This window comes from Streptomyces similanensis (assembly GCF_039543625.1).
GTDB lineage: Bacteria > Actinomycetota > Actinomycetes > Streptomycetales > Streptomycetaceae > Streptomyces > Streptomyces similanensis.
The window spans coordinates 56,732-142,755 of sequence record NZ_BAABKC010000073.1; the positions used below are offsets into that span (position 1 = coordinate 56,732).

Below are 86,024 nucleotides of genomic sequence, written 5' to 3' on the forward strand. Positions count from 1 at the left end.
CAACCGGGTGCGTGAATACGCTCCCCCTCATGGCCGACTCCACCCCCACCACCGCCACCACGCCCGCCGACCCGACCGCCGCGCTCCCGCCCGAGCACGCCGACCGCCCCGTCTACGTCGTCGGCGGCGGCCCCGGCGGCCTGGCCGCCGCGTACGCCCTGCGCGCGCGGGGCGTACGCGCCGTCGTGCTGGAGAAGTCCGACCGGGTGGGCGCGACCTGGCGCGGCCACTACGACCGGCTCCACCTGCACACCACCCGGCGCCTGTCGGCGCTGCCCGGCCTGCCGATACCCCGCCGGTTCGGCCGCTGGGTGGCGCGCGACGACGTGGTGCGCTACCTGGAGAAGTACGCCGAGCACCACGAGCTGGAGATCGTGACCGGCGTCGAGGTCTCCCGCATCGAACGCGCCCCGGACGGCACCGGCTGGCTGCTGCGCGCCACCGGCGGCCGGGAGCTGACCGGCGGCGCGGTGGTCGTCGCCACCGGCCACAACCACACGCCCCGGCTGCCCGACTGGCCCGGCCGCGCGGGGTACACCGGCGAACTGCTGCACGCCCGCGCCTACCGCGACCCGGCGCCCTACGCCGGCCGGGACGTGCTCGTGGTGGGCGTCGGCAACACCGGCGCGGAGATCGCCGTCGACCTGGTGGAGGGCGGCGCCCGGCGGGTACGGCTGGCGGTGCGCACCGTTCCGCACCTCGTGCGCCGGTCGACCGCCGGGTGGGCCGCGCAGTACACCGGCGTGCTGTGCCGGCGGCTGCCGGTCGCCCTGGTCGACCGGCTGGCCCGGCCGCTGGCCCGGCTGAGCGTGCCGGACCTGTCGGCGCACGGCCTGCCCCGGCCGGAGACGGGCCTGTACTCACGGGTGCGGCAGGGCGCGATCCCGGTCCAGGACGTCGGTCTGATCGACGCCGTGCGCACCGGGCGGGTGGAGGTGGTGGCGGCGGTCGAGGGCTTCGAGGGCGGCGAGGTCGTCCTCGCCGACGGCGCCCGGATCGATCCCGACGCCGTGATCGCGGCGACCGGCTACACGCGCGGTCTGACGGACCTGGTCGGTCACCTCGGAGTGCTGGACGAGCGCGGCCGTCCCCGCGTGCACGGCCCGCGCACCGCCGCCGACGCTCCGGGTCTGTACTTCACCGGCTTCACCAACCCCATCAGCGGCATGCTGCGCGAGCTGGCGATCGACGCGGAGCGGATCGCGCGGACCGTCGCCCGCCGCCACGCGGGCACCCGCACGAGCCTGCCGAGCCGCACCGCGTGACCGGCCGCACCACGTGACCGGCCGTCCCGCGTGACCGGCCGCACCACGTGACCGGCCGCACCACGTGACCGGCGTTCGGCCCGGCAGCCGCACCGGCCCGCCCGGCCGTCCCGCGTGACCGGCGTCCCGTCCGCTCACGCCACGGCGGCGGCCGGCCTCCGCCGGATCACCAGCGCCATCAGCGCCGCCGCCGCGCACAGCGCGCCCGAGGCGTACCAGACCGTGTCGTAGGAGCCGAGGGCGTCCCGCGCCACGCCGCCGAGGTAGGCGACGAGGGCGGCGCCGATCTGGTGGGAGGCGAGCACCCAGCCGAACACGATCGCGCTGTCCTCGCCGTACTGCTCCCGGCACAGGGCGAGGGTGGGCGGCACGGTGGCGACCCAGTCGAGGCCGTAGAAGACGATGAAGAAGACCATCGGCGGGTGGACGCCGGGCGCCAGCACGATCGGCAGGAACATCAGGGAGACGCCGCGCAGGGCGTAGTACACCGCGAGCAGCCGGCGCGGTTCGAAGCGGTCGGTGAACCAGCCGGAGGCGATCGTGCCGACCACGTCGAAGACGCCGATCACCGCGAGCAGCGAGGCAGCGGCCGTGACCGGCATGCCGTGGTCGTGGGCGGCGGGCACGAAGTGGGTCTGGATCAGGCCGTTGGTGGAGGCGCCGCAGATCGCGAAGGTGCCGGCCAGCAGCCAGAAGGGGCCGGTGCGCACCGCCGAGAGGAGCACCGTCACGGCCCGCCGCGCGGCGCCCGGCACGGGCTGCGGCTTGGGCACGAACGCGGCCGAGCCGTACGGCCGTACGCCCACGTCGGCGGGGTGGTCGCGCAGCAGCAGCCAGACGAGGGGGACGACGACGAGGGCCGCCAGCGCCACCGTGACGGCCGCCGGACGCCAGCCGTGGTCGGACTGGACCAGCCAGGACAGGAACGGCAGGAAGATCAGCTGGCCGGAGGCGGAGGCGGCGGTGAGGATGCCGCTGACCAGGCCGCGCCGCTCGGTGAACCAGCGGTTGGTGACCGTGGCCGCGAAGGCCAGCGCCATGGAGCCGGAGCCGAGGCCGACCAGCACGCCCCAGCACAGCCACAGCTGCCAGGGTGCGGTCATCCACACGGTCAGGCCGGCGCCGACGGCTATCACGGTCAGCGCGGCGGCGACCACCCTGCGGATGCCGAACCGGTCCATCAGCGCGGCGGCGAACGGCGCGGTGAGCCCGTAGAGCGCGAGGTTGATCGAGACGGCGGCGGTGATCGTGCCGCGCGACCAGCCGAACTCCTCGTGCAGCGGGTCGATGAGCAGGCCGGGCAGGGAGCGGAAGGCCGCCGCGCCGACGATCGTGACGAAGGTGACGGCGGCCACGAACCAGGCTCGGTGGATCGTGGTGCGGCGCGGGCGCGGCTCTTCCTCGACGGCGAGTACGGGTTCGGTTGTCTGGGTCACGTCATACAGCCTCCGCCGCGGACGCCGCCGCATCGAGTGGCCCGAGGGACATGGTTCGCTAGGATCGGGCCATGCACACGGACCTGAGCACGGGTGCGCGGGGCGACGCGTTCCGGCCGCACCGCGTCGTCGTCCTCGCCCTGGACGGGCTGCTCCCCTTCGAGCTGGGCATCCCGCACCGGATCTTCGGGCAGCCCAAGGACGCCCGGGGCCGGCGGCTGTACGACGTCGTGACCTGCTCCGTCCGCCCGCCCGGGCGGGTGGCCACGGACGCCGACTTCTCGATCGAGGTGCCGCACGGCCCCGAGGCCCTGGCCACCGCCGACACGGTGATCGTCCCGGCCTCCTACGAGCTGGGTCCGGTCTTCGAGGAGGGGAGACTGACCGAGGAGCTGGCCGCCGCGCTCGCGTTCGTCCGGCCCGGCACCCGGCTCGCCTCCATCTGCACGGGCGTGTACGTGCTCGCCGCCGCCGGCTACCTGGACGGCCGGCCCGCGACCACGCACTGGGCGGACGCCGACCGCTTCCAGCGGCTGTTCCCGCGGATCAGGGTGGACGCGGACGTGCTGTTCATCGACGACGGCGACGTGCTGACCTCCGCGGGCGTGGCCGCCGGGATCGACCTGTGCCTGCACATGGTGCGCCGCGACCGCGGCACCGCGGTCGCCAACGACGTGGCCCGCCGCACGGTCGTGCCCCCGCACCGGCACGGCGGGCAGGCGCAGTACATCGACCGTCCGGTGCCGGACCCGCAGCTGGCCACCACGACCACCGCGCGCGCCTGGGCGCTGAAGCGGCTGCACGAGCCGATCCAGCTGCGCGACATGGCCGGGCAGGAGGCGATGTCGGTACGGACGTTCACCCGGCGGTTCCGGGAGGAGGTCGGGGTGAGCCCCGGCCAGTGGCTCACCCGGCAGCGGGTCGAACGGGCCCGGCACCTGCTGGAGTCGACGGACCTGTCCATGGACCGGGTGGCGGCGGACGCGGGGTTCGGCACGGCGCAGTCGATGCGGCAGCACGTGCAGGCGGCGCTCGGGGTGACCCCGACCGCCTACCGGCGCACGTTCCGGGTGGGCGGCGCGGTCTGAGGGGCGGTCCCCAGCGGGACGGCGCGGCGTCTATGGCCCTTCTCACAATTGGGGCATAAACCGGTTTTCGGTGATGACCGTCACCGTCAGGTCCGGGCGTTTTGCTTATGTTCGTTCTTCGGATCGTCCGATCCTCCGATCCACCGCCATACGCCAACGCCAGGAACAGGGCCTTCTCCATATGCTGAATCGCTTGCGCCCGGTGCCGCGTCCGAGGACCGGCGCCCTCCTCGTCTCCGCCGCGACGCTGCTGTCCGCCGGCGCCCTGGGCGCCGCCGCACCGGCACACGCCGAGGACGCCTCCCGGGTGACGGCGGCGGTGCTCCCGCTCGACGGCACCCGGCAGGAGCCGGTCCTGTACGGCGCCGACACCCCCTACGACACTGCCAGCATCATCAAGGTGGACATCCTGGCGACGGCGCTGCTCCAGGCACAGGACGCCGGACGGTCCCTCACCGCGCGGGAGCGCGGCTGGGCCGAGCCGATGATCCGCGAGAGCGACAACGCGGCGGCGAACGCCCTGTGGCGGCAGATCGGCCGCGCACCGGGCCTGGCGGCGGCGAACAAGCGGCTGGGGCTGACCGAGACGCAGGGCGGCCCGGGCGCCAAGTGGGGGCTGACCCGGACCACGGCGAGCGACCAGATACGGCTGCTGCGCGCGGTGTTCGACCCGCCGAAGCAGGGCCGCGCCGCCCTGAGCGAGCAGTCCCGGAGCTATCTCCGGGGCCTGATGAACAACGTGGACGACGCACAGGCGTGGGGCGTCTCGGCGGCCGGCTCGGCGTCGGGCACGGCACTGAAGAACGGCTGGCTCCAGCGCAGTACGACCGGACTGTGGGACGTGAACAGCGTCGGCCGGATCACGGTCGGCGGCCACCCCTACCTGGTGGCGGTCCTGTCGGACGGCAACGCGTCGATGAGCGACGGGGTCTCGCTGGTCCAGCGGACGGCGCGGACGGCCGTCTCCTCGGCGGCGGGAGCGTAGCGGGAACGGAGCCGGGCGGAGCCGGAGCACGCGAGCCCGGGCGCGCGGAGTCGTCCACAGCCTGTGGAGAAGGCGGGCCGACCCGAGCGGCAGGGCGACGGAACGGATCCGGGTGGCGGCGCGCCCATGCCCGCCCCGAGCACGGCACCGCGCGCCGCCATCCGGCTTCGGCGCTCCGGTCCCACCCCCCTCGGTTCTGCCGGGACCGGCCGACGCCGACCGCACGACTCACACTCGTCGAGGTCTCCGGCACGCCGGGCCTCCGGTGACCCGGAGCTTCCGGCGTGCGGCCCTCGTCGTCCCCTCACGGCGAATCGCTGCCACAAGCGTGATCAAACGGACAGGGCACGTCAACAGCCGTTCGCCGCTTTGCCCGTTATGCGGGGATCGCAGCGGGCGCGCACGGAAGCATCCCCCGGCGCACGGCCCCCGTCCGGACGGAGCCCGGCGACCTCCCGGCACACAGCCGCACCCCGGCCCCGCCCCGGACGCCCCCGGCAGCGACCCGGGCCATCGAGCCGCCCGGACCGACCCGGGCAACTACCAACTACCCGACGCCGCCCACGCCCTCGGCCCTCCGGCCCGACCGCCACGCGAACTCGGCTCGAAGCCCCGGCCGTTGGTCCTCCCGGCAGCACGCGAACGCAGCCCGCAGCCTCGGCCTCGGCCCCGCGACTCCCGTACGCGCGGCCCGCGCACGCGGCGTCGGCGGTTGCCGGACGCCGCCCGCGGGCCCGGCCGTCACACCGCCTCGAAGGCCAGGCCCTCGTACGTCGGCCCGTCGAGTCCCGGCGTCCCGGTCACCGTGGCCGCGCTGCCGCTCACCGGAGCCGCCTGGTCGCCGCAGGCGGTCGGTGCGGCGGTGTGCGCGACGGCCGGTGCGCAGCGGTCCAGTTCGCACCAGATCCGCTTGCCGGCGCCCTCCGCGCTCCAGCCCCAGCGGTCGGCGAGGCCGTCGACCAGGGCCAGGCCCCGGCCGCCGGTGGCGTCGTCGTCAGGGCAGCGCGGCACGGGCGCCCGGGTGCTGGCGTCGGCCACCTCCAGCCGGACGGTGGCCGCTTCGGCCGCCGTGCCGGGCAGGGAGAGCCGCAGCACGGCCGGACAGCCGGTGTGCACCACGGCGTTGGTGACCAGCTCGGAGACGAGCAGGACCAGGGTCTCGGCGAGCGGCTCGTCGGCCGCTATCCCCGACCCGGCCAGCCGGGAACGGGCCCACCTGCGGGCCCGCCCCACCTCCGCGGGGTCGGGCCGGATCTCCAGCTGCACTTGAAGCACCTGCACCGCTCACACCATCCGAACCGGCGGACCCATGGCCCCACGCCGTGCGAGGGCCACGATCGTAGCCATTTTCTGCATGGCCAGAACAACCAGAACAATGACTGACAACGACTGACAACGACCAGAGCAAGCGTCACGGACCGTGACTCCCACGCGAGACAGCATGGTTGACGTACCGTCACCACAACAAGCGCTTCGGGCATATTCCCGCGCGAAGGAGTACTCGTGCGGCATACTGTGCGACGCTCATCGCGAGAAGTAGAACAGGTGGTCGATACGGGCCGCCCGACCTCGCACGCAGCCGCGCGCACCGCCCCGTCCGGGGCCGCCCCCGGGACGGCGCCGGGACGGCTGGTCCGCGGAACCACTCGCACCCGACACAAGGTACCGGAGCGGACCGGCGACTCCGGGACGTGACGGGTGGCGCGAGGCGGACAACGTGGCGACTACCCTAAGTAGTCGCGCTCCGCCATGCTTCGCGAGGGTCCGGCCGGCCTCGCCGGGTCACTCGGCGACGGTGAAGTAGCGGGCGAGCGCGGGCACGACGTCCTGCTCGCCGATCCGGTCGTCGCCGTCGGCGTCGAGCGCGGCCGCGGTGGCCCGCGCGGTGTCCGCGGACACGCCGAGCACCCCGAGCACGCGGGCGATGTCCGCGACGGTGGCGGCGCCGTCGTCGTCGGTGTCCGCGACGGCCAGGGCGGCGTGCAGGAAGGGGCGGGCGATCTCGGCGAACCGCTCGGGGTTGTCGCGCAGCCGCTTGACCGCGCCGGTCACGAACTCCTGCCGGGTGATGCGCTGGTCGCCGTCGCGGTCGGCGATCCCGGCCATGCCCTGCCAGAAGGCCTCCGCCCCGCCGTACAGGGCCTGGCCCTTGTCGGAGCGGGCGGCGGCGCCGAACTCGGCGAGCAGCGCCTTGGCCGCCACGTTGAAGTCCTCGCGGTCGATCCAGCCGTTGCCGTCCTGGTCGAGGGTGGCGAACCGGTCCCCGATCCTGCGCTCGTACTCGCTGCTCACCATGTCTTCTCGGCCGCCTCACGTGTGGGGGTGCGTTGGCTGGGAGCGTACGACGCCCGGGGCCCGCGGGAGGCGGGAAAGCGACCGTTGTGCCGACTCCGGGGGAATTCCGGGACACGGGTACTACAACGCGGGGTGCCGCGGGTCACCGCACGCGGGCCGCGCGCGTCACGCGGAGAGCGGTTCCTCGTCGGTCGCCGAGGCCAGGTCCGGGTGGACGTCGAAGAGGCGGCGCACCCCGAGGGCGCCGAGCACCCGGTTGACGTGGGAGCCCTCCTCGGCGCCGCCGGCCGGCAGGATCAGCCGCAGCCGGCCCTGGCAGGAGCGGAACAGCCGGCGGGCGGCGATGAGCACGCCGACGCCGCTGGAGTCGCAGAAGAACACCTCCGAGAGGTCCAGCACGAGATCGTGGCGGCCCTGGGCCACCACGTCGTGGACCCGTTGGCGCAGCACCGGCGAGGTCACCAGATCCAGTTCGCCGGCGACCTGGAGCACGCTCCACCCGCCCTGTTCGTCACCGGTCACCTTGAACACCACGGCCCGCCCTCCGCTCGCCGGATCTTCCCCGGAACCGCCCGGAAACGGAAGCAGTTCCTACGCTTCTTTTCGCGCGGCTGCCCAGCGGCCGTTCCCCCAAACGCCACGCATCAAACCGGCCTTGTTCATCAAGGGGATTGTTTCGGTCAACTCCTGTCACGTTCGGTCAGAATGGGGCCGAGTGCGCGGGGGTAGACGCGGAAGAACGAGAAAGCGCCCTCTACCACCTGCGGTGCGCCGGGGGCGCACATTGGCACAAAGGGGCGTACGGCCTCGCACGTGCCGACTACATTCGAGGGGGCCGGGCAGACACGCTGGACCAGCGACGGACCAGGACACGAGCGCGGCACGGCGCCGGGCGCGGAGGGGGCCGCATGGCGAAGAAGGACGCACCGCCCCGCTGGGACAGCGGGATGCAGCAGCGGCTCGCCCGCGGCGAGGCCGCCGCCCTCGGCGAGCTGTACGACCGCTTCGCCTCCCTCGTGCACGGTCTCGCCCACCGCGTGCTCGGCGACGAACCGGCCGCCGACGCCCTCACCCGCGAGGTCTTCGCCCACGTCTGGCAGCACCCCGACGCCTACGACCCGCGCCAGGGCCCGCTGCGCACCTGGGTGGCGACCCTGACCCACCGGCTCGCCGTGCGGCGCCTGCGCGCCACCGAGGCCGCCGCGCTCACCGACGGCGGCGCGGGCTCGCCCGAGGAGCTGGAGCGCAAGGTGCGCCGCGCCTCCGTCGCCGCCCGCGCCGACTTCATCGTCCACTCCCTGCCCGCCCCGCTGCGCGCCGCCCTGGAACTGGCCTACTTCCAGCGCCGCGACTACCGGCAGACCGCCGCCGACCTGGGCGTCACCGAGGAAGAGGCCCGCCGCCGGCTCCGCCTCGGCCTCCAGTTGCTGGCCACCGCCCACGACACGGCCGGCCCCGGCGCACCGCCGCCCGGACACAAGGGCGCGGCATGAGCGGGCGGGACCGGCCGGCGCCGCGGCCGGGGCAGCGCGCGGACACGGACGCGGGCGCGCCCGGGCCGGCGCACGACGTCCTGAAGTCGCTCCTCGGGGCGTGGGCGCTGGCCGCCTGCTCGCCCGGCGAGGCGGCGGCGGTGGAGGAGCACCTCGGCGGCTGCGGCGACTGTGCCGAGGAGGCGCTGCGGCTGCGGGCGGCGGTCGGGCTGCTGCACCCGCCCGAGAGCCTGGACCTCGACCCCGGACTGCGCACCCGGATCCTGGAGAGCTGCCTGGAGCGGCGACCGGCGCGCGTCCCGGTGCCCGCGTGGGCCGCGCCCTACGACGCGGAGACCGCGCGCCTGGACGCGCTGCTCCAGGACATCCGCGACTCCGACTGGCACGCGCCGGTGCGGCTGCGGTGGTTCGAGGGCGAGGCGGCGGCCAGCCGGCGGACGACGGTCGCGGGCGTCATCGCGCACCTGATGAGCGTGGACGGGCTGGTCGCGGTGGCGCTCGGCCTCGCCGACCCGCTCGCGGACGCCGCCGCCGGCCGGCCCACGCCCGCGGCGCGCACCGAGGCGTACTGGCGCGCCGCGCCCCGCCCGCCGACCCGCTCCGTGCGGGCGCCGTGGCGCAGCCAGACGCACGCGCTGGTGCGGACGGTGTCCCGCACCGGCGGGGCGGCGGGCGCCGACGACTTCCCCGAGGCGGCGACGGTGCCCTACGGCGGCTTCGAACTGCCGTTGCGGGACGCGCTGCTGGACCGGGCCTTCGAGTGCTGGGTGCACGCCGAGGACATCGCGGACGCGGTGGCCTACCCCTACGATCCGCCGGCCCCGCGCCATCTGCACGGGATGATCGACCTGGCCGCCCGGATGCTGCCGGGGGTGCTGGCCGAGCGGCGGCGGGCCGGACTGGCCGCGCCCGGCCGGGCGCGGCACCTGGTGACCGCGGGCGCGCCCGGGCGCAGCCTGCGGCTGGAGATCGAGGGCTCGGGCGGCGGGCAGTGGCTGATACCGCTCGACGCGCCCGGCGCGGTCGGCTCGGCGGACCACGAGGTGGCCCATGTGGCGCTGGACGGCGTGGAGTTCTGCCATCTGGCGGCCGGTCACCTCACCCCGCGCGAGGCGGCCGCCGGTCAGCGCGGCGACCGCGAGGCGATCCGTGACGTGCTGTACGCGGCGGCGTCGCTGAGCCGGATGTAGCCCGTCGGGCCGTTGGCGCGGGGCGTCAGGCGAAGACCACCGTGCGGCGGCCGTTGAGGAGGATGCGGCGTTCGGCGTGCCACTTGACCGCGCGGGCCAGGGCCTGGCACTCCACGTCGCGCCCGACGGCGACCAGCTGGTCCGGGGTGACGTCGTGGCCGACCCGCTCGACCTCCTGCTCGATGATCGGGCCCTCGTCGAGGTCGGCGGTGACGTAGTGGGCCGTCGCGCCGATCAGCTTCACGCCCCGGGCGTGCGCCTGGTGGTACGGCTTGGCGCCCTTGAAGCTCGGCAGGAAGGAGTGGTGGATGTTGATGATCCGGCCGCTGAGCTGCTTGCACAGGTCGTCGGAGAGGACCTGCATGTAGCGGGCGAGGACGACGAGCTCGATGTCCTCCTCGCGCACCAGGTCCAGCAGGCGCCCCTCGGCCTCGGCCTTGGTGTCCCGGGTCACCGGGATGTGGTGGAAGGGGATGCCGTAGGAGGCGACCAGTTCCGCGAAGTCGGTGTGGTTGGACACCACGGCGGCGATGTCGACGGGCAGCGCGCCGATCCGGGCGCGGAAGAGCAGGTCGTTCAGGCAGTGCCCGAACTTGCTGACCATCAGCACGATCCGCATCTTCTCGTCGGCCCGGTGGATCTGCCACTCCATGGCGAAGGAGTCGCCGATCGCCGCGAAGCTGGCCCGCAGCTTGTCCACGGTCACCGGCGCCTCGGCGGAGAAGTGGACCCGCATGAAGAACAGTCCCGAGTCCTGGTCGCCGAACTGCTGGCTGTCCACGATGTTGCAGCCGGTCATGAAGAGATAGCTCGACACGGCGTGCACGATGCCCTGCTTGTCGGGGCACGCGAGGGTCAGGACGTATTGGTCGGCCGGGGCGGCGGCGGCTCGGGAGGACTGCTCAGTCATGCGGGACAGGGTCCCACACGCCCCGCCCGCGGCGGGAACGCGTCCCGCCGACCGGACGGCGCGTGCCGCCCGGTCCGAAGGGGACGCCTCTAGGCGGCGCGGGTCATGAGGCGCAGGACCTCCAGGGTGCGCGGCGGCGTGTCCGGGTCGTCGCCGTCGCTCGCCGCGAGCCGCAGGTGCGCGTCCCGGGCCGCCCGCACGGCCTCCGGCCAGGCGTGGTGGTCGAGGTAGGCGGCCACCGGGGCGTCCGGTCCGACCTGGTGCATGATCCGCAGCACCCGCAGGACGGCCGTGTCGACGAGCGCCGCCTCCTGGGAGTCACGGAAGATCGTGCCGACGTACTTCTCGGCCGACCAGCTGTCCAGCCAGGTGTCCTCCACCAGCCGGTAGACGGCGTCGGTGACGTCCCCGTACCCCTCGACGCCCGCCAGCCAGACGTCCCGCTGGAACACCGGGTCGGAGAGCATGTGCAGCGCGGAGCGCACATTGCTGCGCCAGCGCCACCACGGCATGTCGTTGAGTGGCATGCCGCCCATGGTGGAGGAGCGACGGCCGCGACGGGAAGAGTTCTCCGAACCTTGCACGGTCATCGATCGTACGTTCTCCTTCTGGACCGCCGGTCCGGCCCCCGTAATTCACCGTTGCGTCACCCATTGTCAAGCACGGATCACTCCAGGGTTGGGGATGTGCCGGAATCGTGCGGGGACATGACCGGCAGGCGACGCGCGCGCACCTTCCTCCCCACCGCCCCGACCCGGCCCGCCGGACGGAAACGGACCCTGCTGTCCGCGGGCGCCCTGGCGGTGTGTGTGTCGCTCGCCGCCGGCTGCGGTGTCGTCCCCGCCGTCACGGGGGGCTCCGGGGACGGCACCGTGACCGTGATGACCTGGGCGCCGGACCGCACCCGGGCGACCAACAAGCCCGGCATGCCGGCCATGGCCCGCGCCTACGCTCGCTGGATCAACGCCCAGGGCGGCATCGCCGGGCACAAGCTCCGGGTCCTGACCTGCAACGAGGGCAACGACAGCGTGGCGGCGGCCAAGTGCGCCCGGCTCGCCGTCAAGGAGGACGTGGTCGCCGTCGTCGGCTCCTACAGCCAGTACAGCGACTCCTTCTTCCCGCCGCTGGAGGGCGCGGGCATCCCGTACCTCGGCGGCTACGGCGTGACCACCGCCGAGTTCACCAGGGCACTGTCCTACCCCGTCAACGGCGGCCAGCCCAGCCTGCTGGTGGGGCTCGGCAAGGCGCTGGCCGGCGACTGCGGCCCGGTCACCTTCGTACGGCCCGACAGCATCGCCGGCGACGAGCTGCCCGGGCTGCTCGACACGGGCCTGAAGGCGGGCGGCCACGGCCCCGCGCGGGACCAGCCGGCCGCCGAGGACGCCAACGAGTACTCCGGCCAGGCGGACCGGGCGCTGAAGCAGGCGACCGCCGAGCCGGGCCGGCGCGGCTGCGTGGTGCCCTCCCTGGGCGAGCGGACCAGCATCTTCATGGACTCCTTCCGCCGCGACCGCGAGGGCTACCGGACGGTGCGCACCGCCGCCGTGCTCGGCAACGTCGACCAGACGGTGATCGACGCGAGCGGCGGCAGCGCGGGGCCCTACGAGGGGGCGTACATCACCGGCTGGTACCCGGTGCCGGACGATCCGCGCTGGGCGCCGATGAAGAAGGTGATCAACGAGCAGGCGTTCGGCGACAACCGCGTCGACCCGGCCGACGCCGGGGTGCAGACCACCTGGATCGCCTACACCGTGCTGCGCGCCGTCGTGGAGCGGATCGGCTCCGGCGAGGTGACCGCCGACAGCGTGCGCCGCACCCTGAACGACGGCCTGAAGGCCGACACCGGCGGTCTGACCCCGCCGCTGAGCTGGAGCGCCTCCGGTCCCTTCGCCGCCGCCGGCCTGGCCCGGCTGGTCAACGCCGGCGTCACCCTCCAGGTGGTGCGCCAGGGCCGCCTGGTGGCGGCGCCGCGGAGCGCCATGGACGTGACGAGGACGCTTCAGGACGCGGACGTGGGCTGAGCACGACGAGCCGAGCCCCCGGTCACCGGAGATCTCCGGGGCCGGGGGCTCGGTCGTGGTCAGCGGGTCACCGCCGCGTGTTCCGGCGGGTCACAGCTGGGTGGGCTGGCGCTGGGTGAGGCCGTACTTCGAGGCGATCGCGTTCCACAGCCCGGCGGCCTTGCTCTTCTGGGCGCTGGCGACACCGCTCTGCCGGTTGCCGGCCTGGGCCTGGGAGGTGCCGCGGGCCTGGCCCTTCTTGCAGCCGTTCTTGCCGCCGACCTGGTCCGCCCAGGCCGCGTAGTGCTGGTCGGCCGAGGCGGACGCCTTCCAGGCGCTGGTGAGCGCGCCGGTCAGCTGGGCGTGCTCGGGCAGCTTGTCGACGGAGAGACCGCCCAGGCGGGTGACCAGCTCGCCGCGCTGCTTGGCGGCGTCGCGCAGGTCGGCGGCGGCCTGCCCGAGGTTGGCGCACTTCTTGACGTCGGCCACCGCCTTGATCACGGAGGCCCGGCTGCTGCCGCTGTCGGCGAGCAGCTTGTCCAGCTCCACCGCCTGCCCGCGGGCCGGGTCGGGAGCGGCCGACGAGGCCGACGGCTCGGTGGCCGGGGCGGTGGCGGACACCTGGGAGCTCGCGTCGCCCTTGTCGCCGCCGTCGTCGCCACCGCCGCTGAGCAGGGCGCCCGCGCCCACGCCGAGGACGGCGATGCCCACGCCGACGGCCGCGATCAGCGGCAGCCGCGAGCCGGTGCGCTTGCCGCCGCGGCCGCGGGCGCCGTCCGCGCCGGAGCCGCCGGGCTGCCCGCCGAAGGGCGCGCCGCCGCCCGGGCCGGGGTGGCCGCCGGGGCCGGGGTAGCCGGCCGGGGCGGGCCGGGCGCCGTGGTGGGGCTCCACCCGGGGCAGCTGCGCGGTGGCCGGGGCCTGGGCCTCACCGCCGCGGAACAGGTTGTCGAACTCGGCGGGCGTCTGCCGTCCGGCGCCGTCGCCGGGGCCGCCCGGTCCGGCGCCGTAGGGCGCGGCCGGGTTGCCGGCCGCGGGAGCGCCGGGCACCGGGGCCATGAACTGGGTCGGCTCGGCGTCCGGATTGCCGCCGCCCGCGCCGCCGCCCTGCGGCACCCGGCCGAGGAAGTGGGTCGCGGGGTCGCCGCCGGACGCCTCGGGCGGCATGGCGCCCGCGCCCACCGACGGTATGTACTGCGTCGCGCCCTCGTCCACGGGCGGCGCGTAGGGCGCCGGGCCGTCGGTCACCGGCGGTATGTACTGGGTGGCGCCCTCGTCCGCGCCCGGAGCCCCGTACGGCGCGGCGGCAGCCGGCGGCAGCGGGGCCCCGTGCGTGCCGCCCGCCTGCTGCGGGTGCTGCGGGTGCTGCTGCGGGTACGGCGGCTGTGCGCCGCCGTGGGCGCCGTGGCCCGGCGCGGGGGCGCCCTCCGGGGGCAGCGGGCCGGCGCCCGGGTGCCCGGCGGCCGGTCCGTGCGCGTCCCACTGGCCCTGCGGCTGCTGGTACGGCTGCTGCGGGGAGCCCCAGGTCTGCTCGGGAGCCTGGGCCTGCCAGCCCTGCCCCGGCTGCCCGGACTGCGGCGGCTGGTGGCTCTGCTGCTGCCCCGGCCCCCACGGCTGGCCCCATGACTGGCCGCCGGGCGGCGCGCTGCCCGGACCCTGTCCGGGCTGCTGCGCGGGCGGCGGCCCGCCGTGGCCGCCGTGGCCGCCCTGGCCGCCCTGGCCGCCGTGGCCGCCCGTTCCGCCGCCCGGGTCGCCCGTCATGCCCGGCAGCAGGGGCTGCCCACCGTCGGAGGGCAGCACGATGCCTTCGCGCGCGGGCCGCGCCGAGGGCTCCTCGCCCTGTCCACTCTGCGTCACCGGGACTCCTACGAATGGGGGACTTGCGGAATCGTCGGGTCACGCTACCGGGTCCCCGGAGCCCCGTGCCACGCAGCACGGGGCTCCACCCCCTCCCCCACGGCCGCAGTGACGAAACCCGCGTCCGATGCGCTGTACATGGTCCGGCCGCGCGCGTTCACGCCGCCGCCTGCACCTCCAGCCGCGCCCCGAACTCCCTCACCACCGCCTCGTCCCGGAACGGATCGAGCCGCTGCTGGAAGTCCTCCAGATACTCCGCGCCCCGGTTGGAACGCAGCGTCTCCAGCAGTTCCACGGCTTTCATCCCGGTGTGGCACGCCTGCTCGATCTCCCGCTGCTGCACCTGCGCCGTGGCGAGCAGCACATAGCCGATCGCCCGGCGCCGGGCCCGCGAGACCGGATGCCCGGCCAGCGCCCGCTCCGCCTGCCGCGCCGCCGCCTCCGGCTGCCCCAGGTCCCGGTAGCAATGGGCCAGCTCGTCGGCGAGGTACGCCTCGTCGAAGTGGGCGATCCACACCGGATCGTCGCCGGTGTCCGCCTCGCTCGCCTCCAGCGCGCTGATCGCCCGCCCGGCCGACAGCTGCGCCGCCCGCACGTCGCCCATCAGGGCGTGCCCGCGCGCCTCGGCCGCGTGGAACATCGACTCCGCGCGCGGGGTCACCCGGCCCCGCGCGCCCTCCTGCGCCGCCCGCGCCAGCTGCGCGATCTCCCGCGGGTTGCCCAGCTGCGCGGCGAGATGGCTCATGGAGGCCGCCAGCACGTAGCCGCCGTAGCCGCGGTCGCCGGCCGCCTGGGCGAGCCGCAGCGCCTGGATGTAGTAGCGCTGGGCGAGCCCCGGCTGGCCGGTGTCCACGGCCATGTACCCGGCCAGCTCGGTCAGCCGCGCCACCGCGCCGAACAGGTCGCGGCCCACCGCCTCCCGGTACGAGCCGGCCAGCAGCCCGGAGACCACGCTGTTGAGGTAGTGCACGACCACCGGCCGCACGTGCCCGCTGCCGTAGGTGTGGTCCAGGTCCACCAGCGCCTGTGTCATGGCCCGTACGGCCGCGACGTCCGACTGCCCCACTCTCGGGCCGGCCGCCCGCGCCACCTGCCCGTCCGGCGCCGAGATCAGCCAGTCGCGGCTGGGCTCGACCAGCGCGGAGGCGGCGACGGAGGAGCCGGACAGGAAGTCCCGCCGGCCCACGTCGCTGCGCCACAGCTCGCAGACCTGCTCGATGGCCCCCAGGACCGTCGGCGAGAACTGGAGACCCACGCCCGAGGCGAGGTTCTTGCCGTTGGCCATGCCGATCTCGTCGATCGTGACCGTACGGCCCAGCTTGCGGCCCAGCGCCTCGGCGATGACCGCGGGGGCCCGCCCGCGCGGCTGCTGTCCGCGCAGCCAGCGCGCCACGGACGTCTTGTCGTACCGCAGATCCAGACCGTGCTCGGCGCCGCACATGTTGACCCGGCGGGCCAGCCCGGCGTTCGAGCAGCCCGCTTCCTGGATGAGCGCTTGTAGCCGTTCGTTCGGCTGCCGCGCTACGAGAGGCCTTGCGGCCATGGCATAACCCCCTGCTTCCTGGCGGCTCGCGTGTGGCTGCGGTGCCCTGCCCACGCACCGAAGTTGACGTGACTTGCGCGGCCGGCCCCTGATGCGTTCCGGCGAGGAGACCGGCCGGGAAGATCAATGCCCCACGGACATACCGAAAATGCGGGACATGCGAAGATTGCCGGAGTAAAGGTGCATGCCGCCCCCACACTCAACTACCCCGCGCCCGCCGCGGATCCTCCCGCGCGCCCCCGCACATGCACCCATGCGCCCCGACCGTGGAATCGGTGCTCCTCCCCCGCGCGCGACCCCGCCGCGCATCCCGTAACTCCAGGTGGGCACGGGAGTTGAGTCCACCGTGGAAGAGACGATCCGGGGCACCGAAGCCGCGCCCCTCACCGGCCAGATCCCCACGCAGCGCGGCGACTCGCTGCTGGAGACCGCCGTTCGCTATGCCGAAGAGCGCCACTGGGACGTGCTCCCCGGCACCTGGTTGGAGACCGTGGACGGGGTGCAGCGCTGCTCCTGCGGCGACCCGGCGTGCGCCGCACCCGGCGCACACCCGGCGCGCACGGACTGGACGGCCCAGGCGACCGGCAGCGCCACCGTCGCCCGCGGGCTGTGGCAGAAGCGGCCCACCGCGTCGATCCTGCTGCCCACCGGCCGCACGTTCGACGCGATGTGCGTCGCCGAGACCGCCGGGTTCCTCGCGCTCGCCCGGATGGAGCGGATGGGACTGACGCCCGGCCCGGTCACCCGCACCCCGGAGCGGCGCATGCAGTTCTTCGTCCTGCCCGGCGCCTGCGCCAAACTCCCCGGCCTGGTGCGCGAACGGGGCTGGTCCCCGTCCTCCCTGGACCTGGTCGCGCTCGGCGAGGGCGCCTACGTCGCCGCGCCGCCCACCCGGTACGGGACGCGCGGCGCGGTCCAGTGGGCCCGCCGGCCGACCCCCGCCAACCGCTGGCTGCCGGACGCCGGGGAACTGATCTCCGCCCTCGCCTACGCCTGCGGACGCGACCGCTAGCGCCTCCCGGCCGCGGCGCCGGCGCTCTGGCCGGTGAACGCCGTGCCGCTCCCCCGTAGGGTTCACCCAGACGGAGGGAGCAGCAGTGGTGAGTACCAGTGCCGTACGGATTCAGGGGCTGTGGAAGCGGTTCGGGCAGCAGATCGCGGTCGCCGGGATCGATCTGGAGCTGCCCGCCGGGAAGTTCATCGGACTGGTCGGGCCCAACGGGGCCGGCAAGACCACCACCCTCTCCATGGTCACCGGACTGCTCCGCCCCGACCAGGGCACCGTCGAGATCGCCGGCCACGACGTGTGGCGGGACCCGGTCGCCGTGAAGGCGCGCATCGGCGTACTGCCGGAGGGACTGCGCCTGTTCGAACGGCTCACCGGACGTGAACTCCTCGCCTATTCCGGGCGGTTGCGGGGACTGGCCGGTGCCGAGGTGGACCGGCGCGCGGCCCAGCTGCTCGACGTGCTCGACCTCGCCGGCGCCCAGCACAAGCTGGTCGTCGACTACTCCACCGGCATGCGCAAGAAGATCGGGCTCGCCACCGCCCTGCTGCACAACCCCGAAGTCCTCTTCCTGGACGAGCCGTTCGAGGGCGTCGATCCCGTCTCCGCGCAGACCATCCGCGGCGTCCTGGAGCGCTACACCGCCTCCGGCGCCACCGTCGTGTTCTCCTCGCACGTGATGGAACTGGTCGAGTCGCTGTGCGACTGGGTCGCCGTCATGGCCGCCGGCCGCATCCGCGCGCACGGCCCGCTCGCCGAGGTCCGCGGCGACGCCGCCACCCTCCAGCAGAGCTTCCTCGCGCTCGTCGGCGCGCAGGGCCGTGCCGCCGGCTCCGACCTCGACTGGCTCGGCGGCGGCGCCCGGTGAGCGCCGCCGCCCCGACCGAACCCGTCCCGGCCGGCCCCGCGGCCCCGGCATCCGCTCCCGCGCCGTCGATCACCCCCGTCGTCGTACGGCTGAAGCTGTCGCTGCTGCGCAACGGGCTGCGGCAGTCCGCCGGACGACGCGCCGCCTACGTCACCTCCGCCGTCCTCGCCCTGCTGTTCGCCGCCTTCCAGCTGCTCGGGCTGATCATGCTGCGCGGCCACCCGCACATCGCCTCCGTCGCCGTGCCCGGCGGCGCGCTGCTGGCGCTGGGCTGGGCGGTGATGCCGCTGTTCTTCCCCAGCGGCGACGAGACCCTCGACCCGACCCGCCTGGTGATGCTGCCGCTGCGGCCGCGGCCGCTGGTGCGGGCCCTGCTGACCGCCTCCCTGGTCGGCGTCGGACCGCTGTTCACGGCGCTGCTCCTGGCCGGCTGCGCCGTCACGGTGGCGCACGGGGCCGCCGCGTGGGCCGTCGCGGTCCTCGCCGTCCCGCTCGCACTGCTGGTGTGCGTGGCCCTCGCCCGCGCCGTCGCCGCCGCCAACATCCAGCTGCTGACCAGCCGCAGGGGCCGCGACCTCGCCGTGCTCAGCGGCCTGGTCGTCGCCGTCGGCGCGCAGTTCGTCAACTTCGGCATGCAGCGGCTCGGCACGGCGGGCCTGGCCCAGCTCGACCCGGTGGCGGACGTCCTGCGCTGGGTGCCGCCCGCGACGGCCGTCGGGGCGGTGGACTCCGTGAGCCGCGGCGCCTACGCGGTGGCGGCGGCCCAGCTCGCCCTGACCGCCGCCGCCCTCGTCGCGCTGCTGCGGGTGTGGGCGCGCAGCCTGACCCTGCTGATGACCGCCCCCGACGCCTCCACCCTCCAGAGCCCCGACACCGCCGCCCGCGAGCGGCCGGGCGCCGGCGGCCTGACCCGGCTGCTGCCGGCCGGCCGCACCGGCACCGTCATGGAACGCAGCCTGCGCTACGTCTGGCGCGACCCGAAGACCAAGGCCGCCTGGGTCACCTCACTGGCCATCGGCCTGATCGTCCCCGTCTTCAACGCCCTCCAGGGCGCCGGTTCGCCGTACTTCGCCTGCTTCGCCGCCGGCATGCTCGGCATCCAGATGTACAACCAGTTCGGCCAGGACACCTCCGCCTTCTGGATGGTCGCCTTGACCATCTCCTCCCCGCGCGACGCCTACGTCGAGCTGCGCGGCCGCGCCCTGGCCCTGCTCGTGGTGACCCTGCCGTACGCCACCGTCGTCACCGTGCTGACGACGGCGCTGCTCGGCGAGTGGGGGCGGCTGCCGCAGGTGCTCGGGCTGTCCTTCGGCGTGCTCGGCGCGATGCTGGCGACCGGGGCGTGGATGTCGGCCCGCTTCCCCTACTCCGTCCCGCAGGAGGGCTACAAGAACGTCGCCCCCGGTCAGGCGGGTCTCGCCTGGATCGCCGTCTTCGGCGGCATGCTGTCGGCGGCCCTGCTGTGCTCCCCCGTCATCGCCCTGACCGTCTGGACGAACGTCAGCGCGAGCGGCGACGGCTGGGGCTGGCTGCTGCTGCCGCTCGGCGCGCTCTACGGCGCCGGCCTCACCCTGCTCGGCCTGCGCCTGGCCGCGCCGCGCACGGCGGCCCGGCTGCCGGAGATCCTGACGGCGGTCAGCAAGGGCTGAACCGGCGGGCCGGCGCCGCCCCCGAGGGGGACGCGCGCCGGGTCAGGGGCACGGGGTGAGGACCGACTCCAGGAACGGGGTGATGGCCGTGCGCCACGCCTCCGGCTGGTCGCAGTGCACCAGGTGACCGGCGTCGACCACCTCCGCGTACCGGCCGTGCGGCAGGACGCGGACCATCTCCTGCGCCTCCGCGCGGCCCAGCTCGCCGTCGAGGCCGCGCACCACGAGCGCCGGGCAGCGCACCTGGGTGAGTTCCTCCCAGTGCGCGTCGTACACCCACGTCTCCCGGGAGGCGAGCATGTCGGCGGGCGCGAAGACGGGCCGCCAGCCGTCGGGGCACTCGTGCATGACCTCGGCGTAGAACTCGCCGCGGGCCGGGTTCGGCCGGTCCACCCAGGGGTCGTCCTCGCCGAACCATCTGCGGACGTCGGCGAGGGTGGCGAACGGCGCCGGCCAGGTCCGGAACCACTCCTCCCACTCCCGCTGGGAGGCCGCGCCGAGCGCGGAGGCCCGCATGTCGCAGATGACCAGCCCGCGCACCAGGTCGGGACGCCGGGCGGCGAGCTGCCAGCCGGTCAGCGCGCCCATCCCGTGCCCGATGACCAGCACCGGGCCGAGACCGAGCTGCTCCACGGCCGCCTCGGCGTCCTCGACGTAGGCCTCGCGGGTGAGGGCGGCCGTCGGGGGCTTGTCGCTCTGGCCGTGCCCGCGCTGGTCCAGCGCGACGGCCCGGTACCGCTCGGACAGCCACCGCGCGGTGCCCGCCCAGTGCGAGGCGCGGCCCATGAGGCCGTGGAGCAACAGCACGCTGGTGGGCCGCCCGGAGTCGCCGGGTTCCTCACCCGGCCCCGGTCCTGGCCGCCCCGAGAGTTCGGGGTGCTCGGGGTGCGCAGGGTGCTCGGGGTGCTCGGGGTGCTCCGACGGGGCGGGGTGCTCGGTCCTGGCGGTCTGCTCGGCGCGCCCGGAGTGCTCCGGGACGGCGGAGAGCGCCGGCCGCTGCGCCGGGCGCGTCACCTGTTCCGGCGCCGCCGGCTCCGCCTGGGCCGGGACGAACGGCCGCTCGGCCCCGCCCCGCCCGGCTTCTCCTCGCCCGGCCTCTCCCTGCCCGGCCCGGTGTCCGTCCTTCGGGGGTTCGGCGAACTCCCAGGCGGCGAGCCGTACGCCGCCCGCCCCGGTCACGTCGATACGCCGCGCCATCGGTCCTGGCACCCCCATTGCCGTCGTGCGCTGTGCTGCTGCCCGGCCGCGTCGAGCGGCCCGGCACCCCGTCCGCAGGCTATCGAGTACGTATTCGAAAATGCCCTTTTCGCTGCGAACACCCCACGTTCGAGTGACCCCGCCCCAGGAATGATCGTCGTCACCGAGGGGAGATGTTCAACGGGAGGCGGACCGCTCGGGGAAAAGGGGTCCGAGGGGAACGACCTTGAGAGCTCGGGGCTCCGGGTCGCACCAGGGGAGGACGGGCCCCGGCGCCGCACGGCGCCGGGGCCTTCCCCATGTCTGCGGCACATCCTCCCCACCCCTTCGGGTCATATGCCTCTCGCAACAGCCTCGCACGCGAAGCGTCGCGCCCGCTGCCCTTCGGCGCACGGAAATCCACCCGCCGGGGAGAGAGGGAGAGCCGCGCTCAGCGCTTGGCGACGAAGACGTGCGAGGCGGTCTCCGCCTCCAGCTCGGCCGCCTCGCCGCCGCTGCCGACCAGCACCCCGCCCGGCGACTCCGTCACGCTGACCACCGAGCCGGGCTGCACGCCCGCGCGGCGCAGCGTGTACATCAGCTGCGCGTCCGTCTGGATCGGCTCGCCGATCCGGCGCACGACGACCGTCTTGCCGTCCGAGCCCGGGTCGAGATCGGCCAGCGACACCATGCCCTCGTCCAGGAACGGGTTGGCGCCGTCGGCCTCGCCCAGCTCCTCCAGGCCCGGGATCGGGTTGCCGTAGGGCGACTCGGTGGGGTGGCGCAGCAGCTCCAGCACCCGGCGCTCCACCGCCTCGCTCATCACGTGCTCCCAGCGGCACGCCTCGGCGTGCACCTGCTCCCACTCCAGACCGATCACGTCGACCAGCAGGCACTCGGCGAGCCGGTGCTTGCGCATGACGCGCGTGGCCAGCCGGCGGCCTTCGTCCGTCAGCTCCAGATGGCGGTCCTGGGCCACGGAGACCAGGCCGTCGCGCTCCATCCGCGCCACCGTCTGGCTCACCGTCGGCCCGCTCTGGTCGAGCCGCTCGGCGATCCGGGCGCGCATGGGGACGACGCCTTCCTCCTCCAGTTCGAGGATGGTGCGGAGGTACATCTCCGTGGTGTCGATCAGTCCGGACATACGTGCCCCTCGATTACCTCTGCCGGCGGCTGGACGGCTCACCGGCGCGTGCGCTGGCCCTGGACTCAATTCTGACGCATACCACCGACAACCGGAGCGCTCCGCCCGAACGCCGGACCGGAACGGGAGGCGAGCGGCGCCCGGCGGCGCACAGCAGACGACCCGCGAGCTGGGTTCCTCCGCCTCTCGGCGGAGGAGCCGGCCGGACGTACCGGCAGCTCGCGGGTCGGGTGACTGCTTGGTTTCGGGCCGGCTGCGCGCGTTCGCCGCGCGCGGGTCCGGCACCGCACAGGATGGGGTGACGGGCCGCTAGCCCGCAGCCACCTCACGCGTCCGGTTCTCATACATCTGCCGAACCACCTCCTCTCTCGTGTGCTCCCACCCTAGAAACCGCCCGGCCCCGGATCAACCGCTTTTTTCCCGGGCCGTCCGCACGGCCGCACCGCTACCGTTCGGCGCATGACGAAGCGGCGGGCGGTTCTCAGCGGGTCGGTGTTCGAGGAGCGGATCGGGTACGCGCGGGCGGTGGTGGACGGGGACTGGGTGCACGTGTCCGGGACGACCGGGTACGACTACGCGGCCATGACGATCTCCGAGGACGTGGTGGAGCAGGCCGAGCAGTGCCTGCGCAACATCGGGGCCGCGCTCCAGGAGGCCGGGTGCGGGTTCGAGGACGTGGTGCGGGTGCGGTACCTGCTGCCGGAGCGGGCGGACTTCGAGCCGTGCTGGCCGGTGCTGCGGCGGGTGTTCGGCGAGGTGCGGCCGGCGGCGACGATGATGGTGTGCGGGCTCGCGGACGCGGCGATGAAGATCGAGATCGAGGTGTACGCGCGCCGGCCCGGGACGGTCTGACCACCGGTCCGACGTCGCCGGCGGCGCTCTCGCGCGATCGCGCTCAGGGGCGGCCGGCCCGGGTCGGGGCCGCGAGGTCGAGCGCGGTGGCGATACGGGCGGCCACGTCCTCGGCGTGGGCGGTGTCGGGGCGCTCGAAGGGGGCGCGGCCCGGGGCGCGCAGGAAGGTGACGACGCCCAGGGTCCTGCCCCGGCTGCGCAGGACCGCGCACAGGGCGTGCACCGTGTCCGCCGGCCACTGGCGGGAGGCGGCCCACGCGCGGGCCTGTTCGGCGGACGCGGCGCCGGCGGTGGCCCGTACGGAGCCGTTGCGCTCGACGCACTGGAGGGCGGGGTGGCCGGGGCCGTAGCGGACCGGGAGGGCGGTGCGGCCGGTGCGCAGGCTGGGGCCCGGACCGGCGGCCGGGGTGGCGCAGACACGGACCAGGCGCACCGGCGGGCCGGGCGTGTCGTCGGACGTGTCGCCGGTCGGGGCGTCACTCGGGGCGTTGCTGTCGTCGGCCAGGCAGTCGATGACGGCGTGGTCGGCGAAGCCCGCGAGGGCGAAGTCGAGGTGGACGGTGGCGGCCTCCAGCGGGTCCTCGCACTCGGCGGCGGCGCGGGCGGCCCGGTGCAGCTGGTTGGTGCGGAACCGCAGCAGGGATGTCTCCTGCTCGCCCTGCTTGGCCTCGGTGACGTCGACGAACAGCCAGGCCACGCCGAGCGGCACGGGTTCCTCGGCCAGCGGTGAGGCGAGCCGGACGAAGCCGTTGCGCCAGCAGCGCCGCCGCTCGCCCTCCGGGGTGCGCACGCCGATCCAGATCTCGGCGGGCACCGGCGGCGCGCCCTCGGCCAGGACGTGGGTGAGGGCGCTCTCCAGTTCTTCGACGCCCTGGGAGAGCAGTTCGCCGAGCGGGCGGCCGAGGGGGGCGGTGCGGCCGGTGCCGAGGGCGTCGGCGGCGTGGGCGTTGACGAGGGCGGGGCGCAGGTCGGCGTCGACGAGGACGACGCCCCAGGAGGCGTCCTGGAGGAGGGCTTCGCCCAGGGCGATGGAGCGTTCGAGGTCGATCTGCGCGTGCACCTCGCTGAAGGCGCAGTAGAGCCCGGCGGGCGCGCCGTCGGGGCCGCGGACGGCGGCCGACTGGGTGCGCACCAGGACGCGGCCGCCGTCCTTGGTGAGCAGGGCGAACTCGTGGACCTGGCGGCCGGGGGCGCGCATGGCGGCGAGCAGGCGCCGTTCGACGTCCTCGGCGTCGGCGCTGCGGACCGCCCAGCCGGCGAAGCCGTGCCGTCCGACGGCCTCGGCGGCGCTCCAGCCGAGGATGCGTTCGGCCTCGCGGTTCCAGTGGGTGACGACGCCGTGCGCGTCGAAGGCGCACAAAGCGGCGTCCATGCCGTCGAGGAGGGCGGCGAGCAGGTCGGAGCCGTCGGGGCCGCCGGGCGCGTCGGCGCACCCGGTACGGCTCCGGTCGGGCTCGGGCTCGTCCGGTCCGAGTTCGTCGGTGGTCCCACTACGCCGGGAAGCACTCACCTGGACCCCCTCAGGCCGCGTCGGCGCGTCGTGCCGCGTCGGTTCGCTCTCTGGCCGTCATTCAACTTGAACGTGACGCAGCCCACATCGGATTCCCGCAAGTTGGGGGCACTTTCGGGCGGCCGGGGCGGCCGGGCGGGGTCAGCGGCGGTAGAAGATCCGGTCGGCGTACTGGTCGAAGACGCGGGCGTTCCAGTCGTGGCCGCCGTCGACGTTGCCGGAGCGCAGCAGCGGGGGCTCGATGCCGCGGTCGGCGAGGGCGCTCGCGGCGGTGGCCATGACGGCCTGCATGAGGGCGGAGGTGACGACGGTGGAGGCGGGCGCGAAGGGCGCCGGGACGGTGTCGAGGGTGAGTTCGGCGTCGCCGACGGCGATCTTGGAGTCGAGGACGACGTCGCAGTGGTCCTTCAGGTACGTCCCGGAGGTGTGCCGCGAGCTGGTCCGGGTGGCGTAGGCGACCGAGGTGACGCCGATGACCTTGATGCCGAGGGCGCGGGCGTTCATGGCCATCTCGACGGGCAGGGCGTTGCGGCCGGAGAGGGAGACGATCACGAGGGCGTCGCCGGCGCGGATGGGGGAGCTGTCCAGGACGGCGGCGGCCAGTCCGTCGACGCGTTCCAGGGCGGAGCCGAGGGTGGCGGGCATGACGTCGACGCCGACGGCGCCGGGGACGGCGAGCAGGTTCATCAGGGCGAGGCCGCCGGCGCGGTAGACGACGTCCTGGGCGGCGAGGGAGGAGTGGCCGGCGCCGAAGGCGAAGAGGCGGCCGCCGGCGGCGACGGTGTCGGCGAGCAGGGCGCCGGCCGCCGTGACGGCGTCGGCCTCCTCGTCGCGGACCCGCTGGAGCAGGCCGATGGCCGCGTCGAAGAACTGGTCGGCCGGCGTACGGTCGCTCATGCGGGTTCCGTCCCTTCGGGGTGGTGTCTGCACGTCGCGATCACGGTGAGGTCTGGACCACAGCCGTGTCAATACGGCCCGCCCTGCGGCCCCTTCCCCCTGTGGCGCCTCCCCCTGCGGGGAGTCCCGTCAGGGGCTGAGCCGTTCCACCCGCCAGGCGCCGTCGGGTTCGGCGGCGTAGCGCAGGCGGTCGTGCAGGCGGTTCTCGCGGCCCTGCCAGAACTCGACCGACCGGGGTGCGACGCGGAAGCCGCCCCAGTGCGGCGGCACCGGGACCTGCTCGCCCTCGGGGTAGCGGGCGGCGAGCTCGGTGTAGGCGGCGTCGAGGGTGCCGCGGGTGGTGATGACGGTGGACTGGGCGCTGGCCCAGGCGCCGAGCTGGGAGCCGTGCGGGCGGGTGCGGAAGTAGGCGGCGGTCTCCTCGCGGCCGGTGCGGCGGGCGACGCCCTGGACGATGACCTGGCGGGCCATCGGGTGCCAGGGGAAGAGCAGCGAGACGTAGGGGTTCTCGGCGAGGTCGCGGGCCTTGCGGGAGTCGTAGTTGGTGTAGAAGACGAAGCCCTGTTCGTCGAAGCCCTTCAGCAGGACCGTGCGGGAGCTGGGGCGGCCCTGGGCGTCGGCCGTGGAGACGATCATGGCGTTGGGCTCGAACAGGTGGCCCTCGGCGGCGGCCTGCTGGAACCAGTGGGCGAACTGCGCCACGGGCGTGTCGGCGAGGTCGGCCTCGGTGAGGCCCTCGGCCCGGTAGTGCTTGCGCATGGCGGCGAGGTCGAGGGACGCGGATTCTCCGGCTGCTCGGTCGGTCACGCGGTCATCTTGCCGTATGCCCGGTCGCGGACGGCCGGGTGTCCTTGGTCACTGCGTGGCACCGAGTGCCGCGTACTCTCCCCATCCGTGGCACTCGGGGATATCGTGCCCGTACCAATGGGGTGAGCGCCGAGCGCACGGGGCACACAAGGGATGACCGCCCCGGACCGCGAGTCGTCGGACGCGACCGCGGAACCGCGCCGGCGGGCGCGCACACCGTTCACGTTCCACCACGATCCACCACGACCTCCGACAGCTGGGGCGTCGTCCCCACCGCACCATCTGTCGCACAGACCACGAGGAGCCGCCTGATGTCCGACTTCGTACCCGGGCTCGAGGGAGTCGTCGCGTTCGAGACGGAGATCGCCGAACCGGACAAGGAGGGCGGCGCCCTCCGCTACCGGGGCGTCGACATCGAGGAGCTGGTCGGCCACGTCTCCTTCGGCAACGTGTGGGGACTGCTCGTCGACGGCGCCTTCAACCCGGGCCTGCCGCCGGCCGAGCCGTTCCCGATCCCGGTGCACTCGGGTGACATCCGGGTGGACGTGCAGTCGGCGCTGGCGATGCTCGCCCCGGTGTGGGGCCTGAAACCGCTGCTGGACATCGACGCCGAGCAGGCCCGCGAGGACCTGGCCCGGGCCGCCGTGATGGCGCTGTCCTACGTCGCCCAGTCGGCGCGCGGGCAGGGCCTGCCGATGGTGCCGCAGAGCGAGATCGACAAGGCGGGCTCGATCACCGAGCGGTTCATGATCCGCTGGCGCGGCGAGCCGGACCCCAAGCACGTGAAGGCCGTGGACGCCTACTGGTCCTCCGCCGCCGAGCACGGCATGAACGCCTCCACCTTCACCGCCCGCGTCATCGCCTCCACCGGCGCGGACGTGGCCGCCGCCCTGTCGGGCGCGGTGGGCGCGATGTCCGGCCCGCTGCACGGCGGCGCGCCCTCCCGGGTGCTCGGCATGATCGAGGAGATCGAGCGGACCGGGGACGCGACCGGCTACGTCAAGCGGGCCCTGGACCGCGGCGAGCGGCTGATGGGCTTCGGCCACCGGGTGTACCGGGCGGAGGACCCGCGGGCGCGGGTGCTGCGCCGTACCGCGCGGGAGCTGGGCGCGCCGCGGTTCGAGGTGGCCGAGGCGCTGGAGAAGGCGGCGCTGGAGGAGCTGCACAACCGCCGCCCGGACCGGGTGCTGGCCACCAACGTGGAGTTCTGGGCGGCGATCATGCTGGACTTCGCCGAGGTGCCGGCGCACATGTTCACCTCGATGTTCACGTGCGCCCGCACCGCGGGCTGGTCGGCGCACATCCTGGAGCAGAAGCGCACCGGCCGGCTGGTGCGGCCCTCGGCCCGCTACATCGGCCCGGGCCCGCGCGGCCCGCGCGACGTGGCGGGCTACGAGGACATCACACACTGAACGAGGACATCGCGCACTGACCGGACGCCGCAGGCCCGCGCACGCACGTGCGCGGGCCTGCGGCGTCTTCGGCGTCACGCGGGGCTGAGCAGTTCCGCGTGGTGCCGGCGGGCGACCAGGGGGTGGGCGCGCAGCTTGCCCTTCAGCTCGTTGTAGCCGTACTCGGCGAACAGCGGGTTGTCCGGGTCGTCGGTGACGCCGGGGGCGGTGGCGGCGTGCGGGAAGGGCAGCTTGGCCACCCGGGCGTCCAGGCGCGGGTTGTAGAAGAACGGCACGGAGAACCGCTCGGTGGCGCCGGGCGGGGAGACGACGCGGTGGTTGGTGGCCAGCAGGTAGCCGTCGGTGGCGACCTCCAGCAGTTCGCCGAGGTTGACGACGAACGCGCCCGGCAGCGGCGGCACGTCGTGGAAGCGCCCGTCCTCGCGCTGCACCTGGAGCCCGCCGATCTCGTCCTGGAGCAGCAGGGTCAGGAAGCCGTAGTCCTTGTGGGCGCCGACGCCCTGGCCGGCGCCGTCGCCGGCGCTGCCGGGGTAGCGGACGAGTTTGAGCTGCGGGTGGGCGTGCGGGCCGAAGGCGGGGTCGTAGAAGCCGGCGGGCGCGCCGATGGCGGTGAGCAGTTCGCGCAGCAGCCTGCGGGCGACGGCGCTGAGCCGGTCGATCCAGTGCAGGGCGGCGGTGCGCAGCTCGGGCAGGGCGGCGGGCCACTGGTTGGGGCCCTGGAGCCACCAGTAGGCGGGGTCGCCCGGGGCGGGGATTCGGGCGGGGCGTTCGGCGCCGATGTCGAGCTGGTCGCGCCAGTCGCGGGCGCCGCCGGTGCGTTCGTCGCCGGTGCGGGTGTAGCCGCGGAAGTGCGGGGAGCCCACGTTGTCCAGGGCCAGGCGGTCGGCCTCGGGCAGCCGGAAGAAGGCGTGCGTGGCGGTGAGCAGGGCGTCGGTCTCGGCCTGGGTGACGCCGTGCCCGACGAGCTGGAAGAAGCCCACGTCGTGCGCGGCGCTGTGCAGTTGGGCGTGGAGCAGGGCCCGGGCCTGGGGGCCGCGGTCGGCGGCGGACAGGTCGATGACGGGCAGCTGCTGGTAGGACGGGGTGTACGGGTTGTACTGGGTGTTCGACGGGTTAGTCGCCGTGTGGGTCATGAGGAGTCCGCGGGGTGTACGGGGGTCCGGGCCGCCGCCGTGGGTGGGCGGGCGACCGCGGAGGCCGGGGTGGGAGAGACCGGGTGGGCCGGATCGGTGGGACCCGCTGGGTCGGGTCGGGAGATCCGGTGGGCCGGGTGGGCCGGTGGGGGGCGCGCGGCTCGGGCGCCGCGGCGGCGGGAGACCCTGGGGACGGCAGACGGTCCCTGGGGCGGGGGTCAGGCGGAGCGCCGACAGCCCGTGCTCGTGACGCGCACGTAGTCCACGTGGCGGCGTCGGACGAGTATCGCGGGCATGCGCACAGGTTACTGCGGCCCGGCCGCGACCGGTGTGGCCCGGTTCACGTTTTCCCGCGTCTGTCCCCGGCCCCGGGGGCGGTTCAGCGGAGGGCCTCGTCGAGGAGGGCGGCCCATTGGGCGACGACGCGCTCGCGGCGGGCGGTGTCGTCGGTGAGGAGGTTGGCCAGGCCGAGGCCGCGGGCCATGTCGAGGAAGCCCTGGACGCTCTCGCGGACGCCGGGGCGCGACTCGTCGGCGCCCAGCAGCTCGACGGCTATGCGGTGGTTCTCGCGGCCGACGCGGGCCTCCAGCTCGGTGACGCGGGGGCGCAGCTGGTCCTCGTTGCAGGCGGCGACCCACAGGTGCAGGGCGGCGCGGAAGAGGGGGCCGGTGTAGAGGTCGACCAGGGCGGTGACGACGGCCCGGCGGTCGCCCGCCGGGCCCTGGCCGCTCTGCGGGAAGAGGGCGCGCAGGGCGGTGGAGCGTTCCTCGGCGACGTATTCGACGGCCGCGGTGAACAGGTCCTCGCGGGTGGGGAAGTGGTGCTGGGCGGCGCCGCGGGAGACGCCGGCGCGTTCGGCCACGACGGACACCGTGGAGCCCGCCCAGCCGTGTTCGGCCAGGCAGGCCACGGCCGCCTGGAGGAGCCGCTGCCGGGTGGCCCGGCTGCGGTCCTGCTTGGGGCGGCGGTCGGCTGCGGTCACAGCACCCATGCGGCATCCCGTCGTTCGAGGAAGGCCGTCATCCCCTCCCTGGCCTGGTCGGAGCTGAACAGCCGGGCCGAGAGCGCGGTCAGACCGGCCGCTTCCCGGTCGAATGTCTCCAGCACCTTAGCCGTGAGCAGCCGTTTCGTCTCGGCCAGGCCCTCGGGCGAGGATCTGCGCAGCCCGTCCAGGACGGGCGCGAGGACGGCGTCCACGTCGTCGCCCGCGGCGGTGAGCAGGCCGGCGCGTACGGCTTCGGCGGCGTCGAAGCGTTCGCCGGTGAGGTAGTGGCGGGCGAGGACGCGCGGGTCGGCGCGGGGCAGCACGGTCAGCGAGATCACGGCGGGCGCCACCCCGATGCGCACCTCGGTGAAGGCGAAGTCGGCCGTGCCGGCGGCGGCGGTGATGTCGCAGGCGGCGAGCAGTCCGAGGCCGCCGGCGCGGACGTGTCCGGTGATCCGGGCGACGACGGGCTTGGGCAGCTCCACGATCTGCCGCAGCAGGGCGACCAGCGCGTCCGGGTGGGGCGGGTCGCGCAGGTCGGCGCCGGCGCAGAAGGTGGTGCCGGTGTGGGTGAGGACGACGGCGCGTACGCCGGGGTCCTCGCCGCACTCGGTGAGCGCGGCGGCGAGTTCGCCGACCAGCGCGGCGGACAGGGCGTTGCGGGTGGCGGCCGAGTCCAGGCTGAGTGTCTCCACGCCCCGGGTGCGGTCGCGGCCTACGGCGCTGGTCATGGGCGCTCCCTGAGCTGTCGCCGCAGGATCTTGCCGGAGACGGCGCGCGGCACGGTGTCGATGAAGGTGACCTCGCGGACGCGTTTGTAGGGGGCGACGCGTTCGGCGACGTACGTCATGACCTCGGCCTCGGTCGGGTGGTCGGCGCCGGCGCGGCGCACGACGTGGGCGTGCGGGATCTCGTTGCCGTCGCCGTCGGTGGCGCCGACGACGGCGGCGTCGGCGATGTCGGGGTGGGTGAGCAGCAGTGCCTCCAGTTCGGCGGGGGCGACCTGGTAGCCCTTGTACTTGATGAGTTCCTTGACGCGGTCCACGACGAAGAGCCAGCCGTCGGCGTCGACGCGGCCGACGTCGCCGGTGTGCAGCCAGCCGTCGGCGTCGATCATGGCGGCGGTGGCGTCGGGCCGGCCCAGGTAGCCCTTCATGACCTGCGGTCCGCGGACGAGGATCTCGCCGGCCTCGCCCGCGCCCAGGTCGGCGCCGGGGTCGTCCAGGGAGACGATCCGCATCTCGGTGCCCGCGATGAGCTTGCCGACCGTGCCGGGCGGCGCCTTCTCCAGGGCGTCCCGCGGGACGACGTGGGTGCCTGGGGACAGCTCCGTCATGCCGTAGGCCTGGCCGACCGGGGGCAGGCCGAGCCGGCGGGAGCAGGCCGCGGCGAGTGCGGCGTCCAGCGGGGCGGCCGCGCTGATGACGTACTTCAGCGAGGACAGGTCGTAGCCGTCCACCGCCGGGTGCTTGGCCAGGGCCAGGACGATCGGCGGGGCGACGTAGAGGGCGGTGATGCGGTGGTTCTGGACGGCGGCGAGGAAGCCGTCCAGTTCGAAGCGGGGCAGGACGACGACGGTGGCGCCCTTGCGCAGGGGCGCGTTCATGAGCGCGGTCAGGCCGTAGATGTGGAAGAACGGCAGGACGGCCAGGACGCGTTCGCCGGGGCCCGCGGTGATCGCGGGTTCGAGCTGGGCGAGGTTGGTGGCGATCTGGCGGTGGGTGAGCATGACGCCCTTGGGGACGCCGGTGGTGCCCGAGGAGTACGGCAGGACCGCGACGTCCGCCGCCGGATCGACGGCGACGGAGGGTTCGGGCGCGTCGCAGGCGAGCAGGTCGAGCAGCGAGCGGTGTCCGGGCGCGCTGTCGCAGACGAGGATCTCCTCGATGCCGCCCGCGAGTTCGGCGGCCCTGCGGGCGACCGGGAGCAGCGGCGAGACGGTGACGATCCAGCGGGCCGCCGAGTCGGTGAGCTGTTTGGCCACTTCCTCGGCGGTGCCGAGCGGGTGCACGGTGGTGACCGTGGCGCCCGCGCGGGTGGCCGCGTAGAAGGCGATCGGGAAGGCGACGGTGTTGGGGCTGTGCAGGGCGAGGACGTCGCCCTTGCGCACGCCGGCCTCGGCGAGCGCGGCGGCGAGGCGCCGGTGGAAGCGGTCCACCTGCGCGTAGGTGAGGGTGGTGCCGTCCGTGCCGTCGATCAGGGCGGGCGTGTCGCCGAACTCGGCGGCGTGGCCCAGGACGGCGTCGTGGATGGGCAGTTCTACGGCCGGGACGTCTGCGTACGCGCTGCGGAACACGGTTCCTCCTCGCCCCGCCGGCCGGCGGGTGGGTACGGAGCGGTGCGGGGTGCGGGATCAGTACGACTTGGGCAGGCCCAGGCTCTGGTGGGAGACGTAGTTCAGGATCATCTCCCGGCTCACCGGCGCGATCCGGGCCACGCGCGCGGCCGTGATCAGCGAGGCGAGTCCGTACTCGCGGGTGAGGCCGTTGCCGCCGAGGGTGTGCACGGCCTGGTCGACGGCGTTCACGCACGCCTCACCGGCCGCGTACTTGGCCATGTTGGCGGCCTCGCCCGCGCCGATGTCGTCGCCCGCGTCGTAGAGGTGGGCGGCCTTCTGCATCATCAGACGGGCGAGTTCGAGGTCGATGTGGGCGCGGGCCAGCGGGTGCGCGATGGCCTGGTGGGCGCCGATCGGCGCCTTCCACACGGTGCGCTCGCGGGCGTACTCCAGGGCGCGGCCCAGGGCGTAGCGGCCCATGCCGATCGCGAAGGCGGCCGTCATGATGCGCTCGGGGTTGAGGCCGGCGAACAGTTGCAGCAGGCCCGCGTCCTCGTCGCCGACGAGCGCGTCGGCGGGCAGCCGTACGTCGTCCAGCACCAGCTCGAACTGCTTCTCGGCGGCGTTGAGTTCCATGTCGATGGGGTGGCGCTGGAAGCCCTCGGCGTCCGGCGGGACGATGAACAGGCACGGCTTGAGGCGGCCGGTGCGGGCGTCCTCGGTACGGCCGACGATCAGGACGGCGTCGGCGATGTCGACGCCGGAGATGAACACCTTGCGGCCGGTGAGGAGCCAGTCGTCGCCGTCGCGGCGGGCGGTGGTGGTGATGCGGTGCGAGTTGGAGCCGGCGTCGGGCTCGGTGATGCCGAAGGCCATGGTGCGGGTGCCGTCGGCGATGCCGGGGAGCCAGGTGCGCTTCTGCTCCTCGGTGCCGAAGCGGGCGATGACGGTGCCGCAGATGGCCGGTGAGACGACGAGCATGAGGAGGGGGCTGCCTGCGGCGCCCAGCTCCTCCAGGACTATGGAGAGTTCGGTGACTCCGCCGCCTCCGCCGCCGTATGCCTCCGGCAGGTTGACGCCCAGGTAGCCGAGTTTGCCCGCGTCGGACCAGAGTTCGGTGGGGTGGCGGCCTTCTGCGACGGTGCGGGTGATGTAGTCGCGGCCGTAGCGCTTCCCCAGTGCGGCTACCGCCGCGCGGAGGTCGCTTTGTTCTTCGGATTCGATTACGGGGGGCATGTGTGGTCTCCCGGGTGCGGGTTTGTGGGTGGCTGGGTGCGCAGTTCCCCGCGCCCCTGGGGGGGGTGGGGTGCTGTCGGCTTGTGGGTGCGGGTTGGTTTTGGCTGGGCGCGCAGTTCCCCGCGCCCCTTGGGGGGCGCTACTCCTGGACCACGGCCAGCAAGGTGCCGACCTCCACTTGCTGGCCTGGGGTCGCTTGCAGGGATGTCAGGGTGCCTGTGGTGGGGGCGGTGATCTTGTGTTCCATCTTCATGGCCTCCAGCCACAGCAGGGGCTGGCCGGACTGGACCGGGGAGCCCTCGGTCAGGCCCTCGGCAACGCGGACGACCGTGCCCGGCATGGGGGCCAGCAGGGAGCCGGGGGCGCGCTGGGCGGCCGGGTCGGGGAAGCGGGGCAGGGCGGTGAGGGCGGTGGCGCCCACGTGCACCTGGTCGCCGTAGCGGGCGACCTCGAACCGGCGCCGTACGCCGTCCACTTCGAGGACGACGAGTGAGGCGTCCGCGTGCACGACGCGCACCTCGTCGGTGTCCGCGGCGAGCCCCTCGCGGGTGTGCCGGTAGCGGGCCTCGTACTCCTCGCCCGCCATCAGGTACCGCTTGACCTGCGGCTGCGAGGGCAGGTTGCGCCAGCCGCCGAACCGGGAGCGTCCGCAGGCGTCGGCGAGCGCGGCGGCCAGCGGCGCGTACGGGTCGGCGGCCGGGCCGGTCAGCGCGCCGAGGTGGCGGTCGTAGAAGCCGGTGTCCATCCGCGCGGTCGCGAACTCCTCGTGCCGCAGCGAGCGGACCAGCAGGTCGCGGTTGGTGACCGGGCCGTGGACGGCGGCCCGCTCCAGGGCGCCGGCGAGCTTGCGCAGGGCCTGGGCGCGGGTGGGGGCGTGGGCGACGACCTTGGCGAGCATCGGGTCGTAGTGGACGCCGATCGGGTCGCCGTCGCCGTAGCCGGTGTCCAGACGGACGCCGTCGGGGACGGCGAGGCGGTGCAGGACGCCGGTCTGCGGCGCCCAGTCGCGGGCCGGGTCCTCGGCGTACAGACGCGCCTCGATCGCGTGCCCGCGCGCGGTCGGCGGCGCGCCCTCCAGGGCGTGGCCCTCGGCGACGTGCAGCTGGAGGGCGACCAGGTCGAGGCCGAACACGGCCTCGGTGACCGGGTGTTCCACCTGGAGGCGGGTGTTCATCTCCAGGAAGTGCGCCCGGCCGCCCTCGACCAGGAACTCCACGGTGCCGGCGCCGACGTAGTCGACGGCGCGGGCGGCGCGCACGGCCAGCTCGTACAGCTCGGCGGTGAGCGGTTCGGGCAGGCCGGGCGCCGGGGCCTCCTCGATGACCTTCTGGTGGCGGCGCTGGAGGGAGCAGTCGCGGGTGCCGAGCGGCCACACGGTGCCGTGCGCGTCGGCGAGGATCTGCACCTCGACGTGGCGGCCGCCCTCGACGTAGGGCTCGGTGAACACCTCGCCGTCGCCGAACGCGCTCGCCGCCTCCGCGCTCGCCGCGGCCAGCTCCGCGTCCAGGTCCGCCAGGCGCCGCACGACGCGCATCCCGCGCCCGCCGCCGCCCGCCGCCGCCTTCACCAGCACCGGCAGATCGGCCTCGGTGACCTCCTTGAGGGGCTCGATGCCCATGAGCTGCTTGGCGCGGGTCTTGGACGCCATCGCCTCGATCGCCTCCGGTGGCGGCCCGATCCACACCAGGCCCGCGTCCAGCACGGCGCGTGCGAAGCCGGCGTTCTCCGACAGGAAGCCGTAGCCGGGGTGCACGGCGTCCGCGCCGGCCGCGAGCGCCGCCTTCACGATCAGGTCGCCGCGCAGATACGTGTCGGCGGGCGTCGCGCCCGGCAGGCGTACGGCGGCGTCGGCCATCCGGGTGTGCAGGGCGTCCGCGTCGGCGTCGGAGTGCACGGCGACCGTGCGCACGCCCAGCTCACGGCAGGTGCGGAAGACACGGCAGGCGATCTCGCCGCGGTTGGCGACCAGGACTGTCGAAATCAGGACTGTCGAAATCACGGGGTCCGTCCTCACTGGTTTCGCTCCCTCACATCCGGAAGACGCCGAAGCCGCCGCGCGCGCCCTCGAACGGAGCGGTGTGGAGGGCGGACAGGCACAGGCCGAGGACGGTGCGGGTGTCGCGCGGGTCGATGACGCCGTCGTCGTAGAGCCGCCCGGACAGGAACATCGGCAGCGACTCGGACTCGATCTGCTGCTCGACCATCGCGCGCAGCGCCGCGTCCGCCTCGTCGTCGTAGGGGTGCCCCTTGGCCGCCGCCGACTGCCGGGCGACGATCGACAGGACGCCGGCCAGCTGCTGGGGGCCCATCACGGCGGACTTGGCGCTCGGCCAGGCGAACAGGAAGCGCGGGTCGTAGGCGCGGCCGCACATGCCGTAGTGGCCGGCGCCGTAGGAGGCGCCCATGAGCACGGACAGGTGCGGGACGCGCGAGTTGGAGACGGCGTTGATCATCATCGCGCCGTGCTTGATGATGCCGCCCTGCTCGTACTCGCGGCCCACCATGTAGCCGGTGGTGTTGTGCAGGAACAGCAGCGGGATGTCGCGCTGGTTGGCGAGCTGGATGAACTGGGCGGCCTTCTGCGACTCGGCGCTGAACAGGACGCCCTGGGCGTTGGCGAGGATGCCGACCGGATAGCCGTGCAGGGCGGCCCAGCCGGTCACCAGGCTCGTCCCGTACAGCGGCTTGAACTCGTCGAAGTCGGAGCCGTCCACGATCCGGGCGATGACCTCGCGCGGGTCGAAGGGGATCTTCAGATCGCCGGGAACTATGCCGAGAAGCTCCCCGTTGTCGTATTTAGGAGGTTCAGGCTGTTCGGGCGGTTCGGCGAAGGGGGGATCGGGGTGGGCCTTGCGGTGGTTGAGGCGGGCGACGACGCGGCGCGCCTGGCGCAGCGCGTCGCGCTCGTCCACGGCGAAGTAGTCGGCGAGACCGGACACGCGCGCGTGCATCTCGGCGCCGCCGAGGGACTCGTCGTCGCTCTCCTCGCCGGTGGCCATCTTCACCAGCGGCGGCCCGCCGAGGAACACCTTGGCGCGCTCCTTGACCATGATCACGTGGTCGGACATGCCGGGGACGTAGGCGCCGCCGGCGGTGGAGTTGCCGAAGACGACGGCGACGGTCGGGATGCCGGCCGCCGACAGCCGGGTGATGTCGCGGAAGATGGCCCCGCCCGGGATGAAGATCTCCTTCTGCGAGGGCAGGTCGGCGCCGCCGGACTCCACCAGGCTGATGCAGGGCAGCCGGTTGGCGAGCGCGATGTCGTTGGCGCGCAGCGCCTTCTTCAGGCTCCACGGGTTGCTGGCGCCGCCGCGCACGGTCGGGTCGTTGGCGGTGATCAGGCACTCGACGCCCTCGACCACGCCGATCCCGGTGACCAGCGAGGCGCCCACGGTGTACTCGCTGCCCCAGGCGGCCAGGGGCGACAGCTCCAGGAACGGCGTGTCGGGGTCCAGGAGCAGTTCGACGCGCTCACGGGCGAGGAGCTTGCCGCGGCCCCGGTGCCGGTCGACGTACTTGGGGCCGCCGCCGGCGAGTGCCTTGGCGTGCTCGGCCTCCAGCTCGGCGAGCTTGGCGAGCATGGACTCGCGGGCCGCCCGGTAGTCGGCGGAGTCGGTGTCCAGGGCGGTGGGCAGGACCGTCACAGCAGGGCCTCCGGTATGTCCAGGTGGCGGGAGCGCAGCCATTCCCCGAGGGCCTTGGCCTGCGGATCGAAGCGGTGCTGGGCGGCGACGCCCTCGCCGAGGAGCCCCTCCACGACGAAGTTCAGGGCGCGCAGGTTCGGCAGCGCGTGCCGGGTGACGGGCAGCGTCCGGCTCTCGGGGATCAGCTGCCGGAACCGGTCGGCGGTCAGCTCGCCGGCCAGCCACCGCCAGGCGTCCCGCGACCGCGCCCACACGCCGACGTTGGCGTCGCCGCCCTTGTCGCCGCTGCGCGCCCCGGCGACGAGCCCGAGCGGCGCGCGGCGCGTGGGCCCGGCCGCGAACGGCTCCGGCGGCGCCGGTTCGGGCACGTCCTCCAGCACGCGGGCGTCCGGGGCGGGCGGTACGGCGATACGGCGGCCGTCGGGAAGGACGGCGACGTGATCGACGGTGTCCTGGGGGACGTACGCGGCCTCGAAGACGCCGTAGGGCGCTCCCTTGCCGGGCGGCGCGAGCACGTGGAAGCCGGGGTATCCGGCGAGCGCGAGTTCGATGGCGGCGCCGCTGAAGGCGCGGCCCACCGCCTCGGGGTCCTGGTCCCGGACGACCAGCCGGAGCAGGGCGCTCGCGCACTCCTCGGTGTCGGCGTCGGGCCGGTCGGTGCGCACCAGGTCCCAGCGGACCTCGCCGGGCGGTGACTTCGCGGCGCCGAACGCGTCCGCCATCTGCCGCCGCACCAGGGCGGCCTTGTCCTCGATGTCCAGTCCGGTCAGGACGAAGGTGACCTCGTTGCGGAAGCCGCCGAGGCGGTTGAGCCCGACCTTGAGGGTGGGCGGCGGGGCCTCCCCGCGCACGCCGTCGATCCTGACCCGGTCCGGCCCGTCCTGGCGCAGCCGTACGGTGTCCAGCCGGGCGGTGACGTCGGGGCCGGCGTAGCGCGCGCCGCCCGTCTCGTACAGGAGCTGCGCGGTGACCGTGCCGACGTCCACCACGCCGCCGGTGCCGGGGTGCTTGGTGACGACGCAGCTGCCGTCCTCGTGGATCTCGGCGAGCGGGAAGCCGGGGCGGCGCAGCCGGTCGAGGCCGTGCTCGGCGAAGAAGGCGTAGTTGCCGCCGGTGGCCTGGGCGCCGCACTCCAGCACGTGCCCGGCGACGACCGCGCCGGCCAGGCGGTCGTAGTCGTCCGGCCGCCAGCCGAAGTGGGCGGCGGCGGGCCCGGTGACCAGGGCGGCGTCGGTGACCCGCCCGGTGACCACGATGTCCGCGCCGGCCTCCAGGCAGGCGGCGATGCCGAAGCCGCCGAGGTAGGCGTGGGCGGCGAGGACGCCCGTGGGCGCCGCGCCGGGGCCGGCGGCGCCGAGGATCTCCGGGAGCGCGGCGGTCCGGTCGTCGCCCTCGACGTGGGCGACGCGTACCGGCACGCCGAGCCGTTCGGCCAGCTCGCGCACCCGCCCGGCGAGTCCGGCGGGGTTGAGGCCGCCGGCGTTGGCGACGATCCGCACCCCGCGCTCGTGGGCGAGGCCGAGGCACTCCTCCAGCTGGCGCAGGAAGGTGCGGGCGTATCCGGCGCTCGGGTCCTTGAGCCGGTCCCGGCCCAGGATCAGCATGGTCAGCTCGGCGAGGTAGTCCCCGGTGAGGACGTCCAGCTCGCCGCCGGTGAGCATCTCGCGCAGGGCGTCGAAACGGTCGCCGTAGAAGCCGGAGGCGTTGCCGACGCGCAGCGCGGTCCGGGCGGCGGTCACGAGGCGCTCCCCTCGGCGACGGCTTCCGCCCGGGGCGGGCGGCCGGCGCCGGGCGGGCCGGCGAAGGCCTGGGCGATGTCCAGCCAGCGGTCGGCGTCCGCGCCGTCGGCGCGCACGGCGAGGTCGGCGCGGTGCGCGCGCTGGGTGACCAGGAGGCAGAAGTCGAGCGCGGGACCGGCGACCCGCTGGGCCGCGTCCTCGGGCCCGTACGTCCACACCGCGCCGGACGGCGCGACGACCTCCACCCGGAACTCCTCGCCGGGCGCCGGCAGCCCCCGCACCGCGAACGCGAAGTCCCGCGCCCGCACCCCGATGCGCACCACGTGCCGGAGCCGGTCGCTCGGGGCGCGCACCGCGCCGAGCGCGTCCGCCACGTCCTGCCCGTGCGCCCAGGTCTCCATCAGCCGCCCGGTGGCCACCGAGGCGGCCGACATGGGCGGCCCGTACCAGGGGAACCGCGCGCCGGGCGCCGCCGCCCGCAGCGCGCCGTCCAGGGCGGCCCGCCCCGCGCGCCACCGGTCCAGCAACTCCTCCGGCGCCAGCGCGGCCCCCTCCTCGGCGCCCTGGTCGACGAACGAGTCGGGCGCGGCGAGCGCCTTCTCCACCAGCGCGCGGAACTGCTCGGGGTCGGTGACGGCGAGGAACGCGGAACGGTCGGTCCAGGCGAGATGGGCGATCTGGTGGGCGACGCTCCACCCGGGCGCGGGCGTCGCCGCCCTCCACCGCTCGGCGCTCAACCCGGCGACCAGCCGGTCGAGTTCCTCGCTCTCGGCACGCAGATCATCGAACACGGGCGTCGGTTCGGACATGGGGGGAGCATGGCAGCGGGGCCAGAAACAATCAAGCGTGCTTGCATGAATTCGGCCGCGAAAAATCGCCGCCGGTCTGTCGTCGGCGGCGATCGCGAGCGGGGGGCTCGGGGGCGCTTCGCGCCCGTATGGGGCGCGCCCCCGTGTCGCTCGGGACGCGCCGCCGTGTCGCTCGCGGCGGCCCGTCAGACCTCCGGCACCGCCGTCCGTCTCGCCCGTCCCACCTGTGTGCGCACCGCGCCCATGCTCGCCGCGATGACCAGGACGATGGCGACGCCTTCGGACGGGGAGAGGGACTGGTGCAGGACGAGGAAGCCGGCCGTGGCGGCGAGGGCCGGTTCCAGGCTCATGAGGATGGCGAAGGTGGGGGCGGGCAGGCGGCGCAGGGCGAGCAGTTCGAGGGTGTAGGGCAGGACGGAGGACAGCAGCGCCACCGCCGCGCCCAGCCCGAACGTCTTCGGGTCGGCGAGTTTCGTCCCCGACTCGGCGATGCCGAGCGGTAGGAACAGCACCGCGCCGACCGCCATCGCCAGGGCCAGCCCGTCGGCCTGCGGGAATCGCCGGCCGGTACGGGCGCTGAAGACGATGTACGTGGCCCACATCGCGCCCGCGCCCACCGCGAAGGCGGCGCCGGCCGGATCGAGGCCGCCGAACCCGCCGCCGCCCAGCAGGAAGACACCGCCCAGGGCGAGCGCCGCCCACACCGCGTTGACCGCCCGGCGCGAGGCCAGGACGGACAGGGCGAGCGGGCCGAGCACTTCGAGGGTGACGGCGGGGCCGAGCGGGATACGGGCGACGGACTGGTAGAAGAGGCCGTTCATCGCGGCCATCGCGACGCCGAACGCCACGACCGTGCCCCAGTCGGCGCGGGAGTGGCCGCGCAGCCGGGGGCGGCAGACCGCCAGCAGCACGATCGCGGCCACCAGCAGCCGCAGGCTCACCACCCCGAGCGCGCCCGCGCGCGGCATCAGCGTCACGGCCAGCGCACCGCCGAACTGCACGGACACGCAGCCCGCGAGCACCAGCCCGACCGGCCCGAACGCCCCGAACCGCCCACCGCCCGCATCCGCCACCCCGGATTGCGACCCGGCCTGCGGCACGGAAGGGGCGGCCGGCAGCGAGGCGGGGGCCGCGGCGGCGGACGGAACGTCGGTGCCGGGGGTACTCGGGGTGCTCACGGGGCGGTCCAGGGGGTTTGGGGTTTGTACAGCGCGATGTACTACTAAGTCCAGGGTAATGGACTCGCGTCAGGTACGTAACCCATATACGGGGCTGTCCTCCCCCCGCAGATCCGCCGCCGAAACGGCCGGCCGCGCCCGCGAGGGGGGGTCAGCCGGGCTGCGCCGGGCGAGCACGCCGAGTCGCGCGCCACCGTTCACGATGGCGCGTTCCGTCGGCGCACGCCTCGTTCGCGCGGCACGATCGGCAGTCGGCCACGTGAACCGACCAACGGCGAAACGCACGCTGCGCGAGAGTCCAGCGCTCGGTCACCACGCCATCTCCGCCCACACCATCTTCCCGAGTGGCCGGTCCTCGACACCCCAGCGCGCGGCGAGGGCCTCGACGATGTGCAGCCCCCGCCCGCGCACCCGCTCGCCGGTTTCCTCGCGCAGCACCAGCCGACGCCGTACGGGGTCGTGCACCTCGACGCGTACGCGGTCGGCAGCCTTGAGGATCACGACGAGCAGCGAGTCGCCCGGCTCGGTGCCGTACCGGTAGGCGTTGGTCACCAACTCGGAGACGACGAGCAGCACATCGTCCACGCAGGCGGTGTCGGGCCGGTCATCATCGGCAGCCAGTACTTCCCGTGCGTACGCGCGTGCGGCGGCGGCCGTCTCCGGCTCGGCGGGGAACACCGCTTGAGCCGGAGGTCCGCTGGGCGTGGTGCAGCACGGCGGTGCTTCCCTCCGTCGATGGATCATGTCTTTCCCCTTCGAGCCAGCCGCGACGGCTCGTCGCGGCTGCATCACGAGCGGATGGGTTTCGTCGTACAGGCAACACGCGTCGCGGGGCGGGGGGTACCGTCGAGAGGGATGTCGAAGGGTGTCGCTTTCAACACCCTCGGTAGCGGAGGTGCGGGGATGAAAACGCCGAACGTTCGTCTTGGCTACTGGCTGGAGCGCTCGGGCATGAGCCGCAAAGGGTTGGCTCGTCGGGTACAAGCGAAGGCGCGAGAGGGATCGCAGCCTCATATTTCGCCGGACGCGACGCGGATTCGGTGCTGGTTGCAAGGGGAGACGCCTCGCGCGCCGATCCCCGACATTCTCGCCGGTGTGTTCTCCGATCACTTCGGCTTCCGGGTCACGACGTACGACCTGGGCCTCGGCGACGGCGGTTCGGCCGACGCCGCACTCACCTACAACCCCTCGTTCGCGGCTACGGTGGAAGCAGTCGCAGACCTGGGGAGGGCTGACGTGGATCGCCGTAAGTTCCTTGCCGCCGCGCCGTTCGCCGCCGTGGCCGGTGTCGGTCCTTCGCGGGACTGGCTGTTGAACGCCCTGGACCGGAAGCCGGAACCGGGGCCGCGCGTAAGGCTGGAGGACGTGACCGCCGTCAAGAACATGTTCAACACGTTCCAGCGCATGGACATCTTCCAAGGCGGCGGCTCGGGCCGCCTCGCGCTCGCCGACTACATGAACCAGCACGTCTATCCGCTGCTGCGGCGCTCGCACGACGAACAGGTGCGGCGCCCGCTGTGCGAGGCCGCGGCCGAACAGACCTATCTGCTCGGCTGGATGGCGTACGACAACGGTGAGCACTCCATCGCGCAGCGGTACCTCATCCAGTCGTTGCGCCTCGCGGAGGAGTCACGCAACGTGGCGCTCGGCGCACACGTGCTGGCCGGTATGGCCGACCAGGCCACGCTGCTCGGAAATCCGGCGGAGGGCCGGCGGTTGGCGCAGGCGGGCCGCCAGGGGCTGGCGAATACGACTTCGCCGGCCTGCCTCGCGGATCTGTGGTGTCTGGAGGCGCGGGCGCTTGCCCTGCTCGACGACAAGAAGGCAGCCGCTCATGCCGTCGTGCAGTCGGAGAGGGCCTACGCACACGTCGACCTCGACCGCGAACCGGACTGGGCGGCCTTCATCGACCCCGCGTATCTGCACGGGGAACACGCCAACACCTTCCGCGACCTGGGCGACGCGGTGACGGCCGAGGAGCACGCCCGCCGGTCGATCGAGCACGCGGCCGCGCAGAAGCGCGCCCGGCGCGGCGCGATGTCACAGGCGGCGCTCGCCGTGTCGTATCTGCAACGCCGGGACCTGGACGGCGCGTACGCGGCCGGACTGCGCACGCTGAAGCTGACGGGCCAGGTCAAATCGTCGCGGGCGGTCGAGGCGGTGCAGGACTTGCAGCGGCGTATGCGTCCCTTCGGCCGGCATCGCCTAGTGGCCGACTTCACCGAACGCGCCAGCGAATTGACCATGGCGGCGTAAGGCTCCGGGATAAGGAGACACACCAAATGAGCCACGTTGCAGACGCCTCGACGCTGCCCGTCACGTGGTGGAAGGCGTCGGCGTCCGCGGCGCAGTCCGACTGCGTCGAGTGCGCCATCGTCGATCCCGCGCGTATCGCGGTCCGGGACAGCAAGGCCCCGAGCGGCCCGGCGCTCTTGCTCACCCGTGCCAGCCTGTCGGCCCTGGTCACTGGAATCAAGACGGGCGCCCTGTAGCCCAGAACCCCGAAACGCCCTCCGCGCGGCCGCATGACCGCACGGAGGGCGGCTGGCGTTCAGTGCTCTCTGCCGCAGGGGCACAGCGAGTCCCTAGGCGAGTCGGCGGTAGCGGAGCAGGGCGCAAGCGACGCCGGTGAGGGGCCGGCTCGGCCCGCGGCGTCCACAGCGGCAGCGATGAAGGAAGCGACCAAGTGGCGGCGGTCGTCCTGCGACCACGCGAGGACGAGTTCGCTTCGGGGGGCGTCGGCCACGGGGCGGTAGACGAGGTCGGGGTGCATGGGCTCGGCCAGCGAGCGGGGCAGTATCGCGATGGTGCGCCCCAGTCTGATCATGTCCAGCGCCTCGGCCGCGTCCGTCACCTCAGGCCCCTGACCGGCTTCGGGTGCTCCGGTCCAGCGCACGCCTTTCCAGCGAGGCAGAGTCTCCCGGGCGAGGTCGGCAAGAGTGACCTGTGTGCGAGAGGCGAGGCGGTGGTCCGGGGGCAGGATCGCGACGCGTCCCTCGACCGTCAGGGTTTCGTGGTCCAGGCCGGTCATGTCGTCGAACGGCACGTACAGCAGGGCGACGTCGGCACGGCCGTCGCGGACGTGCTCAGCGCGGTCGGTGGCTCCGCCGAAGAGGATGTCCACCTGGCGGGCGTCGGGCCGGCGGGCGTAGGCGGCCAGGATGCCGGACAGGAGGTTCGCGTCACCGCCTGGTTTGATCACCAGCCGCAGGTGGGTCTGCTGATCGCCGGCCCGGCGGGTCTTCTCGGCAGCCGCGCTGACTGCGTTGAGTGCGTTCCGGCCGTGGTGCAGCAGAGCTTCTCCGGCGGGGGCGAGGGCGACGCGCCTGCTGGAGCGCTCCAGCAGACTGACTCCGAGCCGGGATTCCAGGCGCTGGATCGCTTTGGACAGCGCCGGCTGCGCGATGGACAGACGGGCCGCGGCGCGACCGAAGTGCAGTTCCTCGGCCACGGCGACGAAATACTCCAGCTCGCGGGTCTCCAGCTCGGCCATGCCGCAAGACTACCGCCGATCCATTCCTGCCAGTCATCGAACGATGGCGGACAGATCTTGGACGCGGGGGAAAAGTGCCTGTTCACTGGGGTCATGATGCACCACACCATGATCGTAGCGTTCGACAATCCGATTCCTGCGAGTGAGCTGGACCAGTACCTCAAGGAGTTCGAGGAGCTCGTGATGGGCTCCGGTCTGGTCGAGTCGGTCGCGGCCCGGCACCACATCAGCGTCCCGGGCGACGCCCACGCACCCGTGGCTGTCGCGAGCGCCATCGTGCAGCTTCGCCTGGCCGACCTCGACGCTCTGAACGCGACGTTCACCATGCCCGGGGCCGTCGACCTCATCAAACGCTGGCAGGGCCGCCACCCGTACAAGGCGATCTGGGTCAACCACGAACCGCTGGCATGAGCGGCTACGCGGGCAAGGCCGGTCCGGTCACCGGCGCGACAGCGGCTTCGGCCGCGCCACCCCGCACACCCGGTTCATCGGTCCCGGAGTGATCCAACCTCCTCGAAATCATTTCGTCAGGGGCGCTGACTCCGGCGGTCGGCGTCCCGTGCCTCCGCTTCCCACACATCGCCCGGCTCCCCCACTCCCTCCCCCAATCCCTCCGCCAGCACCTCCGCCAAGTGCCGTCCCCGTACCCCCGCCAGTTGCTCCAGCTGGGTGCGGCAGGAGTAGCCGTCCGTCAGGAGGGCCGCATCCTCCGGGGCTGCCCGTACCGGGGGCAGGAGCTGTTCTTCCGCGCAGGCCGTCGACACCTCCCAGTGGCCCTTCTCGAAGCCGAAGTTTCCGGCCAGGCCGCAGCAGCCGCCGGAGAGTTCGCCGGTCAGGCCCGCCGCGGCGCGCAGCCGGCGGTCGGCCGCGTCGCCGAGGACGGCGTGCTGGTGGCAGTGGGTCTGGCCGGCGACCGGGCGGTCCAGGCGCGGTGGGCGCCAGGCGGGCGCGTGCCGCTCCAGCGTCTCGGCGAAGGTCAGCACCCGGTCGGCCAGGCGCCGCGCCCGCGGATCGTCGGGCAGCAGCTCGGGCAGGTCGCCGCGGAGTGCGGCGGCGCAGCTCGGCTCCAGGACGACGACCGGGGCGGCGGTCTCCAGGACCGGTTCCATCAGGTCCAGGGTGCGGCGCAGCACCGTGCGGGCGCGGTCGAGCTGGCCCGTGGAGACGTAGGTCAGACCGCAGCACACCCAGCCCCGGCCGCGCAGCAGGGCGACGGGGTTCAGGAGCCTCGATCGTCCGTCGCCGACCGGTGGGCGGTCCAGGTGCCTCGTCGGTGGCAGGGCGACGCGCAGGCCGGCCGCCTCCAGTACCCGTACGGCCGCGCGGCCCACGGCGGGCGCGAGGTGTTCGGTGAAGGTGTCCGGCCACAGGACGACCAGCTCGCCGCCGCTGTCCGGGCCGGGCTGCGGACGGCGGCGCCACCATCGGGTGAAGGGCTGCCGGGCCAGGGGCGGTATCGCCCGTTCGGGTGCGAGTCCGGCCAGGCGTTTGGCGGCGGCGGCCAGGGGGCGCAGGGCGGCGAGGGCGTTGAGCGCCGGGGCCGTGCGGGTGCGGGCGGTCCAGCGCAGCCACAGTGGCAGCCGGCCGAGGGTGTAGTGGGCGGCGGGGCGGCGGCGGCCCGCGTAGTGGTGGTGCAGGAACTCGGCCTTGTAGGTGGCCATGTCGACGCCGACGGGGCAGTCGGAGCGGCAGCCCTTGCACGACAGGCACAGGTCGAGGGCGTCGCGGACCTCTGTGGAGCGCCAGCCGTCGGTGATCACCTCGCCGGCGAGCATCTCGTGCAGCAGGCGGGCGCGGCCGCGGGTGGAGTGCTCCTCCTGGCCGGTGGCCCGGAAGGACGGGCACATCACCGCCGCGCCGGGCGTCTCGGTCGTACGGCACTTGGCGACGCCGACGCAGCGGCGCACCGCCGCCGCGAAGTCGCCGCCGTCGGCCGGGTAGCCGAACGCCACGGGCACCGGCTCGCGGGGCAGCACGGCGAAGCGCAGGTTGGCGTCCAGGGGTGCGGGGCGCACCAGCATGCCGGGGTTGAGCAGGTCGTCGGGGTCCCAGAGGGCCTTGGCACGCTCGAACAGGGCGACCGTTTCGGCGCCGTACATCCGCGGCAGCAGTTCCGCCCGGGCCTGTCCGTCGCCGTGCTCTCCGGACAGGGAGCCGCCGTGCGCCACCACCAGGTCGGCCAGCTCCTCGGAGAAGCGCCGGAAGCGGCCGACGCCCGCCTCGGTGAGCAGGTCGAAGTCGATGCGGACGTGGATGCAGCCGTCGCCGAAGTGCCCGTACGGGGTGCCGCGCAGTCCGTGGGCGGTCAGCAGGGTGCGGAACTCCCGCAGGTAGGCGCCGAGCCGGGCCGGCGGCACCGCGCAGTCCTCCCAGCCGGGCCACGCCTCGGTGCCGTCGGGCATCCGGGTCGCGGTGCCGCTCGCGTCCTCGCGGATCCGCCACAGCGCGCGCCGGGCGGCGGGGTCGGTGACGACGAGGGCGTCCACGACGCCGGCCGCGCGGACGACGGCCTCGGCGGCCGCCCGCGCCCCGGCCCCGGTGTCGCCGCCGGTCTCCACGAACAGCCAGGCCGCGCCGCGCGGCAGGTCCGCGGCGGACGGCACCAGGTCGGCCGCCATGCCCTCCACGGTCAGCGGCCCCAGCGGCAGCAGCCCGGCCGCGGCCTCGGCGGCCGCGCTCTCGTCGGCGTAGCCCAGCACGGCGAGCGCGCGGGCGCGGGGCGCGGCCACCAGGGACACCACCGCCTCGGTGAGGATGCCGAGGGTGCCCTCCGAGCCGCAGAAGGAGCGCGCGACGTTGGCGCCGCGCTCCGGCAGCAGGGCGTCCAGGGCGTAGCCGGAGATGCGTCGGGGCAGCTCGGGGAAGCCGGTGCGCAGCCGGGCAAGCTCGCCGTCCACCAGCTCCCGCAGGCCGGCCGGGGCGCCGGCCCAGCGGCGGCCCGGGGCGAGCCGCTCGCCGCGCGCGGTGAGCACCGTCAGCTCCCGTACGTTGTCCGCGGTGGTGCCCCAGGCGACCGAGTGGGCGCCGCAGGAGTTGTTGCCGATCATGCCGCCGAGCGTGCAGCGGCCGTGGGTGGAGGGGTCGGGGCCGAAGCGCAGTCCGTGCGGGGCGGCGGCCTCCTGGAGGCGGTCGAGGACGACGCCGGGCTGGACGCGGGCGGTGCGCGCGTCGGGGTCCGTCTCCAGCACCCGGTTCATGTGCCGGGTGAAGTCCAGGACGACGCCGGTTCCGGTGGCCTGGCCGGCGATCGAGGTGCCGCCGCCCCGCGCCACGACCGGCACCGCCCGCTCCCGGCAGATCTCCAGCACCGCCGCCACGTCGTCGGCGTCCTTCGGCGCGACCACGCCGAGCGGGACGCGCCGGTAGTTGGACGCGTCCATGGTGGCCAGCGCCCGGGCGGTGGCGTCGAAGGCCACCTCGCCCCGGACGGCGGCGCGCAGCCGTGCCCGAAGCTCCGAGAGATCCGTCATGCGCCCAGGAGTCATGGGTCCAGGAGTCATGCGTCCAGGATGCATCCGATGACGGACAGTCACCGAAAGTTGTCCACAGCCCCGGTCCGCTCGTCGTACGACCTCACAAGTTGACGTCCCGGCGACCTCGTCTCATCGGACGGACACGGTTCCGTCCCTTTTCGACCAGGTACTACGCTCCGTCCCGTGGCCGACATCCAGATTCCCGCTGACATCAAGCCCGCCGACGGACGATTCGGCGCGGGTCCCTCCAAAGTGCGGACCGAGGCGCTGGACGCCCTCGCCGCCACCGGTACGTCCCTCCTCGGCACCTCGCACCGCCAGGCTCCGGTCAAGAACCTGGTCGGCGAGGTCCGCGAGGGCATCAGCGAGCTGTTCCAGCTCCCCGACGGCTACGAGGTCGTCCTCGGCAACGGCGGCTCCACCGCGTTCTGGGACATCGCGACCCACGGTCTGATCGACGCCAAGTCGCAGCACCTCACCTTCGGCGAGTTCAGCTCCAAGTTCGCCAAGGCCGCCCAGCTCGCGCCCTGGCTCGCCGACCCCACCGTGGTCTCCGCCGACCCCGGCACCCACCCCGAGGCGCGGGCCGAGGCCGGCACCGACGTGTACGCGTACACGCACAACGAGACCTCCACCGGTGTGGCCATGCCCATCAAGCGGGTCGAGGGCGCCGACGAGAACGCGCTGGTCCTGGTGGACGCCACCTCCGGCGCGGGCGGTCTGCCGGTCGACATCGCCGAGACCGACGTCTACTACTTCGCCCCGCAGAAGTCCTTCGCCTCCGACGGCGGCCTGTGGATCGGCGTGTTCTCCCCGGCCGCGATCGAGCGCGCCGAGCGCGTCCACGCCTCCGGCCGGCACATCCCGGAGTTCTTCAGCCTGCCCACCGCGATCGACAACTCCCGCAAGAACCAGACGTACAACACCCCCGCGCTGTCCACCCTCTTCCTGCTGGACCAGCAGCTGAAGTGGATCAACGGCCAGGGCGGTCTGGACTGGGCGGTCCGGCGTACCGCCACCTCCGCGCGCACGCTGTACGGCTGGGCCGAGGACGTGAAGTTCGCGACCCCGTTCGTCACCGACCCGGCCAAGCGGTCGCAGGTCATCGGCACGATCGACTTCTCCGACGACATCGACGCCGCCGCCGTCGCCAAGGTGCTGCGCGCCAACGGCATCGTCGACACCGAGCCCTACCGCAAGCTCGGCCGCAACCAGCTGCGCGTCGCGATGTTCCCGGCGATCGACCCGGCCGACGTCGAGGCGCTGACCAAGTGCGTCGACTACGTGATCGAGAAGCTGTAGCCGTACCCCACGGCAGCGAAGGGCGCCCGGCGGACCATCCGCCGGGCGCCCTTCTTTTCTGCGCGAAGCCCCAGCAGGGGCCCGCAGGGGTCCGCAGGGGTCCGCAGGGCCCGTCGCCAACATTTCGTTCGTGTGCGGATCTGGTGGAACATTCGCCGGACCAACCCGACAACACGCGTCAACTCGGCACGCCCAGCCGCGATTTAGGCGTTACCTCGCTGATAAGATCATCACACTTTCAGTAGGCTGGCGCAGCGTCAGATATGCGTCACGGGGGACAGTCCCGAGGAGGCCCCACCGCGAAGGAGCAGCCGTTGGCCCGCGAGTGAGCCCGCAGCGCTCCCTGAGACATGCGAACGCGGACGCCCCGCGCGGCCTGCTCTTCTCCGCGATGCGACTCGAAAGATTCCCATGACGTCTTTGATCAAGGACCCGCTGCTGTGGGTCTTGCTAGGAGTGCTGATCATCGCGGTTCTCGCGGTGATGCGCGCTCGCAGAACCAACATGGCGCTCCGCAAGCAGAGCACGGAGCTGCGCGCGCACCGGGACGGGCTCGACGCGGAGCGCCTGCGCCTGCACGCCGAGTACCAGAACCTGCGCGCCGAATACGACCGCGCCCTGGCGGAGGTGCGCAGCACCGCCGAGTCGGAGACCAAGGACGTGCTGCGGGCGTGGATGCGCACGCTCCAGGTCCTCGCCGACGAACAGCAGCGCTCCATCAGCGACCTGGCCCGGCTGAAGTACGGCAACGACCCCAAGATCCTCGCCGACTTCATGACCATCGACCACACCAACTCCCAGTTCGGCCGCCGGGCGCAGGGCATCGCGGCCCTGTGCGGCGGCTGGCTCGGCCGCCGCGAGGTCGCCGCCTCCGTCTACGACGTGGCGCGCAGCGCGCAGGGCCGCATCCGGCACTTCGACCGGGTGCAGATCCACAGCCAGGTGAACGTGGCGGTCGCCAGCACCGCCGTGGAGCCCGTCGCGGTCGTCCTGGCCGAACTGCTCGACAACGCCACCAACTACAGCGCCCCCGGCACCCCCGTCGAGATCAACATCCAGTCGGTGCCCACCGGCGTGTGCCTGATCATCGACGACGCCGGTCTCGGCATCAGCCAGGAGGAGAAGGACCGGGCGTCCGCGCTGCTCAACACGCGGGGCCCCATCTCGATCACCAGCCTCGGCAGCCCGCCGCGCGTCGGTTTCGCCGTCGCCGGCGTGCTCGCCGCCCGGTACGGCTTCAGAGTCTCCGTCGATTCCGTCTCGCCGTACGGAGGCGTCCGCGCGGTCATCCTCCTCCCGGAGAGCCTCTTGACCCAAGAAGTCCCCCAGCCCGCGCCGACCGCGACGACCGACTCCGACGGGCCGGAGTCCTCGTCGTACGGCGGCCCGGTGCCGTCGCCGGTGGCGATCGTCGGCAAGACGGCCGGCGGACTGCCCAAGCGCCGTCGCGCGGTCGCGGTGGTGCCCCAGCCGGACCCCTCGGTGTCAGATGCCCAAGAGCCGGAGCACAGCAGCGAGGTGACCGCGTCGCGCCTGGGCGCCTTCGCGCGCGGAACGCTCCTGGGGCGGGACACGTCCATCACGGAAGGATCACAAGAGCAGTGAAGCCCGATCTGTCCTGGGTGCTGAACGACGTGCTGACCGTACGCGGCGCCCGCCATGCGATTCTCGTCTCCGCCGACGGCCTGCTCATGGAGCGTTCCAGCGAGATCGGCCGCGACGAGGCCGAGACCAACGCGGCCGCCATGAGCTCCATGCAGTCCCTCAGCCGTGCCGTGGCCGGCTTCGTGTCGGTCGGCGCGGGGATCTGGAAGCAGACCCTGATGGAGTACGACGGCGGCTGGATCTTCCTGATCGCGGCGGGCAGCGGCGCCTATCTGGCGGTCTCCGCGGCCCTCGACGTGGACATGGAACTCATGTCGATCCGGATGCAGCAGCAGGTGACGGCGCTGGGGAAGGCCCTGAGCGCTCAGCCGCGCCAGAGCGCCGGTGCCGAGGCATGAGCGGCCACGGCGAGGACGCTCTGGTCTCCAGCGAACTCGTCCGCTCCTACGTCATCACCGGCGGGCGCCAACTGCCCACCGACGACGAGCTGTCGCTGCACACCCTGGTCACCCTGGCGCCCGGCCGGCAGCTGCCGCTGACGGCCGGCCCCGAGGTCCGCGCCATCTGGGAGCTGTGCTCGGGCGGCTATCTGGCCGTGGTGGAGGTCGCCGCCCACCTGGGACTGCCGGTGGGCGTCGCCCGGCTGCTGCTGACCGACTTAGCGGAACAAGGTCATCTGCTGCGCCGCGCCGCGCCCCCGCGGGCCAAGCCTCAAGAGAGAGCCGTCATCGAGAAGGTGTTGCATGGACTACTCAAAGCCCTCTAGGCCTGAGCCCCGCTACGTCTCGGACGCGGTCACCATCGCCGCGAAGATCCTCGTGGTGGGCCACTTCGCCGTGGGCAAGACCACGTTCATCGGCTCGCTCTCCGAGATCGCCCCGCTGCGCACCGAGGAGCGGATGACCCAGGCCGCCGCCCACGTGGACGACCTGCGGGGCGCGCCGGACAAGGTGACGACCACCGTCGCCCTCGACTTCGGCCGGCTCACCCTCAGCGACGACGTCGTGCTGTACCTCTTCGGCACACCCGGTCAGCAGCGGTTCATCCAGCTGTGGGAGGACATGGCCCGCGGTGCGCTGGGCGCGCTGATCCTCGTGGACCCGGTCCGGCTCGCCGAGTCCTTCCCGGTGATCGAACTGGTCGAGAAGTACGGCCTGGAGTACTCCATCGCGGTCAACTCCTTCACCCCGGACGAGTACGACGAGGCCGAGATCCGCGAGGCCCTCGACCTGCTCCCCGACACCCCCGTCTCGTACTGCGACGCCCGCAGCCGCGAGTCGTCGGGCCAGGCGCTGATCACGCTCGTACGGCACCTGCTGAGCCGTACGGCCTGATCCGCGGGCTCCCCCAGCCACTCCCGCCCGGAACGCAAGGACACCGGGCAGACGAAGGATCCGAACACCATGGAATATCAGCGACCGGCCGGCACGCCGGGCATCGCGTCCAGATGCCCCATGCACGGCCAGGACTTCGCCGCCGACCCCCACGGCGCCTACGACAAGATGCGGGCCGCCGGTCCCGCCGCGCCGGTCGAACTCGCCCCGCAGGTGGAGGCGACGCTCGTCGTCGGCTACCAGGCGGCGCGCAGCGTGCTCCAGAACACGACCGACTTCAGCCGGGACCCGCGCCGCTGGAAGGCCCTGAACGAGGGCCGGATCTCGCTCGACAACCCGGTGCTGCCGATGATGGCGTACCGGCCCAACTGCCTGTTCACCGACGGCGCCGTGCACCTGCGGCTGCGCAAGGCGGTCACGGACAGCCTGGACCGGCTCGACATCGGCCGCATCCGCCGGGACGTCGAGCCCATCGCGGCGTTCCTCATCGACCGGTTCAGCGAGCGCGGGCGCGCCGACCTGCTCAACGACTACGCCAAGCTGCTGCCGCTGCTGCTGTTCAACCGGCTCTTCGGCTGCCCGGCCGACATCGGCGACCGGCTCACCAGCTCCATGTCGGCGATCTTCGACGGCCGCGACGCGCTGAAGGCGAACGAGGAACTCACCTCCTGCCTCATGGAGTTGATCGCCCTCAAGCGGCGCGAGCCCGGCGACGACGTCACCTCCTGGCTGATCCAGCACCCGGTCGGCCTGACCGACGCGGAGCTGAAGGACCAGCTGGTCATGCTGATGGGCGCCGGCGTCGAGCCGGAGCGCAACCTGATCGGCAACGCGCTGCTCCTGCTGCTGTCCAGCGGCTCCTCCGGGCGGGGCGCGGGCATGCTGATCGAGGAGGCCCTCGACCACGTCCTGTGGAACAACCCGCCCATCGCCAACTACGCCACGCACTACCCGCTGCGCGACGTCGACCTCGGCGGCGTCTACGTCGAGGCCGACACCCCGCTGGTGATCAGCTTCGGCGGCGCCAACAACGACCCGACGCTGCGCACCGCCCGGCAGTCCCTGAGCAAGGGCGCCCACCTGGCGTGGGGCGCGGGTCCGCACGCCTGCCCGGCGAAGTCGCCGGCGACGGTGATCGCCCTGACGGCGATCGAGGCGATCCTCAACGCGCTGCCCGACCTGGCGCTCGACATCCCGGCCGACCGGGTCGAGTGGCGGCCGGGTCCCTTCCACCGGGCGCTGGCGGCCCTGCCGGTCCGCTTCACCCCGACGCCCGGCACCCGGGTGGCCGCCCTGCACACCCCGGCGCCGACAGCGCCCTCGTCGGTGCCGTCGCCGTCACCGTCACCGGCCCACCCGCCCGTGCCCGGCCCGGCCCACGCGCAGGCCAACTCGGGTCGCAAAAAGGGATTTTGGAGCACGTTCCTCGACATCTTCCGTGTCTGACGGTGCGCGCGGTGTGACGCATGTGACACGGGCAACATTCTTCGACGCATGAGCACGGGGAGGGGAGGGGTAGCTTCCGCCGGGATCAGAAAATGATCGACACGGCCCAGAGGAGCTTGACGTGACGGCAGTGGACGACATAAGTGGCAGACCGGACCGGCGAGCCGTCATCTCCGTCGTCCGACGCCTGCGTTCCCCGGAGGGGCAGAGCGACCCCCTGCCCCTGTGGAAAGAACTGCGTGCCATGGGCGACATCGTGCCCGCTCCGTGGGGCGGGTACTTCGTCACCGGCTTCGACGCCTGCAACCAGGTGCTGCGCGGCCGCGACTGGCTCGCGCCGGACATCGCCTGGCAGGAACGCCAGCCCGACCCCGAGCGGTGGCACTCCCCCGCCACCCGCGAGATGAGCCACGCCCTGTCCCGGCTCAACGCCCCCGAGCACACCTGCCAGCGGCGCGGTCTGGGCAACCTGTTCGACCGCACCACCCTGGACGCGATGCGGCCGGACGTCGAGGGGCACGTCGGCCGGCTCTGCGACGTCCTGGACGAGCGCCTGCGCACCACGGGCGAGGCCGACCTGGCCACCGTCGTCAGCGAGCGGCTGCCCGTCGAGACGGTCGGCCACTGGCTGGGCATCCCCGCCGAACACCACGATCACATCCTGGACTTCACCCACCGCCAGGTGTACGCGCAGGAACTGCTGCCCACCGGCAAGGACCTGCGCACCTCCGCCGCGGCCACCATGGAGATGCGGTCCTTCTTCACCGACCTCATCCGCCGGCGCCGGGCCCGCCCCGGCGACGACGTCGTCTCCGAGTGGATCCGGCACTGGGACGCCCGGTACCCCGACGACCGGGCCGCCGCCGACCGCGGCCTCTACCACCTGGTCATGTTCATCACGATCGCGTCGCTGGAGACCACGGCGACCCTGCTGTCGAACATGGTCTGGCTCCTGCTGCGGGACCGCACCCGCTGGGACTGGCTGCGCCGGCATCCCGAGCACATCGACGACGCCATCGACGAGACCCTGCGCTACGACCCGCCCATCCACCTCAACTCGCGGATCGCCGCCGCCGACACCGTCCTGGCCGGCGTGCCCGTCGCCAAGGACACGATGGTCCACGTCCTGTACGGCGCCGCCAACCACGACCCGCGACGCAACGAGGACCCGCACACCTTCGACGTGCTCCGCAAGGGCGGCCACCTCACCTTCGGCGGCGGTGCCCACTACTGCCTCGGCGCGGCGCTCGCCCGCCTGGAGGCCCGTACGCTCCTCTCCCACCTGCTGAAACGATTCCCTGATCTTGCCCTCGCGACCGGCCCCGTCTACGCGCCCCGTATGGTGTTCCGCCGTGTGACCTCCCTGAAAGTGACGACATGACCGCCCTGTCCGCCCCGGCCGATCCCACCGCGCCGTCCCTCCGGACGCTGCGGACCGACCGGCAGGGCCCCGTCCTGTCCATCGAGCTGAACACCCCCGAACAGGGCAACGCGGTCACCGACACCATGCTCGACGAACTCCTGGCCGTCCTCGACGCGCAGGACCCCGACGTCCGGGTCGTCGTGCTGGGCGGGGCCGGCGAGGACTTCTGTCTGGGCGGCGACCGCACGGAGTTCGCCGAGCAGCTGGCCGAGGACCCCACCGGGGGCGGCATCCGCGTCTCCGGCGCGAAGGCCCGCCGGGTGTGCGAGGCCCTCTCCGCCAACCCGGCGGTCACCATCGCCCGCGTCCAGGGCAAGGCCATCGGCGCCGGGCTCGCCCTCGCCCTCGCCTGCGACCTGCGGGTGGGCGCGGAGACGGCCACCTTCCGGCTGCCCGAACTGGCCCTCGGCCTGCCCACCGCGTGGGGCGGCCTGCTGCCCCGGCTCCTCAACGAGGTGGGGGCGGCGCGGGTGCGCGAACTCGTGCTCACCTGCCGGGCGTTCGGCGCGGCGGAGGCCAGGGAGTTGTCGGTCCTCCAGAACGTCGTGCCGGAGCAGGAACTCGACGCGGCGGTCCGGGCCTGGGCCGCCCCGGTCGTACGCCGCTCGGCGACCGCCCTGCGCGTCACCAAGCACCTGTTCAACGCCTACGCCAATGCGACCCGGCTGGCCGACATCACCTCGCTGGACGCCGAGTTGATGGCCTCGGCGCTCGCCGCCCACGAGTACACCACCGGCAAGGCGGCCCGCCGCACCGGAACACCGTTCTAACGGCGCTTCGCCGCCTCCCGTCCCCTCCGGGAGGCGGCCGGTTCCCCACGGCCGGTTTCCCACGGCCGTCTCCGCCCGCACGGGACAATGGCGGTGACGGGGGGCGGCCCGCGCGCAGCGGGCGTCCGCACTGGGACACCGGGACACCGGGACACGCAGCACCGCCGAGACGGAACGGAGCAGGGGATGCCGACCCTCGCGCACCTGATCTCCCAGCGCCCGGAGCTACAGCTCCGCTTCCTGGACCCCGCGCACGCCCGCGTCCACGCGGGCGTCCGGGTGACGGAGGTCGCCGCCGTCCCCCTGCCCCACCCCGCCCCCGGACCGAACGCCCCCCTCGCCTCCGGGACGCTGGCCCTGGTCACCCTGCCCGACGAGCCCACCGCCCCGCACGGCACGGCCGCCGCCCTCGAACACCTCCTCGGCCACCTGAAGCGGTGCCGGGCCTCGGGACTCGTCCTCCGCTCGCCCGAGGACGCGCCCCACGTCCCCACCGCCGTACGCGCCCGGGCCGAGCACCTGAGACTCCCGCTCCTCGTCACCGGCGCCGACACCCCCTGGGCGCCGGTCAACGCCTACCTCCAGCGGCAGCGGGCGCTGATCGCCGAGCGGCAGGCGGAGCACATGGACGGCCTGCTGCGGACGCTGCCCAACCGGCTCACCGGTCCGGACGCGGTCGAGCGGATCGTGTCGTGGCTGGCGGCGGCACTGGACGCGGACGCGGCCGTACGCTCCGACGGCGACCGGCGCGTCCTCGTCTCCGCGCCCGAGGGCGGCGCCAACCTCGCCCGCGCGGCCGTCCTCGGCCACCGGCCCGCCGACGGCGTCCAGTACCGGATCGTCCGGATGCACGGCGCCGAGGACGAGGCCGTGCTCGCCGTGGCCGCCCGCCATCCGTTCGACGAGACGGCGGGGCGGCTGATCCAGCACGCGGCCAAGATCCTCGGCCTGTGCGAGCAGGCACGGCGCGACCACCACGCCGCCGTGCTGGCGCCCCGGGCGGTCAGCCAGGCCGCCACCCAGCTCCTGCTCGGCGGGCAGACCGTCACCGGCCAGGTCGTGGCCGGCACGATATCCCGGCAGCTGATGGACACCGACGAGGTCGTCGTCCGCGTCATCGACACCGGCGCGCGCACCCGGCAGCCGACCCTCGAACTGTGCGAACGCACCCTGCACGGCAAGGCGTTGGTCTCCCCCTGCCCCGGCAAGGACCAGCAGATCATCGTGATCGCGCCGGCCGCGCGCGACGACGCGGTGGAGGACGACCTGCGCCGGATCGTCGGCAGCCGGGACTGGCTGCTCATGGGCGCGAGCACCCCGTACGCCCTCGAAGCCAGCGGCGCCGGCTACGCGGAGGCGGCGGAGGCGGTGCGCACCGCGGCGCGCTCACCGGAGCGGATCAGCGTCGGCGCGGAACCCAAGTGCGCGCCGCTGCTGCCCCGGCGCGCCGCCCGCGCCTGGGCCCGGTCGCTGCTCGCCCCGCTGCTGACGGCGCCGGAGCACACCACGCTCCTGCACTCGCTGCCCACGGGGCTGTCGTTCAAGGGGACGGAGGCCGCCAAGGGGCTCCAGATCCACCGCAACACCCTGCGCAACCGGCTCGACCGCGCGGCGGCGCTGCTCGGCCTCGACTTCGACCGGCTCAACGACCGCGTCCTGGTCCTGCTGGCCCTCAACATCCTCGCGCTGCCCGCGCCCGAGGACGACGCCCCCGATCCGCCCGCCCCCGCCCTCGCCGACCTCCTGGCGGGCCCGGAGATCAGGAACTGGGCCCAGCACCGGCTGCGGGCCCTGCACACCGGTCACCGCGCCCTGCTGGAGACGTTGCGGGTGTGGCTGGAGAACGACCTGTCGGTCCGGCTGACGGCCCGCGCACTCGCCCTGTCCGCCTCCACGGTACGGGCGCACACGGACCGGGCCGCGCGGCTGCTCGGCATGGGCGTGACGGCGGAGTTCGTCTCGGTCCACGACACCGACGTGGTCGGCATCGCCGACGTCTACGTCGCCGCACACCTGCTGACGGGCGCCCCGGCGCTGACGGACGCGCGGCCGACGACGCCCTGACAGTGCAGATCGACGGCGCGGGGCCCGCGGGATGTGCATCTGTGCGATGGCCCGGGGCGACGGCCCCCCTCTAACGTGGGTCCTGCCCGACGGGGCCCGAACGGGCCGGGTCCGGGACCCGTACGGGGGACGGGCCCCGGCCCCGGCCATGCTGATCCATCGCGGTGACGAGGGTGGAGGAGACGTGCGCCAGCGCCGGATCGGCGGCCAGGAAGAACGTCTCGACTCCGGCCAGTTCGTGGTTCATCCGGGCCATCGGCAGCTCGTAGTCCAGATCGGCGGTGCCGCGGACACCGCGGACGACGACGTCGATCCCGGCTTTACGGCAGTAGTCGACCAGCAGACCGCCGGTGTGGGAGTCGACCGTGACGTTGCCCAGACCGTCCGCCGTCGCACGCAGCCGCTCCAGCCGCTCGGGGACAGGCAGCCGGCCGGTCTTGTGCGCATTGAACATCACGCACACGACCACTTCGTCGAACAGCCCGGCAGCCCGCCGCAGCACGTCCTGATGCCCCCGCGTGACCGGGTCGAAGGATCCTGGGAAAAGGGCTCGCATGACCGCCCAGACTAACGCCCACCCGGACGCCCGCCCCCGGCGCACAGCCGTCACCGTCCAGGCCGGCACGCGTTCCTGCGGCAGTTCTGAGGGCCCGCGCTCCGAGAAGGCGGGTGCCCGGCCGAACGGCCGGGCGCCCGTTGGTCGTTCAAGGGGCCGGCGTCACGACGCCGTGCAGGTCACCGTCGGGGCGGCGGCGCCGCCCGGGGCGCCGCCGAAGCCGAAGCTCGTGGACGCGCCCGGGGCCACCGCGCCGTTGTGCGCGGCGTTCACCGCCGTCACGCTCCCGCCGCTCTGCGTGTACGTCGCGTTCCAGATGTTGGTGATCTTCTGGGCGCCGGGCCAGGTCCACGTCACCTTCCAGGACTTGATCGCCACCGTGCCCGAATTGCGCACCGTGACGGCGGCGTTGAAGCCGCTGCCCCAGTCATCGCTGACGGTGTACGCGGCCGTGCAGGCGGGGGCGCTGCCACCGCCGCCGCCGTCGTCACCGCCACCGCCGCCGCCACCGCCGCCCGCCGGGAAGCCGGGGGCCTTGATGCTCGCCAGGTAGCCGTCCTTGACGGTGTCCACCGTCTGCCAGTCGTCCTTCAGGATGCCGCCCGTGTCACCCGAGTCCGGGTTCCACGACCAGAACGTCCACTGGAAGCTGTCCGCGCCGTTCGCCGACGTCGGCCGCAGATAACTCACCAGCGCCGACAGCCACTTCTGGTCGACCGTGGACTGGAGCGTCGTGCCGAACTCCCCCACCCACACGGGTGCGATGTTCTGCTTGAAGACGTAGCCCCAGTACTTGTCCCACACGCCCGGCATGTTCGCCGGGAAGGACGGGTCGCTGAACCAGCTCTGCTGGGCGACGCTGGTGGCGTAGTCGTGGGCGGAGTACACGACCCGGTTCGCCACGTCCAGGCGCACCGGGTACTGGCCGACGCCCATCAGGTTGCCGCCCCACCAGCCGGAGACGCCGCCCACCGTCTGCACGCCCTCCACGAAGATCAGCAGACTGGGGTTCACGGAGAGCACCGCGTTGCCCGCCCGCTCGGCGGCCAGCCGCCAGTCGGTCGCCTGGTCGCCGCAGCCCCAGCAGGCCGGATCGTGGGGCTCGTTGTGCAGGTCGATGCCGATGACCGTGTCCTGGCCCTGGTAACGGGTCGCCAGCGCCTTCAGGTCGGCGATCCACGTCGACTCCGGCACGGCCGAGGTGTACCAGAGCGCCGACTGACCGCCGGAGTCCGGGCGGTGGCGGTCCAGGATGACCTTCAGGCCGTCCTGCCCCGCGTACGCCACGATCTTGTCCATGACCTGCAACGGGGTCAGGCCCTGCAAGTCGGCGTTCATGCCGTTGAAGTTGATGCTGTCGGCCGTCGTGCCGGCCTTGAAGACGTCGTCGCTGTAGGGCAGCCGGATGGTGTTGTAGCCCAGCGACTTCATCTGGTCGATCATGCTCTTGTAGTCGCGCGACCACAGGCCGTGCACCACGTGGTTGCCGGTCTCGAAGCCGAACCAGTTGACGCCGGCGATCCGGACCGGGTTCCCGGCCGCGTCCAGGATCTGACGGCCGCTGGTGTGCCAGTAGCCGGCCCCGGCGGCCGTGCCCGCGGCGGCGCTCTGCCGCCCGGGGGCGGCGGCGTCGGCCGCGTGCGCGGTCGCCGCCGCGCCGAGGCCCGCGCCCAGCGGTATCAGGAGCGCCGCGGCGGCAGTGCACAGCGCTCTACGCATGCTGCGGAACATGTCGCTGCTTCCTCTCGGAGGCGCGGGCCGGAACTACATGGGAGCGCTCCCATTCCCGCCCCTCCATGGAACCCAGGTCCCACCGGCCCGTCAAGACCGCGGACGGCACAGGTGTGCCCCCGGGTCTGCCCCCGCGGCCCTGCCGGACGGGGCGAGCAGGCGGTAGGGAGGTGAGCAGGGGAGGTCACACCCCTCGGAACCACCGTCTCCGTGCCGCACCGGGAGTTCGCATGCGCAGCCAGGACCAGTCCAAGGACCCGAGCGGGCGCACCGCCGGCGCCGTCCGGACCCCGCGCGTCCAGGCCCCCGTACCCCCGCAGCACGCCGTCGCCGCCCGCTCCCCGCAGGCGCTCCTCGCCCTCCAGCGGACGGCCGGGAACGCCGCGGTGGTGCAGCTGGCGGCGGAGCAGGACGGCGCGGCCGAGCGGGACGGCGGGGCCGCGCACTCCGTCGGCCGGGTGCTCCGCTCGGCGGGCGCCCCGCTCGACGGCGCCGTGCGGCGGGACATGGAGCAACGGCTCGGCGCGGACTTCGGGGACGTGCGCCTGCACACCGACGCCGCCGCCCGGCAGTCGGCCGCCGAGGTGGGCGCACGGGCGTACACCTCGGGCAGCCATGTGGTGATCGGCGACGGCGGCGGCGACCGGCACACCCTCGCCCACGAGCTGACGCACGTCATCCAGCAGCGCAGCGGCCCGGTCGCGGGCACCGACCACGGCGACGGGCTGCGCGTCAGCGACCCCTCGGACTCCTACGAGCGGGCGGCGGAGGACAACGCCCGCCGGGCGCTGGCCGCTTCCCCGTCGCCCACCGCGGCGGACCCGGCCGCCCACGAGGGGCACACGCACCACCACGACGGGCCCGCGCACCACGCGGACAACGGCCCCGCGCCGGCCGTCCAGCGCGTCCGCTCCGGCCGCCCCACCGGTCTCACCACCGCCGGCGGCGACGACGCGTACTTCACCACCCAGTCCCCGGAGGGCGTACTGCGCGACGGCCGGTCGCCGGGCGGTCTGATCGGCCACCGGGTGGACCACGTGGACGCCCAGGACCACCACCCCGGCGACGTCAGCCTGCGGATCTCGGACGACGGCACCCTCGCCGTCCACGACACCGAGCGGGAGCCGAAGGAGTTCTACGCCACGAACGCCGTGTTCCAGCACGCCGTGCAGCAGCTCGCCCAGTCCGGCAGCCACTACACGCTCGTGCAGGGCGGCGCGCAGATCAAGACCGAGGCCGGGACGCTGACCAAGGTCACCCCGGTCACGGCGGACCCCGCCACCCGGCGGATGGCCGGCGGCTTCGCCGACCTGGTGCGGGTGCAGTGCATCGACGTGGCGCGCGAGGTGGTGGGCAGCCGCCGGATGGACGTGGTCACGGCCGGCGGCGGCACCGCCGCGTGGGGCGCGAACGCCGGCCCCGGTCTCGCCCACCACCTCGCCGGGACCGTCCGCTCCGGCGACGCCACCGACGGCGCGGCCGCCGCGACCGCGGCCGGCGCCGGCCCGGACCGCCCCGAGCGGGAGGTCGCCCGTGACTACGGCACCGCCCTGCGCGAGCACCCCGCCGAGGCCGACGCGGCCGCCCGGGACATGGGCGTCAACCGGCACGCCCGCCCCGAGGTCGGCGAGGGCATCGCCACCCTCTCGGTCGGCAGCGACGACAAGCTCGACTACGCGACGGCGCCCGCCGGCCAGGACCACACGGACCGCACCGACGTGGACGTGTGGAACTACCACTTCGCCGGGGTCGTCGCCCGCAGTCTCGACGGCGCGGACTGGGTCACGCTGGAGAACTACACCCGCAACCAGAACGCCCAGCGGGCTTTGAGCCAGCTGGAGGGCCGGCTGATCGGCGCCTACCGGGAGAAGACCAAGTCCCTCCTGAACAGCTTCCGGGGCAAGGAGCCGCCGCAGGGCGGCCTGGAGAGCGCCCGGGTCATCGAGATGATCCAGAAGCTCGCCGACACCACCCGCAACCGGGCGATGCAGGAGTACCAGGCCCTCGGCACCGACCAACTCGCCTGGCAGGGCAAGTGGTTCTTCCGCCTCTACGGCTCGCAGGCCGGCGAGACCTTCCACGACAAGCAGTACGCCTCCGGCGCCGGCGACTTCGTCAACCCGCTGACCGTACGGGTGCGCCGCCAGACCGACGCCACGGGTGACGCGTAAGTCCCCGGTCACCTCCGGCGCTTGAGCCGCCCGAGTCCGAAGAGGGCGGCCACCGCGAGCAGGACGACCACCGCGCCGGTCTTGACGGTGCCGCCGAGGCCGCCGCCGCCCGATCCGGACGCCGAGGAAGTCGCCTTCCCCGAAGGGGACTTGCCATCTCCCCCGCCGGGCGCGTCCTCGGCCTGGACGGGGCTGTCCGCGCCCTCGCTGCCGTACAGCAGCTTGGCGCCGTCGGCGGTGTACGTGACCGACTCGCCCTGGCGCTGGAGGGGCACGTCGAGCCGGCCGGCGCGCTTGATCCGGCCGCCGTTCCAGTCGTAGTAGACGCCGCCGAAGTAGCCGCGCACGGCGAGCCGCGTGCCGTCGGGCGAGAAGGCGGCGTCGGTGGCCCACAGGTCGACGGGGGCGACCGGTTTGAAGACGTTGGCGCCCGAGGTGGACAGGTGGGCGGGGCCTTCGAAGAGGTGGCCGCCGTCCTCGTTCTTGTCGACGATGTAGACGCGCCCGGTCTTCGGGTGCACGGCCAGCGACTCGGCGTTGCGCGGCCCGTCCGCGTACTTCACGACGTACTGCGTCGCCCGGATCGTCTGGTCCTTGAGCACCTTGGGCTCGGGCAGCTGGTAGATCCACACGTAGGGCCAGGTGCCGCCGAGGTTGTCGCCGATGTCGCCGACGTAGATCTCGTTGCCGGGGCCGATGGAGATGGCCTCCACGTCGCGGGGCCTGCCGACGCCGCTGAGGGTGACGGTGGCGACAGTCTTGCCGGTCCTGCCGTCCACGGCGTAGAGGTACGGGCCGTCGTCGCTGTCGTTGTGGGTCCAGTAGACGCCGGGGTGCAGGTGCGAGGCGGCGAGGCCGCTGGATTCCTTGATCCGCGGGTCGCTGATCGTGAAACCGCCGTCGCCGTCGGCGGCCGAGGCGGACACGGGCACGGCGAACGCACCCACGAGGAGGGCCCCGGCGAGCAGGGCGAGCGGTCGGCGCATGCCCCAAGCCTGCCATCCCGCACGGCGGTTCAGGACGGGTGGCGGGCCTCACACCGGTCCGGTGGTCCGGCCGCCGCCCCGATCACCGATGATGAGCGGATGCTCAGGTTGATGCCCGTCGGAGACTCGATGACCATCGGCAGCGCGGGCGAACACACCTGGCGTCACCGTCTGTGGCGGCACCTGCGCGACACGTACGAGGGGCCGTTCGCCTTCGTCGGCCCGCGCGAGGCGCTGTACGACCAGGCGACGCAGACGCCTACCTCGTACGAGTACGCCGACGCCGACCCCGGCTTCCGCCGCGCCCACTTGGCCGGCTGGGGCGAGGGCTGGCAGCACATGGCGCCGCTGATCGGCGAGGCGGTGCGCGCGAGCCGCGCCGACGTGCTCCTCGTCTCGCTGGGCCTCATCGACCTCGGCTTCTACACCAACGCCGAGCAGACGGCGGTCAACGTCGTCCGCTTCGTCGCCGAGGCACGGCGGGCGCGGCCGCGCGTGCACATGGTGCTGCTGCCGGTGATCCCCAACGTCCGCGCCGAGACCGAGCCGGCCTTCGCCGACGAGGTGGCCCGCTTCAACGAGCTGCTCGCCAAGACGGCCGCCGACCTGGACGAACCCCGCTCCCCCCTGCTCCTCGCCTCCCCGCCGCCCGGCTACGACATCCACGCCGACACCTACGACGGCACCCACCCCAACGCCCGCGGCGAGCACAAGATCGCCGCCGCCTTCGCCGACGCGATGCACGAGGCGTGGGGCTGGGGCGGGGCGTACGGCACCGCCTGAACACCGGCGGCCCGTTCCACTGGCATATGCGCATCCACCCGTGTCCTCGCCGCCGTGCGTATCGTTGTACCGCGCGGCTGCATCGTTCACGGACAGCCGGGGAGGAGTGCCACGATGACCGTCCTGGAAGACAGGATCACGATGGCCGAGAGCGACAACACGCGCTGGCTCGATGACATGTTCGAGCGGCTCGAGAAGATGCCCGTCCCCGAGGGATTCAAGGTGGAGATCGTCGAGGGGACCGTCTACATGTCGCCGCAGCGGAACGCGCACTGGCAGATCATTCTGACGCTCATCAAAGTACTCATGGGGCGCTTCGGCACCGATGTGCAGATGGTGTCCGACGTCCGCATCGACTTCCCCGGCCACCGCAACGGTCTCGCGCCGGACGTGGCGAAGCTGCGCGACGGCGCCGCACCGGACGCGAAGGGCCGCTGGAGTCCCGGGGACGTGGAGTTCATCGCCGAGGTCATCTCCAAGGACACCGCCCGGAACGACTACGGACCCAAGAAGACCGCCTACGCCCTCGCCGAGATCCCCGTCTATCTGATCGTGGACCCGTACCTGGGCAAGTGCCGTCTGTTCACCCAGCCCAAGGACGGCGACTACCTCACCGACACGGCCGTCACCTTCGGCGGAGAGGTGGACATGACCACCTCCCTCGGCCTCACCCTCAAGACCGACGACTTCCTCCGCGACTGACCCCGCCGCCCTCAAGTCCCCCTTGCTTCGAGCGCACTCCAGGGCTTTGGCTTGGGGACCATGAAGTACACACAGCTGGGACGCACGGGACTCAAGGTCAGCCGACTGGTGCTCGGCACGATGAACTTCGGGCCGCAGACCGACGAGGCGGACAGCCACGCGATCATGGACGCGGCGCTGGACGCGGGGATCAACTTCTTCGACACGGCCAACGTGTACGGCTGGGGCGAGAACAAGGGCCGTACCGAGTCGATCATCGGCGACTGGTTCGCCCAGGGCGGCGACCGGCGCGACAAGGTCGTCCTCGCCACCAAGGTGTACGGCAACATGGGCGCCGACGGCGCGGCATGGCCCAACCACGACAAGCTGTCCGCGCTGAACATCCGCCGGGCCGTGGACGCCAGCCTCAAGCGGCTGAAGACCGACCACATCGACCTGTACCAGTTCCACCACATCGACCGGGACACGTCCTTCGACGAGATCTGGCAGGCCATCGACGTCCTGATCCAGCAGGGCAAGATCCTCTACGCCGGTTCGTCCAACTTCCCCGGCTACAAGATCGCGCAGGCCAACGAGGCCGCCGCGCGCCGGGGCGGGACCATCGGCCTGGTCAGCGAGCAGTGCCTGTACAACCTGGCCGAGCGGCGCGCCGAGATGGAGGTGATCCCGGCCGCGCAGGACTACGGGCTCGGGGTCATCCCCTGGTCGCCGCTGCACGGCGGACTGCTGGGCGGGGTGCTGAAGAAGCAGGCCGAGAGCGGCCGGCGCGCCTCCGGCCGGGCCGCCGACTCCCTCGCCGACCCGGTCCTGCGCGGGCGGATCGAGGCGTACGAGGAGCTGCTCGACAAGCACGGCCTCCAGCCGGGCGAGGCGGCGCTGGCCTGGCTGCTGACCCGGCCCGGCGTCACCGGCCCGATCGTCGGCCCGCGCACCGCCGAGCAGCTCGACTCCGCGCTGCGGGCGGTCGAGCTGGAGCTGAGCGCGGAGGTGCTGTCCGGCCTGGACGAGATCTTCCCGGGCCCGGGCCCGTCCCCGGAGGCCTTCGCCTGGTAGCAGCCGGGGCACGCGCCCGCCGTCGCTCGGCTCACCGCGCGGCGGCGGGCGCGCCCGGTCCGGCTACCTGCCGAGCGCGGCCGCCAGGGCGACGAGGGCCAACATCAGCACGAGCGCACCGGCCATGATCCGGTTCCGGGTTTTCGGGTCCACGTGTCCGAGACTAACCGGCCCCGCCGAGCACCCAGCGCCCGACCGGCTCGTAACGGGGCTGCTCGCCGGGCACGCCCGACCTCGGCAGCCGGCTGCGGACGAGGACCAGCTCGTCCACCGTCCAGGTGCGGCCGGTGAAGTCCTGGAGCGCGGCGACGTAGGGCCGCACGTCCATCGCCTCGCGGGTCCGGGCCACCGTCAGGTGGGCCTGGTAGCGGCGGTGCTCGTCCTGTTCAAGGCCCGCCTTGCGGGCCGCCGCCGCCGCGCGCCCGGCCAGCAGCCGCAGCGCGCCGACCTCCCCCCGCGCGCCCGTCCACAGCGCCTTCCCGCGCCCGAACTGGCCGCCGCCGCGCAACGCCAGCGGGAACGGCCCGGTGCGCCGCGCCGCCTTCGCCAGCCGCGCCGACAGCTCCGGTACGGTCTCCTCCTCGACCTCGCCGTAGAACGCCAGCGTGAAGTGCCAGCCGGCCCGCTCGGTCCACCGCAGCCGCTCGGAACCGGGCAGCGCCCGTGCCCGCTCGACCGCGCCGGCCAGCTCCCGCACGACGTCCTCGGGCGGCAGCACGGCGGCGAAGAGTCTCATACGGCCAGTGTCCCCGCCGCGGACCCGGAAGCACTCCGGCGCGACGGGGACACCCGCGGACACGCGCACACCGCGCCGTCAGACGGCCGCCAGCTCCTTGTCGGCCTCGCGGTCGCCCGCCCGGGGGACGAACGCCACCCGGGGGTGGCCGCCGTGCCAGGCGACGGTGAGGCGGAGGTTCCCGGCCCGGGTCAGGACCAGGCCGACGGCGGTGGCCGCCGCGAGCGAGATCAGCCCGCCAAGGGCGAAGCCGACCCGGGCGCCGTAGGCGTCGGTGACCCAGCCGACCAGCGGCGCGCCCAGCGGGGTGCCGCCCATGAAGACCATCATGAACAGCGCCATCACCCGGCCGCGCATGGCCGGATCGGTGGCCATCTGCACCGCCGTGTTGGCCGTGACGTTGACCGTGAGCCCGAACACGCCGATCGGCGCCATCAGCAGCGCGAACAGCCAGTACGACGGGGCCAGCGCGGCCACCACCTCCAGCGCGCCGAACGCCGCCGCGGCCGCGATCAGCACCCGCAGCCGCGCCGTGCCGCGGCGGGCCGCGAGCAGCGCGCCGACCAGCGAGCCGACCGCCATCACCGTGTTGAACAGGCTGTACGCCCCGGCGCCCGCGTGGAAGACGTCGTCCGCGTAGGCGGAGAGCCACACCGGGAAGTTGAAGCCGAAGGTGCCGATGAAGCCCACCAGGACGATCGGCCAGATCAGGTCGGGACGGCCGGCGACGTAGCGCAGGCCCTCGCGCAGCTGGCCCTTGCCGCGCGGGGCGCGCTCCACCACGTGCAGCTCACGGGCGCGCATCAGCAGCAGGCTGGTCAGCGGCGCGACGAAGGACAGGCCGTTGGCGAGGAACGCCCAGCCGGTGCCGACGCCGGTGATCATGAGGCCGGCGACCGCGGGGCCGACGAGCCGGGCGGACTGGAAGTTCGCCGAGTTCAGGCTGACCGCGTTCTGGAGCTGCCCGGGGCCGACCATCTCCGAGACGAAGGACTGCCGGGCCGGGTTGTCCACGACCGTGGCGAGTCCGACGGCGAACGCGGCCACGTACACGTGCCACACCTCGACTTGGCCGGTGAGCGTGAGCGCGGCCAGTGCCAGGCCGGTCAGGGCCATCGCGGACTGCGTGACGAGCAGCGTCGGCCGCTTCGGCAGCCGGTCCACGAGGACGCCGCCGTACAGGCCGAACAGCAGCATCGGCAGGAACTGGAGCGCCGTGGTGATGCCGACGGCGGCGGAGGAGCCGGTGAGGCTCAGGACCAGCCAGTCCTGGGCGATGCGCTGCATCCAGGTGCCGGTGTTGGAGACGACCTGGCCCAGGAAGAACAGGCGGTAGTTGCGGACTTTCAGCGAGCTGAACATCGAGGAGCGCCGGCCCGTCCCGCGCGGCGCGGCGGACGGCTTCCCGGTGGCGGCGGTCCGCGGTTCGGCGACCGGCCGCGCCTCGGCGGCGGACCGGGCGTCCGGGGCGGCCGGGGACTCGGGGGCGGTCGGGGAGTCCAGCGCCATGGCGGACTCCGGGGCCACGGAGGACTCCGGGGCGGTCGGCGACTCCGGGGCGGTCCCGGGGTCGGGGGCGGTCCGGGAGTCAGGGGTGGGCTGAGTGTCGTGGGCGGGCTGGGTGTCGTGGGCGGTCGGTGCGGGGGCGGAAGCTGCTCCGGATCCCGTACTCAAAAGGGTTCGCCTCCTCGCGGCTGCTGACGTTCTCCACCGGCTCGACAGGTGCTCGGCCGGCTCTACAGGTGCGCGAGCTTCTCCAGTACGGGGGCGGCGTCGCGCAGCTTCGCCCACTCGTCCTCGTCGAGACCGTCGACCAGGCCGGCCAGGAAGGCGTTCCGCTTGCGGCGGCTCTCCTCCAGCATCGCTTCGGCCTGCTCGGTCCGGGTGACGACCTTCTGCCGCCGGTCCTCGGGGTGCGGCTCCAGCCGCACCAGACCCTTGGCCTCCAGCAACGCGACGATGCGGGTCATCGACGGCGGCTGCACATGCTCCTTGCGGGCGAGTTCGCCCGGCGTGGCGCTGCCGCAGTTGGACAGGGTGCCCAGCACCGACATCTCGGTGGGGCTGAGCGACTCGTCGACGCGCTGGTGCTTGAGTCGACGCGACAACCGCATCACGGCGGAGCGCAGGGAGTTCACGGCGGCTACGTCGTCGCCATGGGTAAGGTCCGGCATGTTCTTTAGCGTAACTCATTACTCTCGCTAAAGACCAACTGGAACACGCACACACCAGGTGACCCTGGCCACTACTGGCCGAACACTGTCACTCATATGGGTGACTGAGGCGGGGAAGGGCTCCCCGGGCGCGAAGGGTCGCCGCGACCCTCGTCTCCATGGGGACCAGCGTGCTCAGCCTGCGCATGGACCGCGAGCTGCTCGAACGGCTCCGGGAACACGCCGCGAAAAGAGGAATGAGCGTCCAGGACTATGTGGTCCGGACGCTCATTCGAGACGACTTCGACGAACGCTTCCACGCCGCCGTGGAGGAGACGGAGCGGTTCTACGGCGTGCCGTGAACCGCCTCCTCGGGGGCGGGGGTCAGAGCAGGCCCAGGGCCGGCATCAGGTAGTAGAAGGCGAACACCGCCGCCACCACGTACATGGCCACGGGCACCTCGCGGCCCCGCCCGGCGGCCAGCCGCAGCGCCACGAAGGTGATGAAGCCCATTCCGATGCCGTTGGTGATCGAGTAGGTGAACGGCATCATCAGCATCGTCACGAAGGCCGGGATGGCGATCGTGTAGTCCGCCCAGTCGATCTCCTTGATCGAGCCGGACAGGATCAGGAAGCCCACCGCGAGCAGCGCCGGGGTGGCCGCCTGGGACGGGACCATGGTGGCGATCGGGGTGAGGAAGAGGGCCACGGCGAACAGCGCGCCGGTGACCACGTTCGCGAAGCCGGTGCGCGCGCCCTCGCCGACGCCCGCCGTCGACTCCACGAAGCAGGTGGTGGCCGAGGAGGAGCTGGCGCCGCCGGCGGCGACGGCGATGCCGTCGATGAACAGCACCTTGTTCATGCCGGGCATCTGGCCCTGCGCGTCGGTCAGCTTCGCCTCGTCGCTGATGCCCATGATCGTGCCCATGGCGTCGAAGAAGCAGGACAGCAGCACGGTGAAGACGAACAGGATGCCGGTCAGGACGCCGACCTTGTCGAAGCCGCCGAAGATGCTGACCTTGCCGACCAGGCCGAAGTCCGGGGTGGAGACCGGGTTGCCCGGCCACTTCGGGGTGGTCAGGCCCCAGCTGGGCACCTTGGCGACGGCGTTGACGATCACGGCCACGACCGTCATGACGACGATCGAGATGAGGATCGCGCCGGGCACCTTGCGCACGATGAGGGCGAGCGTCAGCAGCGCGCCCAGGATGAAGACGAGGACCGGCCAGCCGTTGAGGTGACCGTCGCCGCCCAGCTGGAGCGGGACGGTGGTGTGCGCGGCGTCCGGCATCCGGGAGACGAAACCGGAGTCCACCAGGCCGATCAGCATGATGAACAGGCCGATGCCGATGGCGATGCCCTTGCGCAGGCCGAGCGGCACCGCGTTCATCACCCGCTCGCGCAGACCGGTGGCCACCAGCAGCATCACGACGAAGCCGGCCAGGACGACCATGCCCATCGCGTCGGGCCAGGACATGCGCGGCGCCAGCTGGAGCGCGACCACCGTGTTGACGCCGAGACCGGCGGCGAGCGCGATCGGGACGTTGCCGATGACGCCCATGAGCAGGGTGGTGAACGCGGCCGTCAGCGCGGTGGCGGTGACGAGCTGGCCGTTGTCGAGCTGGTGCCCGTACATGTCCTTCGCGCTGCCCAGGATGATCGGGTTCAGCACGATGATGTAGGCCATCGCGAAGAAGGTGGCGAAGCCGCCGCGGATCTCGCGGGACAGGGAGCTGCCGCGCTCGGAGATCTTGAAGTAGCGGTCGAGGGCGCCGTACGGGGGCGGCGTCCCGGGCTTCTCGGGGGCGGGGACCTTGGCGGTGGCCGAGGTGGACATGCGGATGACCTCAGGGATGACGGGAGGTACCGGAGTACCTGGCCGGGAAGGGGATCAAACGTGATCGAGTCTCGCCGTCTTCTGTCACCAACAGGTCTCCCCCAGGTTGCGGTTGGTGTTTCCTACGAAGAGAAGCGGCCAGACTCAGACCGTTTCAGTATGAACATATGAAGGAGAAAAAGGCCATCTCCGCGCGTAGACCCCGGCCGGGACGCCACGGCACCCCTCCGCACCCCGGGCCGTAAGCTGAGCGCATGGCGAAGTGGACCCCCAAGCACGAGGCGCCGGAGCCCCTGGAGGGCCCCGTGGTCGCCACCATCACCGGCGGCACGATCGTCTGGTTCGTCCTCTTCCTGGCCCAGCTCCCCTTCTACGGCTGGTACGCCGACCACGACCGCGCCTGGTGGGTGTGGACCTGCCTGGCCGGCGGCGGCCTCGGCCTGATCGGCGTCTGGTACGTGCGCCGGCGCGACGCGGCGATCAAGCGCGCGGTGGCCGGCGGGGCGGCGCCCACCGCGGTCCCGTCCAGCGAGTAGGCCCGACGGGCCCGGGCACAGGTCCGACGGGTAACGCGTACAGGTCCAACGAGTAAAGGGCCCCGTCCCCACGTACCGTCGAATGCATGACCCACAGCGACGCCGGTACGGAACTCGACCCCGTGCACCCCGTGCCCATACCGCCGGCGCGGGCGGGCGGACTCACGGCGGGCGAGGTCGCCGAGCGCGTCGCCCGCGGTGAGGTCAACGACGTACCGGTGCGCGGCAGCCGCTCCCTGGCCGACATCGTCCGCGCCAACGTCTTCACCCGGTTCAACGCGATCATCGGCGTGCTCTGGCTGATCACGCTGTTCGTCGCGCCGATCCAGGACAGCCTGTTCGGCTTCGTGATCATCGCCAACACCGGCATCGGCATCGTGCAGGAGTGGCGGGCGAAGAAGACCCTCGACTCGCTCGCCGTGATCGGCGAGGCCCGCCCGAACGTGCGGCGCGACGGCGCCACCGCGGAGATCGCCACCGCGCAGATCGTCCTGGACGACGTGATCGAGATCGGGCCCGGCGACAAGGTCGTCGTGGACGGCGTCTGCGTCGAGGCCGACGGGCTGGAGATCGACGAGTCGCTGCTCACCGGCGAGGCCGACCCCGTCGTCAAGCGCCGCGGCGACCAGGTGATGTCCGGCAGCTTCGTCGTCGCGGGCGGGGGCGCCTTCCAGGCGCGGCGGGTCGGCCGCGCGGCCTACGCCGCCCAGCTCGCCGAGGAGGCCTCCCGCTTCACCCTCGTCCACTCCGAACTGCGCACCGGCATCTCCACCATCCTCAAGTACGTGCTGTGGATGATGATCCCGACCGCGGTCGGGCTCGTCATCAGCCAGCTCGTCGCCAAGGACGACGACCTGAAGGACTCCGTCGCCCGGATGATCGGCGGCATCGTGCCGATGGTCCCCGAGGGGCTGGTGCTGCTGACCTCCGTCGCCTTCGCCATCGGCGTGATCCGGCTCGGCCGCAAGCAGTGCCTGGTGCAGGAGCTGCCCGCGATCGAGGGCCTGGCCCGGGTGGACACCGTGTGTCTGGACAAGACCGGCACGCTCACCGAGGGCGGCATGGACGTCACCGAGGTCCGCCTCCTGGACGGCGGGGACGAGGCGTACGTCCGCCGGGTCCTCGGCGCCCTCGGCGAGTCCGACCCGCGCCCCAACGCCTCCCTCCAGGCGATCATCGAGTCCTGTCCGGACAGCGAGGAGTGGCGCTGCGTGGAGTCGCTGCCCTTCTCCTCGGCCCGCAAGTACAGCGGCGCCAGCTTCAGCGAGGGCGACGGCGAGTCCAGCACGTGGCTGCTGGGCGCGCCGGACGTGCTGCTGCCTCAGGAGTCGCCGGCGCTCGCCGAGACCGGGCGGCTCAACGAGCGGGGGCTGCGCGTGCTGCTGCTGGCCCGGGCCGGCCGGGAGCTGGACGACCCGGACGTCATCCGCGATCTGACGCCCACCGCGCTGGTCGTGCTGGAGCAGCGGCTGCGGCCCGACGCGGCCGGCACCCTGCGCTACTTCGCCGACCAGGACGTCCGCGCCAAGGTGATCTCCGGCGACAACGCGGTCTCGGTGGGCGCGGTGGCCGCCAAGGCCGGGCTGGACGGCGGCCCCGCCGTGGACGCGCGCAAGCTGCCCGAGGAGCGGGCGGCGCTGGCCGAGCGCCTCGACGGGTCGACGGTGTTCGGGCGGGTCACCCCGCAGCAGAAGCGGGACATGGTGGGCGCCCTCCAGTCACGCGGGCACACGGTGGCGATGACCGGCGACGGCGTCAACGACGTGCTGGCGCTGAAGGACGCCGACATCGGGGTGGCGATGGGCTCCGGCTCGGAGGCCACCAAGGCGGTCGCGCAGATCGTGCTGCTGGACAACAGCTTCGCCACCCTGCCCTCGGTGGTGGCCGAGGGCCGCCGCGTCATCGGCAACATCACCCGGGTCGCGACGCTGTTCCTGGTCAAGACGGTCTACTCGGTGCTGCTCGCGGTGCTGGTGGTGTGCTCGCAGGTGGAGTACCCCTTCCTGCCCCGGCACCTGACCCTGCTGTCCACCCTGACCATCGGCGTCCCGGCCTTCTTCCTGGCCCTGGCCCCGAACAACGAGCGCGCCAGACCGCACTTCGTGCGGCGCGTGATGCGGTACGCGATCCCCGGCGGCGTGGTGGCCGGGGCGGCGACCTTCGCGACGTACCTGCTCGCCCGGACCCACTACACCGGTCCGGACGCGCTCGACGCGGAGACCAGCGCGGCGACGCTCACCCTGTTCCTGGTCTCCATGTGGGTGCTGGCGATCATCGCCCGCCCCTACACCTGGTGGCGGGTCGCGCTGGTGGCCGCGATGGGAGCGGCCTTCGTGGTCGTCCTGGCCGTCCCGGCGCTCCAGCACTTCTTCGCGCTGCGCCTGGTGGGCACGACGATGCCCTGGCTCGCGGTGGGCATCGCCGTGGCCGCGTCGGCGGTGCTGGAGCTGCTGTGGACGTGGGTGGGGCGCCGCTTCCCGGCGTAGCCCCGCGCGCGGCGGCGCGGGCCGCCTGTGGAGATCCGTGCCCGGTCCCTCCCCCGGCAGGAGCCGCGTTTCTCTACCGGCGGTAGAGGATCGCGGTAGAGTCGGGTCATGGCGGACGAGACGAGCATCAAGGTGAGCGCGGCGGCGCGGGACAGGCTGGCGCAGCTGGCCGCCGAGCGCGGTACGACGATCCGGAACCTGGTGGAGGAGCTGGCGCAGGACACACCGACCAGGGCGGAGTACGCCGAGCGTGCCGAGCTGGCCCGCTCGGAGCTCGCCGCCGCGCTGGGGCAGGCGCCCAGCCCGGAGGCCGAGGCGAAGGCCCGCGCTCTTCTGGAGCGCCTGGGCGCTCCTCAGTCCGGCTCGCGGGCGGCCGCGTGATGGGGGCGATCTCGGTCGTTCTGGACCACACCACCGCCACCGCTCTGTACGACCCGAAGGACCCGTTCAACGAGGCGGTCGCCGCGTTCTACGTACAGGCGTCCGGCGGGCTCGGTGATCTGTACGCGCCGGTGCTGTCGCTGACAGCCGGTGACGCCGAGCGGCCCGGACTGCTGGGCTACATCAAGGGGCTGCGGTTCATCCGGATCGAGGCGTTCGACACGGACGCCGCGGTCACCGCCACCGAACTGCTGCGGTTCGGGCACTCCTGGGCCGCCGTGCACGCCATCCACGCCGCCCGGCCGACGGCCGCCCACCCCGCCGGCCGGTTCCTGCTCACCCTCACCCCCAAGGCGTACGCGGGCACCGGCGTACAGGCCGTCCACCCCGGCCAGTAGCCGCCGGCATCCGGTGGCGGCCACTGCCCTCGCCGACGGCCTCATCCGGCTCGACCAGGTGAGCGACGGGCGCCCCCCTCCTGGCCGGACTCCTAGTCGAACCAGCGGTCGCGGGCCAGTTCCTCGGTGCGGGACGGGTCTTCCAGGAGGGCGGCCACCTCGAAGCGGCGGGGCCACTGGCCGGCGGCCCAGGCGAGGCCCGCGGCGACGCCCTCCAGGGTGGCCGCGTGCAGCACGCCGTCCGGAGTGAGGCGCCAGTCCAACTCGGTTCCGTCGACCACGAGTTCCTCGTGCTCGACGTAGGTCTCGGGGGTGCGCGGGCCGAGCAGCGCCCGCACCGGCTCCGGTACGTCGTGCTCGGCACCGGCCGAGTCGACCCCGCCGGTGACGGACTCGCTCAGCCGCCGCACCTGGAACAGCTCGGCCAACTCGGCGGCCAGGGCGGGCCGTACGGGCAGCAGCGGGACGCCGGAGGTGAACGGGAGCAGGTCCGGGGAGTCGCACACCACGGCGTCGGCGGCGTCCACCACCGTCACCCGCCCGTCCAGCACGGCCCGCACCTCGTCGGGCAGCGTGACCTGTTCCGGGTCCAGCTCGGCCAATGCGCCGTAGAGCGCGTGCAGTTGGCCGGACGCCACCGGGCGGTCCGGGTCGGCGAGCCGGTCCAGCAGCTCGGCCGCGCCGCCCGGCTCGGCGAGCAGCGCCGCCACACTGGTGCGCACGCCGAGCGCCCGCAGCACCTGCTCGTCGTCGAAGCCGGTGGCGTCCGCCTCGTCGTACAGGCCGCGCAGCAGCGGGTCGGAGCCGGCGGCGCGCAGTCCGGCCGGGCGGCGGCCGCCGAGCACCGGGTGCCCGCGCAGCCACCAGGCGGTGTAGGGCCGTACGACCTCGTGGGTGCCGTCCGGCAGCAGGATCCGCACCGGCTGGGTGAGCGCGTCGCGCAGCGGCGGCCGCGCCAGCAGGGCGAGGGCGGCGGGCCACTGCTCGTCGTCCACCAGGTCCAGGTCGCGCACGGCGACGATCTCGGTGGCGACCGGCGGGACGGGGCTGTCCGGGAAGCGGTCGAGGACGTCCTCGCTCCACACGTCCACCGCGTCCAGCAGCCCGGGGTCGTCGGGCTCGGGGAAGTCGCTCTCGCGGGGCTCCAGTTCGTCCGGGTCCAGGACGACGTCGGTGGCGCGGACCAGGGCGAAGTCCACGAGCACCCCGCAGGCGGCGAGCGGCTGTTCGCCCCACTTGTCGGCCAGCTCCAAGTCGACGGAGGGCAGTTCGTCCTCCCGCATGATCCGGGCGAACGGGCCGCCGGGGAAGACGAGTTCGCCGGCCGGGGCGAGTTCGCCGTCCTCGTCGGGCAGGGCGAGCGCGCCGAGCCAGGGCTCGTCGCCGGGCTCCAGGCCCGCGTCCCGCACCAACGCGAGGACGGTGTCGGCGAGTTCGTCGGCGTCCGGGGTGTCCTCGTCCCACCCGCCGCCGTCCGCGTCGAGGGAGGCGGCGACCGCGGCCCGCACCTGCGGGGTGGTGAGCACCGCGCGCGGGGTGGCGGGCAGCGCGCCCAGCTTCTCCAGGATCGGGTGGGCGGCGTCCGGGTGGGCGACCTTCAGACCGAGCCGGGCCAGCACCTCGGGATCGGCGACGGCGGCGCTGTCCGGGGCGGGCAGCAGCACCTGCCGGGGTCCGAGCGTGGTGCGGCCGTCGGCGAGCGGCACGGGCAGGCCGGAGAGCCGGTCGGGGTCGACGCCCGCGAGGCTGTCGTACAGCCGCCGCCACCAGTCCGCTTCCTTCTCCAGGCCGGCCAGCCGGTCCACGGCGTCGGTCAGCGGCAGCCGGGCCACGCCGAGGGTGCGCAGCTCCGCGCGGCGTTCGAGGCCGGCGGGCAGCAGCGTGGGCAGCACCTCGGCGAGGACGCGCACGGTCTCGGCGCCCGCGCCCTCCACCACCTCGGCGTCGCGCGGGCGCAGCGCCTCGGGCAGCTCGTCGGCGTCGTCCGCGCGCGGGACGGCGGCGGGCGGCAGGAAGGAGGTGCGCGGCAGCCGCTCCAGGATCGCCCGGCGCAGCGCGCCGTCCAGTTCGCCCTTGCCGAGCGGGCCGGGCACGAGGCCGATGACGCCCTCGGTCACCGGGCGCCAGTCGGCGAGCAGGGCGGCGTAGGCGTCGGCGGCGCGCTCGACGAGGAAGTCGGTGAGCGGTCCGGGCGCGGTGTGCCGGCGGGTGGAGTCCAGCGGGAACGACGCGATGAGCAGCGCGGGGACGCCGAGGGGTTCGTCGCTGGGCGTGGGGGCGTGCAGGACGGGGCTGGTGCGGGGGGAGGCGGGGGCGCCGTCGGCGTCGACGGGGACGGCCCAGGTCACCGACCAGCGCGGTCGCAGCCGTTCCTCGACCGGCCGGTCGGCGAGCAGGTCGGGGGTGAGGTCGCCGTGCGCGTCGGCGGTGCGCCAGCGGGTGGCGCCGGCCGCGGAGTCCGCCACGACGGTGAGCGCGTCCTCGGTGCGGCGGCGCAACGTGCGCGGCGCGGCGTCGCCGACCTCCACGACGACCTCTTCGAGGCCGGGCAGCGCCAGGAGGAGCGCGTCGTCGACGGCGCGCAGGAGGCGTTCGGCGAGGTCGGCGGCGGCGGTGTCGCGCAACGGCAGGATGACGACGGTGTCGTACGGGTCGGGCGCGGTGCCCTCGGCGGCGAACGGGAGCCGCAGCAGCGGTACGTGGCCGTCGCGGCGGCGGATCTCGTCGCCGAGGCCGGGGCTGTGCCGCGCGGTCTCCTCCGCGAGGCCGCGCGCCTCGGCCAGGGACCAGCGCACACCGCCGTGCCGGCCGACGACGGCGGGCTCGTCGCTGACGGCGAGGACGGCGGCGAAGCCGACGCCGAACCGGCCGACGGCGGTGGCCTGTCCGGCGGTGTCCCGCTTCGCGGAGGCGCGCAGCGTGGACAGCGACTCGACGCCGGTGGCGTCCAGCGGGGCGCCGGTGTTCGCGGCGACGAGGACTCCGTCGCGCAGGGTGAGGCGCAGCCGGCCGGGGACGCCGGCGCGGGCGGCGGCGTCGGCGGCGTTCTGCGCCAGTTCGACGACGAGGCGGTCGCGGTAGCCGCCGAGGACGAGGTCCTCCTCGGCGTTGGCGTCCTCCCGGAACCGCGCCGGGCTGGTGGCCCAGGCGTCCAGCACACCCCGCCGCAGCCGAGCGGTCCCGAAGGGATCGCCACCGACGGACGGCTGCACGAACATACTCACGTCGCTTCTCCTCACGAGGGTGAGATCGACGGTACCGCGCGGTCACGACACGGCACGCACGGCGCCTGGTGAAGATCGAGTGCCCGCCGCCCTGGCGAACTCGACGACGCGCGTCTCCCCCGCCTCGCGCCGCAGCTTCGACTGCCGTCCGCCTCGTGCCTGTGCTGTCCCGCCTCGCCGTCCACCGACAGAGGCGCCCGTTCGTTCACGGGGGCGCCCCGCTCGTGGCAACGGCACCGACAGCCTGGACAGCATCCGACCGCTCGGCGCGGTGACCGCGCGCAACCAATGAGTCACTTCACACGTTAAGCAGATATGTCCACTCTGTCTGACATGAATCGAGAAACCGGGGCGAGAGGGTCCCGTCGCGCCCCAGCCCTCCCGCCGACGGGGCATCCCCTCACCCACCCCTGATCACGACAAGGAACCACATGGTCAGCTCGTCCCATGAGGCGATGCACCGGATCTTCCAGGACTACCCGGGGCTCTTCTCCCGCGTGTCCGAAGCGCTCAGCATCCCGTTCCCGCGGGCCACAGCGGTCAGCGTGCTGCCCAACGACGTCACCGAGACGAAACCCGTCGACCGGCGGATCGACACGCTGCTGCGCATCGACACACAGGACCACGGACCCTTTCTCCTCGCGGTCGAAGCGCAGAAGAAGAAGGACCCCGAGAAACCGGCCAGCTGGGGCTACTACCTCGCGTACCTGCGCAGCAAATACCGTCTGCCGCCGCTGCTGCTAGTGGTCTGCCAGGATCGCGCCACCGCCGAGTGGGCGACCCGGCCGGAGCCCATCGGCTTCTTCTCGTGGCCCTCACTGACCGTTCGGCCGATCGTCGCCGGACCACACAACATGCCGGTCATCACCGATCCCGAAGAGGCCCGTGCCGACCTCGCCCTGACCGCCCTGGCGGCCATCACGCACGCGGCCGGTCCGGAGGTCGGTGCCATACTGAAAGCCCTGTCCACCGCGCTTCGGGACGTCCCCGAAGACGTAGCAGACCCCATCATCGAATTCACCGCTCAGGGTCTGGGCGACCGCCCGGCCAAGCACCTCTGGAGGAATCTGGTGGCCGTGGACCTCTCGTTCTACAAGTCCTACCTCTCCGAGGAGATCCGCGACGAAGGCCGTGCTCAAGGCCGGGCCCAGGGCCGGGCCGAGGACGTTCTGCTCGTTCTGGAGCAGCGTGGCGTCGAGGTCTCCCGAGAGGTACGGCGGCGGGTGACCGAGTGCGCGGATCACGACGTTCTGCGGACCTGGCTCACCCGGGCCGTCACCGCGGCGAAGGCCGAGGAGATCTTCGGGGAGAGCTGACCCGGGTTGCCCCTCCGCGTCCGGAGAACCGGAGGGGCGGCCTCCCTACGAGTGGCCCAGTTCCGCCGTCTCCTCGTCCGGGACCGGGGGGAGCGAGCCGGAGTCGGGGGCGGGGCGCAGCGGGAAGGGGTCGACGCGGGTCTCGTCGATGACCGGGGTGGCCGGCTGCGGAGGCGTCGGCATGACCGCGGCCTCCGAGTGGCCGCCGCAGCCGTAGGACAGGGAGACGACGCGGCCGTCGGCCGGGGAGAACTCGTTGGCGCACACGCCGAACGCCTGTCCGAGCGAGCCGCCGATCGGCGCGAGGAAGCCGCAGCTCACACAGGACGCCGGAGCGGCCTGCGCCATCGGCGTCTTCGCGCCGAACGCCTCTTCCCAGCGGTCGGCCGCCGCATGCAGGCCGTAGCGGGACAGGACCCGCGCGCGCCGCAGCCCCAGTTCCTCGGCGACCGCCGCGACCGAGCCCCGCGAGGGCGCGGCGGGCAGGTTGCGCGGCGGGCCGTCGGTGACCTCGGCGTCCTCCGCCTCCACCAGCTCGGCCATCTCCTCGGAGACGGCGGAGTTCGGCGGCGCGTCCTCGCCGGAGAAACCGGGCTCCAGACGCAGATCCTCCGCGTCCGTGGGCAGCAGATCGCCCGGCCCCATGTCGCCGGGGCGCAGCCGCTCGCTCCACGGCACCCACTCGGGCGCGAGCACCGCGTCCTCGCCGGGCAGCAGCACCGCCTCGTCCAGCGTGACGATCTTCGCGCGGGAGGCGCGCGCCACCGTGACGGCCCAGCGCCAGCCCCGGTAGCCCAGCTCCTTGCACTCGAAGAAGTGGGTGACCACGCGGTCACCCTCGGCCACCACGCCCGCGTGCTCACCGACGACGCCGGGCGCTGCCACCTCCTCCGCTGCGACGCGGGCGAGGTCGACGGCCTCGGCGCACAGGCGGTCGGGGGTGCGGCTTCGCGTGGTCGCTGCGCTCACAGGTATCGCTTCTCTCCTACGCCGTCTCTCGGGTGCGCCGGCCTGAAGGCGGCGGTGCGAACGGAGCGGACCTGCGGACCGCGTCGACGTACGCGCCCGCTCGCGCTCGGGCGCACCTACGTCATCCATTCTGCGGTATGCCCGTAAGGCGCGCGGCCGAGAACGTTCGCCACGGCGCGCTACGCACGCTACCTTCTCACCGCCGCTCGGCCTACACCGACGGCCCCTCGACGCCGCGCGGCGCATGGATTCGCCCGATCCGCGAAACGGTCCGGAGCATCCCGGAGGGCATCCTCCCCCGTCCGCGGGTGCGTCCGTCGGGGGCCGGGTGGCCCGTTCCGGGCCGTCCTGACGCTAGCGGCGGCCGTCTCGGGGCAGTATGACGGAGTGGCAGCCCCGAGGACGCCCCCGGAGACCCCCACTGGGACCGACGAGCCCCAGGGGACCGAGGGAAGCAGCCGAGGCAGCGGTTCGGGCCGGTTCGGCGGTTCCGTCCGCGCGGTCGGCCGTGCCCTGCGCCTGCCCTTCACGGGTCCGGTGCGCGGCATCCGCCGGGCCACCCACGCGCACGGCGCCGGCGAGTCGGGCCTCGGCAAGCTGATCGAACTGCACGCGGTGAACGGCGCCGGCGACGTCATGGTCACCGTCGCCCTCGCCTCCACCGTCTTCTTCTCCGTCCCCACCGACGAGGCCCGCGGCCGCGTCGCGCTCTACCTCGCCATCACCATGGCGCCCTTCACCCTCCTCGCCCCGGTGATCGGCCCGCTCCTGGACCGCCTCCCGCACGGCCGCCGCGCCGCGATGGCCGCCGCGATGCTGGCCCGCGCCCTGCTGGCGCTGATCATCGCGGGCGCGGCGGCCGGCGGCGGTCTGGAGCTGTATCCGGCGGCGCTCGGCGTGCTCGTCGCCTCCAAGGCGTACGGCGTGGTCCGCAGCGCCGTCGTGCCGCGGCTGTTGCCGCCCCGGTTCTCGCTGGTCAAGGCGAACTCGCGGGTCACCCTCGGCGGGCTGCTCGCCACCGGCGCCGCCGCGCCCGTCGGCGCCGCGCTGCACCTCGTCGGCCCGCGCTGGCCGCTCTACGGCGCCTTTGTGATCTTCGTCGCGGGAACGTTCCTGTCGTTCTCCCTGCCGCCGAAGGTGGACTCCGCCAAGGGCGAGCGCCGGGCGCTGCTCGCGGCGGACGAGGCGCGCCGGCACGGGCCGCGCCGCACCCCGCCCAAACGGCCCGGCCTGCGCACCGTCGGCCCGGCCGTCACTCACGCGCTGGCCGCCAACGCGGCGCTGCGCTGCCTGTCCGGCTTCCTGATCTTCTTCCTCGCCTTCCTGCTGCGCGAGCACCCGCTGGCCGGGCAGAGCGCCGCCGTGTCGCTGGGCATGGTGGGCGTCGCGGCCGGCGCGGGCAACGCGCTGGGCACGGCGGTCGGGGCGTGGCTGCGCTCGCGGGCGCCGGAGATCATCGTCGTGACGGTCGTCGCGATCGCGCTCGGCGCGGCGGTCTGGGCGGCGGCGCTGTTCGGCACGGTGCTGGTGACGTGCCTGGCGGCGGTCGCCGGGTTCGGGCAGGCGCTGGCCAAGCTGTCCCTGGACGCGCTGATCCAGAGGGACGTGCCCGAGGGGGTGCGCACCTCGGCGTTCGCCCGCTCCGAGACGCTGCTCCAGGTGGCCTGGGTGCTAGGCGGCGCGATCGGCATCGTGCTGCCGCTGAACGGGGTGCTGGGCATGGCGGTCGGCGCGGCGATCGTTGCGACCGGCTGGCTGAGCACGGTGCGCGGCCTCCTGGCCTCCGCCCGCCGCCCGGTCCCGCCACGCCGTACCGACGACGAGCCCGAGCACGAACACGGCGACCGGCCCGAGGGCGAGTACGGCGGCGAGTACGGCGGCGAGTACGGCAGCGGGCACGGGGACGAGTGCGGCGGCCGGGACCGGTACCACGACCGGCCCGACCCTGCCGACCGCCTCAGCCGCTCCAGCCGCTCCGGCCGCTCCGGCCGCTCCGGCCGCTCCGAGCTCCCCGCCGCGCCCCCCGATCCGCCGACCCCCTGACCGCGTGCGCCCGCCCGGACGGCCCGATGCGGCGCCGAACGACCCGGTGCGGTCCGGTCCGGTCCGGAACGGTGCGGTCCGGTGCGGTCCGGTACGCCCCAGCGCACCCCGGTACGGCACCCGACTCGCCCCGTTACGGGACCGCCCCGCCGTCCCCGGCCCGCCTCGGCCATCGGGATGCCCTGCCCGCGTCGCACGGCACGCCGTACCCCCGCGTGGGCGGGGGGCTGGACGTGCCCGATAGCCTTCGGCCATGACCTCGCTGCAATCCGCCGTGCGACGCCGCCGCGCCGTCGCCGCAGCCGGCGCCGTTTCCGCCGGACTGCTCGTCCTGACGGCCTGCGACAAGCCGACGCCGATCGCCACGATCACCGCGGGCGACAACTCGGTGCACTCGGAAGCCATCTGCTACAAGGACGGCAACGACCTGACGGCCGCCGATCTGACCAAGTGCCTCAAGGACACCTCGGGCATCGAGACGATCAAGATCGACCCCGACGACACGGTCCGCTTCGGCGTCGATCCCAAGATCGCCGACCAGGGCTGGACGATCCTGATGAACGACCAGCAGCTCACCGACTCCAGCAAGAAGACGTACCGCACCATCCCGGGCAGCGTCTTCTTCAACGCCCAGTACGGAGCCACCGGCAACTCCACGAAGGTCTCCATCAAGGAGGGCGACAAGACCACCAAGGGCGTGTGGTCCTTCAAGCTCCAGAAGGACTCCTGACCACGTCCCCGGTGCCTGCCGCGGCTCCCGCCCCGGCCCCGCGCGTGCTCGTCGCCACCGCGGTCCCCGTCGAACGGGACGCGGTGGCACAGGCGTTCCCCGGCCCGGCGGACGAACTGCCGCTGCCCGGCGCGACCCTGCTCCGCCTGGGCCGCCGCGATCTGATCGCCGCCGGCGTCGGCCCCGCCCTGGCCGCCGCCTCGACCGCCACCGCGCTCACCGCCGCCGCGCTGGCCGGCACGCCCTACGACCTCGTCGTGTCGGCCGGCATCGCGGGCGGCTTCGCGCCCGGCGCGCCGGTCGGCTCGCTCGTCGTCGCCGACGAGATCACCGCGGCCGACCTGGGCGCCGAGACCGGCGACGGATTCCTGCCGGTGACGGAACTCGGCTTCGGCACCACCGCCCACCACCCACCCGAATCACTCGTACGGGCTATCGCCGCGGCGACCGGAGCGGCCGTCGGCGCCGCGCTGACCGTCTCCACCGTGACCGGCACCGCCGCCCGCGCCGCCGCGCTGCGCGCGCGCCACCCCCGCGCCCTCACCGAGGCGATGGAGGGCTTCGGCGTCGCGGAGGCCGCCGCCGCGCACGGCGTCCCCGTGCTGGAGCTGCGCGCGGTCTCCAACCCGGTCGGGCCGCGCGACCGCGCCGCCTGGCGCATCGGCGACGCCCTGGCCGCCCTCACCGAGGCGTTCGGGAAGCTCGCCCCCGTACTGGAGAGTTGGAGCCCACATGAGCCAGCCGAATCCTGAGACGCCCGCCGGGCACGACCTGCCCGAGCGGCTGCGGATCTCCTACTCGCCCTGCCCCAACGACACGTTCGTCTTCGACGCCCTCGCCCACGGCCGCGTCCCGGGCGCGCCCGCGCTCGACGTCGCCTTCGCCGACATCGACCTCACCAACGGCATGGCCGAGCGCGGCGAGTCGGACGTGCTGAAGGTGTCGTACGCCGTGCTGCCCTACGTCCTGGACGCGTACGCGCTGCTGCCGTGCGGCGGCGCGCTGGGGCGCGGCTGCGGGCCGCTGGTGCTGACCAAGGAGCCGGAGAGCGACCTCAAGGGCCGCACGGTCGCGGTGCCGAGCGAGAGGTCGACGGCGTACCTGCTGTTCCGGCTGTGGGCCGCGGACACCGTGCCGGGCGGGGTCGGGGAGATCGTGGTGATGCCGTTCCACGAGATCATGCCGGCCGTGCGGGACGGCAAGGTGGACGCCGGTCTGGTGATCCACGAGGCGCGCTTCACGTACCAGGACTACGGGCTGCACAAGCTCGCCGACATGGGCGAGCACTGGGAGGCCACCACCGGGCTGCCGATCCCGCTCGGCGCGATCATCGCCAAGCGGTCGCTGGGCGGGGCGGCGCTGAACCGGCTCGCCGACGCGATCCGGGCGTCGGTGCGCGCCGCCTGGGACGACCCCGAGGCGTCCCGGCCGTACGTCATGGCGCACGCCCAGGAGATGGACCCGGCCGTCGCCGACCAGCACATCGGTCTGTACGTCAACGAGTTCACCGCCGACCTCGGCGAGGACGGCTACGCGGCGGTCCGCGGGCTGCTCACCCGGGCGGCGGCCGAAGGGCTGGTGCCGCCCCTCGGCCCGGACGCGCTGGCGTTCCCTGCGACGACCTGAGACGACCCGGAACGGGACTCGCGACCGGACCCGGCAGGGGCGCGCCCGCGCGGCCGTGCCCCTGCCGGGCCGTGGGCGCGGGTCCGGCGGCGGATCCGGCTGCGGGTCCGGCCGCGGGTCCGGCCGCGGTCACACGTCCAGCTGGTCGGCGACCGCGCGCAGCAGGGTGGCGACCTTCTTGCCGTAGGGCTTGTCGGGGTAGCGGCCGTGGTTGAGGGTCTGGCCCACGTCGTCCAGCAGACTGGTCAGGTCCTGCACGATGGGCAGCAGTTCGTCCGGCTTCTTGCGCTGGGCCGCCGCCACCGACGGGGCCGGCTCCAGGAGGGTCACCGACAGGGCCTGGTCGCCGCGCTGACCGGCGACCACGCCGAACTCCACGCGCTGTCCGGGCTTGAGCACGTCCACTCCGGCGGGCAGGACCGAGGAATGGACGAAGACGTCACCGCCGTCGTCGCGGGAGAGGAAGCCGAAGCCCTTCTCGCTGTTGAACCACTTGACCTTGCCGGTAGGCACGTCTGTCCTCGTCCTCGTACTCGTCGGGAAACTGCTTCGGAAAACGGCTCTGGATAGCACGCGGGCGGGTCGCGCCCGGACCCGCCGCTACCCAGGCTAATGGTCTTGGGGCGGCTGACAAGACGTCGCCCGGTCGTTCCCTCGCGCTGGGAACTACCCTGGTCCGGTGCGTGACAAAACCCAACCGAATTCCACCGCGCCGGGCGACGGGCTGATCCGTGCCGGCGCGATCGTGTTCTTCCTCGGCACGGTGGCCACCATGGTCACGGTGGCACCGCTGTTCTTCGGCGCGAAGCCTTTTCCCACCTACATGTTCGGGCTGAGCATGCTGATGGCCGTCGGTTTCCTCATCGCCGGCGCCGGAGTCCTCCGGTCGATCGCCGCGGGGCGGCGTCAGGCGCGGGGCGAAGCGGGGTAGGAGTCCGCCCGAGAATTTTCGGCCGAAAAGGCGTGAGCCCAGTCCGAAAACCAATTCGGGAACTCGGTCAGATCGGCGAGGACGACGTCGGCGCCGGCCGCGCGCAGTTCCTCCTCGGCGCAGGGGCCGGTGGCCACCGCGACCGAGAGGGCGCCGGCCGCGCGGGCGCCGCGTACGTCGCCCACGTGGTCGCCGACGTAGACCTGTGCGCCGTGCGCGCGCAGCGCCTCGGCCTTCTGCTCGGCCCACAGGCCGCCGACGACGGCGTCCGGGCCGATGGCCAGGTGCTCCAGATGGAGGCGGGCGTTCGGCTCGTGCTTGGCGGTGACCACGATCGACCGGCCGCCGGCCCGCCGCACCGCCCCGACCGCCTCGCGGGCGCCGGTGAGGGCGGGCGTGGCCGCGACGGCGAAGTCCGGGTACATCGTCCGGTACAGGTCCGCGACGGCCTCGACGCGCTCGGCCGGGAACCAGTTGACCAGCTCGTCCTGGAGCGGCGGCCCCAGCCGGGTGACCGCCAGGTCGGCGTCGATGTACGTCCCGGTCCGCTCGGACAGCGCCAGGTAGCAGGCGCGGATGCCGGGCCGGGAGTCGATGAGGGTCATGTCGAGATCGAAGCCGACGGTCAACGGGCGAGAAGTCATGTACGCCATTGTGCCGAGCCGCTTTCCCTGACCGGGCCGCCCCCGTCCCCGCCCTGCGGCGGACTACCTGCGGCGTTGGGAGCGCCAGAGGAGGAACAGGGCCGAGAGGACGGCTGCCGCGCGGATCACCCAGGGCCAGGTCTGGGCGATGGCCTCGTTCATGTGGTCCTGGGCGATGGGGTCGCCCCAGCGGCCGTTGTCGCGGCCCCACAGCCAGGCGAAACCGGCCGCGACCGCCAGGCCGGGCATGCCCATGACCGCCCACTTGGTCTCCGCCGGGGTGAGCCGGCGTGAACCGTAGGCGATGACCCAGCCCAGGACCAGGGCGAACCAGTTGCCGAGCACCGCGCCCGCGACCAGCAGCAGGGCCGCGAGCAGGAGCAGCGGGTTGCTCCACGCGGCGCGTGCCGGCCGCGCCCCGGCCGCCCCGGCCGCCCCGCGCCGGGGCAGCAGGCCGAAGCGCCTGCGGGCGGGGGCCGGTTCCGGCTCGGCCACGGCCGCCTCGGCCGGGGCGGCGGGCACGGCGTCCGGCGCCCCCGGGGGCTGCTTGGGCGGCGGGGCCTTGAGCAGGTCGGCGATCTCCACGCCGCCGACGAAGCCGGGCACGTCGTCGCCGATCCCGAACGGGCTGCCGTCCGTGCGCCACCAGTCGGCGCCGCCGCCGAGCTGGTCGGCGGTCGCCAGGTGCGGCAGCGGGGCGCCGCCGGGCGGCGGCGGGGGCGGAGCCGCCTCGGGCCGCGC

75 protein-coding genes and 1 pseudogene are annotated in these 86,024 nt (G+C 73.7%); 38 read left to right on the forward strand and 38 right to left on the reverse strand.

The window, feature by feature from the left end:
- Positions 1-29 precede the first annotated feature (29 nt).
- A complete protein-coding gene (locus ABEB07_RS24135) occupies positions 30-1,265 on the forward strand; it encodes a flavin-containing monooxygenase (RefSeq protein WP_345670261.1) in 1,236 nt (411 codons plus the stop codon).
- 134 nt (positions 1,266-1,399) lie between these two features.
- On the opposite strand, the gene ABEB07_RS24140 is transcribed toward ABEB07_RS24135, so the two are convergent.
- Positions 1,400-2,701 carry an MFS transporter gene (locus tag ABEB07_RS24140; RefSeq protein WP_345670263.1) on the reverse strand — a complete coding sequence of 434 codons (1,302 nt, stop codon included), beginning with the start codon at positions 2,699-2,701 and terminating at the stop codon, positions 1,400-1,402.
- Positions 2,702-2,772: 71 nt separating this feature from the next.
- Here ABEB07_RS24140 and ABEB07_RS24145 point away from each other — a divergent pair, with 71 nt between their 5' ends.
- Positions 2,773-3,789 carry a GlxA family transcriptional regulator gene (locus tag ABEB07_RS24145; protein WP_345670264.1) on the forward strand — a complete coding sequence of 339 codons (1,017 nt, stop codon included), beginning with the start codon at positions 2,773-2,775 and terminating at the stop codon, positions 3,787-3,789.
- 181 nt (positions 3,790-3,970) lie between these two features.
- The gene (locus ABEB07_RS24150; protein WP_345670266.1) at positions 3,971-4,774 is read left to right on the forward strand and encodes a serine hydrolase; all 804 of its coding nucleotides are present in this window, start codon (positions 3,971-3,973) and stop codon (positions 4,772-4,774) included.
- 741 nt (positions 4,775-5,515) lie between these two features.
- Here ABEB07_RS24150 and ABEB07_RS24155 read toward each other — a convergent pair.
- From ABEB07_RS24155 to ABEB07_RS24165, 3 genes are all read right to left on the reverse strand, one after another.
- Entirely contained in the window at positions 5,516-6,040 is a 525-nt protein-coding gene (locus tag ABEB07_RS24155; protein ID WP_345670323.1) for an ATP-binding protein, read from the reverse strand.
- 516 nt (positions 6,041-6,556) lie between these two features.
- On the reverse strand, positions 6,557-7,069 hold the full coding sequence (locus tag ABEB07_RS24160) for an EF-hand domain-containing protein (protein ID WP_176149408.1): 513 nt from the start codon (positions 7,067-7,069) through the stop codon (positions 6,557-6,559).
- Between the two features lie 165 nt (positions 7,070-7,234).
- Positions 7,235-7,603, reverse strand: coding sequence for an STAS domain-containing protein (locus ABEB07_RS24165; protein ID WP_164589284.1), 369 nt, complete (start codon positions 7,601-7,603; stop codon positions 7,235-7,237).
- Between the two features lie 374 nt (positions 7,604-7,977).
- Between ABEB07_RS24165 and ABEB07_RS24170 the strand changes: the two genes are divergently transcribed.
- Complete coding sequence (locus ABEB07_RS24170; protein ID WP_345670268.1) at positions 7,978-8,562, forward strand: sigma-70 family RNA polymerase sigma factor; 585 nt, start codon at positions 7,978-7,980, stop codon at positions 8,560-8,562.
- Positions 8,559-9,752, forward strand: a complete 1,194-nt coding sequence (locus ABEB07_RS24175) for a zf-HC2 domain-containing protein (RefSeq protein WP_345670269.1) — start codon at positions 8,559-8,561, stop codon at positions 9,750-9,752. The genes ABEB07_RS24170 and ABEB07_RS24175 overlap by 4 nt, the downstream gene beginning before the upstream one ends.
- Before the next feature lie 25 nt (positions 9,753-9,777).
- Here ABEB07_RS24175 and purU read toward each other — a convergent pair whose 3' ends face one another.
- Together purU and ABEB07_RS24185 are read right to left on the reverse strand one after the other, a co-directional pair.
- Positions 9,778-10,662, reverse strand: a complete 885-nt coding sequence (gene purU, locus ABEB07_RS24180) for a formyltetrahydrofolate deformylase (RefSeq protein ID WP_345670271.1) — start codon at positions 10,660-10,662, stop codon at positions 9,778-9,780.
- Between the two features lie 89 nt (positions 10,663-10,751).
- Positions 10,752-11,252: an SCO4402 family protein gene (locus ABEB07_RS24185; RefSeq protein WP_176149410.1), complete on the reverse strand. Its 501-nt coding sequence runs from the start codon at positions 11,250-11,252 to the stop codon at positions 10,752-10,754.
- 117 nt (positions 11,253-11,369) lie between these two features.
- On the opposite strand from ABEB07_RS24185, the gene ABEB07_RS24190 reads away from it, so the two are divergent.
- Entirely contained in the window at positions 11,370-12,683 is a 1,314-nt protein-coding gene (locus ABEB07_RS24190) for an ABC transporter substrate-binding protein (RefSeq protein ID WP_345670273.1), read from the forward strand.
- 90 nt (positions 12,684-12,773) lie between these two features.
- Here ABEB07_RS24190 and ABEB07_RS24195 read toward each other — a convergent pair whose 3' ends face one another.
- Positions 12,774-14,516 (reverse strand): hypothetical protein, encoded by a 1,743-nt coding sequence (locus ABEB07_RS24195; RefSeq protein ID WP_345670274.1) that lies wholly within the window; start codon positions 14,514-14,516, stop codon positions 12,774-12,776.
- A gap of 157 nt (positions 14,517-14,673) precedes the next feature.
- Entirely contained in the window at positions 14,674-16,059 is a 1,386-nt protein-coding gene (locus ABEB07_RS24200) for a transcriptional regulator (RefSeq protein ID WP_164589012.1), read from the reverse strand.
- A gap of 346 nt (positions 16,060-16,405) precedes the next feature.
- On the opposite strand from ABEB07_RS24200, the gene ABEB07_RS24205 reads away from it, so the two are divergent.
- The 3 genes from ABEB07_RS24205 (at position 16,406) to ABEB07_RS24215 (ending at position 19,582) form a co-directional block, all read left to right on the forward strand.
- Complete coding sequence (locus ABEB07_RS24205; RefSeq protein ID WP_176149414.1) at positions 16,406-17,071, forward strand: bifunctional DNA primase/polymerase; 666 nt, start codon at positions 16,406-16,408, stop codon at positions 17,069-17,071.
- A gap of 85 nt (positions 17,072-17,156) precedes the next feature.
- Positions 17,157-17,933 carry an ABC transporter ATP-binding protein gene (locus ABEB07_RS24210; RefSeq protein ID WP_176149415.1) on the forward strand — a complete coding sequence of 259 codons (777 nt, stop codon included), beginning with the start codon at positions 17,157-17,159 and terminating at the stop codon, positions 17,931-17,933.
- Positions 17,930-19,582 carry a transporter gene (locus ABEB07_RS24215; protein ID WP_425589069.1) on the forward strand — a complete coding sequence of 551 codons (1,653 nt, stop codon included), beginning with the start codon at positions 17,930-17,932 and terminating at the stop codon, positions 19,580-19,582. The genes ABEB07_RS24210 and ABEB07_RS24215 overlap by 4 nt, the downstream gene beginning before the upstream one ends.
- Positions 19,583-19,624: 42 nt before the next feature.
- Here the strand turns inward: ABEB07_RS24215 and ABEB07_RS24220 are convergent, their stop codons facing one another.
- Positions 19,625-20,779: an alpha/beta fold hydrolase gene (locus ABEB07_RS24220; RefSeq protein ID WP_345670275.1), complete on the reverse strand. Its 1,155-nt coding sequence runs from the start codon at positions 20,777-20,779 to the stop codon at positions 19,625-19,627.
- Positions 20,780-21,209: 430 nt separating this feature from the next.
- Entirely contained in the window at positions 21,210-21,902 is a 693-nt protein-coding gene (locus ABEB07_RS24225) for a metal-dependent transcriptional regulator (RefSeq protein WP_164585093.1), read from the reverse strand.
- 459 nt (positions 21,903-22,361) lie between these two features.
- Here ABEB07_RS24225 and ABEB07_RS24230 point away from each other — a divergent pair, with 459 nt between their 5' ends.
- A complete protein-coding gene (locus ABEB07_RS24230) occupies positions 22,362-22,754 on the forward strand; it encodes a RidA family protein (protein ID WP_164585094.1) in 393 nt (130 codons plus the stop codon).
- A gap of 43 nt (positions 22,755-22,797) precedes the next feature.
- Here the strand turns inward: ABEB07_RS24230 and ABEB07_RS24235 are convergent, their stop codons facing one another.
- The 3 genes from ABEB07_RS24235 to pdxH all read right to left on the reverse strand — a co-directional run bounded on the left by ABEB07_RS24235 (position 22,798) and on the right by pdxH (position 25,920).
- The gene (locus ABEB07_RS24235) at positions 22,798-24,264 is read right to left on the reverse strand and encodes a PAS domain-containing protein (RefSeq protein WP_345670276.1); all 1,467 of its coding nucleotides are present in this window, start codon (positions 24,262-24,264) and stop codon (positions 22,798-22,800) included.
- A gap of 141 nt (positions 24,265-24,405) precedes the next feature.
- The gene (locus tag ABEB07_RS24240) at positions 24,406-25,161 is read right to left on the reverse strand and encodes an SIS domain-containing protein (RefSeq protein ID WP_345670277.1); all 756 of its coding nucleotides are present in this window, start codon (positions 25,159-25,161) and stop codon (positions 24,406-24,408) included.
- 129 nt (positions 25,162-25,290) lie between these two features.
- Entirely contained in the window at positions 25,291-25,920 is a 630-nt protein-coding gene (gene pdxH, locus ABEB07_RS24245; protein WP_425589070.1) for a pyridoxamine 5'-phosphate oxidase, read from the reverse strand.
- A gap of 359 nt (positions 25,921-26,279) precedes the next feature.
- Here pdxH and ABEB07_RS24250 point away from each other — a divergent pair, with 359 nt between their 5' ends.
- Positions 26,280-27,380, forward strand: coding sequence for a citrate synthase 2 (locus tag ABEB07_RS24250; protein WP_345670279.1), 1,101 nt, complete (start codon positions 26,280-26,282; stop codon positions 27,378-27,380).
- Between the two features lie 74 nt (positions 27,381-27,454).
- On the opposite strand, the gene ABEB07_RS24255 is transcribed toward ABEB07_RS24250, so the two are convergent.
- The 11 genes from ABEB07_RS24255 to ABEB07_RS24305 form a co-directional block, all read right to left on the reverse strand.
- A complete protein-coding gene (locus tag ABEB07_RS24255) occupies positions 27,455-28,513 on the reverse strand; it encodes an isopenicillin N synthase family dioxygenase (RefSeq protein ID WP_345670281.1) in 1,059 nt (352 codons plus the stop codon).
- Positions 28,514-28,892: 379 nt separating this feature from the next.
- Positions 28,893-29,504 carry a TetR/AcrR family transcriptional regulator gene (locus tag ABEB07_RS24260; RefSeq protein WP_345670283.1) on the reverse strand — a complete coding sequence of 204 codons (612 nt, stop codon included), beginning with the start codon at positions 29,502-29,504 and terminating at the stop codon, positions 28,893-28,895.
- Complete coding sequence (locus ABEB07_RS24265; RefSeq protein ID WP_345670284.1) at positions 29,492-30,229, reverse strand: enoyl-CoA hydratase family protein; 738 nt, start codon at positions 30,227-30,229, stop codon at positions 29,492-29,494. The genes ABEB07_RS24260 and ABEB07_RS24265 overlap by 13 nt, the downstream gene beginning before the upstream one ends.
- Positions 30,226-31,794 (reverse strand): 4-coumarate--CoA ligase family protein, encoded by a 1,569-nt coding sequence (locus tag ABEB07_RS24270; RefSeq protein ID WP_345670285.1) that lies wholly within the window; start codon positions 31,792-31,794, stop codon positions 30,226-30,228. Before ABEB07_RS24270 ends, ABEB07_RS24265 begins: the two co-directional genes overlap by 4 nt.
- Before the next feature lie 57 nt (positions 31,795-31,851).
- The gene (locus ABEB07_RS24275) at positions 31,852-33,012 is read right to left on the reverse strand and encodes an acyl-CoA dehydrogenase family protein (protein WP_164589829.1); all 1,161 of its coding nucleotides are present in this window, start codon (positions 33,010-33,012) and stop codon (positions 31,852-31,854) included.
- A 139-nt stretch (positions 33,013-33,151) separates the two neighbouring features.
- Entirely contained in the window at positions 33,152-34,996 is a 1,845-nt protein-coding gene (locus ABEB07_RS24280) for an ATP-binding protein (RefSeq protein WP_345670325.1), read from the reverse strand.
- A gap of 43 nt (positions 34,997-35,039) precedes the next feature.
- Positions 35,040-36,656: an acyl-CoA carboxylase subunit beta gene (locus tag ABEB07_RS24285; RefSeq protein ID WP_345670288.1), complete on the reverse strand. Its 1,617-nt coding sequence runs from the start codon at positions 36,654-36,656 to the stop codon at positions 35,040-35,042.
- On the reverse strand, positions 36,653-38,395 hold the full coding sequence (locus ABEB07_RS24290) for an acyclic terpene utilization AtuA family protein (RefSeq protein ID WP_345670289.1): 1,743 nt from the start codon (positions 38,393-38,395) through the stop codon (positions 36,653-36,655). Before ABEB07_RS24290 ends, ABEB07_RS24285 begins: the two co-directional genes overlap by 4 nt.
- Entirely contained in the window at positions 38,392-39,204 is an 813-nt protein-coding gene (locus tag ABEB07_RS24295) for a TIGR03084 family metal-binding protein (protein ID WP_345670290.1), read from the reverse strand. The genes ABEB07_RS24290 and ABEB07_RS24295 overlap by 4 nt, the downstream gene beginning before the upstream one ends.
- A gap of 185 nt (positions 39,205-39,389) precedes the next feature.
- Positions 39,390-40,382: an EamA family transporter gene (locus ABEB07_RS24300; RefSeq protein WP_345670291.1), complete on the reverse strand. Its 993-nt coding sequence runs from the start codon at positions 40,380-40,382 to the stop codon at positions 39,390-39,392.
- A gap of 309 nt (positions 40,383-40,691) precedes the next feature.
- The gene (locus ABEB07_RS24305) at positions 40,692-41,396 is read right to left on the reverse strand and encodes an ATP-binding protein (RefSeq protein WP_345670292.1); all 705 of its coding nucleotides are present in this window, start codon (positions 41,394-41,396) and stop codon (positions 40,692-40,694) included.
- On the opposite strand from ABEB07_RS24305, the gene ABEB07_RS24310 reads away from it, so the two are divergent.
- Entirely contained in the window at positions 41,286-42,638 is a 1,353-nt protein-coding gene (locus ABEB07_RS24310; RefSeq protein WP_345670294.1) for a transcriptional regulator, read from the forward strand. The genes ABEB07_RS24305 and ABEB07_RS24310 overlap by 111 nt on opposite strands.
- A 26-nt stretch (positions 42,639-42,664) precedes the next feature.
- Entirely contained in the window at positions 42,665-42,874 is a 210-nt protein-coding gene (locus tag ABEB07_RS24315; RefSeq protein ID WP_345670295.1) for a DUF397 domain-containing protein, read from the forward strand.
- 59 nt (positions 42,875-42,933) lie between these two features.
- On the opposite strand, the gene ABEB07_RS24320 is transcribed toward ABEB07_RS24315, so the two are convergent.
- Positions 42,934-43,875, reverse strand: a complete 942-nt coding sequence (locus tag ABEB07_RS24320) for a LysR family transcriptional regulator (RefSeq protein ID WP_345670296.1) — start codon at positions 43,873-43,875, stop codon at positions 42,934-42,936.
- 108 nt (positions 43,876-43,983) lie between these two features.
- On the opposite strand from ABEB07_RS24320, the gene ABEB07_RS24325 reads away from it, so the two are divergent.
- The gene (locus ABEB07_RS24325) at positions 43,984-44,286 is read left to right on the forward strand and encodes a hypothetical protein (RefSeq protein WP_345670298.1); all 303 of its coding nucleotides are present in this window, start codon (positions 43,984-43,986) and stop codon (positions 44,284-44,286) included.
- A gap of 116 nt (positions 44,287-44,402) precedes the next feature.
- Here the strand turns inward: ABEB07_RS24325 and ABEB07_RS24330 are convergent, their stop codons facing one another.
- Positions 44,403-47,345, reverse strand: coding sequence for an FAD-binding and (Fe-S)-binding domain-containing protein (locus ABEB07_RS24330; RefSeq protein WP_345670299.1), 2,943 nt, complete (start codon positions 47,343-47,345; stop codon positions 44,403-44,405).
- Positions 47,346-47,531: 186 nt separating this feature from the next.
- On the opposite strand from ABEB07_RS24330, the gene serC reads away from it, so the two are divergent.
- The 9 genes from serC to ABEB07_RS24375 all read left to right on the forward strand — a co-directional run bounded on the left by serC (position 47,532) and on the right by ABEB07_RS24375 (position 57,292).
- Positions 47,532-48,650: a phosphoserine transaminase gene (gene serC, locus ABEB07_RS24335; RefSeq protein WP_345670300.1), complete on the forward strand. Its 1,119-nt coding sequence runs from the start codon at positions 47,532-47,534 to the stop codon at positions 48,648-48,650.
- Positions 48,651-49,061: 411 nt separating this feature from the next.
- Positions 49,062-50,255: a sensor histidine kinase gene (locus ABEB07_RS24340; protein WP_176149433.1), complete on the forward strand. Its 1,194-nt coding sequence runs from the start codon at positions 49,062-49,064 to the stop codon at positions 50,253-50,255.
- Entirely contained in the window at positions 50,252-50,653 is a 402-nt protein-coding gene (locus tag ABEB07_RS24345) for a roadblock/LC7 domain-containing protein (protein ID WP_164581955.1), read from the forward strand. Before ABEB07_RS24340 ends, ABEB07_RS24345 begins: the two co-directional genes overlap by 4 nt.
- Positions 50,650-51,021, forward strand: a complete 372-nt coding sequence (locus ABEB07_RS24350; RefSeq protein ID WP_345670301.1) for a DUF742 domain-containing protein — start codon at positions 50,650-50,652, stop codon at positions 51,019-51,021. Before ABEB07_RS24345 ends, ABEB07_RS24350 begins: the two co-directional genes overlap by 4 nt.
- A complete protein-coding gene (locus ABEB07_RS24355) occupies positions 50,999-51,589 on the forward strand; it encodes a GTP-binding protein (protein WP_176149435.1) in 591 nt (196 codons plus the stop codon). Before ABEB07_RS24350 ends, ABEB07_RS24355 begins: the two co-directional genes overlap by 23 nt.
- A gap of 69 nt (positions 51,590-51,658) precedes the next feature.
- Complete coding sequence (locus ABEB07_RS24360) at positions 51,659-53,035, forward strand: cytochrome P450 family protein (protein WP_345670302.1); 1,377 nt, start codon at positions 51,659-51,661, stop codon at positions 53,033-53,035.
- Between the two features lie 121 nt (positions 53,036-53,156).
- Complete coding sequence (locus tag ABEB07_RS24365) at positions 53,157-54,416, forward strand: cytochrome P450 (protein WP_345670303.1); 1,260 nt, start codon at positions 53,157-53,159, stop codon at positions 54,414-54,416.
- Positions 54,413-55,228: an enoyl-CoA hydratase/isomerase family protein gene (locus ABEB07_RS24370; protein ID WP_176149437.1), complete on the forward strand. Its 816-nt coding sequence runs from the start codon at positions 54,413-54,415 to the stop codon at positions 55,226-55,228. The genes ABEB07_RS24365 and ABEB07_RS24370 overlap by 4 nt, the downstream gene beginning before the upstream one ends.
- A 186-nt stretch (positions 55,229-55,414) precedes the next feature.
- The gene (locus ABEB07_RS24375; protein WP_345670304.1) at positions 55,415-57,292 is read left to right on the forward strand and encodes a helix-turn-helix domain-containing protein; all 1,878 of its coding nucleotides are present in this window, start codon (positions 55,415-55,417) and stop codon (positions 57,290-57,292) included.
- Positions 57,293-57,362: 70 nt separating this feature from the next.
- Here the strand turns inward: ABEB07_RS24375 and coaD are convergent, their stop codons facing one another.
- Positions 57,363-57,848 carry a pantetheine-phosphate adenylyltransferase gene (gene coaD, locus ABEB07_RS24380; RefSeq protein WP_345670305.1) on the reverse strand — a complete coding sequence of 162 codons (486 nt, stop codon included), beginning with the start codon at positions 57,846-57,848 and terminating at the stop codon, positions 57,363-57,365.
- A gap of 162 nt (positions 57,849-58,010) precedes the next feature.
- Positions 58,011-59,579, reverse strand: a complete 1,569-nt coding sequence (locus tag ABEB07_RS24385) for a cellulase family glycosylhydrolase (RefSeq protein ID WP_345670306.1) — start codon at positions 59,577-59,579, stop codon at positions 58,011-58,013.
- A 230-nt stretch (positions 59,580-59,809) separates the two neighbouring features.
- Here ABEB07_RS24385 and ABEB07_RS24390 point away from each other — a divergent pair, with 230 nt between their 5' ends.
- The gene (locus tag ABEB07_RS24390) at positions 59,810-61,750 is read left to right on the forward strand and encodes an eCIS core domain-containing protein (protein ID WP_345670307.1); all 1,941 of its coding nucleotides are present in this window, start codon (positions 59,810-59,812) and stop codon (positions 61,748-61,750) included.
- 8 nt (positions 61,751-61,758) lie between these two features.
- Here the strand turns inward: ABEB07_RS24390 and ABEB07_RS24395 are convergent, their stop codons facing one another.
- Positions 61,759-62,736, reverse strand: a complete 978-nt coding sequence (locus ABEB07_RS24395) for a WD40 repeat domain-containing protein (RefSeq protein ID WP_345670308.1) — start codon at positions 62,734-62,736, stop codon at positions 61,759-61,761.
- 99 nt (positions 62,737-62,835) lie between these two features.
- Between ABEB07_RS24395 and ABEB07_RS24400 the strand changes: the two genes are divergently transcribed.
- The 3 genes from ABEB07_RS24400 (at position 62,836) to ABEB07_RS24410 (ending at position 65,274) form a co-directional block, all read left to right on the forward strand.
- Entirely contained in the window at positions 62,836-63,519 is a 684-nt protein-coding gene (locus tag ABEB07_RS24400) for an SGNH/GDSL hydrolase family protein (protein WP_345670309.1), read from the forward strand.
- 114 nt (positions 63,520-63,633) lie between these two features.
- Positions 63,634-64,221, forward strand: coding sequence for a Uma2 family endonuclease (locus ABEB07_RS24405; RefSeq protein ID WP_345670310.1), 588 nt, complete (start codon positions 63,634-63,636; stop codon positions 64,219-64,221).
- Between the two features lie 60 nt (positions 64,222-64,281).
- Positions 64,282-65,274 (forward strand): aldo/keto reductase, encoded by a 993-nt coding sequence (locus ABEB07_RS24410; RefSeq protein ID WP_345670311.1) that lies wholly within the window; start codon positions 64,282-64,284, stop codon positions 65,272-65,274.
- A gap of 163 nt (positions 65,275-65,437) precedes the next feature.
- On the opposite strand, the gene thpR is transcribed toward ABEB07_RS24410, so the two are convergent.
- The 3 genes from thpR to ABEB07_RS24425 form a co-directional block, all read right to left on the reverse strand.
- On the reverse strand, positions 65,438-66,010 hold the full coding sequence (thpR, locus tag ABEB07_RS24415; RefSeq protein WP_345670312.1) for an RNA 2',3'-cyclic phosphodiesterase: 573 nt from the start codon (positions 66,008-66,010) through the stop codon (positions 65,438-65,440).
- Positions 66,011-66,088: 78 nt separating this feature from the next.
- Positions 66,089-67,684, reverse strand: coding sequence for an MFS transporter (locus ABEB07_RS24420; protein WP_345670313.1), 1,596 nt, complete (start codon positions 67,682-67,684; stop codon positions 66,089-66,091).
- 62 nt (positions 67,685-67,746) lie between these two features.
- Positions 67,747-68,184 carry a MarR family winged helix-turn-helix transcriptional regulator gene (locus ABEB07_RS24425; RefSeq protein WP_164585378.1) on the reverse strand — a complete coding sequence of 146 codons (438 nt, stop codon included), beginning with the start codon at positions 68,182-68,184 and terminating at the stop codon, positions 67,747-67,749.
- Positions 68,185-68,342: 158 nt separating this feature from the next.
- On the opposite strand from ABEB07_RS24425, the gene ABEB07_RS24430 reads away from it, so the two are divergent.
- Complete coding sequence (locus tag ABEB07_RS24430) at positions 68,343-68,525, forward strand: ribbon-helix-helix protein, CopG family (protein ID WP_164585377.1); 183 nt, start codon at positions 68,343-68,345, stop codon at positions 68,523-68,525.
- A gap of 22 nt (positions 68,526-68,547) precedes the next feature.
- On the opposite strand, the gene ABEB07_RS24435 is transcribed toward ABEB07_RS24430, so the two are convergent.
- Positions 68,548-69,999, reverse strand: a complete 1,452-nt coding sequence (locus ABEB07_RS24435; RefSeq protein WP_176149449.1) for an NCS2 family permease — start codon at positions 69,997-69,999, stop codon at positions 68,548-68,550.
- Between the two features lie 254 nt (positions 70,000-70,253).
- Between ABEB07_RS24435 and ABEB07_RS24440 the strand changes: the two genes are divergently transcribed.
- The 4 genes from ABEB07_RS24440 (at position 70,254) to ABEB07_RS24455 (ending at position 73,800) form a co-directional block, all read left to right on the forward strand.
- Positions 70,254-70,535 (forward strand): DUF2530 domain-containing protein, encoded by a 282-nt coding sequence (locus tag ABEB07_RS24440; RefSeq protein ID WP_345670314.1) that lies wholly within the window; start codon positions 70,254-70,256, stop codon positions 70,533-70,535.
- Positions 70,536-70,621: 86 nt separating this feature from the next.
- Complete coding sequence (locus ABEB07_RS24445; RefSeq protein WP_345670315.1) at positions 70,622-73,021, forward strand: HAD-IC family P-type ATPase; 2,400 nt, start codon at positions 70,622-70,624, stop codon at positions 73,019-73,021.
- Positions 73,022-73,129: 108 nt separating this feature from the next.
- Positions 73,130-73,402 carry a hypothetical protein gene (locus ABEB07_RS24450; protein ID WP_176149452.1) on the forward strand — a complete coding sequence of 91 codons (273 nt, stop codon included), beginning with the start codon at positions 73,130-73,132 and terminating at the stop codon, positions 73,400-73,402.
- Positions 73,402-73,800 carry a PIN domain-containing protein gene (locus ABEB07_RS24455; RefSeq protein WP_345670316.1) on the forward strand — a complete coding sequence of 133 codons (399 nt, stop codon included), beginning with the start codon at positions 73,402-73,404 and terminating at the stop codon, positions 73,798-73,800. Before ABEB07_RS24450 ends, ABEB07_RS24455 begins: the two co-directional genes overlap by 1 nt.
- A gap of 92 nt (positions 73,801-73,892) precedes the next feature.
- Here the strand turns inward: ABEB07_RS24455 and ABEB07_RS24460 are convergent, their stop codons facing one another.
- A complete protein-coding gene (locus ABEB07_RS24460) occupies positions 73,893-77,024 on the reverse strand; it encodes a sacsin N-terminal ATP-binding-like domain-containing protein (protein ID WP_345670317.1) in 3,132 nt (1,043 codons plus the stop codon).
- A 431-nt stretch (positions 77,025-77,455) separates the two neighbouring features.
- On the opposite strand from ABEB07_RS24460, the gene ABEB07_RS24465 reads away from it, so the two are divergent.
- Positions 77,456-78,340 (forward strand): hypothetical protein, encoded by an 885-nt coding sequence (locus tag ABEB07_RS24465; protein WP_176149455.1) that lies wholly within the window; start codon positions 77,456-77,458, stop codon positions 78,338-78,340.
- Between the two features lie 45 nt (positions 78,341-78,385).
- Here the strand turns inward: ABEB07_RS24465 and ABEB07_RS24470 are convergent, their stop codons facing one another.
- A complete protein-coding gene (locus ABEB07_RS24470) occupies positions 78,386-79,309 on the reverse strand; it encodes a DUF3027 domain-containing protein (RefSeq protein WP_345670318.1) in 924 nt (307 codons plus the stop codon).
- A 387-nt stretch (positions 79,310-79,696) separates the two neighbouring features.
- On the opposite strand from ABEB07_RS24470, the gene ABEB07_RS24475 reads away from it, so the two are divergent.
- The 4 genes from ABEB07_RS24475 (at position 79,697) to ABEB07_RS24490 (ending at position 83,708) form a co-directional block, all read left to right on the forward strand.
- Positions 79,697-81,352: an MFS transporter gene (locus ABEB07_RS24475; protein WP_345670319.1), complete on the forward strand. Its 1,656-nt coding sequence runs from the start codon at positions 79,697-79,699 to the stop codon at positions 81,350-81,352.
- Between the two features lie 253 nt (positions 81,353-81,605).
- Positions 81,606-82,082, forward strand: a complete 477-nt coding sequence (locus tag ABEB07_RS24480; RefSeq protein WP_164589911.1) for a DUF2771 domain-containing protein — start codon at positions 81,606-81,608, stop codon at positions 82,080-82,082.
- An 11-nt stretch (positions 82,083-82,093) separates the two neighbouring features.
- Positions 82,094-82,834, forward strand: a complete 741-nt coding sequence (locus tag ABEB07_RS24485; RefSeq protein ID WP_176149457.1) for a futalosine hydrolase — start codon at positions 82,094-82,096, stop codon at positions 82,832-82,834.
- Complete coding sequence (locus ABEB07_RS24490) at positions 82,815-83,708, forward strand: 1,4-dihydroxy-6-naphthoate synthase (protein WP_176149458.1); 894 nt, start codon at positions 82,815-82,817, stop codon at positions 83,706-83,708. The genes ABEB07_RS24485 and ABEB07_RS24490 overlap by 20 nt, the downstream gene beginning before the upstream one ends.
- A 129-nt stretch (positions 83,709-83,837) precedes the next feature.
- Here the strand turns inward: ABEB07_RS24490 and ABEB07_RS24495 are convergent, their stop codons facing one another.
- Positions 83,838-84,221: a cold-shock protein gene (locus tag ABEB07_RS24495; RefSeq protein WP_176149459.1), complete on the reverse strand. Its 384-nt coding sequence runs from the start codon at positions 84,219-84,221 to the stop codon at positions 83,838-83,840.
- A gap of 166 nt (positions 84,222-84,387) precedes the next feature.
- Here ABEB07_RS24495 and ABEB07_RS24500 point away from each other — a divergent pair, with 166 nt between their 5' ends.
- Positions 84,388-84,639, forward strand: a complete 252-nt coding sequence (locus ABEB07_RS24500) for a hypothetical protein (protein ID WP_345670320.1) — start codon at positions 84,388-84,390, stop codon at positions 84,637-84,639.
- Here ABEB07_RS24500 and ABEB07_RS24505 read toward each other — a convergent pair.
- Together ABEB07_RS24505 and ABEB07_RS24510 are read right to left on the reverse strand one after the other, a co-directional pair.
- Positions 84,615-85,283 (reverse strand): HAD family hydrolase, encoded by a 669-nt coding sequence (locus tag ABEB07_RS24505; protein ID WP_345670321.1) that lies wholly within the window; start codon positions 85,281-85,283, stop codon positions 84,615-84,617. The two genes, ABEB07_RS24500 and ABEB07_RS24505, sit on opposite strands and share 25 nt — an antisense overlap.
- Positions 85,284-85,346: 63 nt before the next feature.
- A pseudogene (locus ABEB07_RS24510) lies at positions 85,347-86,024 on the reverse strand (hypothetical protein); the annotation flags it as partial.

What these genes read in the sequence shown, in the direction of transcription:
- ABEB07_RS24135 (WP_345670261.1), top strand. Translation starts at nt 30, where the DNA reads ATGGCCGACTCCACCCCCACCACCGCCACCACGCCCGCCGACCCGACC.
- ABEB07_RS24145 (WP_345670264.1), top strand. Translation starts at nt 2,773, where the DNA reads ATGCACACGGACCTGAGCACGGGTGCGCGGGGCGACGCGTTCCGGCCG.
- ABEB07_RS24150 (WP_345670266.1), top strand. Translation starts at nt 3,971, where the DNA reads ATGCTGAATCGCTTGCGCCCGGTGCCGCGTCCGAGGACCGGCGCCCTC.
- ABEB07_RS24160 (WP_176149408.1), bottom strand. Translation starts at nt 7,069, where the DNA reads ATGGTGAGCAGCGAGTACGAGCGCAGGATCGGGGACCGGTTCGCCACC.
- ABEB07_RS24170 (WP_345670268.1), top strand. Translation starts at nt 7,978, where the DNA reads ATGGCGAAGAAGGACGCACCGCCCCGCTGGGACAGCGGGATGCAGCAG.
- ABEB07_RS24175 (WP_345670269.1), top strand. Translation starts at nt 8,559, where the DNA reads ATGAGCGGGCGGGACCGGCCGGCGCCGCGGCCGGGGCAGCGCGCGGAC.
- purU (WP_345670271.1), bottom strand. Translation starts at nt 10,662, where the DNA reads ATGACTGAGCAGTCCTCCCGAGCCGCCGCCGCCCCGGCCGACCAATAC.
- ABEB07_RS24185 (WP_176149410.1), bottom strand. Translation starts at nt 11,252, where the DNA reads ATGACCGTGCAAGGTTCGGAGAACTCTTCCCGTCGCGGCCGTCGCTCC.
- ABEB07_RS24190 (WP_345670273.1), top strand. Translation starts at nt 11,370, where the DNA reads ATGACCGGCAGGCGACGCGCGCGCACCTTCCTCCCCACCGCCCCGACC.
- ABEB07_RS24200 (WP_164589012.1), bottom strand. Translation starts at nt 16,059, where the DNA reads ATGGCCGCAAGGCCTCTCGTAGCGCGGCAGCCGAACGAACGGCTACAA.
- ABEB07_RS24220 (WP_345670275.1), bottom strand. Translation starts at nt 20,779, where the DNA reads ATGGCGCGGCGTATCGACGTGACCGGGGCGGGCGGCGTACGGCTCGCC.
- ABEB07_RS24225 (WP_164585093.1), bottom strand. Translation starts at nt 21,902, where the DNA reads ATGTCCGGACTGATCGACACCACGGAGATGTACCTCCGCACCATCCTC.
- ABEB07_RS24230 (WP_164585094.1), top strand. Translation starts at nt 22,362, where the DNA reads ATGACGAAGCGGCGGGCGGTTCTCAGCGGGTCGGTGTTCGAGGAGCGG.
- ABEB07_RS24240 (WP_345670277.1), bottom strand. Translation starts at nt 25,161, where the DNA reads ATGAGCGACCGTACGCCGGCCGACCAGTTCTTCGACGCGGCCATCGGC.
- pdxH (WP_425589070.1), bottom strand. Translation starts at nt 25,920, where the DNA reads ATGCGCAAGCACTACCGGGCCGAGGGCCTCACCGAGGCCGACCTCGCC.
- ABEB07_RS24250 (WP_345670279.1), top strand. Translation starts at nt 26,280, where the DNA reads ATGTCCGACTTCGTACCCGGGCTCGAGGGAGTCGTCGCGTTCGAGACG.
- ABEB07_RS24255 (WP_345670281.1), bottom strand. Translation starts at nt 28,513, where the DNA reads ATGACCCACACGGCGACTAACCCGTCGAACACCCAGTACAACCCGTAC.
- ABEB07_RS24260 (WP_345670283.1), bottom strand. Translation starts at nt 29,504, where the DNA reads ATGGGTGCTGTGACCGCAGCCGACCGCCGCCCCAAGCAGGACCGCAGC.
- ABEB07_RS24265 (WP_345670284.1), bottom strand. Translation starts at nt 30,229, where the DNA reads ATGACCAGCGCCGTAGGCCGCGACCGCACCCGGGGCGTGGAGACACTC.
- ABEB07_RS24275 (WP_164589829.1), bottom strand. Translation starts at nt 33,012, where the DNA reads ATGCCCCCCGTAATCGAATCCGAAGAACAAAGCGACCTCCGCGCGGCG.
- ABEB07_RS24295 (WP_345670290.1), bottom strand. Translation starts at nt 39,204, where the DNA reads ATGTCCGAACCGACGCCCGTGTTCGATGATCTGCGTGCCGAGAGCGAG.
- ABEB07_RS24310 (WP_345670294.1), top strand. Translation starts at nt 41,286, where the DNA reads ATGAAAACGCCGAACGTTCGTCTTGGCTACTGGCTGGAGCGCTCGGGC.
- ABEB07_RS24305 (WP_345670292.1), bottom strand. Translation starts at nt 41,396, where the DNA reads ATGAGGCTGCGATCCCTCTCGCGCCTTCGCTTGTACCCGACGAGCCAA.
- ABEB07_RS24315 (WP_345670295.1), top strand. Translation starts at nt 42,665, where the DNA reads ATGAGCCACGTTGCAGACGCCTCGACGCTGCCCGTCACGTGGTGGAAG.
- ABEB07_RS24320 (WP_345670296.1), bottom strand. Translation starts at nt 43,875, where the DNA reads ATGGCCGAGCTGGAGACCCGCGAGCTGGAGTATTTCGTCGCCGTGGCC.
- ABEB07_RS24325 (WP_345670298.1), top strand. Translation starts at nt 43,984, where the DNA reads ATGATCGTAGCGTTCGACAATCCGATTCCTGCGAGTGAGCTGGACCAG.
- ABEB07_RS24330 (WP_345670299.1), bottom strand. Translation starts at nt 47,345, where the DNA reads ATGACGGATCTCTCGGAGCTTCGGGCACGGCTGCGCGCCGCCGTCCGG.
- ABEB07_RS24340 (WP_176149433.1), top strand. Translation starts at nt 49,062, where the DNA reads ATGACGTCTTTGATCAAGGACCCGCTGCTGTGGGTCTTGCTAGGAGTG.
- ABEB07_RS24350 (WP_345670301.1), top strand. Translation starts at nt 50,650, where the DNA reads ATGAGCGGCCACGGCGAGGACGCTCTGGTCTCCAGCGAACTCGTCCGC.
- ABEB07_RS24355 (WP_176149435.1), top strand. Translation starts at nt 50,999, where the DNA reads ATGGACTACTCAAAGCCCTCTAGGCCTGAGCCCCGCTACGTCTCGGAC.
- ABEB07_RS24360 (WP_345670302.1), top strand. Translation starts at nt 51,659, where the DNA reads ATGGAATATCAGCGACCGGCCGGCACGCCGGGCATCGCGTCCAGATGC.
- ABEB07_RS24370 (WP_176149437.1), top strand. Translation starts at nt 54,413, where the DNA reads ATGACCGCCCTGTCCGCCCCGGCCGATCCCACCGCGCCGTCCCTCCGG.
- ABEB07_RS24375 (WP_345670304.1), top strand. Translation starts at nt 55,415, where the DNA reads ATGCCGACCCTCGCGCACCTGATCTCCCAGCGCCCGGAGCTACAGCTC.
- coaD (WP_345670305.1), bottom strand. Translation starts at nt 57,848, where the DNA reads ATGCGAGCCCTTTTCCCAGGATCCTTCGACCCGGTCACGCGGGGGCAT.
- ABEB07_RS24385 (WP_345670306.1), bottom strand. Translation starts at nt 59,579, where the DNA reads ATGTTCCGCAGCATGCGTAGAGCGCTGTGCACTGCCGCCGCGGCGCTC.
- ABEB07_RS24390 (WP_345670307.1), top strand. Translation starts at nt 59,810, where the DNA reads ATGCGCAGCCAGGACCAGTCCAAGGACCCGAGCGGGCGCACCGCCGGC.
- ABEB07_RS24395 (WP_345670308.1), bottom strand. Translation starts at nt 62,736, where the DNA reads ATGCGCCGACCGCTCGCCCTGCTCGCCGGGGCCCTCCTCGTGGGTGCG.
- ABEB07_RS24400 (WP_345670309.1), top strand. Translation starts at nt 62,836, where the DNA reads ATGCTCAGGTTGATGCCCGTCGGAGACTCGATGACCATCGGCAGCGCG.
- ABEB07_RS24405 (WP_345670310.1), top strand. Translation starts at nt 63,634, where the DNA reads ATGACCGTCCTGGAAGACAGGATCACGATGGCCGAGAGCGACAACACG.
- ABEB07_RS24410 (WP_345670311.1), top strand. Translation starts at nt 64,282, where the DNA reads ATGAAGTACACACAGCTGGGACGCACGGGACTCAAGGTCAGCCGACTG.
- thpR (WP_345670312.1), bottom strand. Translation starts at nt 66,010, where the DNA reads ATGAGACTCTTCGCCGCCGTGCTGCCGCCCGAGGACGTCGTGCGGGAG.
- ABEB07_RS24425 (WP_164585378.1), bottom strand. Translation starts at nt 68,184, where the DNA reads ATGCCGGACCTTACCCATGGCGACGACGTAGCCGCCGTGAACTCCCTG.
- ABEB07_RS24430 (WP_164585377.1), top strand. Translation starts at nt 68,343, where the DNA reads ATGGGGACCAGCGTGCTCAGCCTGCGCATGGACCGCGAGCTGCTCGAA.
- ABEB07_RS24435 (WP_176149449.1), bottom strand. Translation starts at nt 69,999, where the DNA reads ATGTCCACCTCGGCCACCGCCAAGGTCCCCGCCCCCGAGAAGCCCGGG.
- ABEB07_RS24440 (WP_345670314.1), top strand. Translation starts at nt 70,254, where the DNA reads ATGGCGAAGTGGACCCCCAAGCACGAGGCGCCGGAGCCCCTGGAGGGC.
- ABEB07_RS24445 (WP_345670315.1), top strand. Translation starts at nt 70,622, where the DNA reads ATGACCCACAGCGACGCCGGTACGGAACTCGACCCCGTGCACCCCGTG.
- ABEB07_RS24450 (WP_176149452.1), top strand. Translation starts at nt 73,130, where the DNA reads ATGGCGGACGAGACGAGCATCAAGGTGAGCGCGGCGGCGCGGGACAGG.
- ABEB07_RS24455 (WP_345670316.1), top strand. Translation starts at nt 73,402, where the DNA reads ATGGGGGCGATCTCGGTCGTTCTGGACCACACCACCGCCACCGCTCTG.
- ABEB07_RS24465 (WP_176149455.1), top strand. Translation starts at nt 77,456, where the DNA reads ATGGTCAGCTCGTCCCATGAGGCGATGCACCGGATCTTCCAGGACTAC.
- ABEB07_RS24480 (WP_164589911.1), top strand. Translation starts at nt 81,606, where the DNA reads ATGACCTCGCTGCAATCCGCCGTGCGACGCCGCCGCGCCGTCGCCGCA.
- ABEB07_RS24490 (WP_176149458.1), top strand. Translation starts at nt 82,815, where the DNA reads ATGAGCCAGCCGAATCCTGAGACGCCCGCCGGGCACGACCTGCCCGAG.
- ABEB07_RS24505 (WP_345670321.1), bottom strand. Translation starts at nt 85,283, where the DNA reads ATGACTTCTCGCCCGTTGACCGTCGGCTTCGATCTCGACATGACCCTC.